Genomic DNA, 101,925 nt, shown 5'->3' with positions numbered 1-101,925 from the left:
AAATTTGGAGCGGGAAACGAGACTCGAACTCGCGACCCCGACCTTGGCAAGGTCGTGCTCTACCAACTGAGCTATTCCCGCTCTGTGCCCTGCTTTTCTGTACTGAATCTGTTTGCGCAAGCTTGCGAATTCTTCATCGGTACGGGGTGCGCATTATACGAGAAATCCGTTTTGCCGCAAGCCCCTGAAAGCAAAAAAATCATTTTTCGGTTTAAGTGCTGATTAAATCGGCAATGTGAACATTTTGCCAGCACTGCCAGTAAAATAAAACATCATCAGGACTAATTTATTAAGCCGAACATAATATTCATAGGAAAAATACAGTATATACCCAAAATCATTGGAACCACAGGTAGGCAGCAAGTACACGCATCCCGATGAGCTTACCCAAGTCAGTGATTCGGGTAAGTGTGCGCAGCTAACACCCCTGTGGTTTCAAGGGCGAAGGGGATACTCCCCAAAATCATTGGAACCACAGGTAGGCAGCAAGTACACACATCCCGATGAGCTTACCCAAGTCAGTGATTCGGGTAAGTGTGCGCAGCTAACCCCCCTGTGGTTTCAAGGATGAAGGGGATTAAGGCTGAATAAAATGTTCACGATAATAAGCAAGCTCAGCAACGGACTCACGAATATCATCTAATGCCTGATGCGTGTTTTGCTTTTTAAAACCAGGCAAAATTTCAGGTTTCCAGCGGCGAGCCAGTTCTTTTAAGGTGCTCACATCCAAATAGCGGTAATGGAAGTAAGCTTCAAGCTCGGGCATATATCGGAATAGGAAGCGCCTATCTTGGCCCACACTGTTGCCACAAATCGGTGACGTCCCTGCTGGGACCCACTGCTTAAGAAATTCAATCGTTTGCAATTCAGCATCATGCTCATTGAAAGGGCTGGCTTTCACCCGTTGTACCAAACCACTGCCCGTGTGAGTGCGCACATTCCACTCATCCATCAGACCAAGTTGTTCATCAGACTGATGAACTGCCAACACCGGGCCTTCTGCCAAGATATTAAGGTTCGCGTCAGTGACTAGGGTGGCAATCTCGATGATCCGATCCCGCTGAGGATCAAGACCGGTCATTTCCAGATCGATCCAGATCAGATTATTTTGATTTTCTGCCATGATATTTCCTGCCTGTTAGCTGGGGAGATAACCGAACAAACGGTTAATTGATAAAATAATGTGTATCATAGCCTTTTTGGTCGCAACGAGCGATATACACAAAGAACTTGGTGTTGCAGCGAATATCGCTAACCTCCCAGTAACATTCAGTCCGCAAGGTATCAAGTGAGGCGCAGTGAGCAAGAATAAACTGTCCAAAGGTCAACAACGACGTGTGCAGGCTAACCATCAGCGTCGGCTACGCACTGATAGAAAACCTGAGTTAGATGACTCTCAGCTTGGCGATCCGCAAGAGGGTATCGTCATCAGTCGTTTCGGTCAGCATGCCGATGTCGAGGCCGCCGATGGTGTTCAGCACCGTTGTAATATCCGCCGTACCATCAAATCACTGGTGACCGGTGACCGTGTGGTCTGGCGTCCTGGCCTGCAAGCACAGGAAGGAGTTCGAGTTAAAGGTATTGTCGAAGCTGTTCATGAGCGAACATCCGTTCTAACGCGTCCTGATCTTTATGATGGCGTGAAACCGATCGCCGCGAATATCGATCAGATCGTTATCGTATCAGCGATCTTACCCGAACTTTCTCTTAATATTATCGATCGCTATCTCGTGGCCTGTGAAACGTTGGATGTCGAGCCATTAATCGTACTGAATAAAATCGATTTACTGGATGTCGATGGCCGTAAATTTGTTGATGGCATGATGGATATTTACCGTCGTATTGGCTACAACGTACTGGAAGTTTCCAGCCAAACTCGTGAAGGGATGGAGGCTTTTGAGCAGGCACTCGCTGGGCGAATCAGCATCTTTGCCGGCCAGTCAGGTGTGGGTAAATCCAGTCTGTTGAATGCGCTGTTACCACCAACAGACAATGAAATTCTGGTCAATACAGTTTCCGATAACTCAGGTTTGGGCCAACACACCACCACCGCTGCTCGTTTGTATCATTTCCAGCATGGTGGTGATGTTATTGACTCACCGGGTGTGCGCGAATTCGGCCTCTGGCATTTGGCCCCGGAACAAATTACCCAAGGATTTGTCGAATTCCGTGATTATCTCGGTCATTGCAAGTTCCGCGATTGTAGCCATACCACGGATCCCGGTTGTGCACTGCGTGAAGCCGTGGAACAGGGCAAAATTGCTGAAGAACGTTTTGATAATTACCACCGGATTTTGGAAAGTATGGAACAGGCCAAACCGCGCAAGACATCAGATAGCGACGAGAAGTGATATCTTAATAACAAATCCATACCCAAATTCACCTGCGGGCGCATAAAGCAATACCCAATGGATTTTGAGTTGCAGGTAGGCGGCAACAAAACAAGCTCAGGGAATTGAGGTAACTCAATAACTTGAGCGAGTGATGGCAACCGATATTTCAGTAACTTGAAAAACAGCGGGGATATAATACGCCCCTTAATTTTACCGTTTACCCAAGAGGTCTACGTGCTGGACAGTATTAAAATCAGATTACAATATTTGCTCCCAAAACAGGGCCTGACCCGTTTGGCTGGCTGGGGTGCAGATAAGCAAGGCGGCTGGTTAACACAGCTGGTTATCAAGGCATTTGCCCGCTATTACAATGTCGATATGAAAGAAGCACAGGATCCTGAATTCTCGGCTTATCGTACATTTAACGAATTTTTTGTGCGCCCACTTCGCGCCGGTGTTCGTCCAGTTGTCGCGGAAGAAAATCTGTTAGCCCAGCCTGCTGACGGTGCGATCAGTCAGTTAGGCACTATTCATGGCGAGCAAATTTTGCAGGCAAAAGGCCATCAATACAGTTTGGAGGCTTTGCTGGCGGGTAACTATTTATTAGCGGCCGAATTCCAGAATGGTCAGTTTGTTACCACCTACTTGGCTCCCCGGGATTACCACCGTGTGCATATGCCATGTGCGGGTACATTGCGTGAAATGATTTATGTTCCCGGCGATTTATTCTCGGTCAATCCGCTGACCGCCGCGAATGTTCCCAACCTGTTCGCCCGTAATGAGCGCGTCATTTGCATCTTCGACACCGCCTTTGGTCCGATGGCACAGATTTTGGTGGGTGCAACTATCGTAGGCAGTATAGAAACGGTCTGGGCAGGCACCATTACCCCACCACGGGAAGGTGTGATTCGCCGCTGGACTTACCCACAAGCAGGTACTGAAGGTGCTATAACGCTGGAAAAAGGGCAAGAAATGGGCCGCTTTAAATTAGGCTCTACAGTGATTAATCTGTTTGCTGAGGGCAAAGTGTATTTAGCGCCACAGCTAAACAGTGGGTCTGTTACCCGCATGGGTGAAGTGCTCGCTGAAGCCGTCCCCGCGACACCACCGTGCTAGCTTTCGGCTGACGACGTTATTGATGTAAAGGAGCCTCTACTTGCGCCTAATAATTTCCTGGTCTTTTGGCCTATTACTGTCGTGTTTCATGCTGTTGTCCCTGCCGCTACAGGCGGCAACGCAGCCTAATGAAGAGCAGCTCAGACAAGAGCTGAAACAGGCTGAAGCCAATAAAGGGATGACTAATCAGGCAGAAATTGTTCAAGCGCTGCAAGGGGCTCTTAGCTGGCTAGCGGATGCGAAAGAATCCGATATCCGCGCCCAGCAGTATCAAAAAGCCATTGATGACTTCCCCAAGCTGACCCGTGAATTACGTCAGCAACTGGCACAAGAAGGGGATAAACCTCTACCTGTTCCCAGTAATATGTCCACGTCCGAACTTGAACAGCAAGTGCTGCAAATCAGCAGTCAATTGTTAGAGTTGAGCCGTCTGTCTCAACAAGAGCAAGATCGCGCACGGGAAATCAGTGAATCTCTCAATCAACTGCCACAGCAACAATCAGAAGCCCGACGCATTCTGGCCGAAATCAGCTCTCGCCTTCAGGCGCAAAGCAGCCCCACAACCCCGGTAACACAAGCTCAGTTTGCGTTACTGCAAGCGGAAGCCTTGGCCCGCAAAGCAAAAGCCAATGAGTTGGAGCTGTCCCAGCTTTCCGCTAACAACCGGCAGGAACTGTCGCGGCTACGTGCCGAGCTATACAAAAAGCGTCAGGAACGGGTAGACGCCCAGCTTCAGACCTTACGTAACAATCTGAATAATCAGCGTCAGCAGGCTGCAGAACAAGCACTTGAGCGTACAGAATTGCTGGCCGAACAAGGCGGAGATTTACCTGAGTCGATTACTCAGCAGTTGCAAATAAACCGCGAGTTATCTCAGGCACTGAATCAGCAAGCCCAGCGCATTGATCTCATTTCATCACAGCAGCGTCAGGCGGTATCACAGACGCAGCAAGTCCGGCAGGCACTTAGCACCATTCGTGAGCAGGCTCAGTGGTTAGGCGTGTCAACCGCCTTGGGGGAAGCACTGCGGGCACAGGTTGCCAGACTACCTGACGTCCCAAAATCTCAGCAGCTAGACCGCGATATGGCTCAATTGCGGGTTCAGCGCCTGCAATATGAAGACATGCTTGAGAAATTACAGCAGCAGAACGTTAAATTAATGCAAGACGATGGCCAGCCGCTCACCACAGAACAGCAGCGGATTTTGGATGCCCAATGGCGCACACAGCGCGAATTGCTCAACTCCCTCCTCTCAGGCTATGACACTCAGATTCTGGAGCTGACTAAGCTGAAAGTGGCGAATAGCCAGTTAGTGGATGCGCTGAGTGAAGTGCGCGAAGCGACCCACCGTTATCTGTTTTGGGTCGCCGACGTTAGCCCAATATCACTCTCTTATCCGATTAACGTCGCCCATGACCTTACCCAATTACTGTCGTTAGATACACTCTCGCAGCTCAGTAAGGCGTTTGCGATGATGATGACCAGCCAAGAAACATTGCTACCAATTATTGGTGCTCTGTTGTTTGTCGGCTTCAGTATTAGCTCCCGTCGCCACTATCATGCTTTCCTAGAGCGTGCCAGCAGCCGTGTGGGCAAGGTCACACAAGACCATTTCTCTCTGACATTACGTACCGTGTTCTGGTCAATTTTGATAGCGCTGCCGCTCCCTGTCTTATGGTCGGCTGTCGGTTATGGGTTGCAAAATGCCTGGTCATTCCCGATGGCTATCGCTATTGGCAATGCGGTCACGGCGACCGTTCCGGTGCTATGGGTGTTTATGATAAGCGCGGCGTTTGCTCATCCGCATGGCCTGTTTATCACCCACTTCCGCTGGTCACCAGCGCAAGTAGGGCGTGCTATGCGTTTTTATCGCATGTCAGTGTGGTTAATTATTCCGCTGATGATGGCGCTCATTACCTTCGAGAATTATAACGACCGTGAATTCGCCGGAACCCTTGGCCGGTTATGCTTTATTTTACTGTGTATCGCCTTAAGTCTAGTGACCAACAGCCTGAAACGGGCTGGTATCCCGCTTTATCTGGACAAGAAAGGTTCTGGTGAGAATATTGTTAACGTGGCGCTATGGGGGCTGTTGCTGTCGGCACCGTTGATTGCTGCATTAGCATCAGCGCTCGGTTATCTCACCACCTCGCAAGCGCTGCTGGCGCGTCTAGAGACCTCGGTCGCCATTTGGTTCTTCCTGTTAGTGGTTTACCACATTATTCGCCGCTGGATGCTGATTCAGCGCCGCCGTATCGCCTTTGACCGTGCCAAGCAGCGGCGTGCCGACATTCTGGCGCAACGCGCCCGTGGCGAAGAAGATACCCCGCACAATAACAGCACCGAAGGGTCGATTGATGTGGAAGAACCGGTCATTGATCTGGATGTGATCAGTGCCCAGTCTCTGCGGTTGGTGCGATCAATTCTAACGATGATCGCACTGGTTTCAGTGATCGTCCTGTGGTCTGAGATTCATTCCGCTTTCGGCTTCCTGGAAAACATTCGTCTGTGGGATGTGTCATCCACCATTAATGGCATTGAGTCGGTGCAAGCGATCACCATGGGATCCTTGCTGATCGCTATTCTGGTGATGATTGTGACCACCCAACTGGTGAGAAATTTGCCTGCCTTACTGGAACTGGCGCTGTTGCAGCACTTGGATTTGACTCCGGGAACGGGTTACGCCATTTCTACTATCACCAAATATCTGTTGATCTTATTTGGTGGTTTGATCGGTTTCTCGATGCTGGGGATCGAATGGGCAAAATTCCAGTGGCTGGTTGCAGCACTCGGTTTAGGTTTGGGCTTCGGTTTACAGGAGATTTTTGCCAACTTCGTCTCCGGCTTAATTATCTTGTTTGAAAAACCGATCCGTATCGGCGATACCGTGACTATTCGTGAACTCACCGGTAGCGTGACCAAGATCAATACCCGCGCAACCACCATCTCAGACTGGGATCGCAAAGAAATTATCGTGCCGAATAAGGCCTTTATTACCGAGCAATTCATTAACTGGTCATTGTCGGATTCTATTACCCGTGTGGTACTGACCGTGCCAGCACCAGCGGAAACCAGTAGTGAGGAAGTGACAGAGGTCTTACTGACCGCCGCACGACGTTGTACGCTAGTATTGGATAACCCGCCACCGGAGGTCTATTTGGTTGATCTTCAACAAGGAATTCAAATTTTCGAACTGCGTATTTACGCCGCTGAAATGGGCCATCGCATGCCGCTGCGCCATGAGATCCACCAGTTAATTCTGGCCGGTTACCGCGAGCATGGTATTACGCTGCCATTCCCACCATTCCAAGCTCGTCTGGAAACTCTGGGGCGTGGGCGAGTGGTTTCTTCAAACCGCACCCGTACACCGGGTAGTTTGTAAGATACAAGATGTTATCCAAAGTCATTGGCGTTGCAGCAAGGCGGCTAGCGAACTCATCCCGATGAGCTTACAGAGTCAAGTGATTCGGGTGAGTGAGTGCGGCCAACACTGCTGCGGCGTCAAGGACGAAGGATAATTAGGCGATATCGACAGGAAACGCAATAACCTCGCTCAACTTCTCTGCACCCAACGCCAACATCACCAAACGATCAACCCCTAGTGCTACGCCTGAACAATCTGGCAGGCCTTGTTTCAGGGCAGCAATCAGGTTCATATCGATCGGGTTTTGTGGCAAGCCGCGTTTAGCACGGATGCGATTATCTTGCTCGAAACGTTGCAGTTGTTCATCACCGTCAGTCAGTTCATGGAAACCATTCGCCAGCTCAATGCCTTTGAAGTAAACCTCAAAGCGCTCTGCTACTCGATGATCTTCGGTACTGATCAGCGCCAAGGATGCTTGCGAAGCGGGGAAATGATACACAAACGCCGGTTTATCTCGGCCAATATGGGGTTCAACCCCGACAGTGAACAGCAATTGCAGCAGCGTATCGCGATCTTCTTCTGTGTCCGCAATATTGCTTAAATCCAGTTTTGCCGCAGCTTCGCGCAATTGCGCTTTATCTGCAGACAAGGGATCAATATCCAGATGACGCAAAAATGCTTGCTGATAAGACAAGGTTTCTGCGCTGTTGCAATCCAGAATTTGCTGCAACAGGTCATCAACCTCATTCATTAAGCGATACATATCATAATGCGGGCGATACCATTCCAGCATAGTGAATTCAGGGTTGTGATAGCGACCAGCCTCTTCATTGCGGAAACTGCGCCCTAATTGATAAATAGAGCCACTTCCCGCCGCCAGCAGGCGCTTCATGTGATATTCCGGACTGGTCATCATGTACAGCGTCAAACCATCGGCAGCGCCCGGGCCAACAAATCGGGTTTCAAATGGGACCAAATGAATGTCCGTCACTGTCGCTTGGCTCATGGTTGGCGTTTCAACTTCTAATACGCCACGATCGGCAAAAAAGCGCCGGATCTCTGCCATTATTGCTGCGCGCTTCAACAAATTGGCGATAGGTGCACTCGGCTGCCAGCTTGCCGTTTCGCTCATGGTGGTTAACTCCGAAATCAAACAGGGGGTGCAGTCTACTCGCATCTCCTCACTCAGACAAATCTGTCAATCATCTGCCAGATTCCTGCCGCCAATTCAGCATTTCACTCTGAAAAAATGACTTTTACCCAACAGATGCTGTTTGGGATCACGTTTTTGTTAGTAATGCCGCTGAGGCGGTTCAAATAAAACAAAACAATCGATCACATCAAATTTCTACTACTTAGCATTAGGTATAATTATTCCCATACAAAAAGTAAGAAATAGCTATTCTTAATACCATCGTTCTCGTTAACGGCTATTACGTTAGCCAAATAATAATATTAAAAAACCGATTAAGAATAGAGATTCACTTTTATTTACCCAAGTACGAAGGGTATAGGATTTTCACTTGAACAATGGAGAAGCGCAGTGCAAACCTTTAACGCCGATCTTGCCATTATCGGGGCCGGGGGAGCTGGTTTACGTGCAGCAATAGCCGCAGCGGAAGCCAACCCTCAGCTGAAGATTGCTCTGATCTCGAAAGTATACCCGATGCGGAGCCATACCGTGGCCGCCGAGGGGGGATCAGCCGCTGTCACACAGGACCACGATACCTTTGACTATCATTTCCACGATACTGTAGCCGGTGGTGACTGGTTATGCGAACAAGATGTTGTTGATCATTTTGTCCATAGTTGCCCAGAAGAGATGGCGCAGCTAGAAATCTGGGGTTGCCCATGGAGTCGTAAACCAGATGGCTCTGTTAACGTTCGCCGCTTCGGTGGGATGAAAATCGAACGTACGTGGTTTGCTGCCGATAAAACTGGCTTCCACATGCTGCATACGTTGTTCCAGACATCTTTAAAATACCCGCAAATTCAACGTTTTGATGAACACTTCGTGCTAGATATTCTGGTCGATGATGGCCAGGCTCGTGGTGTTGTTGCCATGAATATGATGGAAGGGACACGCGTACAAATCCGTGCAAACGCAGTGGTCATGGCCACCGGCGGTGCAGGCCGCGTTTATCGTTATAACACCAACGGTGGTATTGTTACCGGTGATGGTATGGGGATGGCATTCCACCACGGTGTTCCGCTGCGGGATATGGAATTTGTGCAATATCACCCAACAGGTCTGCCTGGCTCAGGTATCTTGATGACCGAAGGTTGCCGTGGTGAAGGCGGTATTCTGGTCAATAAAGATGGTTATCGTTATTTGCAAGATTACGGCATGGGGCCTGAAACTCCACTCGGCGAGCCAAAAAATAAATACATGGAATTAGGCCCACGCGATAAAGTCTCGCAAGCCTTCTGGCATGAATGGCGCGCTGGCCGCACTATTGCGACACCGCGTGGCGATGTGGTCTATCTGGACTTGCGCCATCTGGGTGAGAAGAAACTGCTTGAGCGTTTACCGTTCATCTGCGAATTGGCAAAAGCCTATGTCGGTGTCGACCCAGTTAAAGAACCGATTCCAGTACGCCCCACTGCGCATTACACCATGGGCGGTATCGAAACCAACCAACAATGTGAAACGCGGATCAAAGGGCTGTTTGCTGTCGGTGAATGTTCTTCTGTCGGCCTGCACGGTGCGAACCGCTTAGGTTCCAACTCACTAGCTGAATTGGTGGTCTTTGGTCGCGTTGCTGGCGAACAAGCGGCACTGCGCGCCATGGAAAGCAATCCGGCAAACGGCAGTGCACTTGATGCACAGACACGTGATGTGGAAACCCGCCTAAGTAACCTGATGAAACAGGAAGGGACTGAGAATTGGGCAAAAATCCGCGATGAGATGGGTCTGTCAATGGAAGAAGGTTGCGGTATTTACCGTACACCGGAATTGATGCAGAAAACTGTGGATAAATTGGCTGAATTGAAAGAACGCTTCAAACGCGTGAAAATCACCGATACCTCCAGTGTATTTAATACCGACCTGTTGTACACCATTGAACTTGGCTACGGCTTGGATGTGGCGGAATGTATGGCCCATTCAGCACTGAACCGCAAAGAATCCCGTGGCGCGCATCAGCGTTTGGATGAAGGTTGTACCGAGCGTGATGATGTTAACTTCCTCAAACACACGCTGGCCTTCCATACTCCAGGTGGTGCACCACGCCTTGAATACAGTGACGTAAAAATTACCAAGCTGGCACCGGCAAAACGTGTTTATGGTGGTGAAGCCACCGCACAAGATGCGAAAGATGCGAAAGATTTAAAGGATAAGGAGCAGGCGAATGACTGATATGAAAGTCCTGAAAATGGAAGTCATGCGCTATAACCCGGAATGTGATAGCGAACCTCACTTCGATATCTTTGAAGTCCCATACGATGAGCAGACTTCTCTGCTGGATGCGCTGGGTTATATCAAAGATAACCTGGCACCGGACTTATCTTATCGCTGGTCATGTCGAATGGCGATTTGTGGCTCGTGTGGCATGATGGTAAACAAAGTGCCAAAACTCGCCTGTAAGACTTTCTTGCGCGAATACACCGCAGGCATGAAAGTCGAGGCATTGGGTAACTTCCCAATCGAGCGTGATTTAGTCGTTGATATGACTCACTTTATTGAGAGTCTGGAGGCCATAAAACCTTATATCATTGGTAATGAACGCAAAGCGACAGATGGCCCGACGAAGCAGACACCTGCTCAGATGGCAAAATACCATCAGTTCTCCGGCTGTATTAACTGCGGTCTGTGTTATGCCGCGTGTCCACAGTTTGGTCTAAACCCTGAGTTTATCGGCCCGGCAGCCATCACACTGGCGCACCGCTATAATCTGGACACTCGCGACCACGGCAAGAAAGAACGTATGCCTCAGCTCAACGGGAACAACGGCGTCTGGAGTTGTACCTTTGTCGGCTACTGTTCAGAAGTTTGTCCTAAGCATGTTGACCCCGCTGCTGCTATCCAGCAAGGCAAGGTCGAGAGCGCAAAAGACTTCATGATCGCCATGCTGAAACCACAATAAGGGAGGGGAAACAGTAATGACTACTAAACGTAAAGCTTACGTCCGTACCATGGCCCCGAACTGGTGGCAACAGCTCGGTTTCTATCGTTTTTATATGTTACGTGAAGGCACATCTGTTCCAGCAGTGTGGTTCAGTGTTCTGCTGATTTACGGTGTGTTCGCGCTGAAAAGCGGCCCGGCTGGATGGGAAGGTTTTGTTGGATTCCTGCAAAACCCGCTGGTGTTGTTCATTAACATCATTACGTTATTTGCTGCGGTCTTACATACCAAAACTTGGTTTGAGCTGGCACCAAAGGCTGCCAATATTATCGTTAATAGTGAAAAAATGGGTCCAGGGCCAGTCATTAAGGCGCTGTGGGTTGTGACTATCGTGGCTACCGCGATTATTCTGGCCGTCGCCTTACTCTAACCCGGAGGAGAACAAGATGAATCAAGTCCCTAAGCGCTCCGATGAACCTGTCTTCTGGGGTCTGTTTGGTGCTGGCGGCATGTGGAGTGCCATAATTGCACCAGCCGTTATTCTGTTGGTCGCTATTTTGCTGCCACTGGGCGCTTTCCCAGGTGATGCATTGAGCTACGAACGTGTACTGGCGTTTTGTCAGAGTTTTATTGGCCGGGTATTCCTGCTGCTAATGATTATTTTGCCATTGTGGTGCGGTTTACACCGTATTCATCACGCTATGCATGATTTGAAAATCCATGTTCCAGCGGGAAAATGGGTGTTCTATGGTCTGGCTGCCATCCTAAGTGTAGTCACTATCATCGGTGTTCTGACACTGTAATTGCCCATGTCCTATCAACGGCCCGAGCCTCTGCCGGGCCGTTTTTTTTGCCTTTTCATCAATAACTCAGATTCATCCATTTGCCTCTTACATAGATGATAGCTATTCTCAATAGCAGATTACTCATTGAAATACTAAGGAATGCAGATGCGTCTGTGGTCAAAATTATCCGTGTTAGCGGCTACCCTGCTCTCTGTCGCCTGTAGCGTTACGCCGCCAAAAGACGTGAAAGTCGTCGATAACTTCCAATTACCTCGCTATCTTGGCACTTGGTATGAAATTGCTCGGCTGGATCACAGCTTTGAACGCGGGCTCGATCATGTCACCGCTAACTACTCGCTCCGTGATGATGGCGGCGTAAAAGTCATTAACCGAGGTTATAACACCAAGAAGCAACAGTGGCAGGAGAGTATTGGGAAAGCCTACTTTATTGGCTCGCCACAACAAGCCTCGTTGAAAGTATCGTTCTTCGGTCCATTCTATGGCGGCTATAATGTGATTGATTTAGATGACGAATATCAGCATGCCTTGATTGCTGGCCCTAATCGGGACTATCTATGGATTTTATCGCGAACACCGACGATTGATAATCAAACCAAAGAGCGGCTGCTCGCAGTAGCGAAAAACTCAGGATTCCCGGTAGATGAACTGATATGGGTTGAGCAGGGAGAGTTGGGGTCAGGCCGATGATCGCGTGGGCAATTGACATCTAGGTATTCATTAAGGGGGAATATTCCCCCTTAATAATTTATGAAGCTAATTTCAGCCCGATAATGCCAGCCAGAATCAGTCCCAAACTGAACACGCGTGCCAGACTGGCGGATTCCCCTAGTAACATAATGCCGAGAATCGCCGTCCCTACCGCGCCAATTCCCGTCCAGACGGCATAGGCAGTGCCTGCTGGTAAGGTTTTCATGGCATAGGCCAATAAAAAGACACTGGCAGCCATTGCCACTAAAGTCACAATACTGGGCGTTAGTCGCGTAAAACCATGGGAATATTTCAGGCCAATGGCCCAAATAACTTCCAATAAACCCGCAATAACCAGAATAATCCAAGCCATGGTAACCACCTCGCTTAGGCGGGGTCGTCCCCGAAATAACAGATGCGTGCTGGGTCGTCCCAAGCAGCAGATAGATGAGCGTGATACGTTAGCACGCTAAATAATAAGCAGCAATATCATGGCCAATCAAAAATAAATCCGGCGGTAATGACCGCCGATAACTATACCCACGAAGGTTTATTCCGCGCTGCGCTCAATCGCGCTACCTGCACTTTGAACATCTTTGCCCACACCTTTGGTGGTATTGCAGGCGCTCAACGAAGAGATAACTAACAAGGAGAAAATAACAGCGATACTTTTCTTCAACATGATAAAAGTTCCTTATAGGTTGTGAGTGTGTTCACTCAATAAGGATAGTCAAAGAAACAGAATTGCACTTTTTCTGACAAGAAGCGCCCGGGATAAGCCAAGCCCAGATAGCAGAAAACCGCCAATTCAGCGGTTTTCTTTGATTCTCAGCGTGACTGATATGTTACTTCACGCGAGACACATATTCGCCAGAGCGGGTGTCGACTTTAATGACTTCGCCAACCTGCACGAATAATGGCACTTTGACCACTGCGCCAGTGCTCAGAGTTGCAGGCTTACCACCCGTACCGGCAGTGTCACCCTTCAGGCCTGGGTCAGTGTCAACAATTTCAAGCTCAATAAAGTTTGGTGGCGTCACAGCGATAGGCTGACCATTCCACAAAGTTACGATACATTCGGCCTGATCAATCAACCATTTAGCGTTATCGCCAATGGCTTTAGCATCAGCTTGCAGCTGTTCGTAAGTTTCGTTATTCATGAAGTGCCAGAACTCACCGTCGTTATACAGGTAAGTCAAGTTCAGATCGTTAACGTCAGCGCCTTCCAGAGAATCTGTTGATTTAAAAGTCTTTTCAACACGCCCACCGGTCAGCAGGCGGCGCATTTTAACGCGCGCAAAAGCCTGGCCTTTACCTGGTTTGACGAATTCGCTAGATTCAACGGCATAAGGCTCGCCCTCGAACATGATTTTAAGACCGGGACGAAAATCGTTGCTATAATAACTGGCCATTATGGTCCTCAAGAAACTGGTAGTAAGCCTAGAAAATGGCAAGTATTGTAACCCGAAACATGCCAATTAGAGAAGATTGGTTGCAACAACTCGCCGATGTAATTACTGATCCGGACGAATTGCTAAGAATTCTGTTCTTAAATGAACACCCTAACCTGCAGCAAGGCAGCGCAGCGCGTCGTTTGTTTCCCTTAAGAGTGCCCCGCGCATTTGTCGCGCGCATGCAACCGGGAAATCCATCAGACCCTTTATTGCTTCAGGTGCTCACTGCACGTGAAGAGTTTATTGCTGCCCCCGGCTTTACTCATGATCCGCTCGACGAACAGCGTAGCGTCGTTCCCGGTTTACTGCACAAATACCGCAACCGCGCATTATTACTGGTCAAAGGCGGCTGTGCCGTCAATTGCCGCTATTGCTTCCGCCGTCATTTCCCTTATCAGGATAACCAAGGCAACAAAGCGAATTGGCAGCAAGCTCTGGATTATATTCGCCAACACCCTGAACTGGACGAAATTATTTTTTCGGGCGGCGACCCGTTAATGGCAAAAGATAATGAACTCAGTTGGCTCTTGAATGAGTTGGAAAGCATCCAACATATCAAAAGGTTACGAATTCATAGCCGCTTGCCAGTGGTGATCCCCGCGCGCATTACTCCGGCATTGTGTCAATTGCTGGGTGATTCACGATTACAAGTGCTGATGGTTACCCATATCAACCACGCCAATGAAATCGACCAGCCTTTGCGAGACAGTATGGCACAGCTAAAACGGGTGGGTGTGACGCTATTAAACCAGAGTGTGTTACTGCGTGGGGTCAATGATGATGCAGAGGTTTTGGCAACATTAAGCAATGCTCTGTTTGATGCAGGAATTCTACCTTATTACATCCATGTGCTGGATAAAGTCCAAGGCGCGGCCCACTTTATGGTCGATGACGACGAAGCTCGACAATTAATGAAAGGGTTACTGAGCCGGGTATCCGGTTATCTAGTACCACGACTGGCGCGAGAAATTGGTGGTCAACCTAGCAAAACACCACTGGATCTTCGATTAATGCAAAGCGAGTAATGACAAAACAGGGGATGCGATGCGTCCCCTGAGTTATTGATCTTGCAGCTTAAGCTATTAAGGGCACTTGTAAACTTCACCGACCATTTTGCTGTCAAGGGGCGCGAAGCTTGATAAGAAGGTTTCGCTCGGGCTGGTTGCACCATAGATAACATTGCCGCCCATTGCTGCTGCTTTGTTGCGCAGGTCATTTGCTGCACCACGCATAGAGCTGCTTTCACCGCCGCCACCGGACAGCCAATTGCTCTGAGTCCCCGTCACCTGGCCGACCAACTGACATTCACTACCCGGCTTGGTATCGGAGAACTTCACTTGCTCACCCGCCGAACTCAATTGATTAGTGGAGCTACAGCCAGCCAGCAGCATCGCTGCCGAGAGACCAAGTAACACTTTAATCCGCATTTTTTTCCCCATTCTAAGTTGAGAATCACGCTAAAGATTACCAGAAAGCACCGCTGCCAATTAGGCATCCGTTGCCGAAATTATCCAGTGACCCGATTTCTAGGCTGATGGTTAATGAGTAACAGTTTACACATTAATTCAGAAACTAAGATAATAAAAAGCCCTGCAATCATCACATAGGATGAAATAAAACGGCTTTTAGGGTGCCGAGTTGCAAAATATGAATCGGAACAGACTGAGTATTCAGGAAAGAACCAAAATAAAGTTCACTTAAGGCAAGGTGATGACAGGTTTGATGTATTGCAGGTTTTTATTTTCGTAAAAGATAAGAGTGAAACTTAAAAAATAAAAGCGAGCAGGTCGCCCCACTCGCTTTTATCAACAGCGTATCCCTTGCGCTACCACTCTACATGGCCACTCAAGGGGTTGGCAGCATTACATCATGCCACCCATGCCGCCCATACCACCCATGCCGCCAGCGCCCATATCAGCACCTTTGTCATCGCGTGGCAGGTCAGTGATCATGCACTCAGTGGTGATCATCAGGCCAGCAATAGAGGCTGCGTACTGCAGAGCAGAACGAGTCACTTTAGTTGGATCCAAGATACCCATCGCGATCATGTCGCCGTATTCTTCGCTGTATGCGTTGTAACCGTAGCTACCTGAACCCGCTTTAACGTTGTTCGCGATAACAGAGGCTTCTTCACCGGCGTTAACGACGATCTGACGCAGTGGAGATTCCATCGCACGCAGAGCAACTTTGATACCCACGTTCTGGTCTTCGTTGTCGCCTTTCAGGCCCGCAGCAGTGATAGCAGATGCAGCACGAATCAGTGCAACACCACCACCAGCAACCACACCTTCTTCTACCGCAGCACGAGTTGCGTGCAGAGCATCTTCAACGCGCGCTTTCTTCTCTTTCATTTCAACTTCAGTTGCGGCGCCCACTTTGATAACGGCAACGCCGCCAGCCAGTTTAGCAACACGCTCTTGCAGTTTTTCTTTGTCGTAGTCAGAAGTTGCGTCTTCAATTTGCTGACGGATCTGAGCAACACGGCCCTGAATCGCAGCTTCGTCACCTACACCATCAATGATGATAGTGGTGTCTTTGTTGATAACAACACGTTTTGCCTGACCCAGATCTTCCAGAGTGGTTTTTTCCAGTTCCAGACCGATTTCTTCAGAAATCACAGTACCAGAAGTCAGGGTAGCGATGTCTTGCAGCATAGCTTTACGACGGTCGCCGAAACCAGGTGCTTTAACCGCTGCAACTTTAACGATCCCGCGCATGGTGTTAACCACCAGAGTTGCCAGAGCTTCACCTTCAACATCTTCTGCAATGATCAGCAGTGGTTTACCGGCTTTCGCTACAGCTTCCAGCACTGGCAGCATTTCGCGGATGTTAGAGATTTTCTTGTCAGCCAACAGGATGAATGGGCTTTCAAGCTCAATAGAACCTGTTTCTGGTTTATTGATGAAGTAAGGAGACAGGTAACCACGGTCGAACTGCATACCTTCTACCACATCCAGTTCGTCTTGCAGACCTGAACCTTCTTCAACAGTGATAACGCCTTCTTTACCTACTTTTTCCATCGCTTGTGCAATCAGCTCACCCACAGTTGAGTCTGAGTTTGCAGAGATGGTCCCTACCTGTGCGATAGCTTTAGAATCAGAGCAAGGCACAGACAGTTTCTTCAATTCTTCAACTGCAGCGATAACGGCTTTGTCGATACCGCGTTTCAGATCCATTGGGTTCATGCCCGCAGCAACAGCTTTCAGGCCTTCAGTGATAATGGATTGAGCCAGAACAGTTGCAGTGGTAGTACCGTCACCTGCCGCGTCATTCGCTTTAGAGGCAACTTCTTTCACCATCTGTGCACCCATGTTCTCAAACTTGTCTTCCAGTTCGATCTCACGCGCAACAGATACACCATCTTTGGTGATAGTTGGAGAGCCGAAAGACTTGTCCAGAACTACGTTACGGCCTTTCGGGCCCAGGGTCACTTTCACTGCATCAGCAAGGATGTTTACGCCGCGTAGCATTTTGATGCGTGCGTCGTTACCGAATTTTACGTCTTTAGCTGCCATTGGTATTTCCCTTAACTCGTTCAGTTCAGAAGATTAGAGAGCGTGATTACGCTTCAACAATTGCCAGAATGTCGCTTTCGGACATGATCAACACTTCTTCATGGTCGATCTTCTCTGACTTCACGCCGTAACCATCGTTGAAAATAACGACGTCGCCAACTTTCACATCCAACGGCTTAACTTCACCGTTATCCAGGATGCGACCATTGCCGACAGCCAGAACTTCGCCACGGGTAGATTTACCCGCTGCAGTGCCAGTCAGAACGATGCCGCCAGCAGACTTGGATTCAACTTCTTTGCGCTTGACGATAACGCGGTCATGCAATGGACGAATTTTCATTGATAGCTCTCCTATGAGAAGGTCCGTATCAGATTTAGGATTAATATCGGCATGCCTTCATAACCGATACCGTGCCTTCCTTAATGGGGGCGGCTTCTTATCCCTTCAAGGGAGACGACAAAAAAAAATTCATTTTTTTCTCGCCCGAAAAGGGGTGTTTTTGCGCCCCCACCGCCCACAGTGAAAAGAAAACACTGTGATTTATTTTACAATTTTATGATGAGTAAACAGGTCATTAGAAAGAACCATCCGTTTACTTATCATCTTTAAAGCGATTATCTGTCGGTTTATCATCCTCATCCGGACGATGTTCTACGATGAAGCTGTCATCAGCTTTACGCTGAAACTCACCATCGAAGGTATTTCCGCCCCCCATAGGGCCACTACCAGCACTAAAACCACCACGATAAATGTTCAGATGTGGCATCAACTTCAGTGTTAATGATTTCTGGATGGGGGGTAAAAGCAGTAACAAACCAAGGAAGTCAGTAAAGAAGCCTGGGATCAACAGCAAGAAGCCCACCAAAACTAGCGATACACTCTTGACCATTTCTGCTGCAGGGCTTTCACCCGCAGCCAGTTTTTGCTGCATCTGCATAAAGGTTTTTATCCCCTGATTGCGCACCAGAGAGATCCCCACGCAGGAACTCAGGATCACCAGCAGCAGGGTAACCAACACACCCAATACGGCTGCAACCTTGATAAATATCGATATTTCTATATACGCCAATAAAAATATTAGCGCTAACGGTAACCAACGCACCGCATTCTCCTTATTCTCATCATTCAGCATCCCTCATCAGATTAAACCTGCCTGACAGATACCATGAAAACCTTGACCCGACTGGCGCTGACTCGGTTTTTTCCCTTTATATAGGGATTTTAGCGTCAGCTCCCCTCTTCGACGTGGGTCGACCCTCTTAAAGTGGTGGTGGTAGCATCGTTTTTCAAGCTGAGGGTGCATTTTTATTACTTCTGCGTGCAACTGTGAGAGAAATCACAGATATCAGATCATCTCAATTAATTCCGACCATATAGTGATCCTAGTTCAAGGCTTTTTATCGTTAAGCAGCATATGATCCTGTTAGCAACATGATGAATGGTTAATCTTTCCGCATTAAAAGTTCATGGCGGCATCATGTTGTCCACGGCGGCATAATTTAGTTAACAAATACAAAACAAGACAGCACATTAGAGAAGGTTCTCATGTCAAATAACATTCGTATTGAAGAAGACCTGTTAGGTACACGAGAAGTCCCCGCAGAGGCTTACTACGGTGTTCATACCCTGCGTGCGATTGAAAACTTCTATATAAGTAACAGCAAAATCAGTGATGTTCCCGAATTTGTACGCGGCATGGTTATGGTAAAAAAAGCGGCGGCAATGGCGAACAAAGAGCTACACACCATCCCACGCAAAATTGCTGACATCATTATTCAGGCATGTGATGAAGTTCTGGATAAAGGCAAATGCATGGATCAGTTCCCGGTTGACGTATTCCAAGGCGGCGCCGGTACCTCTTTAAACATGAATACCAACGAAGTTCTGGCCAATATCGGTCTGGAACTGATGGGGCACCAGAAGGGGGAATATCAATACCTTAATCCTAACGACCATCTGAACAAGTGCCAATCCACCAACGATGCCTACCCAACCGGCTTCCGCATTGCGGTCTACGCCTCTATCATGAAATTGATCGACGCGATCAATGAACTGGGCGAAGGTTTTGGTAGAAAATCCAAAGAATTCGAAAAAATTCTGAAAATGGGCCGTACCCAGTTACAGGATGCCGTTCCAATGACACTGGGGCAGGAGTTCCGTGCTTTCCAGGTATTGTTAAACGAAGAAACCAAAAACCTGCAACGTACCGCAGAATTACTGTTGGAAGTTAACCTAGGTGCAACGGCTATCGGTACTGCCTTGAACACGCCTGAAGGTTATCAGCAACTGGCGGTACAAAAACTAGCGGAAATCAGTGGGTTGGCATGTGTGCCAGCAGAAGACTTGATTGAAGCGACGTCTGACTGCGGTGCTTACGTGATGGTGCACAGTGCCCTGAAACGTCTGGCCGTTAAGATGTCGAAAATCTGTAATGACTTACGTTTGCTCTCTTCTGGCCCGCGTACGGGTCTGAATGAAATCAATCTGCCAGAATTGCAGGCCGGTTCTTCTATCATGCCAGCCAAAGTCAACCCGGTGATTCCTGAAGTTGTTAATCAGGTTTGTTTTAAGGTGATCGGTAACGACACTTGCATTACTATGGCGGCCGAAGCAGGTCAGCTCCAGTTGAACGTCATGGAGCCAGTGATTGGCCAGGCTATGTTTGAATCCATTCATATCCTGACAAATGCTTGCTATAACCTGTTGGAAAAATGCATCAATGGCATTACTGCCAACAAAGAGGTCTGCGAACGTTACGTCTTTAACTCTATCGGTATCGTCACCTATCTCAACCCATTCATTGGTCACCATAACGGTGATATCGTGGGTAAGATTTGTGCTGAAACCGGCAAGAATGTGCGGGAAGTGGTTCTGGAACGCGGCTTATTAACCGAAGCTGAGTTGGACGATATTTTCTCTGTCGAGAACCTGATGCATCCTGCCTATAAGGCGAAACGTTATACCGATGAAAATGAACAATAGAATAATCATCCGGTAGCCTACAAGGCACGCATGCTCCTCTGGACAGCGTGCCTTTTTACTTTCTAGTAAACACAACTATGTAACTTTTAGTTTTCAAATAAAAACAAATAGTTTCCAATTAAAACAAGGAGTAAATACTATGATAGCCGTAGAATTAGTCATCGTTCTGCTGGCCATTTTTTTAGGGGCCAGGTTGGGCGGTATCGGTATCGGATTTGCGGGTGGGATTGGTGTTTTGGTGTTGGCGATTATTGGCGTCAAACCGGGCAGCATTCCCTTTGATGTTATTTCAATCATCATGGCCGTTATTGCCGCAATCTCTGCAATGCAGGTCGCCGGTGGTATGGATTATCTGGTGCAACAAACTGAAAAATTGCTGCGTAAGAATCCAAAACACATCACCATCCTTGCCCCACTGGTCACTTATTTTCTGACCATCTTCGCCGGGACAGGTAACATTTCTCTGTCAGCCCTGCCGGTGATTGCAGAAGTGGCGAAAGAACAAGGCATCAAACCTTGCCGCCCACTGTCTACCGCCGTTGTCTCCGCACAGATTGCTATCACCGCCTCACCTATTTCGGCGGCAGTCGTTTACATGTCTTCCGTCATGGAAGGCCACGGCGTCAGCTACTTACATTTACTGATGATTGTTATCCCATCCACCCTGCTTGCGGTGTTTGTGATGTCATTGATCGTTTCCTGGTGCTTTAACTCCAAACTTTCCGATGACCCCGTTTATTTGAAACGTTTGGAAGAAGGCTTAGTAACACTGCGTGGCGACACGGTAAAAGTGATTAAACCACGCGCTAAAGCCTCAGTGTTGTTGTTCCTGGCGGGCGTATTGTGTGTTGTGGCCTATGCCATTATCAACAGCCCAAGTGTCGGTTTAGTGGCAACACCACTGATGAATACCACCAATGCCATCCTGATTATCATGCTGAGTGTGGCGACCATCACCACCATGGTGTGTTCAGTTGAAACTGACTCAATCCTGAATTCCAGTACATTTAAAGCCGGTATGAGTGCTTGTATCTGTATCCTCGGTGTTGCTTGGTTAGGTGATACTTTTGTGCAGCACAATCTGGAATGGATTAAAGAAACTGCGGGTAGCCTGATTCAGACTCACTCATGGTTACTGGCTGTTATCTTCTTCTTCTGTTCAGCACTGCTTTACTCTCAGGCAGCAACTGCTAAGGCATTGATGCCAATGGCAATGGCTCTGAACGTTTCACCACTGGCAGCGATTGCTTCTTTCGCAGCGGTTTCTGGTCTGTTCATTCTGCCGACTTACCCAACACTGGTTGCGGCAGTACAAATGGACGACACCGGCACCACTCGCATTGGTCGCTTCGTGTTCAACCATCCGTTCTTCATCCCTGGCACCATCGGGGTAGCACTGGCCGTCTGTTTCGGCTTTGTCATGGGCGGTCTGGTTCTGTAATCGTTTGAATGATGGGGCGCACCACGCGCCCCATTTCCTCAGCTATATCTCATCGTTACATAAATCATCTTCTGACCCACCCCCGCTTCGCGCTATAGTATTTTCTTATTATTCCCTGTTTTCTTGTCATGAACCCGAGGTGAACATGTCTGATTGTGATGCAATTGTGGTATTGTGCACCGCCCCAGATGAAGCCAGCGCACAGGATTTAGCCGCGAAGGTTGTGGGTGAGAAATTGGCCGCTTGTGCCACCTTGCTGCCGGGCGCGACCTCGATTTACGCCTGGGAAGGTAAGCTCCAGCAAGAGTATGAAGTCCAGTTATTGTTCAAAAGCAATACGGGCCACCAGCAGGCGCTTCTCAGCTATATCAAACAACATCACCCCTACCAGACACCCGAATTGTTGGTGCTGCCGGTACGGGACGGAGATAAAGATTACCTGTCATGGCTCAACGCTTCATTACTCTGATTCTGCTGCTGTGCAGCGTTTTACTTGCGCCGCACAGCGCACAGGCTTCACTGTTTGGTGAAAACGCCTCTTTTGGCCAGAAAAGTAGCCAGAACCGGTTTATCCCTGTTGATCAGGCGTTTGCTTTTGATTTTCGCCAGCAAAGTGACCAGCTCACCCTAAGCTGGCAGATTCATCCCGACTATTATCTGTATCGCCAGCAAATCAAAATTGTGCCGCATAATGCCACGCTTGGCGCACTGACACTGCCGGAAGGCATTGCACATCATGATGAATTCTATGGTGAAGTCGCGATTTTCAAGCAACAACTCACACTGAAAATCCCAATTATGCAGGCCGGCGAGCAAGCCAGTGTCAGTGTGACCTATCAGGGGTGTGCTGAGGCTGGATTCTGTTATCCGCCAGAAACCCGAGTGGTGCCGCTCTCTGCGGTGGCTGCCGGTTCATCCGTGGCCGCAGGCATAGAAGCGGCGTCTTCTGTAGCCAATAATTCGCCCCCAACACCTGCGGAGTTGCCGTTCTCTCCACTATGGGCGCTCCTGATTGGTATCGGCATTGCCTTTACTCCTTGTGTATTGCCAATGTATCCGCTGATTTCAGCCATCATTCTTGGCCGAGAAAAACCACATAGTCAGCGGCGAATATTGCTGCTGGCCGTGGTCTATGTGCAAGGAATGGCGCTGACCTACACCCTACTTGGCTTGGTGGTTGCAGCAGCTGGCTTACAGTTTCAGGCAGCATTACAACATCCTTATGTACTGATTGGGCTGTCGGCACTGTTTGCATTGTTGGCATTATCCATGTTCGGCCTGTATTCGCTGCAATTGCCTTCGTCACTACAAACCCGGCTAGTGCAGTGGAGCAGCAGCCAGCGTGGGGGATCACTGGCCGGTGTCTTTGCCATGGGTGCACTGGCGGGGCTAATTTGTTCGCCCTGCACCACTGCGCCACTCAGTGCCATTCTGCTCTATATCGCCCAAAGCGGTAACATGTTGGCTGGCGGTGGTACTTTATATTTATATGCCTTAGGGATGGGGATCCCATTGGTCATTGTGACGTTATTCGGCAATAAACTTCTGCCACGCAGTGGCCCATGGATGCAGTACGTCAAAGAAGCTTTTGGTTTTGTTATTCTGGCACTGCCGGTGTTCTTGCTAGAAAGAGTGTTAGGTGATGTCTGGGGCTTACGTTTATGGAGTTTGCTGGCGATTGCTTTCTTCGGCTGGGCATTTGTATTAAGTCTAAAAGCGCACTCCGGTTGGGCGCGAGCCTGCCAATTATTGCTGCTGGCCGCCTTGCTAATTGCCGCCCGCCCACTACAAGATTGGGCTTTTGGCAGTACCACACAACAGAGTGAAGTTAAGCATTTAGCCTTTAAGCCAGTGGCTGACTTACCACAATTGCAAGCGGCATTAGCCCAAGCGCAGGGTAAGCCGGTGATGTTAGATCTATACGCTGATTGGTGTGTAGCCTGCAAAGAGTTTGAGAAATACACTTTCAGCGATGAACAGGTTCAACGCCAATTAGCCAATACCGTATTACTCCAAGCGGATGTAACGGCTAACAGTGCGGAACATGCAGCACTGCTGAAATCATTAAATGTGTTGGGCTTGCCGACCATCCTGTTTTTTGATGCACAGGGTAATGAAGTGAACGATGCCAGAGTGACCGGCTTTATGAATGCCAGCGAGTTTTTGCAACATTTACAAAATAAGGCGCGGTAAATCTATCGTGATTTACCGCGATGAGTGGCAGTGGGTTACTCATCGCGGTAAATCTATCGTGATTTACCGCGATGAGTGGCAGTGGGTTACTCAACAGCAGCATCTGACAGCCGTTTTTTTAGCTGATTATATTGTTGTTCAACATATTGTTCTGCTGCACGTTGATCGCTAATGGCTTCCACTTTGACCGCACAATGCTTAAATTCCGGTGTTTTTGACACCGGATCAACATGGTCCACCGTCAGTTCATTACAGGCCCCAATCCACCACTGATACGTCATATACACCGCACCACGGTTAGCTCGCTCGGTAACACTGGCGCGAGCAATCACTTTACCCCGTCGCGAAGAAATCCAGATAAGTTGTTGATCGATAACCCCTAGCTCATTGGCATCTTCTGGGTGAATTTGCACATAACCCGGTTCATCCGCCAGGATTTTCAGTGTTGCACAGTTACCGGTCATTGAGCGGCAGCTGTAGTGTCCCACCTCTCGCACAGTACAAAGTGCCAGTGGATAATCACGGTTAGTTTGCTCATGAGGCGGCTGCCACGGTGCACAACTGAGTAAACCTTTGCCATCCTCGGTGGCAAATTGATTGCCGGTATAAAGGTAAGGAGTACCGGGATGATCTTCGGTGGGGCAAGGCCATTGCACATACCCTAGCCCTGCCATTTTTTCATAGGTTGCCCCATAAAATGGCGGGCATAAGCCGCGCATTTCATCCCAGATTTGCTGAGTATTTTGGTAGGCCATCGGGTAACCCATTGCCGTGGACATTAGGCTGATAATTTCCCAATCGGGCTTCACGTCGCCCTTTGGCTCAATGGCTTTATTAAAGTGCTGGAAACCGCGATCGGCGCTGGTATAAACCCCCTCATGCTCACCCCAAGAAGTGGCAGGAAGCACCACATCGGCCAATTCAGCGGTCTTCGTCATAAAAATATCCTGCACCACCACCAGTTCCAGCGCCTCAAACGCCGTACGCATTGCGGCTAAATCTGGCTCGGTCTGGATAGGATCCTCGCCAAATACGTAATAGGCTTTGAGTTTTCCTTCTGCGACTTTATGCGGCACATCAGTAATCGAGAATCCCACCTGTGCAGGCAGTTCAGAGACCCCCCAGGCTGCGGCAAAACGGCCTCTGGCCTCTGGATCTGTCACTTTTTCATAGCCGGGGAAAGTGTTGGGCAATACACCCATATCACAAGCGCCCTGCACATTATTCTGGCCGCGAACCGGCCCGACGCCGACATTAGGCCGCCCAAGATTACCCGTTAGCAGTGCTAGCGAAGACAACCCTTTCACGACGTCTACCGCTTGCCCCCATTGAGTAACACCCATCCCCCACAAAATCGTTGCTGCCGGAGCTGTAGCATAAGTTCGCATCGCCTGACGCACCGCTTGCGCAGGCAAACCGGTAATATGCTCAATATCTTCCGGGCGGTAATCTGCAATTCCCGCTTTCAGTTCATCAAAGCCACGGGTGTGCGTGCGCACATAATGATCGTCATAGAGTTTTTCTTCAATCAGTACATAAATGAACGCATTCACCAGCGCCATATTTGCGCCATTTTTCAACGCCAGCCATTGATCAGCAATGCGCGCAGTTTCAATATGCCGAGGATCGCAGACGATCAGTTTGGCCCCTTTATTTTTGGCTTTGATAATGCGTCTGGCGACGATCGGATGGGAATCCGCAGCGTTATAGCCAAATACCAAGATGCAATCGGTATTTTCAAGTTCACCGATGGAATTGCTCATCGCGCCATTGCCCAGCGTTTGCTGTAAACCGGCTACCGAAGGGCCATGACATAAGCGGGCGCAGCAGTCGATATTGTTTGTACCAATCGCGGCTCGGGCAAATTTTTGCATCACATAATTGGCCTCATTACCCGGCCCCCGAGAAGAACCGGTCATCATGATGGCATCCGGTCCGTGGCGTTTTTTGATGGCTTTGAGTTTGGTGGTGATAAATGTAATGGCTTCTTGCCAGCTCACACGCTCAAACGCCTCACCCCGCTGGCGCCGTAATAAAGGGGCCGTCAACCGTGGAGTTAATAGGCGGGTATCATTGAGAAAATCCCAACCATAATAGCCCTTCAGGCACAATTCCCCTTGGTTGGTGACGCCATTGGCCGGCTGTGCACCGACGATTTCGCCGTCTTCCACCAATAAATTTAATTTGCATCCAGAACCACAATAGGGGCAGACAGTGAGGATCTTTTCCATTTTTTTATCCTTATAACCGCAGACATTACCGAGCAATGCCCGGTACAGCACCACGAGCAGCGCGCAGTTGTCTGTCCCGCTGTAGCGTTTCCAACGCCATTGGCGTCACCAGTTTCAATGCGTTCGTTGGGCAGACCTCTATGCAGGCCGGGCCAGCTTCACGCGTATGGCATAAATCGCATTTATGCGCTTGGGCACTCACCGTCGCGTTATGACTAACTTGTTCAACCATGTTCATCGCCCCAAACGGGCAGACCAACATGCAGGTTTTGCAACCAATACAACGTGATGCCATCACTTGTACCCCATGGGCACCGGTCACAATTGCGCCATTTGGGCAAGAATTCTCGCAAGGCGCATCCTCACATTGATGACAGAGGATTGGTGTACTCACTGCGAAACTTTTCATCACACTCAGACGCGGATGAAATTGATCCGCCGTTATACTGCTGGCCTTATTATCTGTGCTGTGTGCTACCACACAGGCGATTTCGCAGGTGCGGCAACCAATACACTGAGTCATATCAGCGATAACAAATCGGTTCATCTTTTCTCCTGGCCGCTGGCGTTATAAAACATCAAGATAATAAGCAATGCTTTCGGCCGCTTTGCGCCCCTCGGCAATCGCGGTGACAATCAAGTCGGCACCACGCACGATGTCACCACCGGCAAAGATCTTGGGGTTGCTGGTTTGATACGGATAACCGGAAATAGTCGGTGCAACTACCCGCCCCTGCTTATCCAGCACCACATTGTGTTCAGCCAACCACGACATCCGATGCGGGCTAAAACCAAAGGCCATGATCACAGCATCGGCGGGAATAATGTGTTCAGAACCGGGAATAGGCCGCGCCTGCCGCCGCCCTTTAGCATCGGCCTGCCCCATTTCAGTTCGTACCATTTTGATGCCAGTCACCTGCCCTTGCTCATCCACTTCAATCCGTTGCGGTTGAAGGTTAAACATAAATTCAGCCCCTTCCTCACGCGCATTTTTAACTTCGCGTTTGGAGCCGGGCATGTTCTTTTCATCACGGCGATATGCACAAATCACATTGGCAGCACCATGACGCAATGAGGTACGCACACAGTCCATCGCGGTATCACCACCACCTAATACCACCACTCGCTGGTTTTCCATGCTGACATACGGGTGAGCACCACTGGCGCTATATCCCATCAGATGTTGGGTATTACCAATCAAGAATGGCAAAGCATCAAAAACGCCGGTGGCATCTTCATTTTCCAACCCGGAGCGCATCGAACGGTACGTCCCCACCCCTAAGAACAGTGCATCAAACTCACTGAGCAGGCTCTCCATCGTGATATCACGACCAATTTCGGTATTCAGGCAAAACTCAACGCCCATCTCACTAAAGATCTCACGCCGCCGGGTCATCACGCCTTTTTCCAATTTGAACGCCGGAATACCAAAGGTCAGCAAGCCCCCAATTTCGGGATAACGATCGAATACCACTGGCGTAATGCCGTTTCTAACCAAAATATCCGCACAGCCCAATCCCGCAGGCCCTGCGCCGATAATGGCAACGCGCTTACCTGTCGACTTAACGCCGGACATATCGGGTCGCCAGCCTGTTGCCAGTGCCGTTTCAGTGATATGCCGTTCAATTTGGCCGATGGTGACTGCACCATCGTGGTCATTCAAGGTACAAGCCTGTTCACATAAGCGATCTTGCGGGCATACCCGGCCACAGATCTCCGGCAAACTGCTGGTTTGATGTGACAGCTCCGCCGCCTCATGAATACGCCCTTGATGCGCCAAAGCGATCCATTTCGGAATGGCGTTATGCAGTGGGCAAGTCCACTGACAGATAGTCTTATCACCACAATTAAGGCAGCGCTCTGCCTGTTCAAGAATTTGGCCTTCGGTAAAGGGTAAATAGATCTCGGCGAAACTGTTCTTACGCACCTCAAGTGGAATTTTTTTCGCCTCGCGCCGTGGTGTTCGTGGCCGCAGTAATAAGTTAACAGGAGCCGCATCACGGATATTCTTGCTTAACGGGCTAAAAGAGTGAGTCGCACCAGCACCTGAGGCAGTGCCAAACAAACGGCCATTATGCTCATTCAATGCCGTGCGCTGGCGCTTCTGGCGCTGCTGATTCAGTAAGTAATTCTGATCAACCAACGTCAGTGCTTGAGTTGGGCACGTTTTGATACACGCGGGGCCATCAGGTTGGTTAATACATAAGTCACATTTTTGCGCTTCAGTACGTTGATAGGCATCTGCCAAACGATGGCTGGCGGGTTGAACGGTTTCAGTCACAACAGTCATCATGCCAAATGGGCAGGCAATCATGCAGGTTTTACAACCAATGCATTTCTCCTGAATGACTTGGACACTATTATTTATTTCAACAATAGCCCCATTGGGGCAGGTGCTGGCGCAAGGCGCATCTTCACAGTGATGACAAAAAACCGCTGTGGCGCTGTAGTTATCTTTAAAAACTTGATTCCCTTTAAATACTTTAACCCGCGGAGTGAAGTATTCCGGTTTATCCGGGAAATGGCCTTCATGATGTGCTACGACACAAGCTACTTCACAGCTGCGACAACCAATACAGCTTTCAGCGTCCGCAACAATAAATGGATTCATCTTATTTCTTCCCATAAGTCATATCATTGCCAGATAAGTAATTATTATTTTCAACAACCCTTTACAACTCTACAAATTCATTAACCTTATAAACATAGTGGCTATAATACTTTATTATTACAATTAATTTTTAATGCAAAAAAATTGTGCTTTTGCTGATATTTCTGGCTAATTAAATTGGCAAATGCACAGCCATACAGTAATGACCTGTGGGAAGAATCGATTAAGCATAGGGAATTATCCCTATTAATCTTAATAATAAAGAATATTCATTTGTGCCATGCTAACTGGACGTTTATTTAAACGATAAAATCATTCGACACTTGATTGATCCAGATCACTTTAATATTAAACCCCGACAAGATTTCATTAAAAAAAACCAAGGTAATGGGGGTTGCAGCAAGGCTGTAATGCTATCGGGCTAAACAGCAAAGATACTGGGTATTTGTGATGACAGCCCCACTTCTCTGTACAGCGACACAACAATTAAATAATTTACCCCCACTTTTTTGGGCCGATGCACAATGCGATTTATTATCCCTCTCCATATAATGGATACAGCGCTAACAAAGACATTTATGAGAATTAACTTTTGTATTTATATAACACCAAATAAAAAATAGGTTATTGCATTTTATTCATCGAGAATTTAAATGCGGCAACCTAAAAAATGATTTATAGAGGGTATAAAAATGAGTCTGGAAGCCGCTGTCCCTGAAAAACGGACCCACGTCCGATATATCATATTATTAATTATCTTTATTGTAACGGCAATTAACTATGCTGACCGGGCAACATTGTCAATTGCGGGTACTGAAGTTGCAAAAGCCTTGGAATTAGATGCTGTTGCAATGGGATATATTTTCTCAGCTTTTGGCTGGGCATATCTATTAATGCAAATACCTGGTGGCTGGTTACTTGACCGCTACGGCTCCAAACGTGTTTATACCTATAGCTTGTTTTTCTGGTCTCTCTTTACCTTTACACAAGGCTTTGTTGACATGTTCCCGGTAGCTTATGCTGCTATCTCCATGTTTATCATGCGCTTTATGTTAGGTTTCTCTGAGGCTCCGTCCTTCCCTGCTAACGCCAGAATTGTCGCCGCCTGGTTCCCAACCAAAGAAAGGGGAACTGCATCGGCAATCTTTAACTCGGCACAATACTTCTCGCTGGCAATCTTCTCTCCATTATTAGGCTATTTAACCTTTGCCTGGGGCTGGCAGCATGTATTTACCGTGATGGGTGGACTCGGTTTCGTCTTAACCATAGCTTGGGTTAAATTTATTCATAACCCGACTGATCATCCCGATATGTCTGCATCTGAACTTGAATACATTAAACAAGGCGGTGCCGTTGTTGATATGGACCATAAGAAACCAGATGGTCATAAAAACGGTCCTAAATTAGATTATCTTAAGCAACTGTTAGCTAGCCGAATGATGCTGGGCGTCTTTTTCGGTCAATACTTCATTAATACCATTACCTGGTTCTTCCTAACTTGGTTCCCGATTTATTTAGTACAAGATAAAGGGATGTCGATTTTAAAAGTGGGTATGGTGGCCTCTATTCCAGCACTGTGTGGTTTTGCTGGCGGTGTGTTAGGCGGCGTATTCTCTGACTCATTAATCAAACGTGGTCATTCACTGACTTTTGCACGTAAAGTACCTATCGTGTTAGGCATGCTATTGGCATCAAGTATTATTCTGTGTAACTACGTAGACAGTGACTTTGTGGTCGTCGCACTGATGGCATTAGCCTTCTTCGGTAAAGGCTTTGGTGCCTTGGGTTGGCCCGTCATTGCCGATACTGCACCCAAAGAAATTGTCGGTCTGTGCGGTGGCTTATTTAACGTCTTTGGTAACGTTGCCTCCATCGTTACGCCACTGGTCATCGGCTACTTGGTGAAAGAGTTACATTCATTTAATGCAGCGTTAATCTTTGTCGGTTGCTCGGCCATTATGGCGATGTTCTGCTACTTATTTGTCGTCGGCGATATCAAACGCTTGGAATTGAAAACTTCTTGATAGACCCAAAACAGGTGCCTCTCGTGGGGCACTTGTTGTTTAGAATATAAGATAAATATTATAAGGGTAATATTATGAGCATGAGTCATAGTCCTGTAGAAAACCCGCTTTATATTAAAGTGCAGGATGCAGATAACGTTGCCATTGTGGTTAATAATAATGGGCTTTGCGCTGGCACCCGGTTTAAATGCGGTCTTGAACTTATTGAGCATGTGCCACAAGGGCATAAAGTTGCATTAGTCGATATCCCTAAAGGCGGAGCAATCATTCGCTATGCGGAAGTGATTGGTCTGGCGATGCGGGACATTGCCCGTGGCAGTTGGATTGATGAATCACTGGTCGAGCTACCCGCAGCCCCTGCACTGGAAACGCTCCCTCTAGCCACTGCGGTGCCTGCGCCACTGCCCCCGTTAGAGGGTTACACCTTCGAGGGCTATCGCAATACTGACGGCAGTGTCGGCACTAAAAATCTACTCGCGATTACCACCAGCGTACATTGTGTGGCCGGTGTGGTGGATTATGTGGTCAATATTATTGAACGTACTCTGCTACCCAAATACCCCAATGTTGACGGTGTGGTCGCGCTGAATCACTTATATGGCTGTGGGGTGGCAATCAATGCACCGGCAGCAGTGGTGCCCATCCGTACCCTCCATAATCTGGCCCTTAACCCCAATTTTGGCGGAGAAGTCATGGTAGTCGGCCTGGGTTGTGAAAAACTCCAACCAGAACGACTGCTGGAAGGCACTCCAGACGTGCAAGTTATCTCTCTGGATGAAAGCAATATTGTGCGTTTGCAGGATGAGAAACACGTTGGCTTCCGCTCAATGGTTGAAGATATTTTGCAAGTGGCTGAAAAACACTTACAACGCCTGAATATGCGCCAACGTGAAACCTGCCCGGCTTCTGAATTGGTGGTAGGAATGCAATGTGGCGGTAGCGATGCTTTCTCTGGTGTAACAGCCAACCCCGCCGTGGGCTATGCTTCTGACTTACTGGTGCGTTGTGGCGCGACAGTGATGTTCTCAGAAGTCACTGAAGTGCGCGATGCCATCCATCTGTTAACCCCTCGGGCGATGGATGAAGATGTGGGCAGAAGGTTGTTGGAAGAGATGAAATGGTACGATGATTATCTCGAAACGGGCAAAACAGACCGCAGTGCTAACCCTTCTCCCGGCAACAAAAAAGGCGGTCTGGCTAATGTGGTTGAAAAAGCCCTCGGCTCGATTGCCAAATCAGGCCGTAGTGCCATTGTTGAAGTGCTTTCGCCGGGGCAGCGCCCAACTAAACGTGGGTTAATTTTTGCCGCAACACCGGCCAGCGATTTTGTTTGTGGCACCCAACAACTGGCCTCTGGCATTACTGTGCAAGTCTTTACGACCGGGCGCGGTACACCTTATGGCTTGGCGGCGGTCCCCGTCATCAAGATGGCAACCCGCACAGATTTGGCGGACCGCTGGCATGATTTGATGGATATCGATGCTGGAACCATTGCCACCGGTGATGCCACTATCGAAGACGTCGGCCAGCAATTATTTGAATTTATTTTGGATATTGCCAGCGACCGCAAGCGCACATGGTCTGATCAATGGGGGCTACGCAATGCTCTGGCGGTGTTTAACCCAGCCCCTGTGACCTGAGTCACTCCGTTTCATCATCGGCCGGTCGATTGACCGGCCTATTTCTTTGACTATTCCTGCTCACCTAACTGCAACGCCACGTACAGCAATAAGCGATCATCAAAGTTTCCCAAATCCAACCCTGTCAGTTCTGAAATTCGATTCAGCCGATATTCCAACGTGTTACGGTGAATAAACAGTGCCTTAGCCGTCGCCGTCGGTTGCACATTATTGCGGAACCAACAAGCTAGGGTGCGACGCAGCAAACCGTTGCTGTCCATCGCCCGCAATTTGGCTAATGGCAGGGCCAGTTCGTTGGCTTGCCACCCGCCCCGTAAACTATCAAGCAAAACCGGTAAAACCAGATCCTGATAATAGTAACTGCGCAGCTCCGGCATTCGCTGTTTGCCCACCGCCATCGTGGTACGAGCAGTACGATAGGAACGTGCAATACTGCCGGGGCCAGTAAAAAAATTCCCCAGCGAGAGGCGCACTCGTAAGCGACCCCGCTCTGTCATGCGTGAAAGCAGCGACTCCATGCGCCGCCGGTGATCGACGGCGTCCCAGCGACCATGGCTGTTTAGCGCCGGTTTCAGCACCACCATTTCGGTCAAAGAAACAATCGCAATCAGATTGTTACGCTCTGGAGTAGTCAGTAGGGTTTGCAGCTCTTGTAATTCCGACATGGCGCTATCGACACTTAACTGGCCACTGTCGACATCCACCACCGCCACAACGCGAGGTTCGTTGATATCGACCCCAAGGCGCTGCGCCCATTCAATCAGCGCCGGTGATATCTCTTCAGTACGTATTAGGTTTAATACCAGCTCTTCGCGCAAGCGGCTATCCTGCGCCAGTAGGTGCACCAAACGCGCCTGCTCCATCATCATTTCTGCCGCCATGCACACCAGTTCACCATATTGGCGGAGTTGGCCCGGATTTCCAGTTAGGCCAATCACACCAACAATCTCCCCCTCAAGGCGTAATGGTAGGTTGATTCCGGGCTTTACCCCGTGCAATTGACGTGCGACAGCCTCATCAATGTCGACAATTCGGCCATGAGATAGCGACAGCAGCGCCCCCTCATGTAGCTCTCCGAGGCGTTCTTCATCGCCGCTACCAATAATCCGCCCTTTGCCATCCATCACATTAATGTTGGTATCAATGATCTTCATGGTACGGGTAACAATATCCTGGGCTAGCCGGGGGTCAAGATTATAGACACTCATGCGTGAGACCTCAGTTTAGGCTAATGCACCAGCATATGTGGTCTGTGGTGGGATTACATTGGACAACTGCCTAATTTTAAAGCTGAAGAGAGAGAGTTGAGGTAAAGCTCACAAAAATAACAAAATAGGATGGGAATAGCGGAGAAAAGAGTGATAACTCACGGGCTTCATTGACTAAAAAATCAGGGCCAGCGAATGTCAGCCCTGATGGAGAAATGACGATTATAGATAAAAACTATGATTGACCAGCCGCTATACCAATGGCCAATGTGGCAGCAATATTGCGCGCCGTCATGAACACATTGCCTGCAGCATTATCCAGCGCCTGTTCTAAGGTGCAGATGCTGTAAATCACACTAAATACCGCATCCAAACCATGTTCATACACCACATCCGCATCGGCCGTCAGGCTACCTGCAATGCCAATCACTGGTTTGTTATAGCGTTTGGCTACTCTGGCAACACCGATAGGCACTTTGCCGTGAATGGTTTGGCTATCAATCCGCCCTTCACCCGTAATCACAAAAGTGGCATCACGGACTAATGCATCCAGGCCCAGTGCATCAGTTACAATATCAATCCCAGGGCTTAAGGTTGCACCACAAAAAGCCAGTAGTGCTGCGCCTAACCCCCCCGCTGCTCCGGCACCTTCGACCTGATCAACATCGATATCCAGATGGCGTTTAATGACACTGGCGTAATGCAGCAATCCTTCATCCAGTTGGGTCACCATCTCCGGAGTTGCCCCTTTCTGCCGCCCGAAAATGGCCGAAGCACCTTCGCTACCGGTCAGTGGATTAGTGACATCACAGGCAACGTCGATTTGGCACTGTTTAATACGAGGATCTAACCCGGAAATATCAATTGAATCCAGTTCAGGCAGCTTCCCACCGCCAAAACCAATCTGCTTGCTGTGTTTATCTAATAATTTGACGCCCAGTGCCTGTACCATCCCCGCGCCACCATCATTGGTCGCGCTGCCACCGATACCGATAATGATATGTTTCACGCCCTGATCCAGCGCATGACAAATCAGTTCACCCGTGCCAAAAGAGGTGGTTTTCAGCGGGTTACGTAATTCAGGAGGGACTAATTCGAGCCCACTGGCTGCCGCCATTTCAATAAATGCAGATTTTTCATCACCGGAAATCCCGTAAAAGGCGTCGACTTCCTCCCCTAGCGGGCCGGTCACATTAACCTTAATAATTCGCCCGGCGGTGGCGGCAACCATGGCTTCTACTGTGCCTTCGCCACCATCAGCAACTGGCAATTTGATATATTGCGCATCAGGAAACTGGGTACGAAAACCCGCTTCAATCTGCACCGCAACGTCCAACGCGGATAAACTTTCTTTATAAGAGTCCGGAGCGATGACTATTTTCATAAATGGTTTAATCTCATGAGCTATCCGATGCCACAAGGGCACCGGCACCACTGATTAACGTGTCACTTCAACTTTAGCCAATGTCTCGTAATAGCAGGCCAATGCGCTGTGATCTGCGTTGCCCAATCCATCGGCTTTCAGTGCTTGCATCATCTCCATAACGGCGGCAGTTAGGGGCAGTTGTGCACCAACACCGTGCGAAGTATCCAAGGCATTAGCCAAGTCTTTGATATGCAAATCAATGCGAAAACCCGGTTTGAAGTTGCGATCCATCACCATCGGCGCTTTAGCTTCCAGCACGGTACTGCCTGCCAAACCACCACGGATAGCTTGGAAAACCAGATCTGGGTTCACACCCGCTTTGGTCGCGAGTACCAAGGCTTCAGACATCGCGGCAATATTCAGTGCTACCACCACTTGGTTTGCCAGTTTTGTCACATTACCCGCGCCGATATCACCGGTGTGCACCACCGAACCACCCATGGCTTTCATCACGTCATAACATTTATCGAAGACCGCTTTATCGCCACCTACCATCACAGACAAAGTGCCATCAATAGCTTTAGGTTCCCCCCCACTGACCGGCGCATCCAACATCGCAACCTGCTTTTCTGCTAGCGCTTCGCTGATTTCGCGACTAACCAATGGCGCAATAGAACTCATGTCAATCAGCACCGTGCCGGGCTTCGCACCCTCAATCACGCCATTCTCACCCAGCACCACCTCTTTCACATGCGGTGAATTCGGCAGCATAGTAATAATAATATCGCACTCGGCTGCCAGCGCTTTTGGCGTTGTCGCTGTGCTGGCACCGGCACTGAGTAGTTCATCCAATACCGCACTATTTCGATCAAGGACAGTTAATGAGTAGCCTGCCTTCAGCAGATTTTTACTCATTGGTTTTCCCATAATCCCTAAACCAATAAAGCCGATTTTCATTTGTCACTCCTCAATTAAGTCGCCGGGCCGCCAATGCGGCGGTACTCAATGGCTAAAACAGATTGATCGCTATTTTTTAAATTTGTCGCACAAGGCTTGGGTCGCATTACGGAAGACGCCCAAATCACTGCCGACCGCCACAAAGGTTGCCCCCCATTCCAGATAACGACGAGCATCCGCTTCTACTGGGGCCAGAATGCCACTGGGCTTCCCTTGCGCTTTAGCGCGTTCGAATATATGGCGAATCACTTTTTGGACTTCAGGATGATTCGGCTGCCCCAAGTAACCCAGTGCAGCGGAGAGGTCACCCGGCCCGACAAAAATGCCATCCACACCATCGACAGCAGCGATAGCATCTAAATTATCAACGCCTTGTTGACTTTCGATCTGTACCAGCACGGTGATGTTGTCGTTAATGGTGGCGAAGTAATCTGGCACTGTGCCGTAATTATTGCCGCGATGAGACACGGATACACCGCGAATACCTGCCGGTGGATAACGGGTTGAGGCAACCGCACGAATGGCTTCCTCTTCACTTTCGACAAAAGGAATCAGAAAGTTGTAGAACCCGATATCCAGTAATCGTTTGATAATGATGGGTTCATTGCAGGGTGCGCGCACAACTGGCGCACTATTGCTGCCTTTCAGCGCCATTAACTGTGGAATAAATGTCGTGACGTCGTTCGGGGCATGTTCGCCATCCAACACCAACCAGTCGAAGCCCGCCAGACCTAATACTTCGGCTGAAATATGATTTGCCAGCGCACTCCAGCAGCCAATCAAGGTTTGCCCTTGTTGTAGGTTGCGGCGGAACTGATTAGGATAATTTTGGAGACTCATTTTCAATCCTTATTCTACGATTCACGATAGTCATTATAGAAACCGCGTTCCAATAAACCATCGGGCAAAAGAACAGGAATAATGAGTTATTAATTCATCGTTATAGGCAGATGCACAATAAAATGCGCCCTGCTTCACAGACTGCGTCATGCTGTCAATGGCATCACGCACTCAACAGACTGAAGGCGCAAAATAGGAATGACAAAGAGTTCACAAAATCTCGCGGCAGTAGTGATAAGGTACTCAGTCCGCAGGTAGAGAGTGCTGGTGTGTTTTTCGCTATTTGCGCAATTGGCTGTGGTCAACCACACTTGCCAGATAAGATGTTGGAGGAGAGCAACGTGCAACGTGAACAAGTTTTAAGCAGTGCACTCAATCTGTTAGAGCAGCAAGGGCTAGCCAATACTACGTTGGAGATGCTGGCAGAAGAAGTCTCAGCTGAAGTCAGTGATCTGACCCGATTTTGGCCTGATCGCGAGGCATTATTGTATGATTGCCTACGCTACCATGGTCAGCAGATTGATACTTGGCGGCGCCAATTGCAGTTGGACGAGACATTATCGCCAAAACAAAAGTTACTTGCGCGTTACCAAACACTGAGTGAACAAGTAAAAAATCAGCGCTACCCTGGTTGTCTGTTTATTGCCGCGTGCAGCTTCTACCCTGATGATGATCACCCCATTCACCAGTTAGCGGAACAGCAGAAACAAGCGTCGTTGCACTATACTCAGGAACTGTTGCAAGAGATGGATGCTGATGATGCCAGCATGGTCGCACAACAAATGGAGCTGATATTAGAGGGGTGCCTAAGCAAACTGCTGGTTAAACGTCAATGGCAAGATGTCGACGTTGCCAAGCGTCTCGCTGAAGACGTTTTAGACGTTGCACAATGCCGTAAAAATGGAGCACTCAGCTAAAGCTGGGGAACCACGTTTTGCAGGGATTTTTTCTTTTTTTGTCTGAAAAGAGAGCGATCAACACTGTTTTCGTGGTTTTAAGTTATAAATCCGTTGACGATCAGCAGCCAATACGGTTTAATGCGCCCCGTTGCCCGGATAGCTCAGTCGGTAGAGCAGGGGATTGAAAATCCCCGTGTCCTTGGTTCGATTCCGAGTCCGGGCACCACTATTCTATAAATGGACGTCGATTGACGTCCGTTTTTACATTTAAAACCCTGCAGTGCCAGCTATCATCCCCTACTCCATACCAACTGATTTCAACCTGATTCCACCTACATAAAGTGACGCCTATGGGCACAAATGCGGGTACAGTCCAGTTCGATAATTATTATAATAATACCTAAAAAATCACTTCCGGAGACCATTCATAGCACTCACCGATGTGAAAATATGGGTCAGCAAAAACCGAAGATAACCCTTACAAACTGACCGACAGCGATGGCATGTATTTGCTGGTTAATCCCTATGGGGCAAAATATTGGCGGCTACGTTATCGCTATCTCGGTAAAGAAAATACCTTAGCATTGGGCGTCTACCCTGCCCCCTCCCTTTCAGAGGCTAGGGTCAAACACGACGCCGCACGCAAATTGATTGCCGGGGGCTCCGCCCCCAGTGAGGTTAAGTGCGCGAAAAGTTTTACCTGATACCACTCAAACATTCGAAGCTATTGCCCGGCACTGGCATGCCGCTAATAAGCAATGGTCTGAGCAACACAGCGAAAAGGTGTTCAAAAACCTGGAAATGTATCAATTTCCTGTGAACAGTACTCACAATATCGCCTCACTCAGGACACCCGACCTGCCCTTGAGCTTAATCGTATCCCAGAGCTGCTGGCGCGTATTGAGGACTATAAAGGTCAATCTCATACTCACCTGCGCGTGAGCAATAAACAGCGGCAGACCTGTTGGATATTTGCACAGGCCTTCTTTAGTTTCACCGCGACTTTTTGTCGTTGTTCATTTCCATAGCGAAGAAAGCCGAAACCTTTTCTAATAAGTCATTGTCGCTCAGCAACTGCCATACCCGCTTTTCAAGTTCTTGTATCCGCCGTTGTTCCGGTGTTATAGCACTGGCTATAGGTGTGTTTCCGCGGATCTCTCCTCGATACTATCATAGCCAGTGAGCTGGGCATTATTGAGCTGCATCTGACCGATGGTTAAGGTCGCACGGTTAGCTTTGATATAATGACAGCTATAAGTAGATAGTATATTCTAATGGACTTTCAAATAATGGCCTTTCAAATAATGGCCTTTCAAAATTCGAATCCAATAATCCATGGTTTCAGTAAAACTTAACAATGGACAGACATTCATTTCTGACCTCGGTACCTCGCTGTTGGACAGCGCCAAAGTAGCGGGCATTACCTTGGAATACAGCTGTCGCACGGGTCGTTGCGGCGTGTGTAAAGCCACCGTACTTAGCGGTGATACTGAAGCTCTCAGGGAAGAAACGTCACTGACTACCGAGGAAGTTGCAGCCGGAATAATTCTTACCTGCTGCCGCCATGCCATAAGCGATGTCGAGATTGATGCCGAAGACATTGGCGCTCTGGGCGACATCGAGGTCAAAACTCTCCCTTGCCGCATAGACACGATCACCCGTCTGACCGATAACGTTGTGGAAGTGATCTTGCGAGTTCCTCCTGCCAGCAAGCTGCATTACCTTCCTGGTCAATATCTGGACGTGATCGGTAATGGCGGCCTGCGCCGCAGTTACTCCATTGCCAATGCCCCACGCACCGATGGCAAACTGGAACTGCAGATCCGCGAAGTCAAGCAAGGCGAGATGTCAAGCTACTGGTTCGGTAGCGCCAAACCGAATGACCTGCTTCGCCTTGAAGGCCCACTCGGCACCTTCTGCTTGCGAGACAAAGACGCCAGCACAATCGTGTTTCTCGCTACCGGCACTGGCATTGCGCCAGTGAAGGCGATGCTTGAGCAACTGCTAAACAACCCCGATCTGGTAGCCGACAAGAAAATTCTCATATATTGGGGCGGGCGTACCGTAGATGACATTTATTGGACTCCCCAGTTTGAGAGGCTGAACGCGGTGTTTATTCCAGTATTATCGCGAGCCAGCGCGGACTGGCAGGGGCGTACAGGCTACGTACAGAACGTCCTGCTGGATGATGGGATCGACCTCACCCAAGCTGTGGTTTACGCCTGTGGTTCGGAAAACATGATTCAGTCCGCCCGTGAAGCATTGGCTATTGCTGGGTTACCTGTCAAACACTTTTACTCCGATGCATTCGTGAGTTCGAACTAAAAAGGAACGGTTATGAAAGCGGTCATTCTGGCAGGTGGGCTCGGCACGCGTTTAAGCGAAGAGACCGGTACGCAGCCCAAGCCTATGGTTAAAATCGGCGGCAAGCCGATTCTGTGGCACATCATGAAAATGTACTCCTCCCACGGCATCAATGATTTCATTATTTGCTGTGGCTACAAGGGTTACATTATCAAGGAATACTTCGCCAACTACTTCCTGCATATGTCAGACATCACGTTCAACATGCGCGAAAACACCATGAAGATTCATGACCAGCGTGCTGAAGACTGGAATGTGACGTTGGTCGACACGGGCGAAACGTCGATGACAGGTGGTCGTCTGCGCCGTGTGGCAGACTATGTGCGTGATGATGAGGCTTTTTGCTTCACCTACGGCGATGGCGTGGGAAGCATGGACATCAGTGCTGCCGTCGCCTTCCACAAGAGCCACGGCAAAGCTGCCACACTCACTGCGACCTTTCCGCCAGGCCGCTTTGGCGCACTGGACATCAGTGAAGGCCAGGTCCTGAACTTCAAGGAAAAACCTAAAGGCGACGGCGCTATGATCAATGGCGGCTTCTTCGTGCTTTCTCCTCAGGTGCTGGATTACCTAGAAGGGGATAGTACGGTATGGGAACAGGGCCCGCTGATGAGCCTCGCCGAACAGGGCCAACTGATGGCCTTCGAGCACCAGGGCTTCTGGCAACCGATGGATACCCTGCACGACAAAAATCTGCTTGAGAAGTTGTGGCAGAGCGGTGATGCGCCATGGAAAACTTGGGACTGAGAACGATATGAAAGCTTCTGTCTCCGCTGACTTCTGGAAAGGCAAAAAGGTTTTCCTCACCGGCCATACTGGCTTCAAGGGTAGCTGGCTGGCTTTATGGCTGCAGGGCATGGGTGCTCAGGTGAAAGGCTTTGCCTTGGCACCGCCAACAACGCCTTCACTGTTCGAAGAGGCGCAGGTTGAACGGGGCATAGAGTCGCAGATAGGCGACATTCGCGACCTGCATGCCGTTACTGAGAGCATGGTTGCCTTCAATCCAGACATCCTGATTCACATGGCGGCTCAACCGCTGGTTAGGCTGTCGTACCGCGAGCCTGTCGAAACCTACTCCACCAACGTCATGGGCACCGTTCATGTGTTGGAGGCTGCGCGTAAGTGCCCCAGCCTACGTGCCATCGTGAATGTCACCACCGACAAATGTTACGAGAACCAGGAATGGGAATGGGGCTATCGCGAGAATGAGCCCATGGGTGGCCATGATCCATACAGCAACAGTAAGGGCTGTGTGGAATTAGTCACCAGTGCTTATCGCAACTCGTTCTTCAATACCGAACGCTCCGCTGCGTTGGCCTCGGCGCGCGCCGGCAATGTCATCGGGGGAGGGGATTGGGCCGACGATCGGTTGATTCCCGACATCCTGCGTGCTGTCGAACAGAGTAAGCCCGCTGTTGTGCGTAACCCGAAGGCTACTCGCCCTTGGCAGCACGTACTTGAGCCGCTAAGCGGTTACCTTGTTCTGGCCCAGCATCTATGGGAGCATGGCCAGTTATTTGCTCAGGGTTGGAACTTCGGTCCTCGTGATGAAGACGCTCAACCTGTTGAATGGATACTCGATCACATGGTGCAGGCGTGGGGAGGGGGCGCTAGCTGGCAGCTTGACAGCGACCCGCAACCGCACGAGGCACGTTATTTAAAACTGGATATATCCAAGGCCCGCACTCACCTGAAGTGGGAGCCAACATGGAACCTGGAGACAACGCTGACTCGCATCGTCAACTGGCATCGCGCCTGGTTGCAGGGCGATGACATGCATGCCCGTTGCGTAGAAGAAATCAATAGCTACATGGCAGCCATGCCACTGACACCTAACCGATAATTAGCTTGAACAGGAAATACTATGACCTCCGATATGCTCCGTCAGGAAATCAGCCAGCTCGTTGAGCGCTACGCCCAGACTGCCTTGGCGGCTAAACCTTTTGTCGGAGGCGAAACCGTCATCCCTCCATCGGGCAAGGTAATCGGCGCGCGTGAACTGCAACTGATGGTTGAGGCCTCGCTGGACGGCTGGCTGACCACTGGTCGTTTCAACGCTGAATTCGAGAAGAAGCTCGCTGCGTTCCTGGGTGTGAACTACCTACTGACCGTGAACTCAGGTTCTTCGGCCAACTTGGTTGCGTTCAGCACCCTCACTTCACCGAAACTCGGTGATCGTGCAATCAAAAAAGGCGACGAAGTCATTGGCGTCGCTGCCGGTTTCCCGACGACCGTCAACCCGATCGTTCAGTTCGGTGCGATCCCTGTGTTCGTCGATGTTGAAATGAACACCCACAACATCAACGCAGACTTGATCGAAGCGGCCATCACGCCGAAGACCAAGGCTATAATGCTTGCTCACACCTTGGGCAACCCATTCAATCTGGGCAAGGTGAAAGCGCTGTGTGAAAAGTACAACCTATGGCTGGTCGAAGATTGTTGTGACGCGTTGGGCGCGACATACGACGGCAAGATGGTCGGCACCTTTGGCGACATCGCCACACTCAGCTTCTATCCTGCCCACCACATCACCATGGGTGAAGGCGGTGCGGTGTTTACAAACAACGCCCAACTGAGACTGATCGCTGAATCGTTCCGTGATTGGGGCCGTGACTGCTACTGCGCGCCAGGTTGTGACGACACCTGCGGCAACCGTTTCGGACAGCAGTTCGGTAGCCTGCCGCAAGGTTACGATCACAAGTATGTGTACGCGCACTTGGGCTACAACCTTAAAATCACCGATATGCAAGCTGCCTGCGGCTTGGCTCAGTTGGATAGCGCGCCGAAATTCATCGAGACCCGCAAGCGCAACTTCAAGCTGCTGAAAGAGCGTTTGTCTAGCCTCAGCGCCTTCTTGGAAATCGCCGAGCCTACGCCAAACAGTGAGCCATCCTGGTTCGGTTTCCCGGTTACCTTGAAAGAGACTGCTGGCGTCAAGCGTGTAGATTTGCTGAAGTTTCTTGATCAGAACAAGATCGGCACCCGGCTTCTTTTCGCAGGCAACCTGACTCGCCAGCCGTACTTCCATGATGTGGAATACCGCGTGGTGGGCGAGCTTACCAACACCGATCGCACCATGAACCAGACCTTCTGGCTGGGCGTGCAACCGTCGTTGGGCCAAGAGCATTTCGACTACGTTGGTGAAAAACTGGAAGAGTTCTTCGGGATCGGTTTCTAACTTATGAAAGCATCTGATGCAGTAGCAAAAGTCCTAGCGGACACCCAAGTCATCTATGGTTTTGAGCTCATCGGTGGAATGATTACCCATTTGGTGGACAGCATTAATTTGCTTGGTAAGACCAAGTTGGTCTCAATGCACCATGAGCAAGGCGCCGCCTTCGCTGCATCGGCTGTCGCACGTGCGACGAATCACAATGTGATGGGCGTGGCATTAGGCACTAGTGGCCCTGGTGCCACGAACCTGATCACGGGAATTGCCGATTGCTGGCTGGACAGCCATCCGTGTCTATTCCTGACCGGCCAAGTCAATACGCATGAGCTCAAAGGGGAACGGGCCATACGTCAACAAGGTTTTCAAGAGCTTGATAGCGTCGCGTTGGTGAGTAGTATCACCAAGTATGCTCATCAAGTCAGGCACGTTGATGAACTGATTCCCTGCTTGCTCAAAGCGATTACTATCGCTCGAGCAGGTCGCCCAGGCCCTGTGTTGCTGGACATCCCCATGGACATCCAGCGAGCCGAGGTGGACGAGGCGGTATTGGATGAGTTATTAAGCGTCTGGGCCTACGAGTCTTCGTTAGCCCCGGCGCAAAGCGCCTCGTACGGCGATGTATGGGCATTGTTGGAAAAAGCGCAGAAACCAGTGTTCCTTATTGGTGGCGGCGCAGTAAATATGCCAGGGTTCAGCCAATGGTTGAGTGAGGTCAGTAAACTGGGCATTCCTCACGTTGCAAGCCTTAAGGGCGCCGAGAAACTACCCGCCAGCGAGCATTACCTTGGAATGCTGGGGGCCTATGGCACCCGAGCGGCTAATTATGCAGTGCAGAACTGCGACCTGCTGATCGTGTTCGGCAGCCGCATGGATGTGCGCCAAACCGGCGCAAAGACGGAAACCTTCGCGCGCAATGCGCACATCGTGCAGTTCGATCTGGATGCTGCCCAGTTGGATAACAGGGTAAAGGCGCAACAGTCAATCAACGCCAACCTTGAGGCGGTATTTGCCTCGTTCGTCACCCATGCTCCAAACCTTCGATCCGTTCCCTCTGCTTGGCAAGCGCACCTAGCGCAGGTGTTCGAGCAGTCGTTCAAGGACGAGTACACGGACTGGAGTATCAGCCCTTTCGAATTGTTCAGTACCTTCAACGAACTGGCTGAAGGTCAAGCGCTAGATTACGTCGTCGATGTGGGCAACAATCAGATGTGGGCCGCGCACACCTTGCGCCTAGGCTCTCATCAGGCCATGCACCATTCCGGTGGGTTGGGTACGATGGGCTTTGCCATTCCCACTGCGGTGGGCGCCTGCATCGCTGGCGGTAAGCCAGTAGTGGTGATTACTGGCGATGGTGGCGCCCAACTGAATATTCAGGAGCTGGATATCATCGCCCGTGAACGTCTCCCCATCCTCACCGTGGTATTGAACAACCACTCCTTGGGTATGGTGCGTGGCTTTCAGGAAATGTACTTCGAGGGTCGTAACTCCTCAACTTACTGGGATGGCTACACATCACAGTTCCAGGCACTGGGTGCTGCCTACGGCATCGATTCGCGGAGCTTGAACGACCTGGAAACCCTCAAGGTTGCGGTCGCCGAGTTCTTGGCGAATGGAAAGCCGATGCTGATTGAGGTGTTGATGCCAGATGCACGGGAATGCCGACCGCGTCTTGAGTTCGGACGCCCCATCAACGAACAATCGCCGTTACTGGAACTGGGTCAATGAGACTTGCCATCCTAGGGGCGAACAGCCATATCGCCAAGGACCTGATAGCCAGCATCCAGTCTACGACTTACCAGTGCACCCTGTTCGTCCGAGCACCCAACGCGTTGGATGCCGAGCTTCAAGAGACTGCGGTGCGCAAGGGATTTGCCGTCGCCACCTACGCCAGCTTCGATGATCGCTGCCAGTTCGATGCGATCATCAACTTCGTTGGCGTAGGCGACCCAGCCAGAGCATTACAAATGGGTCAAGCCATATTTACCGTCACCGAACACTATGACAATCTTGCCCTGGCCTATCTGCGCAGCCACCCCGAGTGCAAATACATCTATCTCAGTAGCGGCGCTGCCTATGGCTCCAATTTTACAGCCCCGATCACCGAGACCTCGACTGCAGTTTTTCCAATCAATGCCCTGTTGCCGCAGCATTGGTATGGCGCTGCCAAATTCCAGACCGAGTGTCGTCATCGAGCGCTGCCGGATGCGGCTATCGTCGATGTTCGTGTATTCAGCTACTTCAGTCATCGTCAGGCGCGCGAGGCACGGTTCTTCCTTAGCGATATCCTAAGGGCACTGCATGCTGGGACGGTTCTGGAAGTTTCACCAGACGACATGCTGCGGGACTACCTTACTCCTGCTGACTTCATGCAGTTAATCGACCGAATACTGCAGGCTCCAGCATGCAACAGTGCCGTGGACTGTTACAGCCTCGCGCCCGTAGGAAAATTTGAGTTGCTCGCAGCTTTGGGCGAGCAGTTCGGCCTGAACTTTACGATTGTAGGTGAGCAGCCCCAGGTGAATGCCACAGGCCAAAAGACTCATTATTATTCGTACAATCGCAAGGCCGAGCAATTGTTCGGCTATGTACCCGCCGATTCTTCGCTGAGCGGCGTGATGCATGAGATCAAGCAGGCGCGGCATGCAGAAGACTGAAAAAGTACGGACACGAATTCGCGCGTTTCTAAAGATAAAGCTGGTCCGTTTTTTGTTGGTGGGTGTGATGAATGCAGTATTCGGCTACGGCTGTTTTGCTGGTTTTCTCTACCTCGGTCTGCATTACAGCATGGCTCTGCTACTGGCCACAATCCTCGGCGTTTTGTTCAACTTTAAAAGCATCGGTACCTTGGTGTTTGGTTCGAAAAAAAATAGACTCATCTTCCGTTTCGTAGCCGGGTATACCGTTGTCTACGGTGCCAACGTGGCAGGTATTGCTGCGCTTACATTACTGGGCGCGACCCCCTATTTAGCTGGCATCGCATTAATTGTGCCGATGGCTCTACTCTCATTTGTCATTAACAACAGGTATATATTCAATCATGCGTAAACTCATCAGCATAGTGACACCTTGCTACAATGAAGAAGCCAATATTGATGAACTTTACCAGCGCATCATCAACGTTATGGCGCGCCTTGACTACGATTACGAACATATCTTCATCGATAACTGTTCGACTGATAACAGCCTCGTCAAGTTACGTGCATTGGCTGCCCAAGACAAGCGGGTAAAGCTCATCTTGAACGCGCGAAATTTCGGCCATATCCGCTCGCCGTACTATGCTTTGCTTCAGGCTCGGGGTGATGCCGCAGTATTGATTGCCTCTGACTTGCAAGACCCGCCCGAAATGATCGAAGAGTTCGTGAAAAAGTGGGAGGAGGGTTTCAAGACAGTTATGGCGGTGAAACCGGAAAGCGAAGAGTCGCGCCTAATGTTCATCGCTCGCCGTATCTACTATCGCTTCGTCACGCGAATCTCCGAAGTACCGTTGGTGCAGAACGCCACGGGGGCTGGTCTATTCGACCGGGCTGTTCTAGACATACTGAAGAAGATTGACGACCCTTACCCGTATTTCCGTGGTCTGCTGTGTGAGATAGGCTTCCCGATCGCGACCGTGCCATTCAAGCAGCCGCGGCGCATGCGCGGCATAACCAAGAACAATTTCTATACGTTGTATGACATTGCTATGCTTGGCATTACCAATCACTCCAAAGTGCCGCTACGGCTGATGGTGATAGGCGGCGCACTGCTCGCAGGGTTCAGCCTGTTAGCCGCATTTGGGTTCTTGATCGCGAAGTTGGCATTCTGGGACTCCTTCCAGATGGGTATTGCGCCGTTGCTCATTTCTCTGTTCTTTTTCAGCTCGGTACAGATCCTGTTCTTGGGGATGCTTGGGGAGTACTTGGGCTCGGTTCACACTAAAATCCGCAATATGCCGTTAGTCATCGAAAGCGAACGCGTGAATTTTGACTAACCGCGCTGGGGAATGCATTGAAATCTATAATTAAACCAATTACATATAGTGATACTAAAATGAGCGCTTATCCAACATGGCGGATGACGTTTGCCGCCGACTGGAAGCTGATAATCATCGGGGCGATTGCGACTTTCTTCCTCGCAAGCATTTTCATGAGTGGCCTACCCGACGGCTTGATGCCCAACCTGACAACCCCCTATGCCTATACGCGTGATGGATTGTTCCATGCTTGGATGGCGCAAAGAGTCACGGAAGGCTGGCTATTCGATAACGTCCGAAGTGGTTATCCATTCGGTTCAAGCTTCCTAGATTTCCCAGGTTCAGATTCGGGCGCTCACTTATTGATCAAAGCATTCGCTCTGATAAGTGGAGGCTGGGTGGGTGGAGTGAATCTATTCTTTTTATTTGGATTTGCTTCCTGCTTCGTTGCAACTTACGTGACCGCTCGGGCTTTCTCTCTGAATCGCAGTTTTGCTGTGGCGATGAGCGTCCTTTACACGTTTGTCCCCTTCCACTTCCTTCGGTTAGAGCATCTTTTTTACACTTCCTATTTTGTCGCCCCGCTGTTTTTCTATCTGGCATTGGATATCTATCTGACCCGCGGGCCAACCTATTACACGGGACTTAAATCGACGCTTCGCAAACTCGTAGCGTCCGCTGCCGGCATGCTGGTTCTCGCCTCTTTCGGAGTGTATTACGCTTTGTTCGGGGTGATTATTCTCGCCACAGCCGGTGTCATGAGCGCAATCAAATCTCGAAGTTCACATGGTGCGAAAAAAGCGGCGCTACTCATCAGTGCAACCATTTTGGGTGTGATGTTAAACCTCGCGCCTAACGTGCTAGGGACTCATAAGGTCGGTCCTAATCCGGAGGTGGCTCAGCGTTCAATTATCGAATCTGAAATGTATGGGCTGAAGATGATGCAGTTGTTGATGCCGCGGATAGACCACCGGATTTCGCAATTTAGAGAGGTCGCCCAGAAGTATCAACATAACCCTTTAACCAACGAAAATGCAACTTCTTCGCTGGGTATCATCGGTGCAGCGGGTTTTATGATGGCGTTGCTTTACCTAATCTTCATCCCCGCACGGACGGGATCCGATGATAGGCTTCGCCTTCTGGCGGTCACAACATTTGTGCTGTTCCTGTTTGCAACTGTAGGCGGCTTAGGTTCGCTATTTGCCATGGTCGTATCCCCGTTGATAAGAGGTTGGAACAGAGACAGCATTTTCATCGCTTGCGGCGCCCTGCTTTTCTTCTTCATTTCGCTCCAGCTTTTATTGCAGAAGAAAGCGCCTCGGCTTGCCAATCAGTCAGTAGCCATTGCAGCCATTGCAGTCGTGCTGTTGTTCATAGGCTTGTACGACCAGACCAAGTCCGTCTGCAAAAACTGTAATGCGGCCGTTAAGGCCTCGTTCGATAACGACAGAGACTTTATCCACGCTATCGAAAAAACGCTCCCTGCGGGGGGGGCGGTTTATCAGTTGCCTTACATAGGCTTTCCTGAAACACCGAGAATGCACCGCTTGTACAGTTACCAAATGATGGCTGGCGTGCTGCATTCGAAAGCCCTGCATTGGAGCTACGGCGGTATGAAGGGGCGGCCAGGGGATTTGTTCTATCGTGCGTTGGGACAAGAACCAATATCGCATCAGATTGAGGTCATCCGCAGGCTCGGCTTCGATGGAATTTATATCGATCGTCGTGGCTATGCAGACAACGGCGAAGCGATTATTCAAGAATTATCTCAGTTGCTCCAGCAACCACCGTTGCTTCAGAGTGACAACAAAGAATTGGTGTTCTATAAGCTGGATAACAGCGCGCATCCAGACTTGGCAAGTCTGACAGCAAAGCAAATTCAGCAAAAGGCAGGGTACATTGCAGACGCTCTAGGCCCACGCTACAGCTCTGACCTGATAAGCGGGATGGACTTCACACGGACTGGCTTTCCTGACTTTATAGATGACGCCCAAGGTCTGTATGGGCTCGAGCCATGGGGACGCTGGTCATCCCAACAAGCCGTCTTCAAATTTACTGACCCACTGCCGCAGAAATTCTCTCTTATACTGAATGCTCGGGCTTTTGGCGCGAAGGATCATGAACCGACTCTTGTCAGGATAGGTAGCCATGAATACAGTATTCCGCTCACCGCAGGTGTCTCTGAAATCCGTCTGGATGTTGACCTCGCAGGCGAGAGCGCCAATAGCATCACCTTCATCCCCCCCAAACCTGTATCGCCTATGCAGCTTACCGGAAGCTCGGATACTCGGATTCTTGGCGTAGGTTTCGTATCAATGCGAATAATCCCATGACAAAGTCGATCTGACGAATGAATCGGTATTATTGAGTGTTAGCCAGGAAAGCCCTAATCAACCTGCCACGCCAGCGTGGTAGGTTGTAAAACTTCATTACATTCAGCGTGGTGGCCGCTGCGCCCGGTGTGATTCGGTTGCAATGGTGGGAAGGGAGAGTTTTTAGGGCATAAAAGTAAAAATCCCGGCCAGTTGGCCGGAAGCTTATATAGCTATATCTATATTGCGTTTAACTATAAATAAATAAATCAATATCTATCTCAGCCCCGACCTTGCTTATAAAAGCTAGTTTTTCCGTATTAAAATGCATTCCTGGTTTTTCACCATTTTCTATTTTAACTACAAGTGAAAAAATAAAGTTCACGTCATATTTACTTTTAATGGATTGTAACTGACTTTCTTTACCATTAAGCAATGTAATGATTTTATCTAATTGATCATTAATATCATAAGATACTTCATCACCCGTAGATAATTTCCAAGCAGTTTCAATGCTTGGCCTTTTCTTGCCATCAGGAATACTTCCCTTGATTTTTACCTCATTGGGCTGAAGGCATAGTTCTCGGGTAATATCATCAACATCAAAAGAGTCACCATAAATAGAGAAATATGCCATTACTGTTGTTTTATCCATAATAATGTCCTATTTAATGTACTCACCTGTAGATATACCTTCACCCTTGCCACTTTTCTTAAAGATCCAAAGTTGCCCCGAGTCTCTCTCTACATAGATATCATAATTGGAGTTTTTACCATCACCCAAAAAAATCTTCCTTCAAGACATGAGCATCTACGCCATTATTTTTTAAATACTTATCATCTGCCATTTTTATATTAGATGACTTTTCTGCCCCATTATCATAACCATCACTTGTCATATGATTTGATGAGTTGGACTAAAACAGTATTGCGAATGATTTTCATCTAGAGGAGCGATAACATGTCTTTAAAGGGTAAAGTGGCACTGGTAACCGGGGCCGGACAAGCACCGTTAATCGATGGAGGTTTGGTGTTCAGATAACTCAGGCTGCATCAGACCGCTATAAAAGCCAGCCATTGGCTGGTTTTTACTTTTATCTGCGGGCCTTTTATGGTTAAAAAATGTTCAACAGTAATGCGACTATCTGCTAAGTTATTATTTCACGCCTAATGGAAGGAGCATGCAGATGTCCCGTCTTACCGCGAAAGATTTCGCCCCTGAATTGCTCGAACTCTATGACTATTATGCCCACGGAAAGATTACCAAGCGGCAATTCCTTGAACTGGCGGCAAAGTACGCCGTCGGTGGCCTGACAGCAATAACCATTTTGGGCCAACTCAGCCCAAACTACGCGCTGGCTCAACAGGTGGAGTTCACTGATCCGGACATCGTTCCTTCCTATATCACTTATCCCTCACCTAATGGGCATGGCGAAGTGCGTGGTTATTTGGTTCGCCCGGCCAAAATGACTGGCCCATTGCCTGCGGTGGTTGTCGTTCACGAAAATCGTGGATTAAACCCCTATATTGAAGACGTCGCGCGCCGTGTTGCTAAAGCGGGTTTTATTGCCCTCGCACCTGATGGACTCAGCTCTGTCGGCGGATATCCCGGTAATGATGATAAAGGGCGTGAACTGCAACAGCAGATAGATCCGACCAAGTTGATGAATGATTTTTTTGCCGCAGTAGAGTTTCTCATGGCGAGCAAAGAAACCACCGGCAAGGTCGGTATTACGGGCTTTTGTTATGGTGGTGGAGTCGCTAATGCTGCCGCTGTCGCCTACCCCGAGCTTGCCGCAGCGGTGCCTTTCTATGGTCGTCAAGCGAAGTCAGAGGATGTCCCTCGCATCAAAGCCCCGCTATTGCTGCATTATGCTGAGTTGGATACCAATATCAACGCGGGTTGGCCAGCTTACGAAGAAGCCCTTAAAGCGGCGGGTAAAACCTATGAAGCCTATATTTATCCCGGGGTTAATCATGGTTTTCATAACGATTCAACGCCTCGTTATGACAAAGCTGCCGCCGATTTAGCTTGGGAGCGCACCATAGCTTGGTTCCAGCAATATTTAGCTTAAACAGGGAGTAGGCGGAGCTAACATTTACCTTATGCCGTTAGCTCGCCTTTCTGCCGCCATCAGCCATTTCAACATAATATGCAGATAATTCCGCTTAGCCGCCGATAAAACCTCATATTCATCCCCTCTAAGAGCCTACATATCCATCGGATACAAACGATTTCCATTCTCGTTTGCTGATGCAGATCAAAATCTCTCACTTTAGCTGTTGATCGAATGATTATTATTATCATTTAATTCATTATCTACAGCGTAATGAGCGGACTATGAATATTGATCTGATACCGTACCATGCCCAACCAGGAGCGCTGCCTTTTCCCAAGCGCTGGGCGACGATGCCATGGCGTGATAGCCGCCCCCTGCCTGCGGAGTCACTCCAAAGCCACTGGCAGTCACTGTTGCAAAAGGCACTACCTCGCAATAAGCGCTTGCTTTATTTACATATTCCATTCTGCGCAACACATTGTACTTTCTGTGGTTTCTATCAAAACCCGCTACAACCCGAAAGTACTGCGCGCTATACAGATTATTTGTTGCAAGAACTGAGTATGGAAGCCGATAGCCCACTATTGCAAGGCGGCCCTATCCACGCCGTCTACTTCGGGGGCGGCACACCCAGCGCTCTGTCTGCACAACAATTACACCGAATTATCAGCCAGTTACGTAAGTCCTTACCGCTTGCACCTGATTGTGAAATCACCGTTGAAGGACGAATTTTTAATTTTGACGATGAGCGGATTGATGCCTGTCTGGAAGCGGGCGCTAACCGTTTCTCTGTTGGCATTCAGACCTTTAATACCCGAATTCGCCAACGCATGGGCCGCAAGGCAGATCGTGATCAGGCCATCCGTTTTCTGGCCAATTTGGCAAGCCGTGATCGCGCCGCCGTGGTATGTGATTTGATGTTTGGCCTACCTCACCAAACCCCGGAAACCTGGCAAGAAGATCTGACTATCGTGCGCCAATTGCCGTTGGATGGTGTTGACTTATATGCCCTCAATCTATTGCCAACCACTCCTCTGGCCAAATCGGTGGAAAACAATCGGGTAGAGCTGCCGACACTCACCCAACAATGTGACTTTTACTGTAGCGGTGCTGATAGCCTCGCGCAGGCAGGCTGGCACCAATTAAGTAATAGCCATTGGGCGCGCACCACCCGTGAGCGTAACCTGTATAATTTATTGATAAAACAAGGAGCTGATTGCCTTGCTTTAGGCAGCGGTGCTGGGGGCTCTCTGCAAGGACACGCCTACATGCAGCACCGCAGTTTGGATAACTATTACCAATTAATCGATAGTGGGCAAAAACCACTGATGATGATGACACAAGCCAGTGGGGAGCACCCGTGGCGAGCCAAATTACAAAGTGGTATTGAAGTGGGCCGCTTGGATCTGAGCGAGTTAGTGGTGAATCCAAATCCTTTACTGCCCCTGATCGCGCAATGGCACCAGTCTCATCTTCTGAAAGATAACAGTTTTTGTCTCCGCCTCACTGACTGTGGGCGCTTTTGGGCCAGCAATATGATGCAGGCTCTGCAACAGCTTATCCCTTCACTTATTACAGCGGAAAGCCACTCATGAATACTCAATCATCGAATAAAACATTGCCACTCACCGAATTCCTTGCCACTCAACCGGACGGCACCCTAGAGCAAATTGCACAGGATTATCAGGTCAGTCCGCTGGAGGTTGTGCGCGCCTTGCCGGAACGGGTATTAGTGAGTGCAGACCAATTTGACAGAGTATGGGACAACATGACGGAGTGGGGAGAGGTCACCACATTAGTGCATACCACCGATATCATTTTGGAGCACAAAGGCCCCTTACCGAGTGGTTTTCACCGCCATGGCTATTTTAATTTGCGCGATAAACAAGGTCTTAGTGGGCATATTAGAGCACAGAATTGCCAAGCAATTGCCCTGCTGGAACGTCCGTTTATGGGGATGGCAACCGCCTCGGTACAGTTTTTTAATCAGCAAGGCGACATCATGCTAAAAGTGTATGTTGGCCGTGATGAACACCGTCAATTACGTGCTGATGGTCTTGCTGCTTTCCATCAGTTAGCACACCAGCTTCGGACAGAACAACAAGCCATCTCAGAAACGACTGAGGAAACCCCATGAAACCGTGGTTGATCTTTGGTGCTGGTCACGGTGTGGGAGCGCATTTGCTTGATTTGGCTAATCAACATGCCAATGCGGCATTAAATCCGCGCCCTGTTACCCTGTTGATACGCAACCCACAGCACGCAGAAGCACTGCGTAATCAGGGACTAACCGTCGTCTGTGGTGATGCCTGTGATCCGGGCAGCGTGCTCGAAGCTTGCCAATTAGCAGGCCCGGAAGCCGCTATTATTTCGACATTAGGTAGCCGCAGCGCCGACTACCAAGGCAACCGCGTGATCATTGATACTGCCGAGAAACTGGGCCTGAAGCGCATGCTTTTAGTCACATCGATTGGTTGTGGTGATAGCTGGCCAACACTCTCCCCTGCGGCCCGCGCCGCTTTTGGTCAGGCAGTGCGCGAGAAATCACTGGCCGAGAGTTGGTTACAAACCAGCACTCTGATTTATACCGTGATTCGGCCCGGAGGACTGCTGGACAAACCCGCAACTGACAAGGCCATACGTCTACAAACCGAAGCTCACGGCATGGTGACGCGCGAAGATGTAGCACGCCACCTCAGCCAGATGATTGAGGATCCAGCAACATATCACCAAATTTATGCGCTCATCGAGCCTGGATTAGCCCGTTAAGTAAAAGCAAGTTAACAATAAATATGTCTTGATGTAACATTGAGTCATGATTGATAATGCTTATCATATTGATAGTGGTTATCATTACCTTGTTAGTTATATGGATAAACAGTTGACTAAAACGCCAATATTGAACGACGAGCCTGCTGTCGACTCCCCGACGGCAAGCAAACCCTTGTCTGTCACCAGCGAACAGCTGCTGAGAGGGCATGGTGTGGCCTTTATCGTCCATCAGGGCGAGTGCTATCAACTGCGTCAAACCAAGGCCGGAAAACTGATACTGACTAAATAATATGCATCATTTATCTAGCGTCGCGAGGTTGCTGCAATGCCGTAGCCGCAAGACAAAAGAGATGATGCTCAATGCAAGCCACCCAGATTCTCGAATCAAGGCAGCCAGCAACCTATCTATTTGTTTGCATATTAATTATTTGCATAGAAAAAATATGGAGAATTGCCGACATGCCTCGTTCCACTTCCGACCGTTTCCGCTGGTCCCCACTCAGTTTGGCAATTGCCTGCGCCCTGCCTCTTGCTGTTCAAGCTGCTGATACCACCACCTCAACCAGTAGCAAAAAACACACCAGCGACACCATGGTTGTCACTGCGACAGGTAATGAGCGCAGTAGCTTTGAAGCACCGATGATGGTGACGGTGGTCGAGGCAAGCTCACCGACCAGTGAAACAGCCACGACTGCGGTAGACATGCTGCGTAAAATTCCAGGACTGACCGTCACCGGTAGCGGGCGCGTCAATGGTCAGGATGTGACACTGCGCGGCTATGGTAAGCAAGGTGTCCTCACCTTGGTTGATGGCATTCGTCAAGGCACGGATACTGGCCACTTAAACTCTACCTTCCTCGATCCCGCGCTGGTGAAACGCGTTGAAGTTGTACGTGGCCCCTCAGCCCTACTTTATGGTAGCGGTGCATTGGGTGGGGTGATTTCTTATGAAACAGTGGATGCGGCAGATTTGTTATCACCGGGTCAAAATAGTGGTTATCGCGTATACAGTTCCGCGGCAACTGGCGATCACAGCTTCGGTTTAGGTGCGAGCGCATTTGGCCGTACCGATGATGTTGATGGCGTACTCTCCTTTGGGACTCGTGACATCGGCAACATCCGCCAAAGCGATGGTTTTAGTGCACCAAATGATGAAACCATCAGCAATGTGCTGGCAAAAGGGACATGGCGTATTGATCAGGCTCAGTCGTTGAGCGCTAACCTGCGCTATTACAACAACAGCGCAATAGAGCCAAAGAACCCGCAATCCAGTGCAGCTTCTAGCACCAATGTGCTGACCAACCGCTCAACCATCCAGCGCGATGCTCAACTCAGCTACAACATTAAACCGCTCGACCAAGAGTGGTTGAATGCCACTGCGCAAGTTTATTATTCCGAAGTACAAATCAATGCGCGTCCACAAGGAGCTATTGGCACGATTGAGGAGAAGCGCAAGCAAACAACCGAAGGCGGAAAACTGGAAAACCGCACGCGTCTGTTTACTGACAGTTTTGCCTCGCATTTGCTGACTTACGGTACAGAAGCCTATAAACAGGAACAGACACCGGGCGGAGCCACGGAAAGCTTCCCACAAGCGGACATTCGTTTCGGTTCCGGCTGGCTACAAGATGAGATAACCCTACGTGATCTGCCAGTGTCTATTTTAGCCGGTACTCGTTATGACAACTATCGTGGCAGCAGCGACGGTTACGCCGATGTGGATGCCGATAAGTGGTCATCACGCGGTGCGGTTAGCATTATGCCGACTGATTGGCTGATGCTGTTCGGATCCTATGCTCAAGCATTCCGCGCCCCCACCATGGGCGAGATGTATAACGATTCAAAACACTTCTCTATTCCTATCGCGCCGGGAAGAGTGCTCACCAACTATTGGGTTCCCAATCCCAATCTGAAACCGGAAACCAACGAAACTCAGGAATATGGTTTTGGTCTGCGCTTTAGCAATCTGTTGATGGCTGACGATGATTTGCAATTCAAAGCCAGCTACTTCGATACCAATGCGAAAGACTATATCGACACCAAGGTGAACATGGCTGCCATGACCACCACCTCTGTGAATATCGATAGAGCAAAAATCTGGGGTTGGGATGCCACCATGAGCTACCAGACATCCTTATTTAGCTGGGATCTGGCCTATAACCGAACCCGCGGTAAAAACCAAAGTACCAATGCATGGCTCGAATCGATTAACCCGGATACCGTCACCAGTACCCTCGATGTACCGGTTGCCAATAGTGGTTTTGCGGTTGGCTGGATTGCCACCTTCGCTGATCGTTCCCAACCGTTAAGTACTGGCAAACGTCAGGCAGGCTATGGGCTCAATGACTTTTATGTCAGCTATAAAGGTCAAGAACAGTTTAAAGGCGTGACGACCACCGTGGTACTGGGTAACGCATTTGATAAAGAGTATTACGCACCACAAGGCGTGCCACAAGATGGCCGCAACGCGAAACTCTTCGTGAGCTATCAGTGGTAACGCATTGGAAAAAGATCGTCTGAAATAACACTTCCGGTAATTCAATCTGTGGATTACCGGATTATTATTTAACGCTGTCACCTGCATATAAAAAATCAATAGAATGAGGAAGTTATTATGAGCAAGTCAATATATGAGCAGTATGTTCAAGCCAAAGCCGATAATCCGGGCAAATATGCACGTGATTTAGCCACACTGATGGGCATTTCAGAAGCAGAGCTGACCCACTGCCGTGTTGGACATGACGCTAAACGCCTACATTCAGATGCCCGTGCCTTGCTGGCTGCATTAGAAGCGGTTGGTGAAGCCAAAGCCATCACCCGCAACACCTATGCAGTACATGAGCAAATGGGCCGTTATGAGAATCAACATCTGAATGGCCATGCTGGTTTGATCCTCAATCCGCGTCATTTGGATTTGCGTCTGTTCCTCAACCAATGGGCCAGCGCCTTTACGCTAACAGAAGACACACGCCACGGTGTACGCCATAGCATTCAGTTTTTCGACCATCAGGGCGATGCTTTGCACAAAGTATACGTCACGGAACAAACGGACATGGCCGCTTGGGATGCTTTGCTGGCGAAGTTCATTAGCGTAGAAAACCCAGAATTGCAGTTACAACCTTTGGGCACAACTGAGGTTACCGAACCGACCGCCACTGATGAGGTTGTTGATACTGAATGGCGCGCAATGACGGACGTGCACCAATTTTTCCAGTTGCTCAAGCGCAATAACCTTACTCGCCAACAAGCATTCCGCGCCGTGGGTGATGATCTGGCCTATCAGGTTGATAACAGCTCGCTGACACAACTGCTGAATATCGCCCAGCAGGAACAGAACGAAATCATGATCTTCGTCGGTAACCGTGGTTGCGTGCAAATTTTCACCGGTATGATTGAAAAAGTCACACCGCACCAAGAGTGGATTAATGTTTTCAACCAGCGCTTTACGCTACATCTGATTGAAACGGCTATTGCTGAAAGCTGGATTACCCGTAAGCCAACTAAAGATGGGTTTGTCACCAGTCTGGAGCTGTTTGCTGCCGATGGTACTCAAGTTGCTCAACTTTACGGTCAGCGTACCGAAGGGCAGCCAGAACAAAGCCAATGGCGTGAGCAGATTGCCCGCCTAAACAATAAGGATATCGCCGCATGAGACTAAGGTTGCTGTCACTCCCTTTCATTCTGTCACTGAGCGCTGGTCTGCTGCCGCTAACGACGTTAGCCGCAGAACGTATTGTCACCATTGGTGGTGATGTAACAGAAATCGCCTATGCACTGGGTGCGGGTAGCGAGATTGTGGCCCGTGACAGTACCAGTCTACAGCCTCAGGCAGTACAGAAGCTGCCTGATGTTGGTTACATGCGCATGCTCAATGCCGAAGGGATTCTGGCAATGAAGCCGACCATGCTATTAGTCAGTGAACTCGCGCAGCCTTCACTGGTGCTTAAACAAGTTGCTGACAGTGGTGTGAATGTAGTCACCGTACCGGGTCAAACCACACCAGAAAGCGTCGCCGTGAAGATAAACGCAATCGCTACAGCACTTCATCAGCAGGAAAAAGGGCAAGATCTGATTAATGACTATCAGCAACGCTTGAGCGCAGTGAATAACACGCCACTGCCGGTCAAAGTGCTGTTTGTCATGAGCCACGGTGGTTTAACGCCGATGGCTGCGGGCCAAAATACCGCGGCCGATGCCATGATTCGCGCCGCCGGTGGCAGCAACGCGATGCAAGGTTTCAGCCGCTATCGCCCACTGTCACAAGAAGGCGTGATTGCCAGCGCCCCCGATTTATTACTGATTACCAGTGACGGTGTGAGAGCACTAGGAGGGAATGACGGCATCTGGAAATTACCCGGTATGGCCCTAACGCCTGCGGGGAAAAATAAACGCCTGTTGGTTGTTGATGATATGGCATTGCTTGGCTTTGGCTTAGAAACGCCACAAGTGCTGTCGCAACTGCGTAAAGGCATGGAACAAGCGCAATGAATTGTCGAGTCCATCCACGCCTGATGTTGAGCATCTTGCTGATGATTCTCATTCTATTAGCGCTCGGCTCGGCCAACATGGGCGCATTGACGCTCTCATTTCGTACGTTATGGCATGCATCATTAGATGATGCCATGTGGCATATCTGGCTGAATATCCGCCTGCCCCGCGTGCTGCTTGCTGTCGTTGTCGGTTGTGCGTTGGCGGTATCCGGCGCCATCATGCAAGGGCTGTTTCGCAACCCACTGGCCGATCCCGGCCTGCTGGGCATCAGTAGCGGCGCGGCTCTGTGTGTCGGGCTGATTATCGTTATGCCATTCAGTTTACCGCCACTGTTAGCGCTTTATAGCCATATGGTCGGGGCCTTTATTGGCAGTTTGGCCATTTCTGCTATTATTTTTACTCTCAGCCGCTGGGGGCACGGTAATTTATCACGCCTTCTACTGGCGGGTATCGCGATCAATGCCCTGTGTGGTGCGGCTGTTGGAGTGCTGACCTATATCAGTGATGACCAACAATTACGCCAGTTCTCCCTGTGGAGTATGGGGAGTTTAGGTCAGGCCCAGTGGTCAACCCTGATGGTCGCTGCATCGTTAATCCTGCCTGCTTGTGTACTCGGTTTGCTGCAAGCACGCCAATTGAACCTATTGCAGTTAGGGGATGAAGAAGCGCATTACCTCGGAGTTAATGTGCGTCAGGCCAAGCTGCACTTGCTGTTACTCAGCGCAATATTGATTGGTGCAGCGGTAGCTGTCAGTGGGGTTATCGGCTTTATCGGGCTAGTCGTGCCGCATCTTATCCGTATGCGTATCGGGGCTGACCACCGTTGGTTACTGCCCGGAGCCGCCTTGGGTGGGGCTTGTTTGTTACTGACAGCGGATACTCTGGCGCGGACATTGGTCGCACCGGCAGAGATGCCGGTCGGGTTGATAACCAGCCTATTGGGTGGCCCTTATTTTCTGTGGCTGATTTTGCGTCAACGGGAGCAACGCAGTGGTTGATATAGCAGGTGTTAATAGGATAACGGCACCCGCCGCGTTATTAGAAGCGAGCCAGCTTTCCTACCATGTGCAGGGGCGAAAGCTTATCAATGACGTTTCACTGCACATTGCCAGTGGTGAAATGGTGGCTATTATTGGGCCGAACGGCGCAGGGAAATCCACCTTACTGCGTTTGTTAACTGGCTATCTGCCCCCCTCAGATGGCGAGTGCCAGTTGCTGGGGAAAAACCTCAATAACTGGCAGCCACAAGCATTGGCCCGCACCCGTGCGGTGATGCGCCAATACAGTGATTTGGCGTTTCCATTTAGTGTCAGTGAAGTGATTCAGATGGGGCGCGCACCTTATGGAGCCACGCACAATCGGCAGGCACTGCAAGAAGTCATGGCACAAACCGACTGTCTGGCGCTGGCACAGCGCGACTATCGCGCATTATCCGGGGGTGAACAACAACGAGTACAACTCGCTCGGGTGCTGGCACAACTGTGGCAACCGGAACCAACACCGCGCTGGTTGTTCCTTGACGAACCGACATCCGCATTAGATCTCTATCATCAACAACATACGTTGCGTCTGCTGCGTCAACTCACCCTCCAAGAACCTTTGGCGGTGTGTTGTGTGCTGCACGATTTGAATCTGGCGGCATTGTATGCCGATCGTATTTTGTTGTTGGCGCAAGGCGAACTCGTTGCTAGCGGTACGCCGGAAGAAGTGCTCAATGCCGAGACGCTGACCCGCTGGTACCAGGCCGATCTGGGTATTTCACGCCACCCAGAAACAGCCTTACCACAGATTTATTTACGTCAATAAGTCTCCGTCAAATCAAATGATACCAACCAGCCTATGGCTGGTTTTTTGCTACTTTCGGAGATTCCATTTCCGCCAGCAACTCATAAATCACTTTCCCCACTTTTTGTACTGCCCGTTCAATGTCTGACGTCATTGGTTTGCTGTAACTCAGTCGCAAACAATTACGGTATTTCCCCGACGCCGAACTGATAGATCCAGCGGCAACCTGTACACCAAGCGGTAATAAACAACGATTCAGACGCTGACTATCAAATCCGTGCGGTAATTCAACCCATAACATAAAGCTGCCTTGCGGCCTGCTTAGGCAGGTATTCGGTGGGAAATATTTCATCACCCAACCGGTCATAATGTCGCGATGGCGTTGGTATTGACGACGCATTCGGCGCAAGTGCTGCATGTAATGCCCTTGCTTAATAAATTCAGCCATGGCCAATTGAGGCAGCGAGGCCACTCGCCCGGCAGAGATATATTTCATGTGTAACGCTTTATCTAAATAGCGGCCAGGCGCAATCCAGCCAATACGTAAGCCCGGAGCGACTGTTTTCGAAAAGGAACTGCACAGCAATACCCGACCATCATCATCAAAAGAAGCAATCGTGGGAGGACGAGGATATTGATAAGCTAGAGCGCCATAGACATCGTCTTCAATAATGGCGATATCGTAGCGCTGGGCGAGTATTAGTAGCGCTTTTTTCCGTTCATCAGGCATGTTGTAACCCAATGGATTATTGCAAGTTGGAGTGAGCTGAACGGCCTTAATGGGCCATTGGTCCAAGGCCATCTCTAAGGCTTCCAAACTGATCCCTACCACCGGATCTGTAGGAATTTCAATGACCTTCATGCCCATCCCTTTCAGGGTTTGCATTGCGCCATGAAAACTGGGGGAATCAACAGCAACAATATCACCGGGTTGGCAAACAGCGCCAAGAGCCACAGCCAACGCACCATGACACCCGGAAGTAATAATAATATTTTCTGCTGATTGGTGATTACCACTGTCTAGCATCAAACGGGCAATTTGTTCACGCAACGCCAAGGAGCCATAAATGTTGTCGTAATCCAGCACTTCTTCACTCTGATGGAGGCTAACACGGCTCAACAGGCGACTCAGTATTTTAAGCCCTGGAGCAGAAAGATCCGGCGAACCAATACCCAGATAAAGGATATTTTCCTGCACGCTTCTTTGTAGGAAGGCCAGCGTATTTTCCCATTGAGAGATTTCTACTGGCCGCTGCGCGTGGGTGCATGTTGCAGGCAAGGAAGGCAGGTTTGAGCAGCAACGCACGAAATAACCCGACTTTGCACGTGCTTCAATCAGCAGGCGCTCTTCCAATTGCCGATAAGCCTGCTGGACAGTACTAATACTGACACCATGCTCGTCACTCAAAACTCTGACGGAAGGGAGCCGTTCACCTGCGCTATACAACCCTTCTTTAATCCGCTGACTAAGAATGTCAGCCAGTTGTTGGTAACGAGTCATTGATATCACCTAATCAGTAGCAACCAGTACAGATGGCATTAATTTCAACCATTCAGTTCATATATCTCATATCTGTATGGAAATAATAGCTCTAATTTGCATCTGTAATGTTTTATGCAAAAGTTTCATCCTAATGGCTCACCTACTGACGGGGAGTCAAAATGAATAATATAATTGAAGATCAAATAGATGAATGCTGCTCGTCAACCGCACGGGCAACAAAAGATCGTCGCAATATTTTTATTCGATTAGGATTGAAAGCATACAGATATCTGTGTCGATGGAATGAACGGCGTAAAACAGCCAATACCTTAGAAAGGTTGAGTTCAGATCAATTAAAAGATCTCGGTCTAAACCGCGATGATATCAAACGAGATTATAGCCGCCCCTTTTGGCGCTAAATATAGAGCAGTGGCCCGCCGAGAGAGTGGGCCACGAACCATTTTAGTTTGACCACTCAATGACACGTCCTCAATCCACCACACTGGCATAGCACTAAATTAACCATCATTTCAGGATATAAATCCGAAGCCAAGAATGCAGATATTCCGCCCTTTAAACTGAATATTTGCGAATGTGGAAATTTATTTGCCAATAGACTGGCAGCTCTTTGGCTACGAACACCGGACTGGCAATACAAAATAATAGGCACATCCATAAGGCATTCATTATCGATACTTTCTATCTCGGCAAGAGGGATATGCTCACCACCAATTGATGTCAGCTCTCTTTCATGTAATTCGCGGACGTCAATGAGGTGGATAACCGTATATTCGTGGATAAGATCATTAAATTCTTCCAAGGTCATAACAAATTGGTCAGATGCTATTGCACTACTACATACCACTGGCATTTCTTCCAATACATGAGACCAGTTAGGGTCTCTTAATGGGTTATCCAGCGAGGCAGAAAAACTCAACTCCGTAGTCGCCGCGTCTAAAGCATCATAAACCAGTAGTCGGCCAGATAGAGGCCGCCCCAGACCAGTTATCAACTTAATCACTTCATTGGCCTGAAAACAGCCAATAATGCCGGGTAAAATCCCCAAAACCCCAGCCTCGGCACAATTGGGGGCCAATGCTGCATCCGGTGGTTCGGTATAAAGATCACGATAATTAGCACCACGAGCGCCATTCTCATCCCGTACATTAAATACCGACACCTGCCCCTCAAATTGCATAATCGCGCCATAAACCAAGGGTTTATCGTTCAGATAGCACGCATCATTAATGAGGTATTTCGCAACAAAGTTATCCGTACCATCGACCACAATGTCGTAGCGAGATATTAACGCTTCAGCGTTATCTACACTCAATTTCTCAATATAGGTTTCTATCTCAATATAAGGGTTAAGTGCCTGTAACCGTGACTTAGCAATATCAGCTTTGTTCTTTCCCTTATCTGCCACCCGATATAAAACTTGCCGATGTACATTGGAAACATCAATATGATCAGCATCGATAATACCTATCCACCCAACACCGGCGGCAGCTAAATAAAGTAAGATTGGGCAACCAAGCCCCCCGGCTCCCACAATTAATACGTGGGCATTCTTGAGTGCCAACTGGCCTTTGATACCAATAGCAGGAATCAATAAATGTCGAGAGTATAATCCCATTTCAGCAGGGGAAAGGTGTGTGTATCGTGTATTGTTCACTAATATTTTCATGCCATTACTCCAAAATTACCTCCTTTTATCCAACAGTAAGTTATCCATGACTTATCCAAGTTAAAAACTTTCTATCACAACAGCGGCCAAAGTATCAGCTCGGCTGACATTAAAAACGTGATGAACAAAGATGGGCCGCTTATTTAATAAATAAGCTCGTGTTCTTACTCTACCTTCATCAAACAGAAAAAATGGGCAGCTTAACTTCGCAACAATACTCTTAATGGGCTTCCCCATAGTGCAGCTAAGTTCAGCCGGATCATCATCTAGTGAGATAATCAACCGTTCACGCCCGGCTGATGCAAGAGTTGGCAATTCAATAAAACTCCATTGATCCGCCACTTCACACTGATGGCGATAAAGAGTAAATAAGTTATTATGCTCAGTAATAAACTGCCCTTCAGACTCTATTTTACTTAGCAGCTTAGGCGTAGCTCGAACAATATTGGATGAGTCTATTTCCTCGGGCAAAAAACGTTGCTTAATTTGCTCATCAAGATTACCCGGAACGGCAGTAAGTGCATCATCACCTGATAGAGATAATATTCGCCAAAACAATATCACTGTAGCAAAAACACGATAATTAGCAGTAAAATCATGGTGAATCTCAAATATAGAGTCTTTTTGTCTTAATCTAACTTTAACAACACTAGAACTAAACTCATTCGAATCAAAAAATGTTAGTGGTTGGGTATAATTTATTTCAAAAGAAATGGTTACATTGCTTTGTTGATATCCTTGAATAAACTCTGGAAATGATACTTTTAGGTGACGTTCCAACCATAACCACTTATTACTTATAGCTAAAGATAACAATTCCCTTCCATGAAATTGCAGAGCAGTAAATAAACAAGTATGAATGGGGTAAGTCATATTAACGGTGCGTTCTTTATTCATATTACCCTCCCGCAATAGCGGTGAAGATATCAATGCGATCATTGTTTTTTATCAATTCATGATATTCATCTGGGTTGATTTTTTGACCATTTAAAGAAACCAAATATCCTTTTTTAAATTTTAACTCCTTATCATAAATGACCTCTTTTAATGCTGGATACTGCGCAATTAAATGTGCAACCAACTCCGTAAGAGTATTTGATTGATCAATATCAATTTGTAGATCTTTCTTATAATTCGTAAACTTGGCTAAATTGCCTGACAGTCTAAATCTCATTTTACTTACCCTCCTGTACTGCTTTTTGCTGTGCCAGCATTTGAAAATCATGAATAGTTCGGATGCCCAAATCGACTTCTAGCTTCTCCTGTGGGTCAGCTCCCGCTAACATTGAGGTAAAATCTCGATGTGAGCGGCCTAAACCACTCTCTTCGGTATATCCCCAGCCACCAGTAAGTTTTAGAGCCATTTGGACAATGAAGTTTATTTGCTCAATCGCATAGTGTTTTGCCGCTGAAGAAATAGGGTCCCAATAAGGATCACTCTCTCTTCTGGCCTGCCGCTCCAAAGAGTGGAAAACTATCGCTCGTGCTGTTTCAAGGGCAATGGTCATACGCCCAATAGCGGCCTGAACATGTTGCATTTCAGCAAGAGGTTCATCGTAGCGAATAGTTCTTTGTAAATAGCTTATTGTCTCTTCAATAATGGCCCGCGCCCGCCCTAAAAATAGAGTTGTCAGTAGCGAGCGGCGGCAATTGAGAAAATAGCGTTGAACAAAACTGAGTCCATCACTGGCTACCAATAAACGGTTTTTATCGAGTTGTACTTTATTGAGATTCAGTTGTGCTATTCCCAATGAATGCACGCCATGCATAACACGAAGGGTAATATCAACGCCGGGATCGCTACGTTTAACTAAAAAAACTTGTAGATCACTACCTTCACTACGAACAAAAACCAGAAAAAGATCGGCGGTTGCACCGCCAGTGATAAATTGCTTAGTACCATTGAGAATATAACCATCAGAATTTGGATGATAAATAGCATTAGAAGAGAAAGAAAAAGCATCGGCATTTTCAGTGTAAGCAAAGGCACCAAATTTATCCCCTGCAACCAACGGACCAATATACTCCTCAATTAATAGCTCATTTTCTGTAACTATTAATGCGGAAATAAATGACATTCTTACTGATATTAGAAAAGGGAAAGAGGTATCACTGGATAAATAACCTATTTGTTCCAGAACACTTCCCCAAACAGCATCTCCCTGATTTTTACCACCAAATTTATTTGGCAACATATAAGTAAATAACCCTAATGTTACAAATTTTTTAGCCACCTCATTAGGAATAGGTATGGAATTATGATCACGATGTTGTGTTTTTTTATTTATTTCCTCTTCGATTAATTCGCCATATAAGTCTTTAATTTCTTTTGCACCTTGCCAATCTATGTCCATAAAGTACTCCTCGCCATAGCCAGTCATTTATCGTAAAAACAGAAAGTACAAATTAATATTGCTTCATTATTTTATTTAGTGTAGATATAAAAAAATCTATATCTTCCTGCGTGTTATATATCGCAAATGAAACTCTAACGGTCTCTTGTACGCCAAAAAAGGCCATTAATGGCTGTGCACAATGTCGACCAACCTGAACGGCAATTCCGGCCTTATCTAGTGCCAAACCAATAACTCTCGCGGGAATACCTTCGGCAATAAAACTGACTACAGAGGCTTTTATCGGCGATTGACCTAATATATAAATAGAAGGTAATAAGGAAAGCTGCTGCATAAGAGAATCCAGTAATCTCTGTTCATGCCGGGCAATAGCTTTAATCCCAAGTTCTTGCAGCCAGGTAATAGCGGCCCCCAAACCGATAATACCAGCAATATTTGCAGTGCCAGCCTCAAAGCGCCGTGGAGGATCAGCAAAAGTAGACAGTTCAAAGCTAACATCTGCCACCATTCCACCTCCATATTGCCATGGCGGCATATTTCGCAGAATATTGCTACGACCATACAATACGCCAATTCCCGTAGGCCCATAAACTTTATGGCCAGAAAATACATAAAAATCTGAATCCAGCTCTTGTACATCAATGGCGATATGAGGCACTGCCTGAGCACCGTCAATCAGTATAATAGTTTCTTCTTTTTTGTCACAATTCCTTTTATCGTAGGCCCTTACTGCCTTAATAATATCCACTAATGGATTGATTGTACCTAGTACATTAGAGACATGAGAAAGTGCTAAAATCCGCGTATGATAACTCAGTAATTGTTCAAGATAATCTGTCTGTAGAACTCCATTCTTGTCTATCGGCAAAATTTTTAGCTGTGCTCCAGTCTCTCGGCATAGCTGTTGCCACGGGACAATATTACTATGATGCTCAAGAGCCGAAATCAAGATCTCATCACCTGGATGCAAGTAAGTTCCTCCCCAACTTTCCGCCACTAAATTAATCGCTTCTGTTGTTCCTTTAGTGAAAACTATTTCATCTACCGAATGAGCATTAATAAACACACGTACTTGCTCTCTGACCTGTTCCAACGCTGCAGTGGCACGCAGTGAGAGCGTATGAACTCCCCGATGTGCATTTGCATAATATTCGCTATAACATTTTGTTATTGCATCAATGACAACCTGTGGTTTTTGGCAGGAAGATGCATTATCTAAATAAACTAATGGATGACCATTTATCTGTTGCCTAAGAATGGGAAACTGCCTATGAATAGCATCAAGATCTAGTATCCCCCCATCTATTTGCGTCTTCACCATAAAACACCTCAGTATTATAAATCAGTGTTAATAATTTCATAATCATCTTCCCTCTCCGGTGGAGATTATTTATCTCTCACCATATAATATGCCAACTTAATATTAATTATTATGACAATTTTCATTTACAATGAATAATCACAATCTGACAACAGTTATAATTATAGGATTGTTTTTTAATTAGTGTATTTTTTTGTTATTTATTTTTATTGAAATAATAATATAGCTGCCTATATTATTTAATATGGATGATGATTATTTAAATAATAAACCCGCTATGTAAGCGGGTTGGGTAATTAATATATTGATACTAATGCATTAGAAATCGTATCCGACTGTCGCCTGCACCGAGCGCTCTGCGCCCCAGTAGCAGTAGGATGTACTGTAACAGGCTGCAACGTATTTCTTATCGGTAATATTATTCACATTCAATTGTATGAATGCCCCTTTCAATGACGCTGCCCAAGTGCCCAAATCGGCACGAACAGAAGCATCACCCAGAGTATAAGAAGGTACACGTAGCGTATTGGCATCATCAGCCCATTGCTTGCCAATGTAGCGGACCCCTGCTCCCACATTGATGCCGTAGCCTGCTTCATACTGCGCCCACAGTGACGCCATATTTGATGGTGCTAACACGGGTGTATTGCCATCATTACCATCAATAGCATCTTTGAATTTCACTCGGTTATAGGTATAGCCCGCAATCACACTTAAACGATCATTAATTTGGCTTCTGGCCTCCAGCTCCAGCCCCTGTGAATTCACCTTCCCTGCCGGCACATAATAGGTGGCTGGAACGGCGCGGTTTGCCACATCATTTTGTGTCAGGTCATATAAGGCAGCGGAGTAAAGTGAAGAACTGCCCGGCGGCTGATACTTAATCCCCACTTCATACTGCTCACTGGTCATCGGTTTCAGCAGTTTTTGCTGCGCATCTGGGAATAAACTTGGTGTGATGGCCTGACTGTAACTCACATATGGCGAAATGCCGCTATCGAAGCTATACAGTAGCGAAGCGCGCCCACTGGCGTGTTTATCCGTTCGCTCATCGGTTGTATTAGCCGTTTTATTCATATTTTCTGTTTTCATCCGATCATAACGGCCAGATAAATTCAGGTGCCAGTTATCCCACGTCATTTCATCTTGCAGATAAACGCCACTCTGCTCATAACGGCGACTCAAATAAGATGAATTGATCCCAGGAGTTGTCAGCAGATAATCGCTATACAATGTGCTGCCGCCGGAAACACCGGTGTAAGGGTTTAATGAGGTGGCAAATGCACTGTCGCTACGCAAGTTATTGCGGAACTTCTGGAAGTCTAGCCCCAGCATAACCTTATGTTCTACCGCCGCTGTCGCAAAATCGGCTTCCAATTGGTTATCTACGGCAAAGGCATTGAGTGAAGAATCTTCACCAGAATAATAGCGACTCATTAACGTGCGGTCGCTATTCCACCCTGCCTGATAAACCTGCTCTAATTGCGCATTAGAATGGGTATAGCTGGCATTTTGCCGGAAAGACCAGACATCATCGAATTTGTGCGCGAATTCAGAACTGTAGATTTGCTGCCAACGTTTAAATACGTTGTGGTTCGTTTCGCCATCAAAGAAGCCACGGCTTAACTTCTGCCCATAGATACTGCCATCTGCCGGAACCGCACTGTGATAGCCACCGGAGGGATCCTTTTGTAAATTGGCCCGTAGCAACCATGAGGTATTTTCATCTGGTTGCCATAATAGTGACGGTGCAATTGCATAACGCTCTTCACGTTGATGGTCATACATAGTATCGCTGTTGCGGGTAATCCCCGTCAGGCGGAATGCCCAATGCTCGGATATCGCATCGGTATAATCGAATGCAACGTCTTGTGTATTATGATTACCCGCCGTCAGGCGGAAGTGACCTTCAGAGGTAAATTGTGGGCGTCTGGATGTCATCATCACCACACCGCCGGGGATACTCTGACCATATAATGCTGAGGAAGGGCCTTTGATCACATCAATACGTTCAAGGAACCACGGATCGACCTGTAAAACGTTATAACTGCCGCCATCACTGAGCAACCGTAGCCCATCAAGGAAAGTATTGTTCACATCACCGCCGTGGAACCCCCGCAGAGCAACAGTATCATAGCGAGTTGCACCACCTGAGAAACCCGTGAAAACGCCCGGGGTGTAATTCAGTGCTTGATTCACCGTGGCGACATTTTGGTCATCCATTTGCTGGCGAGTAATGACCGATACGGCTTGAGCCGTCAGGATGAGTGGTTGATCAGTTTTCGTTGCCCCCTTGGTGGTTTTTGCGGTGTAGCCCAAGGTGGGTAAATCAGCTTCATGACCTGCTTTGGCGGTGACTTCTATCGTATCGTCAGCCATTGAGGCAAATGGAATAAAAATAGCCAGTGAGCATAAAACCGCAGAACGCTTTATTAAAAAAGCCGAGAGCATGGTCATCTTCCCCAGATAATTAAGCATATAAAATAGATGGTTATTAATTAGCATCCATGCCATTTCCACAGCGCAAATATCCCTGGCTGCATGTCACATATCGTGGGTCCATAAGTGCAGGGCACAATTTATTAAATGCGAGTGGTAATTACAATGATAATTATTATCTTTAATATTTAATTTTTAATAGTCATTATCAGAGTAAGATTATTCCGTCAGTCTCCGTCTGTGCCACAATGGCTTTCTGCTAGGCTTTAACAACACAGCTAGACTGATTAACGGGTTAATTGTGGCACTCACTTTGGGGCTAACAGGTTTTATGGAAAAGAATGGATACTTTGTTTCACGTCGATATTATTCCCTACCAAATCCACTACGCGCATATCTGCAGCTAACCTGTCTGCTGCTCGCGCTTATTTTCGCATCAACGACAGGCATTGCTTTTGCGGCAACATCGTCAGAGACTCCGGCTGAAAACACTGAAGCACCGGTAAAACCCGCCGTCTCTGTGCAATTAATTAGCTTGCAGAAGCAATTAGATAAATTAAAACAGAGCGTGTCAGTCAGTACATCTGATAACCAGCTGAATACATTAAAAGAAACGGCACTAGCGCTGGTCCGGGATGCGGAGATATTGCTTGAAGAGTTGAAGCCCAAGCGTGAACAACTGCAAACGCAGTTGGATGTTTTAGGCCCCCCACCTGCCGCAGGTTCACTGGCTGAAACACCCGTCGTGGCGCAACAACGCCGCGTATTGAATACCCGTAAAGTCCAATTGGACGGTCAAAATGATCAAGTGCTGGCCATCAAAACCAATGCGGAAAACCTGTCCACACAAATCATTGCCTTACGGCGCTCGGCACTGAAGTCACAAATCGCTTTAAATTCTGGCAGTATTCTAGGGGCCAATTTCTGGTCGCCAATCATCAATCCCAATGCGGATGACGATCGTCGACTAAAAGATTTTATCCAAGAACTTGATGATGCCTGGCATGCTGCATGGGAGCCAGAGTGGCGTTCCGGCACCGCAATATATCTGCTGCTGTCGCTGCTGATGAGCGTATTTGGCTTTAAGTTCCTCGATAGTCTGACGGCTTGGTTTTGCACTAAATGTTTGCCACCAGGCCCGCTACGCCGTAGTTTCATGGCCTCGGCAACCACACTCTATACCGTATTGATCACCGTCACGGTGGCGCAATGTTTCACCCAGACGTTTACCCGAACACCGGATGTCTCACTGGTGGTAATCGACTTTTCGCATGCGTTTGTTCAACTCATGTTTTTCTCTGCACTTGTCGCAGGCCTCGGTCGCGCATTTTTATCCAATCAGCGCCCTTCATGGCGTTTACCCGCCATTGCTGATGAGGTAGCAGCATCGCTGAAACTCTTCCCACCGCTGTTAGCCAGTTGCATTATGATTTTTGGCGCTATTGATCTGATGAACAATATGATCAATATCAGCATCTCGGGGGCTATTTTTGGCAATGGTATCTCGGCACTGTTGATGGCGCTCACCGCTGCGATTATTCCCTTACGGGCCAACCGAATACGGCGTAATTTGGTCTCGAATGGCGAAAAGCCAGAGGCCTATTCCACATTGGCTGGCTTAATTCATTTCGCCATCGGCGTGACTGCACTGGCCATATTACTGTCCTTGTTAGTGGGCTATATCGCACTGGCAAAATTCTTGAGTTACAAACTGGTTTGGACCTGCTTAGTCCTCTCCTGTTTATATTTACTCATCCACCTCTGTGTTGATTTAGCGGAAAGTCTCTTTTCCCCCAACAGCCGTGCCGGTAAAGCAATTAAACAGTCACTGAATATTGACGATCGTCATTTAGCACAGGCCGCTACATTATTATCCGCCACCAGCAAAGTATTGCTGATATTGCTGGCCATTCTGGCGCTACTCGACGGTACTTTTGGTTCCACCACTCCCATCTCACTGTTACAAAAAGCAGTGGAATTATTAAGTGGTGAAGGGCTGGAAGAGTTGAATATTGTCCCAGCCAATCTACTGAACTCCGTGATTTGTTTGCTGGTTGGGCTGTACGTACTCAAAGCCGCACGCCGCTGGCTAAGCCAGGAGTTTCTGCCCAAAACCCAAATGGATTCCGGGATAAAAACCTCGGCAGTCACGCTATTTAGTAATATTGGTTACGTGCTGGTGATTTTACTCACCTTATCGGTACTGGGCATTCAGTGGAATAAGTTAGCCTGGATTGTCAGTGCGCTGTCGGTGGGTATCGGTTTTGGCTTACAAGAGATCGTGAAAAACTTTATTTCCGGCATTATTTTGCTGACTGAACGGCCAGTCAAAGTGGGAGATTTAATCAGTATCAGTGGTGTTGAGGGTGATATTCGACGCATAAATGTTCGTGCCACGGAAATTCAGCTCAGTGACCGCTCAACAGTTATCGTGCCTAACTCCCAGTTAATTTCGCAAAACGTGCGTAACGCCACCATGGCTAATGCACAAGGGGTGGTGACGATAGCCCTCACCTTCCCGCTAGATTTAGATATTGATCTGGCACAATCACTGCTGATAGAGGCTTATAAAGAACATGAGTCGATACTCGACACGCCAGAGCCGTCGGTAAAATTCAGCCAGTTAAGTCCTGACGGCATTGTGCTCAGTGTGACGGGCTTGGTACCCAGCCCACGCATGGTCAGCAATACCAAAAGTTCGTTGTTATACAGCATATTGAAACGGCTACGAGCGGCGGATGTTTCACTGGCCGTCGCCGCACCGATCCGAACAACGACAAGCGCCAACTAGCACTCAATGAGCCATTCGTATTATCAGGGCGATAATGTGAATGGCTCCAAATTAACCTATTTCAGCGTTGAATCAGATAGCGGATCGTTGGGCCATCTTGCTGGATATCGAGCACGGTATAGCCGTAATTTCGGGCATCCAGAGGGATATTATTGATAGATTGCGGGCAATCACTTATCACCTCCAAAATTTCACCGGGCTTCAATTGTGGCATAGCCTCTAAAGTCGCTACCGCTGGATAGGGGCAGGGTTCACCCACCATGTCTAAACGGTAATCCGGCACAATCGGGGGGTTTATTGGTGCATGCTCGGTACTCATGATGGCTCCTTAACCAAGGTTGAAGTGGTCGTTTTCTGTTTGCGGAAGAAATGTTTTTCCCACCACAACATGGCGGCAAAGGCGATGGCTAGCATCAGGTAGGTCACTAATAACCCTCCTATCGGGCCGAATGTTTCCAACAAATTGACCTTGTCATAATCGGTTGCCAAGGCAGGAGCAAAATCATCCCAATAATATGCCAAAAGAGTCGCACCAATAATGTTACCTAACCCTACCCACCAATAGTGAATTTGCCCTTCTACCGCACGATACATCCAGCCCGTCTCACAACCACCCGCTAGCACTATCCCGAAACCAAACAACAAACCGCCAATGACAGCATTAGGCCCAGCCCACAAAATTTTCGGTGCCACGCCCAATTGGACATAACTGAAAATACCAATAGCACTGACCGCCATTCCTAAAATGATGGCCTTTGCCATATGGGTGCGCCCGGTTATCCACAAATCACGGAATGCGGAGGTAAAGCAAATCTGCGCCCGTTCAATCAACAAACCAAAACCAATACCGCACAACATGGCAATACCCAGTTTCGGGTGACGGAATAACTCGATGAGTGACCAGCCAAGTGCCAGCACCAACACCACCATACCAAGGCGAAAACGACGTGCTGCTCGAGCAGGATGTTGTGTCAGAGGCGAGGCCGCCGTCACTTTTTGTAATTTTACCGGGATACGAAACAGCGGCAGCAACGTGAACTTGGCACCAAAATAGGAACCCACCGCAGTTGCCAGCGCGAAGAACCATGCATGCAGTGAAAATTGTGGAATCCCGGTAAAGAAAGCTGCCAGATTACAGCCCATGGCCAGACGCGCACCAAAACCGGCAATAATGCCGCCGACCAGAGCCTGTGCAATGCGAATGCCATGCTGGGGTTTACGCAATTTCACGTTATTAGCCCAGAGTGCCGCGGCAATACATCCGGCAAACATGCCGATGATCATCATGCCATCGATGCGATCCAGTGGCGTTCCTTCCAACCCAATAACTTTAAAGTAACCCCACTCCTGCGGGCGCGCGCCAAAGAGCTGCATTAGGTGACCACCCCAGCGAGTGAATTCCCCAGTAACAGCCCAAAAAGTGCCGGTCAAACCAAAGTAATAGGTTGATAGAATACCGGCGGCAATCACCGCAGGCAGCGGCGCCCAAAAGCGCACTAAATATTGAGACTTAAACATCTGCCAGCTCACACTGACACCTCCAAAGGTGTGTTGTCACAAGCGGTATCAGGGTTATACACAGCGACGAGGAAAATAGACCTAACTATAATAAGTCAATTATCGATTCAATGGGGCATGATGGATTGGAAATTGGATGTTAATCAAAAGTTAAGTTGATAAGAAATTATGATGATTGAGAAATCACTGGCTTTAAACCTGCTCGCTCACCTCTGAAGCTTGGTAATCCAGAGACATCGCCATGCGCAAGATAGCGGCCACAGGCTCAAAAAAAGGTTCAGAGATGGTATCGCCACAGGCCACATCACGATGTAATGCACGCGCCAGCGTGATATTTTCGACGATAGGAATACCCTGTTTCTCTGCCAGTTTAATCATCAATGCCGCACGCTCACCCTGACCTTTTTCAATGACGACCGGAAGAGGGGCATCATCGGGATGATAAAACAGGCAAACAGCAAAATGCGTGGGGTTACGCACCACCGCCGTCGCACGCTGTACATTTTTAGCAAAACTGCCACTTTGCACTTCATGCTGTAACTGCCGCTGCCGCTGCTTGATATGCGGATCGCCATCACTGTCTTTGTGCTCTCGCTTAACCTCATCATGAGACATTTTTAGTTGTTTCATGGTGTTATAACGCTGAAAAGCATAGTCCATCAGAGAAAAAACCACATAGCAGGCAATCAATGCCCCCAATATCCAGCCCATTAAGGTGGCAAAAACCGGGATAGCACACTGACTGCCACAATAAGAGAGGTAACCAAAAGAAGGGGTATAATGCATCAATAAATAGCCAAAAATCAGGGTCAACACGCCCACTTTAAGTAATGACTTCATCAGCTCGAATAGGCTGTGCAGTGAAAAAAGCTGTTTCGCATTATTGATTGGATTGATGTGTTCGCCTTTAAATTCCACCGCTTTTGTCGCCAATAATGGCCCAACCTGTGCAATCCCGGAAAGCATGGTCATTAAAACCAACGCCCCACCCAGAATCCCCATGATATGGATAAAAATGGCCATGAACTCCGCACCTATATGTGCCAACGCCATCGAGAAAGGCTGTCGTAATTGTTCAATTGAACTGCGAATTAGCGCGCTCGCCTGATCAACGAGTGTGTAGCCAGTCAGGAGAAAATAAGCCACCAGCACCAATAACTGTATTCCAGAGGTTATCTCAACACTTTTAATGACCTGCCCTTTTTCTCGGGCCTCTTGCAGACGTTTCGCGGTGGGTTTTTCGTTCTTTTCACTGCTTTCGTTGCTCATCAGCCGCCTCATTTATCAATGGGATAAGTGTGGTTATCTTCTGTTCGGTCTGGTTGATGCCCACTAAATAGTGATGCAGGGCATAAGGCAAACTAATCACTAACAGAAACAGCGCTAAGGCACTTTTAATTGGCATTGCCAGAAAGAAAACATTCAACTGCTGCGCTGAACGATTGATAAGCCCTAGAGATAAATCCGCCAAGACCATCACCAGCAACGCAGGTAGTGCAAAACTCAGGCAGAGTTCATACATCAGCTGCCACTCACTTTGTAAAAAGTGCAACATGGCCGATGAGGGCTGGATACCGCTGCCTGCGGGTAAAATGTCATAGGAACCGTAGAGTGCCGTTAGCACCAGATTGAACCCGCCCGAGATCAGAAACAGCACAGTTAAAAGCTGGGTAAACAGCACTCCAAAAATTGAAGATTCCATGCCCATGCTGGGATTAAACAACGTGGACATCGTGGCACCGCGCAAGGTGTCAATCAGGAAGCCGGCCATATCAATGGCCCAAAAAGGCAATGCGGCCACAAAACCAATCATTACCCCAACCAATAGCTCGATGCAGAGCAATCCAAACCATGTGGTGAGGCTATCGTGAGGTATTAAAGATGCGCTAAAAAATAGCGGTGTCACTGGCAACGCGATGGCCAAAACCAAGCCATTTCGTAATAAGCTGCTGCCCAAGCTGCGAGCAGTAAACAGCGGCAATATCAGCAACATCCCATAAGGTCGCATCATCGCCAGCCCCAACGCACCTAACCAATGCAGAGGATCATCCATATCAAGACCGCATACTGGTGATTTGCAAAAAGGTCTGCTGGGTATAATTCAGTAACGTCGTTCCCATCCAATGGTAGGTAATCAATAGCGTGGCTGATACCGCCAGTAATTTAATCAAAAACTGTAATGTTTGGTCCTGTATTTGGGTGAGTGCCTGCAACAAGCTGACGATAATCCCCACCACCGATGCCACCAACACGACGGGCATTGACAGCAATAAGACTATCCACAGCAGTTGGGTCGCCAGATGAACAACAATGGCATTGCTCATTGAAGTGCCCTCCGATAACGACTCATAGGTAAGAACCCACCAACTGCCCCAGCAGCAATCCCCACCCATCTATAAGTATAAAAATCAATAACTTAAATGGCAGAGAAATGGTGATAGGTGAGACCATCATCATGCCCATCGCCAGCAAAATATTGGAGACAATCAAGTCGATTGCGACAAAAGGCAGGTAAAGCAGCAAGCCAATTTTAAATGCCTCTGTCAGTTGACTCAGAGTAAATGCCGGCATCAAGATCAACAGTGAGTTAGGTTTGATGGTATCTCGATAACGCTCAGGCCATTTGGTCTGGACGATATCGTTAAAAAAACGGGCCTGCTCTGCATCCGTATTACGCTGTAAGAAATCACGGTATGGCCCCAGAGCACGTTCATCAATCTGGTGCAGCAAAGGGACAATTTCATTTGACAACGGCCCCTCCTGAAGACGGGCATGCACATCTAATCCGACCGGTGCCATGATAAAAATCGTCAGTACTAACGCCAAACCATAAATAGCAATATTAGGCGGAACCTGCTGAACACCCAGCGCATTTCGCAGTAACGAAAAGACGATAGACAGCTTGAGAAATGATGTCCCCATGACCATGAGCAGGGGCAACAATGACAGAAAAAAAAGCAGGACAATCAATTGAGAGGACGAGTTTAGCAACGCCATAATCTATTCCACAAAAGGCTGACCTGTTAGGTAAAAGGAATGCCTACAGTATTTATTTCCCCCCCGTGTTTAGATATCAGGTAATAACCCTAATATCTGTCGGCTTTTATATTGCTGAAGTATTCAGGCACTTAATACCCTAGCCTCTTTGTCACTTAATATTTATTGGGAATGCGCATGCTCAACGTTATCGGTATTATTGCGTCCACCACCGCTCAATTCTGACCACAAGCTCCCCTTCACAGTTTAGTAAGCTGCCGCTACCAACAGGCTGTCCATGCAAACGGATATTCACCTCGCCGTAGAAATGCGTCTGGCACACCAATGTTTGGCCTACGGCTAACTGTTTAATGTCACCTAGTGGCAGAGTCAGACGGCCAATTTCCATGACCAGCGTTTGTGGCAAACTCTCAATCATCACGGTCTGCGAGGTTTTTGGTGTGACGGCAACATCCAGCTCCAATAGCTTGTCAATATCGTCATTAATCTGTTGAATTGTCATTTTGTTCCCCTCCTCCAACTTGATATAAATCTGTGGCGATGCCGTTTGCCATAACCAACAGTTCCCTTGCGCCAATTCAGCGGCACAAGTTATCCGCATCCCATCCCCAGGCTTGATTTGCTGTAATTGATGTAACGATAAACGGTGCCACCCCACCACTAAACCCGTTTGCCAGAGTGGGGTCGTTTCAGTGACCAACTCACTGCCCCAATGAGACAAGGTTTCGGTTAGCGATACCAGTGGCCAACCAAACAGTACGCCGCTCAATTGTTGCCCTTCCAATTCAAAGGTCAGCATCACCGCCCATTGGCGCAATAGCGTCATTGACCGTGGCGTAGGGTCATAAATTGCCAGCTCGGGTAATTCACTCAACAGAGGGCTGACGGCCCAATGGGCCATGGCCGTCACCAACGTTGGCTCCAGAAAATGCGCATCATCAGTCGCCAGTGAAGATGCCAACCAATGGTTCCAACAAGTCTGGGATAGCCAAAAACCACACTCTCTTGCAGTTTGTTCCTGTTCAATACAGTGCAGTGGCAAATAAACACCCTCGCCCTCTATTTGTTTCACTGCGGCGGAAATACCGGCACTATGTCGCCCTGCGCCCACAACAGCACTGATTTGGCGTAATTCAGCCGACAATGTCCCTAGCATGGGCCACCTCCAAAACACAGGGAAAACCCAGTTGATGCAATTGCCGCTGCCAGCGGGCCTGTATTGGTTGCAAACGTTCGATAAGCGCACGGTTGGTGTGACTGAGGACAATATGCAAGCCATTACCAGATAACTGAACATGGACCAGAGTCCCATACAGTGGGCCGCTGACGAGACGATAATCTGCCTGCATCGGTTTCTCTCCCTCAGCGCGAATCAAGGTATCCGTCATGTTTGGTGCCGGGGATAGGTGAGAAGTCAAATACCCAGAAAATCGCTGTTCTTGCCGTTCATTATCTATATACGTCAGCGGTTCCTCCTTAAAATAGTTCTCTCTTCGCGGTGGCAGGGCACCTTCAATATCGATTCGTCTCATTTTTGATTAGCATCCGTAATTTTTCCTGTTCCCGCTGATTAATCCGTATCAGCACCTGCTGTGATTCAATAGCCGTGTGCTGTTGCTGATGCCGGGCGACCAATTCACAAATACATTTTTGTAACTCTCGCTCAGTCTGATACACCTCATGTTGCAAAGCGCGTTGCTCGTCAGCCTCTGCAGGATGTAATTTGCCACGCCAATCTGCAATGTGTTGTAGCCGACGACATAACTGCTGGCGTTGATGACGAAGATCCACCAATTGCTGCTCCTGCTGCTCATATATCTGGCGCAAGCACACCCATTGCCGACGTAACCGGTGTGCTTTGCGTTGCCGCAGCGCCAGCAGACGCGCAAGAGTCACTAGTGCGGAGTTGACTCCCCTAGCGCCTGCGCGAGTTGTTCGAGTATATGATTGAGGTCGGCGGCGGTTTGAGATGATGATGAGTTCTCCTGCTGTAAAAAGGCACAGATAGCCGGGTAACGCTGTAGAGCATCATCGGCTTGTAAATCTTGTCCTTCCTGATATTCGCCCACCCGTACCAGCAATTCTATCTCCTGATAACGAGCCTGCATTTGCCGCAATTTTTGCGCCAAAGCCAGATGCCCCGCACTGACAATTTGCGGCATGATACGGCTGATACTGGCGGCAATATCAATGGCCGGATAGTGCCCGGCCCCCGCCAGTTGCCTTGATAACACAATGTGCCCATCCAATAGAGAACGCACCTCATCAGCGACTGGCTCATTCATGTCATCGCCCTCAACCAAAACCGTGTAAAACGCCGTGATACTGCCACGCGCGCTGTTACCCGCCCGTTCAAGCAACCGGGGGAGAGAGGCAAAAACACTGGCGGGAAAACTGCCCATTGCAGGAATCTCCCCTGCCGCTAGGCCAATCTCGCGGGCAGCTCTGGCATAGCGGGTGAGCGAATCGGCCATCAGCAACACTTTTAGCCCACGCTCACGGAAATATTCGGCCACCGTGGTGGCGGTATAAATCCCTTTAAGCCGCTCCAGCGCGGGGCGATCAGAGGTTGCCACTATCACCACCGTACGCGCACGTACTTGTGGCGTGAGCACCTGTTCAAGAAACTCGCGCACTTCTCGGCCTCGTTCACCAATCAGGGCCAACACCGTGATGTCTGCATGACACCCCTTGCACAGCATGCTGAGTAAACTGCTTTTCCCTACACCGGCGGCGGCAAAAATACCGATGCGTTGCCCCTCGCCACAACTGAGCAGGCCATCAACGGCGCGAATGCCTGTCAGCAATATTTGCTGTACTGGCTGACGGGTTAATGGGTCGGGAGGAGGAGAGTCCAGCTCACGCCAATAACCGGTCAGTGGAGGGCCATCATCTATGGGCTTCCCCAGACCATCCAATACTCGCCCAGCGAGATCATCCCCGACTCTGACTCGGTGCGCATGCCCCAGCGGCGAGACCCATTGGCCACATCGCAAGCCGGTGGGGGAAGCAAACGGTGACAGCAAGGCCGTTTGCTGTTCAATAGCAACCACTTCCGCCAACATATCCGGTGAGGCGATACGGCATAATTCTCCTAACGCCACGCCGGGCAAATGGGCGTGTAGCAGTGTCGGGCCAATATCCAATATCTGCCCGCAATATTTCATGCCATCCGGCGGCGAGGAGATTAAGCCCAATTGCTGCTGCAATTGAGCACTTAATACTGAAATATTAAGCGGCTTCATCAAGCTCATCTCCGATAAGCTCAATCGTGCCCGCCACTTTGATGTTCATTTCATCACCCAGCTCTTGCCATGACAGCACCGGTAGCGCAAAAAGATCCCGCTCAATGATTTTGCGCAAAAAACGCCGCACATCGATGGCCGTCAGCAGCACCACATCGCTGTTTTCAGCAAAGGCGCTTTTTATTTTGCTGAGGATCAGCCGTGATTGTTTATCCCCCAAGGCTGAATAGGTGCCTGCCGACGTCTGGCGAATAGATTCACGGATGACATTTTCAGCCCCCTCTCCTAGTCGCAAGACCGGCAACCAGACCTGATTTTTACTGAACCGACGACACACATGGCGGCGTAAGGCGATGCGGACATATTCGGTTAACATCACACTGTCTTTCTCTTTGGGGCCCCAGACCACCAGCGCGCCAAAAATAGCGCGTAAATCTCGGATAGACACATCCTCTTCCACCAGGCGTTGCAGTATTTCCGCCACTTTACCAACCGGCATCTGGCGCTGTAGCTCTTTCACCAGCTCACCGTAGCGCCCTTCCATTGCATCCATCAGATAACGGGTCTCCTGTACGCCGATAAACTCAGCCGTATGGCGTTCAAGCACTCTTGTTAGACAGTGAATAATTCGCTGCTGCCCTTGAGCATAAGGCAGCCCCAACGTCTTGGCCTGCTGGCCTTGCTCCACCGCCAGCCACTCGAAAGTGCCCAGTTTCATCCCCAGAGATTGGCTGCGCGTCGTTAGCTGAGGGCTGGGATGAATCAGTAATAAGTCATCGGGGGGCAATGTTAGTTTGAGCACTTGCTCCTGATAGACCCGAATCAATAGCGTATTCTCAGCTAATGTGGGGTCACTGCGAACAACCACTTCCGGCAATGGGACACCAAGATGCTCAAACCGACGCCAGCGCAAGCCGTCAATATCACGCCCCAAATGGGAGTAATGTAAGTTTGGCGCACAATACAGCATCAAAGGCACCGCTCCTGGCGTCATGGTATTGGCCGTCGAAGAGAGATTTTCGCCATTATTATTGGCTCCGGTTCTTTGCTGTTTTTTCCGGTAAAGGAAAAATGCGGGGGCGGCAACCAGTGCCGCCAAAGTCATAAAAATCAGAAATGGGAAACCCGGTAATAGGGCAAAAACAGTCAGGATGGCCGCCGCTAACCATAAGGCATCGGGTTGACGCCCAACCTGTATTGCCAAGTCTTTAGCCAGACTCTGCTTATCATGACCCGGAACGCGAGTAACAATGATCCCCGCCGTAATCGAGATAAGTAACGACGGAATTTGTGCGCATAATCCGTCACCCACGGATAGCACCGCATAGGTGGTCATCGCCTGCTCCGCCGACATATTATGTTGCAGCACGCCGATGGTAATACCGCCGATAATATTCACCAGAATGACAATGATCCCGGCAATAGCATCCCCTTTAACAAACTTCATCGCCCCGTCCATGGCACCAAACAGACGGCTCTCTTTCTGCACCCGCTCGCGCAGTCGCCCCGCTTCAGTAGAGTCAATCACCCCGGCACGCATATCACCGTCAATACTCATCTGTTTACCCGGCATGCCATCAAGTGAAAAACGGGCACTGACTTCAGCCACACGCTCTGAACCTTTGGTAATGACGATAAACTGCACCACGGTGATAATCGTAAAAATGATCAACCCCACTGCCAAGTTACCGCCAACCACAAACTGGCCGAAAGCCTCGACAATGTCACCCGCATCATGCTGTAGCAGCACTAAGCGAGTGGTACTGATGGTCAACGCCAAGCGATAAAGTGTGGTGATAAGTAACAATGATGGAAAGACAGAGAATTCGAGTGGATCGCGCAGATAAATTGAGATCATCAACAGGATGACAGAAAACGCCAAATTGATCGCAATCAGCACATCAACCATTGCTGTCGGCAGCGGCAAGATCATCATAAAGATCGCCACCAACAGCATGATCGCTAAGAAAACATCTTGGCGCGTGGTGATCATCATCAAGGCGCGCGTGATTACCGATCCTTTCATCGACATTCTCCCGGCAAGCGACGGAGCAAAGCGCGCTGTTGCTGATAAAGCAGATACCAAAATTCAGCCCCTGATGCAGCAGGGGGAGAGCAACTGACCATCATGCCCATTTTCAGTAAATAGATACGTTGAGGGACCCCATTAAAGCGTTCGATCTGCCAGCACTGTTGGAGCTGTAATAAGTCATCCATGTCATAATGCCGGTGTTGTACGCCACTGGTCAGCAGCAACCTCGCGTTGCGCCACTCAAGAAAAACCAGTTGTTGGCCTATCTGCCACTGCATACGAGCGGACAATTGGGTGCAAGGTAAGTCAGCCATTCGGATAAAGAGCTGTAGATTACGGGTGACAACTAAATCCATTTCCATAACCCGCACCTCATTGATAAGCACACAAGGTGAATAATAAGGAGCCTATATTCTCATCACTATCGGGTATTGGCCTGATTCGCAGCGCAGCGTTAAATAACTCACCTTTTATATTTCTAACAACGTTGCCAAAATTTGCGCTTGCTGCTCTTGATCATTGAAACAGTCAACTGGAATAAGATTGAACAATTCATAAAGCCGACGAATAAAACTGCGCCGAGTAGTGATATTCAGCCCCACGATGGCCTCAATCCGCGGCTGTAACCAACCACTGAATAACCAAGGCTGGCCGACGATAGCTAACACCTCGCTGAGAATCACATCCCCTGCCACACCACAAGCGTTTCCCATCCGGCCGCAATGATCTTCCAACCCCAAAAACATGAGTAAACGGCGAAGTTGATAAAGAGTGGCTGCCAAACGTTCGCCGTGTTGAGGGGGGGGCTGGCAAGACAAATCAAATGCGATCGCGCGCATCAGCACCCGGACTCGTTGCTGACGCTGCGGCCAGCGGCTGACCTGAGCAAACCACTCCGCTACTGATATCTCGTCTTGGTCAATACTTTGTGCAAACAGTTGCTTAACCGCCCCTAACTTACCGCTTTTCTTAGTACCAAACTCCAGCGAACCAAATAATTCAATTTCCCAGCCGGCTCCCTCCAGCAGCGGCTCAAGCAATAGCGATAAGCTATGACGCCGTAATGGATTATTTTTACTGTGCGCGATCATCGCGGCCAGCAAGAGAATCTGCTGCCCAACCGACAGCTCCCCTTGACGTAACTTACTGGCTAACAATGCAATATCCAGATTTAGCGGAATGCTCTGCTGCAATACGGTGTTCGTACTGTTAGTGACTTGCTCAATCAATTTCACCAAGAGTTGCTGACGGCGCTGGCGGTACTCCTCGGCATCGATAGATTTTTGATCTTTCAGGCGCGAACCGAGGCTGAGTCCGATCTCCTCCATTGTCTCTTCCAGCGCAGTTTGTCTTACCTCCGACAATTCCAGGCTGGCCAACGCGACAACCGAATGGGCGGGGGTTATTTCCCCCTGTAATGCGACGCCCCCCAATGGGGAACCATGCACAGCAACAGCATCAGAGATGTTATTGATGTTGATCATGAGCGAACTCCTGATGAGGTAGCGGCTCTTGTAACCACAAAATGAGTTGCGATAAATGGCAGCTAAGGGAAAGAGTGAGCTGGAGTAATGGTGACGCTAATTGCGCCTGATCCTTCGCCATATTTTCATCTGCGATACACCGAACTCGCGTTCCTAGCGCAGAAACCACCGCAGACAAGTGCTGCGGATGCACCCGTAAAATCAGCTCATTGTGATGCGCCATTTTCTCTACTTGCATCCCAAGCCGATGAATCAGCGTCTCACTTACCGATTGCTGGCCCGCCCACGTGGTCACCACCGAGGTGATCGCCGCCAAAATCTGCTTACGGGCCTGCGCCACCAATAAAGACTCCACTTGCTCTGCCGCCACCAGCCAACCCACATGTTGTGCTAATACATCGTTTTCCATGTCTTGGCGGGCCTGATGAATCAGCTCATCGACCTGTTGTTGCGCCTGAGCCAACAACCTCTCTCTTTCGATCTCTGCGGCTTGCACAATTTCAGCGGCCTGTCTTTTGGCATGAGATAGAATATCCCGGCTTTGCGCCATAACCTGTAACTGAGCCGCTGGGATAACCCCACCGACGGGTAATACACCATCAAGCTTTACCACCTGAATATGAAAGGGATTCACATCAAACGCTCCAACCGGGTGAGCCAGCAGTCAGCCGAAATCGCTAACCTCCGTGGCAAAAATAACGCGCGAGGATAGGGAGGGAGCAAAATAGACATTGCACGCCAGATTATGCAATGAGCGCGAACGTGATGGGCGAGGCTATGCCCTAATCGTAAAGCGGTATGGAGTAAATCTTGTGGACTTAATCTGACGGAAAGGTAGCCGCGATATCCCATTCCCATTAATTGCTGAATATCGCCTTCACTCAAGAGCGGGGAAAGTGCCTGTCGATAACAGCGAATTCGCAGATAATCATCACATTGTAAATGTACCAATCCCAATGCCAGACAGCGGGCCGATAGGCGCTCAGGTGAGACCATTTGACATTGTTGCTGCTTAGTCAGTACTGCGGGCAAGGCAAATTGCGGAAAACTTCGCCGTTGGTTCAGTGCGTTATTTAACACCGAATCTAATGCACGACTGCGTCCATAACTGTAATTCTCGGCATTAACTCCCACGGCAGCCAGCCAGAGTGGGTGAGCAAATTGCGCAGGCCGCCAAGCTAACTGATGTAAATACCGGATATGGGTGGTTAGCGGCAATATCATCCTGCCCTCCTTTTGTATCACTTAGCGACGCAGATACCGTAACCAACAAACCGCCGACAACCCCACTAACCCAGCCAACAGCAGGCCCAAGACTATCTGCAATGTTCCAGCGTGGCGTAACAGCCATTGCAAACTGACTTCTGCGCGGCTTTGTTGCTGAGGTGTTGAGGCAGTGAAGCGATAATTGGTCGGCTGCATCACTACACTAATCTGCGAATAATCAATGCCGGGAATCCCGTCGCGGATAAGATTCTTGATTTGTGGCTGATAGCTCAACAAGTTAACTTCAGGTGAATATTTGATAAATACTGAGGCCGCATGGGGCACACTGCTTTTCCCGTCAGTGGGCGCAGGCATTGCGATAGTGACATCGGCTCGAATTACCCCATCCATATGACTCAACATGCTTTCTAATTGCTGCTCTTTCAAATAGACCATTTTGGCTTGCTCTTGCCCGGGCGAAGTCACTAATTGGTTAGAAGGAAATAACTCATCAACCGAGGCAAAACGCTGGCGAGGAAAACCATGCTGGCGCAATAGTTCCACCGCGTTGATAAACTGACTTTTATCGACACTCAGCCCAACGGTACCCCCTTTTTCAGGCTGCTTTTCTGCTTTGATTTGATGCAACATTAATAACGCCAACATCTGATTAGCTTCCCCTTCAGAAAGCCCGGTATACAGATCCATACCACAGCCTGAAAGGGAGAACACAACCAGTAAAAACGCTATCATGCGCCGCATCTGTTTCATTGCATGTTAACCAGTTTATTGATGTTTTGGCCGAGAACACCGGCAACTTTAGCAGTTAAATCAATAGATAATGTGGCATGCATCAATTCAGACTGAAGGGACAGCAGTGGGTCTGGGGAGATCATGGATGTCGTCGGATCCGCCGGTTGCATGAGTTGCGTAAATTTGGCGACTTGCTCTGCATCAACCGGAGGTTTCAATGGTGTGACCTGCATTGCAACAGCCTGAATAGCATCAATATCCATTGAGTCATCCCTTATTAATAAATGATGATTTTGGGTTAATAAATCCGGTGACTACGTAACGATTCTGCTTTTTTGTCTGTCGATGAAATCCCTTGTTGCAACAAAGCCAACAAGGCTTTTGCCTCTTTCGTTGAGGATGTAGCCAGCAATGCCAAGGCGCGCTCTTGCTCATTAAGCCCAAACCTCAACATCGCCTCACAAAGCAAGCACACCTGTGGGTCTGGAATTAATTGGGGCAAAACATTAAGAATGTCGCGCGCCTCTTTCAGCAAACTGTGATTAACTCCAGCCAGAGCCGCCTCAACCACTAATTGGCGACAAGGTTTTGAAAGTAAAATCATATTTTGGCAATAATCCCACTGGTCATATCCTTAATATTTTTCATTAAGGCACTGCTGAAATTGATATAAGATGAATACTGCTGCATTGCGAATTGCATTTTTAACATATGCTCAGGATCAGAGGGATTGCCGGAAACCATCTGGCTTTGAAAATCCTGCCCCATCTTATTGATGCTTTGCGTCAGTACATTCATTAACGCGTTGATATCCATTAGACCTCCTACTCCATGAGTGACCGCATATGTGACGGGCACTGCTGAAAACGGCGACGAAAACTATCAGAAAAGTGTGCGTGATTGCTAAAACCACATTCCATAGCGATATCCGCCACACGTAACCGTGTGGATAACAGCAACTCGCAACCTTTTTTCAGCCGTTGATCCAGTAGCCACTGTTTTGCAGACATACCGAATTTCTCATAAAACAAAAAATTCAATTTACGAGTCGAAATGCCCAACTCATCGGCATAGCGTGAAACCGTCCATGGATTAAGACGGTTTTTTTCAAAGAACTCCAATAATTCGTTATTTGTTCCAACAATTGACTCTAATAATCGAGAGAAATAGATAACGTCCAATCCCAGACAATACAGATAAAGAAATCGTAATGATGCACTTCGTTCAATATCAACTAATTGTTCCGTCGCATAAATAATGTCGTTATTTGCAGGTAATATTTTATAGCGATCATATACCTGAGGTGGTAGGCGAAATTTATTTGACTGCACCATCTTACTGGCTAAATCCTGATATATTGGTAACAGGTCGATGGAATGACACGAGATGGAAATATAATCGCTTTGTGAAAAAGAAGATGCGCTAGCCTGTTCATTTGTTACGACTAAATGCCCTGCGGGCACGCTATGGCATACTCCTTCACTACGTAATATTCCTTCTTGCCGAAAGAGAATAAACTGTATTGATTTCATAATATTCCTTCGAGTGCCAAGATCCTTGTCTAATATTGACAAATAACACAGCAAGGCGATATCAGGCTTACACCTTAATTTTAATGAGTAAAACTCAGGCAATCCTATTTTATATAATATTATGAACCCAATAATAGGCCCATTGCGTCGTTGAACCCATCTAAATAGGCGCTTTTCTTTACAATTTCTTTTTTATTTTCAGTGAGTAAACTTTCCATAATCTCTCTCTCATCATTATGATTATTTATCCAAACACCTAAGGCACCTGAAGTAATCATACTCAACATAGATGACAAAATTGGAATATAGTTTTTTGCAAGTAAACATAAACCATCATAGACAGCCGGCTGGATAAAAACGCCCAGCATTCCTAAAGAAACCACCATCCCTACTCGAATAAGATAGGAGGTATAGCGGGCGATTTTTTTTGCGCTCTCGGGTGAAGCTTGGCAATATTCGGCTAACATAAAAACAGCCTGCTGCATGGCATCACTACCCATAGCCAGCTCATCTTTATTTTTACTGGCACAACTCCAGTTATGGTAGGCACAGGCGAGATTAGAAATCGATAACATAAGATTTAGCCCAGTAATCGCAGCAATAGGTGCTGTGACGCCACCACTACAAACAGTCACTCCCACACTGACGGCAAATGACGCCAAGGAGACGGTTAATTCAATGACATTAATAAAAAATTGTTTTTTGGCCAATTTTATTTTTACATTATTTAATTCATCTATTCTTTCTTCTTGAGCATCACACAATTTATTAATGTCTTTATTTATCATAAAAACACAATTGTGTAGAGTCGGCTTTTCATTATTAATTTCTTGATAACATTCTTTATTTAACGTTGAGGATGTAGAATGGCTACTATTATATCCAGTGATTTGATGCATAGGCATCCACCTTAAATATTGTATATAACCTGTATTTCTTATTTTAGATACTGCATAACAATTGATTGGCTTTTTGAGCGGTAGGGGCATATGCAGGACTAAAATAACTCATTTCAATGGCAGTCTGTAATGCTTCTCTGGCGTCAGCACCTCTATCCAATGCCAGAAAACAAATGGCCATTTGATAAACAGGCTCAGGATCTCTCGCCTCTAAAAGCAGTGCACAAGCATATGCACTCAGTGCCAGCGTAAATTCCTGTTGCATTTGCATTGTTGCGGCCAAGGCCAAATGGAACTGTGGTTCCAATGGGCAATATAAGGTCAGCCAAGAAAAATCAACCATTGCCGCCGCATAGTCATCTGCAAGCCATGCCTGATAACCTTGGGTATATTTTTCCTGTATCTCCAAAAGCGTCACCTTCTGATGTTCATTCATTATTTGTGGCTGAATAGCCCCTTTTCCTTTTAATACCTTATTTATTTTTGCGCAGAGAGTCTGTACATCATGGGGACTGTAATGATTCATTTTACACCTTCATTAGCTTCTCAGAACTAACATCAAATAACAGCCAGTCATCACCTTCAATATTTCTGTTGAATGCCCCTTTTGCGATAAGTATTTTAATTAGCCGACGCCGCATCTTTTGCAACGCTGGGTTAGCAATATTATCAACAATCATCATTCTGACTATTGATAGTTCAGGAATATCCTTTCCCAAGAGGTATAAAAAATTAAATAACTTTAAAAAATGACTAGATACTCCATCACTATCATTTCGTTCCAATAAACAAATTATAAAATCATTATTTTCAACACGATAAATAATGCGATAACCATATAGAAAAACTTCACTACCTACTTTGACTTGGCTCCTTTCAAAATAGGCAGTTTTAACCATATACCCTTGCTGAATAAGATACTGCGCGACGTTGATAGCAGGATCATTCATATATCATAATTTCACAGCCATGGAGATTTGGCCCATCATATTATTGATGGTATTACCCAAATCTTTCATATTTTGTCGCGCTTCATTGACCTTATCCAATAACTCACTCATATTTTTATTATAAGATTGTGCACTATGGCTTTGCAGATCACTGGTCATACGAAGCAAATCCGAACTTCGCGCCATATCCCCCTCAACCAATTTACCGCTCCCCGTCCCCAGTTGCCCAAGAGCGGAACTACCATGTGATGCGATATCACCAAACTTAATACTACCTAACGCCCCTATACCACTGACGGCACCTGAAAGGATAGAGCAAACACCACTGGCAACAGCCCCCGAGGCTGTTTTATCGATCGCCTCTCGTTTATTGCTCATGGAACTGACTTGGATATTCCAACCTAATATTTGTTGCTTCTGATTATAGGTATTGAGTAAGTCACGCATTTTTTTAAACAGTATGCTCATTTGAAATATAATATCTGACAAATCAGACATTATATTTTCAATATTATTCCCTGCTCCATTTTTCTCTTCTAGGGTGATCGCATCTTGTGTTGATATTGCTATATTATGGCTGATAGATGTACTCATAATAACCTCGCTATACTAATGAACCGGCAATTTTCACCTGTAACATTCCGGTCTGATGGATGTTATCGTTTAATTTAGTCAATAGTTCCTGTGCATCCTGAGATGTTTCTTTGAGCTGTTTCAACTGATGCTGCTTATTTCTTTCAACCCATTCATCCATGAATTGAGTGAAGTCCTGATCAAGAATTAATTTCTCAATCTCTTTTTTCAAACCAGCCGATTGCACGGCCAGTTGACCATTATTAATTTGAACTGCGGCACTGCTGCATTTTTGCATAATCAGTAATGGTGAAGTACACAGATCTTTTAAAATAGTCTTGATAGACTTCTTCATGATGGCTTTGACACATTGCCGGCTCAATTCTTCTGTCGTGAGCGTGACACCTTTTTTAATCGCCTCCTGAAGTAAGTTTTTTGTCACACCAGAGACCATTTGTTCTATTCCCGCATGGGTAAAAGACTTGGTGATATTACTGACCAACGTCATCTCCGCCTTTATCGCCTGTTTAGCGGCAGCTGACGCCATATCACAAGCCTCAACCATTTCTATTTCCATCGCTTTCATGGTGATATCGCGACTGACTTGCTTGCTGACATCCTTACCAAATTGCCCCGCTAACTGCTCAATTTCCCCGCTAGCCCCCCGCTTGACCACATCCGTCAACGCTTCGCCGCCCCCAGCTTTGATTACATCGCCAGCCCCTTTAGACACAGCACGAGCAGCATTGATCGCACGAGCAGCCTGGAACAGATCAACTGCCATGGCAAAGCACTCAAAAGACAGTTGAACTTTAGAAGCCACATCAATAACTTGCTGACATTTATCCTTAGATGCGCCCAATAACATCGCGGTCTCCGCCGCCGCTTTAACTAAACCTGCCGTGCCTGCCGCCAAATAAGCAACGCCAGAAGCCATGGCTACAGGGTCTCCGGTTAATACGCCTTCAGCAACCTTAAATGCACCATAGACCACCTCAACCGCACCGATAACCCAATCCAATACTGCATTGAAAATCCCTGCCTTTTTGGCTTTATCTGCTTGTTCAACCGCTTTATCAATCTGTTGCTGATATTCAGCAACGCGCTTGTCGCGCAGAAAAGCCTGAACATCGGTTGCCCGTTCCATCTGCTTGCCAATTGACTGACACAAATCAGAGAACACCCCAAGGCTCAGATTACCCGCCATCGACATAATAAGTTGCATATCAGTGCTACCCAGTCGATCTAGGGATAAATGGCTACGGTTCTCCCCTTTTGACGTGCTATGCGGTAAAGACGTTAGCAAACGATCGAGTGCACCTTGTGCATCTTGCTGCGTCACTCTGGGTGAGTTGATATGGCTGTCTACCGTGGGCGGAAGGCCGGCGATCCCTCGCCAATCTGGCATTTTTGCCGCAGATAAATGGGATGTTTTGCTGGTCTGTACTGTTGGCCAGTCACTCAAAACTGTCGTTTTAATCCCTAAGCCATCAGACATGTTGTACCTCCAGTAAGAGGGCCGCTAGCCCACGTTCAGCTTGCTGTTGTACTTCAACCCATTCAGGATGTGAATTGCACCAATTCAATGCCATTCGAAAGGCTTTTTTTGCATAATCCGTATTACCACAAGCCAGATAGCATTCACCCGCCAAGCAGGATGGACGGGGATCATCTATTTGAATTTGTCCCGCACGGCTAAAACAATAAATTGACTGATGAAGATCTACAGTTTGTTGATAACACAGCCCTAAGGTCAGCCAATATGAGAAATTCCAATGATCCAGTTGTATTAATAGATTTAATAAACGTTTAGCACTGTCATACTCACCGCCTTGGCACAATTGCACCGCATATTCATAAACCAGTGCCAAATCTTGGGGATTCATCTTAGCTAACATTCGCAAAGACCCACCCCGCCGCATAAAATTAATGACTTCGTCGCTCGGCTGAATATTCATCTCGTACCGTCCTTAGCATTGCCGCTTGATTAGCAAAGATTGCGGGCAATCGTCATCAATAAATCTTTTAAACCTGACTGCAATGTACTGATGTTATTGGCACAAACGTTATAATTCTGCATCACTTTCTGTAGCTGCAATTGGTCTTGACTCATGGTATCGGTGGCCCGATTTTTCTCATTATCTAATGCGGCTTTCACTGCCTGTAGCTGTCCTTTGTCCAGTTCGGGGCCATATTTTTGTAAATAGTCATCAATACTCATGCCATCGACACTAATACCGTTTTTTTTCATAAAGTCGATCACGGCATCAGGTAAGGCCTCTTTGGTTTTATCATCTCCCTTTGCTGCTTCCGCAATAATTTTATCGACCTGATTAGACATATCCTGTGTATCATTGGCATATTTTGAACGTGCCTGCATGCCTTTGAAATTAGTGCTAGCCAGATTAGAGAGCACATCGAGAAAAGAATAAAGAACCTCTAACCCCATACTAAAAATATCAGTAGCATCATGAACTTTATTCTGAACAGTATTATTTATAACATTGTTTCTTGACGATTTAACCGCATAAGTAGAAGGCTGTTTAGGTATACTGATAATAGTTGACATATAAATACTCCTACATTTCTGGCGAAATGAACTTTAAGGAAGAATGTAACTAGTTACTCTCTGTAACATTAATATTTATAAGTTGTGTTTCCATTTGTTTAAACTGTATTTTCATCTGTGAAATACAGACCATTAATTTGGCTTTTTCTTGTTTAAAGCCATTTGGAAAGGCGGCATCTAGTCGTGACAAAGCCTCTCTTGCTTTGTCATCCTGATTTGCTCGCTCTTTAAGCAACTCGATATGCTTTTGAAAATCGTTAAGTTTATCCAGATCAGACTGCAATTTTCGATATCGCCATTGCAAATCACCTAATATTAATTGAATAGGATCATTGTCATTCATATAGCAACTCCTTATCTATTTATGAGCCTTTAAATTAATTTTGAATTATTAATTATTATCTGTCTTTTGTATTTACACGATTGTTTTAAAAAATGGACATAAAAACATATTTAATTTCCATAACGAATACCTAATATCTCTATTATTTTCTCCGCACTCTTCAATGCCAGCATCATGTCATTAAGATATCTGTAATTATCCGGTGTTTGCAGTAGAGACAATTGATGTGAAATTAATAATCTTTCCTTTCTGAGTAACGCTTTCCTATCCTGAATTGATGCAGCGTTATTTTTAATACTATCTTCCAATCCTGTAATATGCCGCATAAATTAGTCCTTTTTATTAAAAATTCATGGGTATTTGTATCAAGTTGTTCGCTTTGAATAGTGAAAGGCCTTGCTCTGATATATCAATAACTTTATAACCATTATCCAACACAAACCCTTGTTGTAAGCGAACACCATTAGCCAGTTGGATAAATTTTGCATGGCTATTTCCGCCATAACTCACGATGGCAGCAGGAAGAAGTTGAGCTGTTTGATCTGAGGCCGGGATATTTTGATACCTCACAGGCAGTTCATTAGAGTGCTGCTGGGCTAACATCTGCCGCAATTGCTGCTGCTGTTCCGGTGATAACAGACCACTTATCACAATCTCTTTTTGATTTTGTGTCATGCTCAGATAGCCTAATAATCCGAGCACTCTTAACTTTTCAACCAAGCGCGGGACTTGCCCATTATGGGAATTAACCACCGACCACCCCTTTAATCCAGCCACCGCTGCCAGCGCATCTTGAACATTTAACCACTGTTTGCCCATCTCAATGTCACCATAGAGAATGACATTTCCTGAGGTCTTTCCTGCACGAACCTCAATATCTTGATAACCATACTGGTGCAAGACATCACTGACACTGGCCGCGAGATGATCATCACAAACTAACTTATTGCGAAATACAATCTGATTGCGAGCCAGAAAGTTTTGTAGCTCAATCACTGTTGATGATGAAGCACAGTGACCACTCAAAGTCACACCACCGTCTGTTGTCCAATTGACTTTTACACCAGCTAAAGCGGGTTGCTTCAGTTGCGCTGATAATTGCGTTGGAATATCGGGGGGAAGGTAAGAAAATAATCGGTTAGATTGTTGTGTGAACCAAAATATCGACATAAATAATAGTAACAAGAGTGCAAATGTCACCATTGACAACCATAGCAATAAACGTGTACCTGAGCGAGGTGGTATTTTTATGTCACTCAACACATCTTTTTCTTCGCCAAGAACTAATGCTAATCCCGCGGCTTCAATCACCTGGCGCAAAGGGATCGACTGCTGCACATCATATCGAAAGCCATTAACCCAGACCGTCCCTGACACCCGCAATGTTATTTGATTTTCACCGATGACCAAGGTCAATATTTGCCCCTGAGGTAGAGACAACAGCACATCACATCCCTGCTCCCCAAGTGTGAACTCCCCCTCTGACAAGCTCAATTCACGCCCATTCAGTTCGCCATTTAGCAAACGAAGTTTGAATCCTGTTGCCATATTATTCCCCCATGTTAACCGGTACAGCTTTGATTAAAAACAGCCGGACAACACTGTGAGATTGCTTATTGGTACTGCGAAACAATCCACCTAATAAAGGAATATCACCTAATAATGGAATTTTATTTTGTGATTCCATTTGTTTATCTTGAATGAAGCCACCTAACAGTAAACTCTGCCCAACACGCAGTGTCGCTTGGGTCGAAATATCTGAATTCTGTATTTCGGGTAAAGGTTCACTGCTACTGATCGGAGCCTGTTGCTGACCATCCTGAATATTAAGGTTTAGTAGGACTTCTTTTACACCATTTGCATTGATCATCCGTGGGGTGACTCGCAATAGCGAACCCGATGTAACTGACTCCAACTTAGCGACCTTGTCGCCTTCCAGCTTTGTATAAAATGTGACATTTTTATCTAACACCGCTTGAATATTATTCAAGGTCACGACTGAAGGACGAGATAATACCCTAGCTCTTGAGTTCTTCTGTAATGCACTCAGACGAACCATAAAGTTCCCGGTATCGCCAATCACTGTGGAGAATCCATCGGTATTATTTTTAGTCGGCCCACTGTTAAATGAGATCCCCGCCCCACCAATCGACGTGGAGGCAGACCAATCGATACCAAGTTGGCTAATATCCCCCGCGTCAACATCAATAATAGTGACTGAAATTTCTATTTGGACTGGACGCTGATCCAATTGTGCAATCAAACTGCCATAGAGCGGCATATTAACTTGGCGATCACGAATAATAACGGCGTTTTGCCGAGGATCAGCAGAGAAAAGCGGTGTATTAGCAGGAATATCTCCCTGATCTTTTCCGCTAGCCAAAGGTAAATTATTCCCCGCACTCATCTCGCGTAATACGCTCACCAACCCTGGAAGAGTGACGAGTTGATCGCGATACTGATAACTCGAGTCGGCTGCTGAAGCATATTTTAGCTGGAAGACTTTGACTGTTTCTTTATTTTGGCCTTGCTGACGCACTTGAGAAGACAACATTTTGCTCAGTGTCGTCACCCGGTCAATACAAATAGGAACACCAGTAACTTCAATCGTACCCAAGCGAGAAATCGCTTTTACTGCACAATTTTTACCTGCAAATACACCACTATGCTGCAGATAATTGATTAACGTGGTCGTCGATAACCCATTAGGTGATATAAACTCTTTTCTGATCGATTGAGTTTTATAGAAATAAAGTATCTCGCCATCGTAGTACCACGTAATATTGTATAACCCCGCTAACTCAGACAATATTTGCTCTGGTGTTTTATCAACAATTTTTCCACTGAATTTTTCATTTATATCAGGGCTGACAACCACTGAGATGCCATAGTTCGCGCCCAAATCTTTTAATAAGCTGGCAACCGTAATACCACGGCTATAAAGAAAGAAAGGTTCACCTTGCCACGGAATAGTATGTCCGTAGGCCAGTGGCATAAAAATCAACAACATTAAACAGGTTATTTTTCCCATAAGGCAACCTTGTTGATGTTCTTCCTATTCTCACCTAAGACGCTTGTTTTGACGGAGCCGAGGGTCGTTGCCAATGAATTAAAATGTTGAGTCACTGCATAAGTTTGTTCTAATTTTATTGATAAATTTTGACGCGCATCGTCAAGAGTCTCTCTGTCATTGGTAGTAAATCGACACCAAAGCCACCAATAATTATCAGTAAGCTGTAAAGCAAAATCCTGCGTATCTTCAAGTGCCACCAGCATGAGAGTGATATAGCGAATAACAGCATCGGATATCATTTTTTTCTCCATAAAAACAAGCCCGATACAAATAGAATGCGAATAATCCATCGCTTTGGCGGGGACGCCATTTAAAGTAAAACGCATAATATTTTTATCTGAAAAATCAAGGTCTCTGATTAAAGGCTGCATTTTTAATATATCTAACATCGGCGGTGACTCCTGCAATACCACATTCTCATTATCATCCGTACTTAAATATTTGTTATAAGGCCAAAACCTGATTTATCCCTTTTTGAGAATTAAATGAATCTAAAACGAGTAGCAATCAAATCAGTGTAATTGTTGATATCAATTTTTAACTGTGGCGTACTAAAAAAAACAGTCAGGTGACCATTATGGAAAAATCATCATCTCTCGTCACTCGATTGACATTATTATTAGGCATAACATTGATGGCCATTTGGCTAATTTCAATTGCAACAAGCGCGTTCTTTTCATATGAAGATACACGTCAGCGATTAGTGAATGAATTAACACTTATGGCATCATTACGTGCAGATTTAAGTAATTATCAATTTGAAGGCGCAGAACGAGATGCAACGACACTGATCAACCATCAGGTAAATTATCTCGCTAATTGGCAATTACCCATGCCATTCCAAAATAATATGAATAGCAATATTCTTGTTAACTCAGCAAGTTGTCATACACCACAATCCAAGCATGACCTTCGAATAACACAAGCTTATGGCACTTCAGGTCAAACCTATTACCTTGATAGTTTTACAATTAATGAAAAAGAAGGTATTACTATTTTCAAACCACAAGAAACCTCTAATGAATATTTGAAACAGCGTCGGAAAGAATTACTTTCACTCCCTATATTCCCAACTCACAATAATTTTTTTTGGGGCATGCCTACATATACACCACAAAGTGGCTGGCATGTCTCTGTAGCTGCATGCGACCAATCTGGCTCATTAGCGGGGTTCTCATTAAAACTAAATGAACTGGTTACAGATAATCGACCAATAGAACAAAGAGATATTAATTTATGGCTGGATAAATATGGTGAGCTACTACCACTTTCCCCCCCCAATATACCGTCGAGTCAGCTATACGAAATTCTCAAACAACTTAAAAATAGTGAGTTACATGATGGTTGGCAACAAACGCCCGATTATCTGGTGCTGAGAACCCAGCTAAAAGGCCCCGGTTGGCAACAATTAGTTATTTATCCACGAGTCGGTTTTGCTTGGGAAGCAGCAAAGCCCGCATTGCATCAACTTCCCTTTGCTCTGGCTATTTTACTGTTACTCACCCTCATACTTTCTCTATTACTGCGTTATTACCTGGCCATTCCCTTATGGAATTTCGTCAATATTATTGGTGCTACCGGTCCGAAGGCCATGGATCCACGTTTGCCAGTTAAACGCATGGATGAGTTAGGGCATATTGCTCGTGCTTACAATAACTTACTAGACAAGTTGAATGAACAGTACGACACACTGGAAATGAAAGTAAAAGAACGCACACTGGCGTTGGCACAGTCAAAACAAGCTGCTGAACAGGCAAATCATCGCAAAAGTGAGCATCTGACAACAATAAGTCATGAAATTCGTACTCCACTGAATGGTGCTCTGGGGGCCATCGAGTTATTACAAAATACCCCGTTAACATCTAAACAAAGCCGACTAGCTGACACCGCCCACCAATGCTCGTGTTCTTTACTGGCAATAATCAATAATCTTTTGGATTTCTCGCGCATTGAATCAGGCCAATTAGAATTAGCTCAAGAGAAAACGGCCCTATTACCTTTATTGGATCAGGCCATGCTAACTATCCACAGTCAGGTTTTGAATAAGCCCATTATTCTGACGACTTATGTCAGTGCAGACGTACCACTGGAACTTGAACTGGATAGCCAGCGACTCAAACAGATATTAATTAATCTCTTAGGCAATGCCGTTAAGTTTACGCAACAGGGGCACATTCGCCTTAATGTTGAGCAGAAAGACAAGCAACTCAACTTTACTGTTGAAGATACCGGCTGTGGCATTGATTTACAGCACCAACAAGAAATATTCAGCCCCTTTGTCCAGACCTGTCACAACGGACAAGGCACCGGTTTGGGGCTCACGATTGCAGATAATCTGGCAAGAATGATGGGCGGAGCGATTACCCTGTGCAGCAAACTAAATTACGGCAGCAGTTTCACATTAATTTTGCCATTTACTGGGGGAGCACCGACAAAACCTTTTCAAGGTGAATGTGTTGCACCATGGCCTTTACATATTCAATTATCTGCCTGGGGCATAACCTGCCGACCGCCGAATAATGAATCGTTAGATAGGCGGCAGACACTTTTAGCTGATAAAGAATTATGTTATCTACCGGGTCGTTTATATACCAAGGTGAAAAAGTATTTGGGTGCTCAGGAGCAATCTGCCCCGTATCAACAAGAGATAAAACAACACCTCCCGCTACAACCCTGGCAGATGTCCATATTATTGGTCGACGACGCAGAAACTAATCGTGATATTACTGGCATGATGTTGCGGGAGTTAGGTCATCAGGTCACATTGGCCGAAAGTGGTCAAATAGCGCTGAATATTGGGCAGACGCAGTGTTTTGATCTGGTCTTGATGGATATTCGGATGCCGGGTATCGATGGTCTAACAACAAGTCGATATTGGCGCAATGATGCCCTTAATCTGGATAATCGCTGCATGATAACGGCGCTAAGTGCAAATGCGGGTCCAGATGAAAAAATAAAAGCGCATCAAGCGGGAATGAATCACCATCTCTCCAAACCCGTGACATTCAGTCAACTGGCTGAAGTCCTCGATCTGGCGGCACAATTTCAACTCGAACGTGGGATTAATCTCATCCCTCAAATATCGATGCCCAAACCAATATGGGATCTAGGTGACGATTCACTGCGCCTTAAAATATCACAATCACTCCACGTGCTACTGCAACAAGCTAGAGACTCTCTGACTCATATCCCCACGTTATCAGACCATCTCCACACACTGAAAGGGTGCGCTGGACAAGCAGGGCTGATTGCATTGCAAGACGCCGTTATCCAACTGGAAATAGCCATCAAGGCTCAGAAAACTATTACACAGCAAGATATCACTCGCCTAGACGAGATAACCCATGGGTTATTTAAACCATGGAGTCCATGAAAATCTATTTAAATCATCAGGTAAAAGGAATAACTTTATGAATACAAAATTATTGATTGTTGACGATCATGAGCTGATTATTAATGGCATAAAAAATATGCTTATTACCTATCCGCGTTATCAAATTGTAGGTCAGGCGGAGAATGGATTGGATGTCTATAACTTATGTCGCCAAACTGAGCCAGATATTGTCATTGTCGATTTAGGGTTGCCGGGGATGGATGGTCTGGATGTGATTATTCAGCTTCTTCGTCGCTGGCCGACCATGAAAATTCTGGCACTGACTGCTCGTCATGAAGAACACTATGCCAGCAGAACATTAAATAATGGTGCTCTGGGTTATGTACTAAAGAAAAGCCCGCAGCAGATTCTAATGGCTGCGATTCAAACTGTCGCCGCGGGTAAACGCTATATTGATCCTGCTCTTAATAGCGCGCTACTGAATAAATTGGCTCAAAGTACTGATGCTAACCAACCCGTTCTAACACCACGCGAGCGGCAGATTCTTAAACTCATTACTGAAGGTTCTTGTAACCGCATTATTGCCGATCAGTTGTCGATCAGCCAAAAAACGGTTGAAACGCATCGTCTTAATATGATGAAAAAACTGGATGTGCATAAAGTCGCCGAACTTATCCACTGGTCATATCGCTTGGGCTTAAATTAATAACCTCTATGAGTTATCTTCACGCTTATTGCTTATGGCAGTTATAAACAGAAACCCTCTGTTAGTATCACTCTAACAGAGGGTTTTGATGGATAAATTACTTAATAGTTAGTTTTGAAGGGGGGTCTGCTTCGGTGCAAACAACGCTTTCTCATATGCCTTGGCTTTTTTATGATCAAATTGGTGTTCCCATTTGGCGATAACTAATACCGCCAATGCATTTCCCACCACATTCAGTGCAGTACGCGCCATATCTAAAATACGGTCAACCCCCGCAATAAAGGCCAAACCTTCCAGCGGAATACCCACACTGCCTAATGTGGCCAACAAGACGACAAAAGAAACACCTGGAACACCGGCAATGCCTTTCGACGTAACCATTAAGGTCAGCACCAAAATAATCTCTTGCCCAATGGACAGTTCAATACCGTATAGCTGGGCAATAAATATGGCCGCAATACTTTGATATAGTGTCGAGCCATCAAGATTAAATGAATAGCCTGTCGGCACTACAAAGCTGGTAATCGCTTTAGGCGCACCATAAGCTTCCATTTTTTCAATGATTCGTGGCAATACCGTTTCAGAACTGGCGGTAGAATACGCCAGGATCAGCTCATCTTTGAGGATTCTAATCAATATCCAAATACGCAAGTTACATAATCTTGCCACAATCCCCATAACCACTAAGGCAAAGAAAATAATCGCGGCGTAAACCAGAATAACTAGCTTGGCGAGTGGAATAAGGGAAGCAAAACCAAAATTGGCCACGGTCACCGAGATCAAGCCAAACACCCCGATAGGGGCATAACGCATAATCATGTGAGTTACTTTGAACATGCTTTCAGAAACAGCTTTAAACACATTCAATAAAGGTTCTTTGGTTTCTTTTGGCAATGAAGACAGCCCTAAACCAAATAATACTGAGAAGAAGATAATCGGTAACATATCGCCTTTCGCCATTGAGGCAAAGACGTTGGCAGGAATCAGCGACAAAATGGTGCTAACCAGACTGTGGCTACCACTTTGTACTTGCTCAGTGGTTTTTTCGTACTGAGAGATATCGACGACAGTCAATGCAGACATATCGATGCCATGCCCCGGCTGGAACACATTCGCCAAGGTGATCCCGATAATGATGGCAACAGTGGTAATGACTTCGAAATAAATGATCGTTTTCAGACCGATTCGACCTAGCTTTTTGGCATCGCCGACACCCGCGATACCGACAATCAATGTTGAAATAACAATCGGTACAACAATCATTTTAATTAAGCGGATGAAAATATCGCCCGCCGGACTTAAAACATTACTAACTAACCATTCTCTTGATTCAATTTGATTATGTAAAATCGCACCAACTAAAATACCTAATACCAGCGCAATGAGAATTTGCCAGGCCAGACCTATTTTTACACTTTTCATACCCTAAAAATCCCTCAAAGCATCCCATAAAATGCAAGTCGCCAAGCATCTTAAATAGAATACTTAATCATTAAATACGGGGCTATAGTTGATAAAACTTATGGTTCGACCTCCCGCCAGCCGTCCACGTTATAAATCAGTATCATTTATAGGCACTCGTCTGCAAGCCTTGTTTACGCTGGGCCTACAGGGTGGTAGTGGAGCATATACGGCAAAGAAAATCGTTACTCTGCAGTAAATATTTGTTATTAAAACAGTAAAATACAATTCTGATGAATAGCAACCGGATTAGGTAGGAGAAAAAACGAACGAAATTAAATTACGGTATAAACTCTTATTATGTTTTATTTTTTGATTCATTATGTTTTCATTTTGTTAAATCATATAATTGTAATTGTCCTCTTATTTTGAATATCCTGCAACCAAAGTCGACCTTTTTTAAAGAAAAATAGAAAATAAAATAGATGAAGAAAAATAGAAAAATGCATATTTATGCTTTTCGTTTTTTTAATTACCGCACGTATATTTCAAGTTGGAATATATATATTTTTTTAATTACAGCAAGATATTAAAAT

97 protein-coding genes, 2 tRNA genes and 1 pseudogene are annotated in these 101,925 nt (G+C 47.6%); 41 read left to right on the top strand and 59 right to left on the bottom strand.

The genetic code is table 11. The annotated features are described in order from the left end of the window. Window positions 1–5 precede the first annotated feature (5 nt). Window positions 6–81 (bottom strand) — tRNA-Gly (locus HUZ92_RS18185). A gap of 496 nt (window positions 82–577) precedes the next feature. After that, on the bottom strand, window positions 578–1,123 hold the full coding sequence (orn, locus tag HUZ92_RS18180; RefSeq protein ID WP_050099771.1) for an oligoribonuclease: 546 nt from the start codon (window positions 1,121–1,123) through the stop codon (window positions 578–580). Between the two features lie 175 nt (window positions 1,124–1,298). Here orn and rsgA point away from each other — a divergent pair, with 175 nt between their 5' ends. The 3 genes from rsgA (at window position 1,299) to mscM (ending at window position 6,831) form a co-directional block, all read left to right on the top strand. Beyond that, window positions 1,299–2,351 (top strand): small ribosomal subunit biogenesis GTPase RsgA, encoded by a 1,053-nt coding sequence (rsgA, locus tag HUZ92_RS18175; protein ID WP_145579443.1) that lies wholly within the window; start codon window positions 1,299–1,301, stop codon window positions 2,349–2,351. Between the two features lie 216 nt (window positions 2,352–2,567). Beyond that, window positions 2,568–3,449, top strand: coding sequence for an archaetidylserine decarboxylase (gene asd, locus HUZ92_RS18170; protein WP_050099768.1), 882 nt, complete (start codon window positions 2,568–2,570; stop codon window positions 3,447–3,449). Between the two features lie 40 nt (window positions 3,450–3,489). After that, window positions 3,490–6,831 carry a miniconductance mechanosensitive channel MscM gene (gene mscM / locus HUZ92_RS18165; protein WP_164908403.1) on the top strand — a complete coding sequence of 1,114 codons (3,342 nt, stop codon included), beginning with the start codon at window positions 3,490–3,492 and terminating at the stop codon, window positions 6,829–6,831. Window positions 6,832–6,967: 136 nt separating this feature from the next. On the opposite strand, the gene epmA is transcribed toward mscM, so the two are convergent. Then, window positions 6,968–7,945 (bottom strand): elongation factor P--(R)-beta-lysine ligase, encoded by a 978-nt coding sequence (gene epmA, locus HUZ92_RS18160; RefSeq protein ID WP_050099764.1) that lies wholly within the window; start codon window positions 7,943–7,945, stop codon window positions 6,968–6,970. A 411-nt stretch (window positions 7,946–8,356) separates the two neighbouring features. Between epmA and frdA the strand changes: the two genes are divergently transcribed. From frdA to HUZ92_RS18135, 5 genes are all read left to right on the top strand, one after another. After that, window positions 8,357–10,171 (top strand): fumarate reductase (quinol) flavoprotein subunit, encoded by a 1,815-nt coding sequence (frdA, locus tag HUZ92_RS18155; RefSeq protein WP_050295936.1) that lies wholly within the window; start codon window positions 8,357–8,359, stop codon window positions 10,169–10,171. Continuing rightward, window positions 10,164–10,898 (top strand): succinate dehydrogenase/fumarate reductase iron-sulfur subunit, encoded by a 735-nt coding sequence (locus HUZ92_RS18150; protein ID WP_050099760.1) that lies wholly within the window; start codon window positions 10,164–10,166, stop codon window positions 10,896–10,898. The genes frdA and HUZ92_RS18150 overlap by 8 nt, the downstream gene beginning before the upstream one ends. Window positions 10,899–10,914: 16 nt before the next feature. Then, window positions 10,915–11,307 (top strand): fumarate reductase subunit FrdC, encoded by a 393-nt coding sequence (gene frdC / locus HUZ92_RS18145; protein ID WP_050099759.1) that lies wholly within the window; start codon window positions 10,915–10,917, stop codon window positions 11,305–11,307. A gap of 16 nt (window positions 11,308–11,323) precedes the next feature. Next, window positions 11,324–11,680, top strand: coding sequence for a fumarate reductase subunit FrdD (gene frdD / locus HUZ92_RS18140; RefSeq protein ID WP_050099758.1), 357 nt, complete (start codon window positions 11,324–11,326; stop codon window positions 11,678–11,680). Window positions 11,681–11,827: 147 nt separating this feature from the next. Further along, window positions 11,828–12,370, top strand: a complete 543-nt coding sequence (locus HUZ92_RS18135) for a lipocalin family protein (protein ID WP_050099756.1) — start codon at window positions 11,828–11,830, stop codon at window positions 12,368–12,370. 58 nt (window positions 12,371–12,428) lie between these two features. Here HUZ92_RS18135 and sugE read toward each other — a convergent pair whose 3' ends face one another. From sugE to efp, 3 genes are all read right to left on the bottom strand, one after another. Then, entirely contained in the window at window positions 12,429–12,743 is a 315-nt protein-coding gene (gene sugE, locus HUZ92_RS18130; RefSeq protein ID WP_050099755.1) for a quaternary ammonium compound efflux SMR transporter SugE, read from the bottom strand. A 177-nt stretch (window positions 12,744–12,920) separates the two neighbouring features. Then, window positions 12,921–13,052, bottom strand: a complete 132-nt coding sequence (locus HUZ92_RS18125; protein WP_004706993.1) for an entericidin A/B family lipoprotein — start codon at window positions 13,050–13,052, stop codon at window positions 12,921–12,923. A gap of 163 nt (window positions 13,053–13,215) precedes the next feature. After that, on the bottom strand, window positions 13,216–13,782 hold the full coding sequence (efp, locus tag HUZ92_RS18120; protein ID WP_050099753.1) for an elongation factor P: 567 nt from the start codon (window positions 13,780–13,782) through the stop codon (window positions 13,216–13,218). Window positions 13,783–13,817: 35 nt separating this feature from the next. On the opposite strand from efp, the gene epmB reads away from it, so the two are divergent. After that, a complete protein-coding gene (gene epmB, locus HUZ92_RS18115; RefSeq protein ID WP_050099751.1) occupies window positions 13,818–14,849 on the top strand; it encodes an EF-P beta-lysylation protein EpmB in 1,032 nt (343 codons plus the stop codon). Window positions 14,850–14,906: 57 nt separating this feature from the next. On the opposite strand, the gene HUZ92_RS18110 is transcribed toward epmB, so the two are convergent. The 4 genes from HUZ92_RS18110 to HUZ92_RS18095 all read right to left on the bottom strand — a co-directional run bounded on the left by HUZ92_RS18110 (window position 14,907) and on the right by HUZ92_RS18095 (window position 18,442). After that, the gene (locus tag HUZ92_RS18110) at window positions 14,907–15,251 is read right to left on the bottom strand and encodes a DUF4156 domain-containing protein (protein ID WP_050140938.1); all 345 of its coding nucleotides are present in this window, start codon (window positions 15,249–15,251) and stop codon (window positions 14,907–14,909) included. Between the two features lie 435 nt (window positions 15,252–15,686). After that, the gene (groL, locus tag HUZ92_RS18105; RefSeq protein WP_050099748.1) at window positions 15,687–17,339 is read right to left on the bottom strand and encodes a chaperonin GroEL; all 1,653 of its coding nucleotides are present in this window, start codon (window positions 17,337–17,339) and stop codon (window positions 15,687–15,689) included. Between the two features lie 46 nt (window positions 17,340–17,385). Further along, a complete protein-coding gene (locus HUZ92_RS18100; protein ID WP_004706988.1) occupies window positions 17,386–17,679 on the bottom strand; it encodes a co-chaperone GroES in 294 nt (97 codons plus the stop codon). Between the two features lie 253 nt (window positions 17,680–17,932). Continuing rightward, on the bottom strand, window positions 17,933–18,442 hold the full coding sequence (locus tag HUZ92_RS18095; protein WP_050100129.1) for an FxsA family protein: 510 nt from the start codon (window positions 18,440–18,442) through the stop codon (window positions 17,933–17,935). Between the two features lie 443 nt (window positions 18,443–18,885). Between HUZ92_RS18095 and aspA the strand changes: the two genes are divergently transcribed. The 4 genes from aspA (at window position 18,886) to HUZ92_RS18075 (ending at window position 23,956) form a co-directional block, all read left to right on the top strand. After that, window positions 18,886–20,322: an aspartate ammonia-lyase gene (gene aspA / locus HUZ92_RS18090; RefSeq protein WP_004706985.1), complete on the top strand. Its 1,437-nt coding sequence runs from the start codon at window positions 18,886–18,888 to the stop codon at window positions 20,320–20,322. Between the two features lie 139 nt (window positions 20,323–20,461). Continuing rightward, complete coding sequence (locus HUZ92_RS18085; RefSeq protein WP_050099743.1) at window positions 20,462–21,763, top strand: anaerobic C4-dicarboxylate transporter; 1,302 nt, start codon at window positions 20,462–20,464, stop codon at window positions 21,761–21,763. 145 nt (window positions 21,764–21,908) lie between these two features. Then, on the top strand, window positions 21,909–22,232 hold the full coding sequence (gene cutA, locus HUZ92_RS18080; protein WP_050099742.1) for a divalent cation tolerance protein CutA: 324 nt from the start codon (window positions 21,909–21,911) through the stop codon (window positions 22,230–22,232). Next, window positions 22,208–23,956: a protein-disulfide reductase DsbD gene (locus tag HUZ92_RS18075; protein ID WP_050099740.1), complete on the top strand. Its 1,749-nt coding sequence runs from the start codon at window positions 22,208–22,210 to the stop codon at window positions 23,954–23,956. The genes cutA and HUZ92_RS18075 overlap by 25 nt, the downstream gene beginning before the upstream one ends. A gap of 86 nt (window positions 23,957–24,042) precedes the next feature. On the opposite strand, the gene fdhF is transcribed toward HUZ92_RS18075, so the two are convergent. Genes fdhF through aegA form a run of 3 tightly spaced genes read right to left on the bottom strand, consistent with a single transcriptional unit; the run spans window position 24,043 to window position 28,798 of the window. Further along, a complete protein-coding gene (gene fdhF / locus HUZ92_RS18070; RefSeq protein WP_050099739.1) occupies window positions 24,043–26,187 on the bottom strand; it encodes a formate dehydrogenase subunit alpha in 2,145 nt (714 codons plus the stop codon). 25 nt (window positions 26,188–26,212) lie between these two features. Further along, a complete protein-coding gene (locus HUZ92_RS18065) occupies window positions 26,213–26,734 on the bottom strand; it encodes a 4Fe-4S dicluster domain-containing protein (protein ID WP_050099738.1) in 522 nt (173 codons plus the stop codon). A gap of 21 nt (window positions 26,735–26,755) precedes the next feature. Continuing rightward, complete coding sequence (gene aegA / locus HUZ92_RS18060; protein WP_145579442.1) at window positions 26,756–28,798, bottom strand: formate-dependent uric acid utilization protein AegA; 2,043 nt, start codon at window positions 28,796–28,798, stop codon at window positions 26,756–26,758. A 692-nt stretch (window positions 28,799–29,490) separates the two neighbouring features. Between aegA and HUZ92_RS18055 the strand changes: the two genes are divergently transcribed. Then, window positions 29,491–30,822, top strand: a complete 1,332-nt coding sequence (locus HUZ92_RS18055; protein WP_050099734.1) for an MFS transporter — start codon at window positions 29,491–29,493, stop codon at window positions 30,820–30,822. 74 nt (window positions 30,823–30,896) lie between these two features. After that, complete coding sequence (gene garD, locus HUZ92_RS18050) at window positions 30,897–32,462, top strand: galactarate dehydratase (protein WP_050295939.1); 1,566 nt, start codon at window positions 30,897–30,899, stop codon at window positions 32,460–32,462. Window positions 32,463–32,512: 50 nt separating this feature from the next. Here the strand turns inward: garD and HUZ92_RS18045 are convergent, their stop codons facing one another. The 4 genes from HUZ92_RS18045 to garL form a co-directional block, all read right to left on the bottom strand. Next, window positions 32,513–33,670 carry a CdaR family transcriptional regulator gene (locus HUZ92_RS18045; RefSeq protein ID WP_050099732.1) on the bottom strand — a complete coding sequence of 386 codons (1,158 nt, stop codon included), beginning with the start codon at window positions 33,668–33,670 and terminating at the stop codon, window positions 32,513–32,515. A gap of 235 nt (window positions 33,671–33,905) precedes the next feature. Further along, window positions 33,906–35,054 (bottom strand): glycerate kinase, encoded by a 1,149-nt coding sequence (locus tag HUZ92_RS18040; protein WP_050099730.1) that lies wholly within the window; start codon window positions 35,052–35,054, stop codon window positions 33,906–33,908. Window positions 35,055–35,108: 54 nt separating this feature from the next. Then, complete coding sequence (gene garR / locus HUZ92_RS18035) at window positions 35,109–35,993, bottom strand: 2-hydroxy-3-oxopropionate reductase (protein ID WP_050099728.1); 885 nt, start codon at window positions 35,991–35,993, stop codon at window positions 35,109–35,111. A 69-nt stretch (window positions 35,994–36,062) separates the two neighbouring features. Continuing rightward, entirely contained in the window at window positions 36,063–36,833 is a 771-nt protein-coding gene (garL, locus tag HUZ92_RS18030; RefSeq protein ID WP_050099727.1) for a 2-dehydro-3-deoxyglucarate aldolase, read from the bottom strand. A 341-nt stretch (window positions 36,834–37,174) separates the two neighbouring features. Between garL and HUZ92_RS18025 the strand changes: the two genes are divergently transcribed. The 12 genes and pseudogenes from HUZ92_RS18025 (at window position 37,175) to HUZ92_RS17970 (ending at window position 49,553) form a co-directional block, all read left to right on the top strand. After that, window positions 37,175–37,750: a transcriptional regulator gene (locus HUZ92_RS18025; protein WP_050100127.1), complete on the top strand. Its 576-nt coding sequence runs from the start codon at window positions 37,175–37,177 to the stop codon at window positions 37,748–37,750. A 132-nt stretch (window positions 37,751–37,882) separates the two neighbouring features. Next, window positions 37,883–37,958, top strand: a tRNA-Phe gene (locus HUZ92_RS18020). A 201-nt stretch (window positions 37,959–38,159) separates the two neighbouring features. After that, a pseudogene (locus tag HUZ92_RS18015) lies at window positions 38,160–38,593 on the top strand (Arm DNA-binding domain-containing protein); the annotation flags it as partial. A gap of 474 nt (window positions 38,594–39,067) precedes the next feature. Further along, the gene (locus tag HUZ92_RS18010; RefSeq protein WP_050099726.1) at window positions 39,068–40,057 is read left to right on the top strand and encodes an FAD-binding oxidoreductase; all 990 of its coding nucleotides are present in this window, start codon (window positions 39,068–39,070) and stop codon (window positions 40,055–40,057) included. 12 nt (window positions 40,058–40,069) lie between these two features. Beyond that, window positions 40,070–40,843 carry a glucose-1-phosphate cytidylyltransferase gene (gene rfbF / locus HUZ92_RS18005; RefSeq protein WP_050099724.1) on the top strand — a complete coding sequence of 258 codons (774 nt, stop codon included), beginning with the start codon at window positions 40,070–40,072 and terminating at the stop codon, window positions 40,841–40,843. A 7-nt stretch (window positions 40,844–40,850) separates the two neighbouring features. After that, entirely contained in the window at window positions 40,851–41,939 is a 1,089-nt protein-coding gene (rfbG, locus tag HUZ92_RS18000) for a CDP-glucose 4,6-dehydratase (RefSeq protein ID WP_050141169.1), read from the top strand. A 21-nt stretch (window positions 41,940–41,960) separates the two neighbouring features. Further along, the gene (gene rfbH / locus HUZ92_RS17995; protein WP_050099722.1) at window positions 41,961–43,274 is read left to right on the top strand and encodes a lipopolysaccharide biosynthesis protein RfbH; all 1,314 of its coding nucleotides are present in this window, start codon (window positions 41,961–41,963) and stop codon (window positions 43,272–43,274) included. Between the two features lie 3 nt (window positions 43,275–43,277). Beyond that, complete coding sequence (locus HUZ92_RS17990) at window positions 43,278–44,993, top strand: thiamine pyrophosphate-binding protein (RefSeq protein ID WP_050099720.1); 1,716 nt, start codon at window positions 43,278–43,280, stop codon at window positions 44,991–44,993. After that, a complete protein-coding gene (locus HUZ92_RS17985; protein WP_128451790.1) occupies window positions 44,990–45,922 on the top strand; it encodes an NAD-dependent epimerase/dehydratase family protein in 933 nt (310 codons plus the stop codon). Before HUZ92_RS17990 ends, HUZ92_RS17985 begins: the two co-directional genes overlap by 4 nt. Next, window positions 45,909–46,313 carry a GtrA family protein gene (locus tag HUZ92_RS17980; protein ID WP_050099717.1) on the top strand — a complete coding sequence of 135 codons (405 nt, stop codon included), beginning with the start codon at window positions 45,909–45,911 and terminating at the stop codon, window positions 46,311–46,313. Before HUZ92_RS17985 ends, HUZ92_RS17980 begins: the two co-directional genes overlap by 14 nt. Further along, window positions 46,306–47,238: a glycosyltransferase family 2 protein gene (locus HUZ92_RS17975; RefSeq protein WP_050099715.1), complete on the top strand. Its 933-nt coding sequence runs from the start codon at window positions 46,306–46,308 to the stop codon at window positions 47,236–47,238. Before HUZ92_RS17980 ends, HUZ92_RS17975 begins: the two co-directional genes overlap by 8 nt. A gap of 17 nt (window positions 47,239–47,255) precedes the next feature. Continuing rightward, on the top strand, window positions 47,256–49,553 hold the full coding sequence (locus HUZ92_RS17970; protein ID WP_230678362.1) for a DUF7024 domain-containing protein: 2,298 nt from the start codon (window positions 47,256–47,258) through the stop codon (window positions 49,551–49,553). Window positions 49,554–49,782: 229 nt separating this feature from the next. Here the strand turns inward: HUZ92_RS17970 and HUZ92_RS17965 are convergent, their stop codons facing one another. Further along, entirely contained in the window at window positions 49,783–50,187 is a 405-nt protein-coding gene (locus HUZ92_RS17965; protein ID WP_050099714.1) for a DUF4279 domain-containing protein, read from the bottom strand. Between the two features lie 9 nt (window positions 50,188–50,196). Further along, on the bottom strand, window positions 50,197–50,316 hold the full coding sequence (locus tag HUZ92_RS20915) for a polymorphic toxin type 33 domain-containing protein (protein WP_164908404.1): 120 nt from the start codon (window positions 50,314–50,316) through the stop codon (window positions 50,197–50,199). A gap of 403 nt (window positions 50,317–50,719) precedes the next feature. On the opposite strand from HUZ92_RS20915, the gene yghX reads away from it, so the two are divergent. The 10 genes from yghX (at window position 50,720) to HUZ92_RS17910 (ending at window position 60,660) form a co-directional block, all read left to right on the top strand. Then, window positions 50,720–51,607, top strand: a complete 888-nt coding sequence (yghX, locus tag HUZ92_RS17955) for a YghX family hydrolase (RefSeq protein ID WP_050099712.1) — start codon at window positions 50,720–50,722, stop codon at window positions 51,605–51,607. Between the two features lie 266 nt (window positions 51,608–51,873). Continuing rightward, the gene (gene hutW, locus HUZ92_RS17950; protein ID WP_050099710.1) at window positions 51,874–53,187 is read left to right on the top strand and encodes a heme anaerobic degradation radical SAM methyltransferase ChuW/HutW; all 1,314 of its coding nucleotides are present in this window, start codon (window positions 51,874–51,876) and stop codon (window positions 53,185–53,187) included. Continuing rightward, window positions 53,184–53,729, top strand: coding sequence for a heme utilization cystosolic carrier protein HutX (hutX, locus tag HUZ92_RS17945; RefSeq protein WP_050099708.1), 546 nt, complete (start codon window positions 53,184–53,186; stop codon window positions 53,727–53,729). Before hutW ends, hutX begins: the two co-directional genes overlap by 4 nt. Continuing rightward, window positions 53,726–54,361: an SDR family oxidoreductase gene (locus HUZ92_RS17940; RefSeq protein WP_145525578.1), complete on the top strand. Its 636-nt coding sequence runs from the start codon at window positions 53,726–53,728 to the stop codon at window positions 54,359–54,361. The genes hutX and HUZ92_RS17940 overlap by 4 nt, the downstream gene beginning before the upstream one ends. A gap of 46 nt (window positions 54,362–54,407) precedes the next feature. Continuing rightward, window positions 54,408–54,653: a hemin uptake protein HemP gene (gene hemP, locus HUZ92_RS17935; RefSeq protein ID WP_145579441.1), complete on the top strand. Its 246-nt coding sequence runs from the start codon at window positions 54,408–54,410 to the stop codon at window positions 54,651–54,653. A gap of 170 nt (window positions 54,654–54,823) precedes the next feature. Beyond that, a complete protein-coding gene (locus HUZ92_RS17930; protein WP_145525574.1) occupies window positions 54,824–56,860 on the top strand; it encodes a TonB-dependent hemoglobin/transferrin/lactoferrin family receptor in 2,037 nt (678 codons plus the stop codon). Window positions 56,861–56,977: 117 nt separating this feature from the next. Further along, on the top strand, window positions 56,978–58,015 hold the full coding sequence (locus tag HUZ92_RS17925) for a hemin-degrading factor (RefSeq protein ID WP_145579440.1): 1,038 nt from the start codon (window positions 56,978–56,980) through the stop codon (window positions 58,013–58,015). Beyond that, entirely contained in the window at window positions 58,012–58,851 is an 840-nt protein-coding gene (locus tag HUZ92_RS17920) for a heme/hemin ABC transporter substrate-binding protein (protein ID WP_145579439.1), read from the top strand. The genes HUZ92_RS17925 and HUZ92_RS17920 overlap by 4 nt, the downstream gene beginning before the upstream one ends. Continuing rightward, the gene (locus tag HUZ92_RS17915) at window positions 58,848–59,852 is read left to right on the top strand and encodes a FecCD family ABC transporter permease (RefSeq protein WP_050099697.1); all 1,005 of its coding nucleotides are present in this window, start codon (window positions 58,848–58,850) and stop codon (window positions 59,850–59,852) included. Before HUZ92_RS17920 ends, HUZ92_RS17915 begins: the two co-directional genes overlap by 4 nt. Before the next feature lie 19 nt (window positions 59,853–59,871). Further along, the gene (locus tag HUZ92_RS17910) at window positions 59,872–60,660 is read left to right on the top strand and encodes a heme ABC transporter ATP-binding protein (RefSeq protein WP_145579445.1); all 789 of its coding nucleotides are present in this window, start codon (window positions 59,872–59,874) and stop codon (window positions 60,658–60,660) included. A gap of 31 nt (window positions 60,661–60,691) precedes the next feature. On the opposite strand, the gene HUZ92_RS17905 is transcribed toward HUZ92_RS17910, so the two are convergent. Beyond that, window positions 60,692–62,140, bottom strand: a complete 1,449-nt coding sequence (locus HUZ92_RS17905; protein WP_050295944.1) for an aminotransferase-like domain-containing protein — start codon at window positions 62,138–62,140, stop codon at window positions 60,692–60,694. A 161-nt stretch (window positions 62,141–62,301) separates the two neighbouring features. Between HUZ92_RS17905 and HUZ92_RS17900 the strand changes: the two genes are divergently transcribed. Further along, window positions 62,302–62,541 (top strand): DUF1127 domain-containing protein, encoded by a 240-nt coding sequence (locus HUZ92_RS17900; RefSeq protein WP_050099693.1) that lies wholly within the window; start codon window positions 62,302–62,304, stop codon window positions 62,539–62,541. A gap of 56 nt (window positions 62,542–62,597) precedes the next feature. Here HUZ92_RS17900 and moeB read toward each other — a convergent pair whose 3' ends face one another. The 6 genes from moeB to HUZ92_RS17870 all read right to left on the bottom strand — a co-directional run bounded on the left by moeB (window position 62,598) and on the right by HUZ92_RS17870 (window position 69,935). After that, window positions 62,598–63,809: a molybdopterin-synthase adenylyltransferase MoeB gene (moeB, locus tag HUZ92_RS17895; RefSeq protein WP_050099692.1), complete on the bottom strand. Its 1,212-nt coding sequence runs from the start codon at window positions 63,807–63,809 to the stop codon at window positions 62,598–62,600. Window positions 63,810–63,869: 60 nt separating this feature from the next. Further along, complete coding sequence (locus tag HUZ92_RS17890) at window positions 63,870–64,706, bottom strand: hypothetical protein (protein WP_145579438.1); 837 nt, start codon at window positions 64,704–64,706, stop codon at window positions 63,870–63,872. Between the two features lies 1 nt (window position 64,707). Next, on the bottom strand, window positions 64,708–64,983 hold the full coding sequence (locus HUZ92_RS17885; protein WP_050099689.1) for a MoaD/ThiS family protein: 276 nt from the start codon (window positions 64,981–64,983) through the stop codon (window positions 64,708–64,710). A 1-nt stretch (window position 64,984) separates the two neighbouring features. Further along, window positions 64,985–66,163 carry an acyl-CoA dehydrogenase family protein gene (locus HUZ92_RS17880; protein ID WP_128451796.1) on the bottom strand — a complete coding sequence of 393 codons (1,179 nt, stop codon included), beginning with the start codon at window positions 66,161–66,163 and terminating at the stop codon, window positions 64,985–64,987. A 52-nt stretch (window positions 66,164–66,215) separates the two neighbouring features. Next, window positions 66,216–67,484 carry an aminotransferase class V-fold PLP-dependent enzyme gene (locus HUZ92_RS17875; RefSeq protein WP_145525572.1) on the bottom strand — a complete coding sequence of 423 codons (1,269 nt, stop codon included), beginning with the start codon at window positions 67,482–67,484 and terminating at the stop codon, window positions 66,216–66,218. 318 nt (window positions 67,485–67,802) lie between these two features. Then, window positions 67,803–69,935: a TonB-dependent siderophore receptor gene (locus HUZ92_RS17870; protein ID WP_050100123.1), complete on the bottom strand. Its 2,133-nt coding sequence runs from the start codon at window positions 69,933–69,935 to the stop codon at window positions 67,803–67,805. A gap of 289 nt (window positions 69,936–70,224) precedes the next feature. Here HUZ92_RS17870 and HUZ92_RS17865 point away from each other — a divergent pair, with 289 nt between their 5' ends. Continuing rightward, entirely contained in the window at window positions 70,225–72,714 is a 2,490-nt protein-coding gene (locus tag HUZ92_RS17865) for a DUF3772 domain-containing protein (RefSeq protein ID WP_174846873.1), read from the top strand. Window positions 72,715–72,775: 61 nt separating this feature from the next. On the opposite strand, the gene yedF is transcribed toward HUZ92_RS17865, so the two are convergent. The 32 genes from yedF to HUZ92_RS17705 all read right to left on the bottom strand — a co-directional run bounded on the left by yedF (window position 72,776) and on the right by HUZ92_RS17705 (window position 96,277). Continuing rightward, on the bottom strand, window positions 72,776–73,033 hold the full coding sequence (gene yedF / locus HUZ92_RS17860) for a sulfurtransferase-like selenium metabolism protein YedF (protein WP_050099684.1): 258 nt from the start codon (window positions 73,031–73,033) through the stop codon (window positions 72,776–72,778). Continuing rightward, window positions 73,030–74,244, bottom strand: a complete 1,215-nt coding sequence (gene yedE / locus HUZ92_RS17855; protein ID WP_050141157.1) for a selenium metabolism membrane protein YedE/FdhT — start codon at window positions 74,242–74,244, stop codon at window positions 73,030–73,032. The genes yedF and yedE overlap by 4 nt, the downstream gene beginning before the upstream one ends. Window positions 74,245–74,424: 180 nt before the next feature. Further along, window positions 74,425–75,501: an EscU/YscU/HrcU family type III secretion system export apparatus switch protein gene (locus HUZ92_RS17850; RefSeq protein WP_050141156.1), complete on the bottom strand. Its 1,077-nt coding sequence runs from the start codon at window positions 75,499–75,501 to the stop codon at window positions 74,425–74,427. Beyond that, on the bottom strand, window positions 75,482–76,285 hold the full coding sequence (locus tag HUZ92_RS17845; protein ID WP_050099679.1) for an EscT/YscT/HrcT family type III secretion system export apparatus protein: 804 nt from the start codon (window positions 76,283–76,285) through the stop codon (window positions 75,482–75,484). Before HUZ92_RS17845 ends, HUZ92_RS17850 begins: the two co-directional genes overlap by 20 nt. A gap of 1 nt (window position 76,286) precedes the next feature. Further along, window positions 76,287–76,556: an EscS/YscS/HrcS family type III secretion system export apparatus protein gene (locus HUZ92_RS17840; RefSeq protein WP_050099677.1), complete on the bottom strand. Its 270-nt coding sequence runs from the start codon at window positions 76,554–76,556 to the stop codon at window positions 76,287–76,289. A gap of 22 nt (window positions 76,557–76,578) precedes the next feature. Then, window positions 76,579–77,229 (bottom strand): type III secretion system export apparatus subunit SctR, encoded by a 651-nt coding sequence (sctR, locus tag HUZ92_RS17835; RefSeq protein ID WP_050099676.1) that lies wholly within the window; start codon window positions 77,227–77,229, stop codon window positions 76,579–76,581. A 196-nt stretch (window positions 77,230–77,425) separates the two neighbouring features. Next, window positions 77,426–78,385, bottom strand: a complete 960-nt coding sequence (locus tag HUZ92_RS17830; protein WP_050099675.1) for a YscQ/HrcQ family type III secretion apparatus protein — start codon at window positions 78,383–78,385, stop codon at window positions 77,426–77,428. Further along, window positions 78,363–78,761, bottom strand: a complete 399-nt coding sequence (locus tag HUZ92_RS17825; protein ID WP_145579436.1) for a hypothetical protein — start codon at window positions 78,759–78,761, stop codon at window positions 78,363–78,365. Before HUZ92_RS17825 ends, HUZ92_RS17830 begins: the two co-directional genes overlap by 23 nt. Continuing rightward, entirely contained in the window at window positions 78,742–79,125 is a 384-nt protein-coding gene (locus HUZ92_RS17820; RefSeq protein ID WP_235895143.1) for a type III secretion protein, read from the bottom strand. The genes HUZ92_RS17825 and HUZ92_RS17820 overlap by 20 nt, the downstream gene beginning before the upstream one ends. Further along, complete coding sequence (locus HUZ92_RS17815; protein WP_409350115.1) at window positions 79,125–80,483, bottom strand: EscN/YscN/HrcN family type III secretion system ATPase; 1,359 nt, start codon at window positions 80,481–80,483, stop codon at window positions 79,125–79,127. Before HUZ92_RS17815 ends, HUZ92_RS17820 begins: the two co-directional genes overlap by 1 nt. Then, window positions 80,461–82,500, bottom strand: coding sequence for an EscV/YscV/HrcV family type III secretion system export apparatus protein (locus HUZ92_RS17810; protein ID WP_145579433.1), 2,040 nt, complete (start codon window positions 82,498–82,500; stop codon window positions 80,461–80,463). The genes HUZ92_RS17815 and HUZ92_RS17810 overlap by 23 nt, the downstream gene beginning before the upstream one ends. After that, complete coding sequence (locus tag HUZ92_RS17805; protein WP_050099668.1) at window positions 82,497–82,868, bottom strand: type III secretion system protein; 372 nt, start codon at window positions 82,866–82,868, stop codon at window positions 82,497–82,499. The genes HUZ92_RS17810 and HUZ92_RS17805 overlap by 4 nt, the downstream gene beginning before the upstream one ends. A gap of 108 nt (window positions 82,869–82,976) precedes the next feature. Further along, window positions 82,977–83,990 carry a TyeA family type III secretion system gatekeeper subunit gene (locus HUZ92_RS17800; protein WP_050099666.1) on the bottom strand — a complete coding sequence of 338 codons (1,014 nt, stop codon included), beginning with the start codon at window positions 83,988–83,990 and terminating at the stop codon, window positions 82,977–82,979. Beyond that, window positions 83,974–84,624: a type III secretion system stator protein SctL gene (sctL, locus tag HUZ92_RS17795; RefSeq protein ID WP_050099664.1), complete on the bottom strand. Its 651-nt coding sequence runs from the start codon at window positions 84,622–84,624 to the stop codon at window positions 83,974–83,976. Before sctL ends, HUZ92_RS17800 begins: the two co-directional genes overlap by 17 nt. Further along, window positions 84,621–85,214: a type III secretion system domain-containing protein gene (locus HUZ92_RS17790; protein WP_050099663.1), complete on the bottom strand. Its 594-nt coding sequence runs from the start codon at window positions 85,212–85,214 to the stop codon at window positions 84,621–84,623. The genes sctL and HUZ92_RS17790 overlap by 4 nt, the downstream gene beginning before the upstream one ends. A gap of 21 nt (window positions 85,215–85,235) precedes the next feature. Then, window positions 85,236–85,967, bottom strand: a complete 732-nt coding sequence (gene ssaJ / locus HUZ92_RS17785) for an EscJ/YscJ/HrcJ family type III secretion inner membrane ring protein SsaJ (RefSeq protein ID WP_050099661.1) — start codon at window positions 85,965–85,967, stop codon at window positions 85,236–85,238. Continuing rightward, the gene (sctI, locus tag HUZ92_RS17780; protein WP_050099656.1) at window positions 85,964–86,212 is read right to left on the bottom strand and encodes a type III secretion system inner rod subunit SctI; all 249 of its coding nucleotides are present in this window, start codon (window positions 86,210–86,212) and stop codon (window positions 85,964–85,966) included. The genes ssaJ and sctI overlap by 4 nt, the downstream gene beginning before the upstream one ends. A 35-nt stretch (window positions 86,213–86,247) precedes the next feature. Continuing rightward, window positions 86,248–86,553: an EscG/YscG/SsaH family type III secretion system needle protein co-chaperone gene (locus HUZ92_RS17775; RefSeq protein ID WP_050099650.1), complete on the bottom strand. Its 306-nt coding sequence runs from the start codon at window positions 86,551–86,553 to the stop codon at window positions 86,248–86,250. Beyond that, window positions 86,550–86,765: a type III secretion system needle filament subunit SctF gene (gene sctF, locus HUZ92_RS17770; protein WP_050099646.1), complete on the bottom strand. Its 216-nt coding sequence runs from the start codon at window positions 86,763–86,765 to the stop codon at window positions 86,550–86,552. Before sctF ends, HUZ92_RS17775 begins: the two co-directional genes overlap by 4 nt. Before the next feature lie 8 nt (window positions 86,766–86,773). After that, window positions 86,774–87,481, bottom strand: coding sequence for a helix-turn-helix transcriptional regulator (locus HUZ92_RS17765; RefSeq protein WP_174846872.1), 708 nt, complete (start codon window positions 87,479–87,481; stop codon window positions 86,774–86,776). A gap of 119 nt (window positions 87,482–87,600) precedes the next feature. Further along, on the bottom strand, window positions 87,601–88,380 hold the full coding sequence (locus HUZ92_RS17760) for a hypothetical protein (protein ID WP_235896976.1): 780 nt from the start codon (window positions 88,378–88,380) through the stop codon (window positions 87,601–87,603). Window positions 88,381–88,423: 43 nt separating this feature from the next. Next, on the bottom strand, window positions 88,424–88,906 hold the full coding sequence (locus HUZ92_RS17755; protein ID WP_145579431.1) for a CesD/SycD/LcrH family type III secretion system chaperone: 483 nt from the start codon (window positions 88,904–88,906) through the stop codon (window positions 88,424–88,426). Between the two features lies 1 nt (window position 88,907). Then, a complete protein-coding gene (gene sseE, locus HUZ92_RS17750) occupies window positions 88,908–89,330 on the bottom strand; it encodes a type III secretion system effector protein SseE (protein WP_145579429.1) in 423 nt (140 codons plus the stop codon). Between the two features lie 3 nt (window positions 89,331–89,333). Beyond that, a complete protein-coding gene (gene sseD / locus HUZ92_RS17745) occupies window positions 89,334–89,924 on the bottom strand; it encodes a type III secretion system translocon protein SseD (protein WP_050099641.1) in 591 nt (196 codons plus the stop codon). 10 nt (window positions 89,925–89,934) lie between these two features. Next, entirely contained in the window at window positions 89,935–91,401 is a 1,467-nt protein-coding gene (gene sctE, locus HUZ92_RS17740) for a type III secretion system translocon subunit SctE (RefSeq protein ID WP_145579427.1), read from the bottom strand. Then, window positions 91,394–91,861, bottom strand: coding sequence for a SycD/LcrH family type III secretion system chaperone (locus HUZ92_RS17735; protein WP_050099639.1), 468 nt, complete (start codon window positions 91,859–91,861; stop codon window positions 91,394–91,396). The genes sctE and HUZ92_RS17735 overlap by 8 nt, the downstream gene beginning before the upstream one ends. 29 nt (window positions 91,862–91,890) lie before the next feature. Next, complete coding sequence (gene sseB / locus HUZ92_RS17730) at window positions 91,891–92,472, bottom strand: type III secretion system translocon protein SseB (RefSeq protein ID WP_050099638.1); 582 nt, start codon at window positions 92,470–92,472, stop codon at window positions 91,891–91,893. A 49-nt stretch (window positions 92,473–92,521) separates the two neighbouring features. Then, complete coding sequence (locus HUZ92_RS17725) at window positions 92,522–92,815, bottom strand: chromosome partitioning protein ParA (RefSeq protein ID WP_050141151.1); 294 nt, start codon at window positions 92,813–92,815, stop codon at window positions 92,522–92,524. Window positions 92,816–92,925: 110 nt separating this feature from the next. Beyond that, on the bottom strand, window positions 92,926–93,141 hold the full coding sequence (locus HUZ92_RS17720; RefSeq protein ID WP_050141150.1) for an EscE/YscE/SsaE family type III secretion system needle protein co-chaperone: 216 nt from the start codon (window positions 93,139–93,141) through the stop codon (window positions 92,926–92,928). A gap of 16 nt (window positions 93,142–93,157) precedes the next feature. Next, window positions 93,158–94,363, bottom strand: a complete 1,206-nt coding sequence (gene sctD / locus HUZ92_RS17715) for a type III secretion system inner membrane ring subunit SctD (protein ID WP_145579425.1) — start codon at window positions 94,361–94,363, stop codon at window positions 93,158–93,160. 1 nt (window position 94,364) lies between these two features. Further along, entirely contained in the window at window positions 94,365–95,846 is a 1,482-nt protein-coding gene (locus HUZ92_RS17710; protein ID WP_050099634.1) for an EscC/YscC/HrcC family type III secretion system outer membrane ring protein, read from the bottom strand. After that, window positions 95,834–96,277: a hypothetical protein gene (locus HUZ92_RS17705; RefSeq protein WP_050099633.1), complete on the bottom strand. Its 444-nt coding sequence runs from the start codon at window positions 96,275–96,277 to the stop codon at window positions 95,834–95,836. The genes HUZ92_RS17710 and HUZ92_RS17705 overlap by 13 nt, the downstream gene beginning before the upstream one ends. Before the next feature lie 188 nt (window positions 96,278–96,465). Between HUZ92_RS17705 and HUZ92_RS17700 the strand changes: the two genes are divergently transcribed. Both HUZ92_RS17700 and HUZ92_RS17695 read left to right on the top strand, forming a co-directional pair. Beyond that, window positions 96,466–99,261, top strand: a complete 2,796-nt coding sequence (locus HUZ92_RS17700; RefSeq protein ID WP_050099632.1) for a hybrid sensor histidine kinase/response regulator — start codon at window positions 96,466–96,468, stop codon at window positions 99,259–99,261. A 37-nt stretch (window positions 99,262–99,298) separates the two neighbouring features. Beyond that, window positions 99,299–99,928, top strand: a complete 630-nt coding sequence (locus HUZ92_RS17695) for a two component system response regulator (protein WP_050099631.1) — start codon at window positions 99,299–99,301, stop codon at window positions 99,926–99,928. 108 nt (window positions 99,929–100,036) lie between these two features. Here the strand turns inward: HUZ92_RS17695 and gltP are convergent, their stop codons facing one another. Next, complete coding sequence (gene gltP / locus HUZ92_RS17690; RefSeq protein ID WP_050099630.1) at window positions 100,037–101,350, bottom strand: glutamate/aspartate:proton symporter GltP; 1,314 nt, start codon at window positions 101,348–101,350, stop codon at window positions 100,037–100,039. Window positions 101,351–101,925: the final 575 nt, after the last annotated feature.

It is taken from the genome of Yersinia vastinensis, from assembly GCF_902726565.1.
GTDB classification, from domain to species: Bacteria; Pseudomonadota; Gammaproteobacteria; order Enterobacterales; family Enterobacteriaceae; genus Yersinia; species Yersinia vastinensis.
The sequence above is the reverse complement of the archived record's forward strand: the minus strand, read 5'-3'. Positions and strand labels throughout refer to the sequence as shown.

Bases quoted from the DNA above. Each gene is read 5' to 3' on its own strand.
- orn (WP_050099771.1), bottom strand. From the start codon at position 1,123: ATGGCAGAAAATCAAAATAATCTGATCTGGATCGATCTGGAAATGACC.
- epmA (WP_050099764.1), bottom strand. From the start codon at position 7,945: ATGAGCGAAACGGCAAGCTGGCAGCCGAGTGCACCTATCGCCAATTTG.
- HUZ92_RS18150 (WP_050099760.1), top strand. From the start codon at position 10,164: ATGACTGATATGAAAGTCCTGAAAATGGAAGTCATGCGCTATAACCCG.
- frdC (WP_050099759.1), top strand. From the start codon at position 10,915: ATGACTACTAAACGTAAAGCTTACGTCCGTACCATGGCCCCGAACTGG.
- frdD (WP_050099758.1), top strand. From the start codon at position 11,324: ATGAATCAAGTCCCTAAGCGCTCCGATGAACCTGTCTTCTGGGGTCTG.
- HUZ92_RS18135 (WP_050099756.1), top strand. From the start codon at position 11,828: ATGCGTCTGTGGTCAAAATTATCCGTGTTAGCGGCTACCCTGCTCTCT.
- sugE (WP_050099755.1), bottom strand. From the start codon at position 12,743: ATGGCTTGGATTATTCTGGTTATTGCGGGTTTATTGGAAGTTATTTGG.
- HUZ92_RS18125 (WP_004706993.1), bottom strand. From the start codon at position 13,052: ATGTTGAAGAAAAGTATCGCTGTTATTTTCTCCTTGTTAGTTATCTCT.
- efp (WP_050099753.1), bottom strand. From the start codon at position 13,782: ATGGCCAGTTATTATAGCAACGATTTTCGTCCCGGTCTTAAAATCATG.
- epmB (WP_050099751.1), top strand. From the start codon at position 13,818: ATGGCAAGTATTGTAACCCGAAACATGCCAATTAGAGAAGATTGGTTG.
- HUZ92_RS18110 (WP_050140938.1), bottom strand. From the start codon at position 15,251: ATGCGGATTAAAGTGTTACTTGGTCTCTCGGCAGCGATGCTGCTGGCT.
- groL (WP_050099748.1), bottom strand. From the start codon at position 17,339: ATGGCAGCTAAAGACGTAAAATTCGGTAACGACGCACGCATCAAAATG.
- HUZ92_RS18100 (WP_004706988.1), bottom strand. From the start codon at position 17,679: ATGAAAATTCGTCCATTGCATGACCGCGTTATCGTCAAGCGCAAAGAA.
- aspA (WP_004706985.1), top strand. From the start codon at position 18,886: ATGTCAAATAACATTCGTATTGAAGAAGACCTGTTAGGTACACGAGAA.
- HUZ92_RS18085 (WP_050099743.1), top strand. From the start codon at position 20,462: ATGATAGCCGTAGAATTAGTCATCGTTCTGCTGGCCATTTTTTTAGGG.
- cutA (WP_050099742.1), top strand. From the start codon at position 21,909: ATGTCTGATTGTGATGCAATTGTGGTATTGTGCACCGCCCCAGATGAA.
- HUZ92_RS18075 (WP_050099740.1), top strand. From the start codon at position 22,208: ATGGCTCAACGCTTCATTACTCTGATTCTGCTGCTGTGCAGCGTTTTA.
- fdhF (WP_050099739.1), bottom strand. From the start codon at position 26,187: ATGGAAAAGATCCTCACTGTCTGCCCCTATTGTGGTTCTGGATGCAAA.
- HUZ92_RS18065 (WP_050099738.1), bottom strand. From the start codon at position 26,734: ATGAACCGATTTGTTATCGCTGATATGACTCAGTGTATTGGTTGCCGC.
- aegA (WP_145579442.1), bottom strand. From the start codon at position 28,798: ATGAATCCATTTATTGTTGCGGACGCTGAAAGCTGTATTGGTTGTCGC.
- HUZ92_RS18055 (WP_050099734.1), top strand. From the start codon at position 29,491: ATGAGTCTGGAAGCCGCTGTCCCTGAAAAACGGACCCACGTCCGATAT.
- garD (WP_050295939.1), top strand. From the start codon at position 30,897: ATGAGCATGAGTCATAGTCCTGTAGAAAACCCGCTTTATATTAAAGTG.
- HUZ92_RS18045 (WP_050099732.1), bottom strand. From the start codon at position 33,670: ATGAGTGTCTATAATCTTGACCCCCGGCTAGCCCAGGATATTGTTACC.
- HUZ92_RS18040 (WP_050099730.1), bottom strand. From the start codon at position 35,054: ATGAAAATAGTCATCGCTCCGGACTCTTATAAAGAAAGTTTATCCGCG.
- garR (WP_050099728.1), bottom strand. From the start codon at position 35,993: ATGAAAATCGGCTTTATTGGTTTAGGGATTATGGGAAAACCAATGAGT.
- garL (WP_050099727.1), bottom strand. From the start codon at position 36,833: ATGAGTCTCCAAAATTATCCTAATCAGTTCCGCCGCAACCTACAACAA.
- HUZ92_RS18010 (WP_050099726.1), top strand. From the start codon at position 39,068: ATGGTTTCAGTAAAACTTAACAATGGACAGACATTCATTTCTGACCTC.
- rfbF (WP_050099724.1), top strand. From the start codon at position 40,070: ATGAAAGCGGTCATTCTGGCAGGTGGGCTCGGCACGCGTTTAAGCGAA.
- rfbG (WP_050141169.1), top strand. From the start codon at position 40,851: ATGAAAGCTTCTGTCTCCGCTGACTTCTGGAAAGGCAAAAAGGTTTTC.
- rfbH (WP_050099722.1), top strand. From the start codon at position 41,961: ATGACCTCCGATATGCTCCGTCAGGAAATCAGCCAGCTCGTTGAGCGC.
- HUZ92_RS17990 (WP_050099720.1), top strand. From the start codon at position 43,278: ATGAAAGCATCTGATGCAGTAGCAAAAGTCCTAGCGGACACCCAAGTC.
- HUZ92_RS17985 (WP_128451790.1), top strand. From the start codon at position 44,990: ATGAGACTTGCCATCCTAGGGGCGAACAGCCATATCGCCAAGGACCTG.
- HUZ92_RS17980 (WP_050099717.1), top strand. From the start codon at position 45,909: ATGCAGAAGACTGAAAAAGTACGGACACGAATTCGCGCGTTTCTAAAG.
- HUZ92_RS17975 (WP_050099715.1), top strand. From the start codon at position 46,306: ATGCGTAAACTCATCAGCATAGTGACACCTTGCTACAATGAAGAAGCC.
- HUZ92_RS17965 (WP_050099714.1), bottom strand. From the start codon at position 50,187: ATGGATAAAACAACAGTAATGGCATATTTCTCTATTTATGGTGACTCT.
- yghX (WP_050099712.1), top strand. From the start codon at position 50,720: ATGTCCCGTCTTACCGCGAAAGATTTCGCCCCTGAATTGCTCGAACTC.
- hutW (WP_050099710.1), top strand. From the start codon at position 51,874: ATGAATATTGATCTGATACCGTACCATGCCCAACCAGGAGCGCTGCCT.
- hutX (WP_050099708.1), top strand. From the start codon at position 53,184: ATGAATACTCAATCATCGAATAAAACATTGCCACTCACCGAATTCCTT.
- HUZ92_RS17940 (WP_145525578.1), top strand. From the start codon at position 53,726: ATGAAACCGTGGTTGATCTTTGGTGCTGGTCACGGTGTGGGAGCGCAT.
- hemP (WP_145579441.1), top strand. From the start codon at position 54,408: ATGATTGATAATGCTTATCATATTGATAGTGGTTATCATTACCTTGTT.
- HUZ92_RS17930 (WP_145525574.1), top strand. From the start codon at position 54,824: ATGCCTCGTTCCACTTCCGACCGTTTCCGCTGGTCCCCACTCAGTTTG.
- HUZ92_RS17925 (WP_145579440.1), top strand. From the start codon at position 56,978: ATGAGCAAGTCAATATATGAGCAGTATGTTCAAGCCAAAGCCGATAAT.
- HUZ92_RS17920 (WP_145579439.1), top strand. From the start codon at position 58,012: ATGAGACTAAGGTTGCTGTCACTCCCTTTCATTCTGTCACTGAGCGCT.
- HUZ92_RS17915 (WP_050099697.1), top strand. From the start codon at position 58,848: ATGAATTGTCGAGTCCATCCACGCCTGATGTTGAGCATCTTGCTGATG.
- HUZ92_RS17905 (WP_050295944.1), bottom strand. From the start codon at position 62,140: ATGACTCGTTACCAACAACTGGCTGACATTCTTAGTCAGCGGATTAAA.
- HUZ92_RS17900 (WP_050099693.1), top strand. From the start codon at position 62,302: ATGAATAATATAATTGAAGATCAAATAGATGAATGCTGCTCGTCAACC.
- moeB (WP_050099692.1), bottom strand. From the start codon at position 63,809: ATGAAAATATTAGTGAACAATACACGATACACACACCTTTCCCCTGCT.
- HUZ92_RS17890 (WP_145579438.1), bottom strand. From the start codon at position 64,706: ATGAATAAAGAACGCACCGTTAATATGACTTACCCCATTCATACTTGT.
- HUZ92_RS17885 (WP_050099689.1), bottom strand. From the start codon at position 64,983: ATGAGATTTAGACTGTCAGGCAATTTAGCCAAGTTTACGAATTATAAG.
- HUZ92_RS17880 (WP_128451796.1), bottom strand. From the start codon at position 66,163: ATGGACATAGATTGGCAAGGTGCAAAAGAAATTAAAGACTTATATGGC.
- HUZ92_RS17875 (WP_145525572.1), bottom strand. From the start codon at position 67,484: ATGGTGAAGACGCAAATAGATGGGGGGATACTAGATCTTGATGCTATT.
- HUZ92_RS17870 (WP_050100123.1), bottom strand. From the start codon at position 69,935: ATGCTCTCGGCTTTTTTAATAAAGCGTTCTGCGGTTTTATGCTCACTG.
- yedF (WP_050099684.1), bottom strand. From the start codon at position 73,033: ATGAGTACCGAGCATGCACCAATAAACCCCCCGATTGTGCCGGATTAC.
- HUZ92_RS17850 (WP_050141156.1), bottom strand. From the start codon at position 75,501: ATGAGCAACGAAAGCAGTGAAAAGAACGAAAAACCCACCGCGAAACGT.
- HUZ92_RS17845 (WP_050099679.1), bottom strand. From the start codon at position 76,285: ATGGATGATCCTCTGCATTGGTTAGGTGCGTTGGGGCTGGCGATGATG.
- HUZ92_RS17840 (WP_050099677.1), bottom strand. From the start codon at position 76,556: ATGAGCAATGCCATTGTTGTTCATCTGGCGACCCAACTGCTGTGGATA.
- sctR (WP_050099676.1), bottom strand. From the start codon at position 77,229: ATGGCGTTGCTAAACTCGTCCTCTCAATTGATTGTCCTGCTTTTTTTT.
- HUZ92_RS17830 (WP_050099675.1), bottom strand. From the start codon at position 78,385: ATGCTAGGGACATTGTCGGCTGAATTACGCCAAATCAGTGCTGTTGTG.
- HUZ92_RS17825 (WP_145579436.1), bottom strand. From the start codon at position 78,761: ATGAGACGAATCGATATTGAAGGTGCCCTGCCACCGCGAAGAGAGAAC.
- HUZ92_RS17815 (WP_409350115.1), bottom strand. From the start codon at position 80,483: ATGAGCTTGATGAAGCCGCTTAATATTTCAGTATTAAGTGCTCAATTG.
- HUZ92_RS17810 (WP_145579433.1), bottom strand. From the start codon at position 82,500: ATGAAAGGATCGGTAATCACGCGCGCCTTGATGATGATCACCACGCGC.
- HUZ92_RS17805 (WP_050099668.1), bottom strand. From the start codon at position 82,868: ATGGAAATGGATTTAGTTGTCACCCGTAATCTACAGCTCTTTATCCGA.
- HUZ92_RS17800 (WP_050099666.1), bottom strand. From the start codon at position 83,990: ATGATCAACATCAATAACATCTCTGATGCTGTTGCTGTGCATGGTTCC.
- HUZ92_RS17790 (WP_050099663.1), bottom strand. From the start codon at position 85,214: ATGATATTGCCGCTAACCACCCATATCCGGTATTTACATCAGTTAGCT.
- ssaJ (WP_050099661.1), bottom strand. From the start codon at position 85,967: ATGAAACAGATGCGGCGCATGATAGCGTTTTTACTGGTTGTGTTCTCC.
- sctI (WP_050099656.1), bottom strand. From the start codon at position 86,212: ATGGATATTGATGCTATTCAGGCTGTTGCAATGCAGGTCACACCATTG.
- HUZ92_RS17775 (WP_050099650.1), bottom strand. From the start codon at position 86,553: ATGATTTTACTTTCAAAACCTTGTCGCCAATTAGTGGTTGAGGCGGCT.
- sctF (WP_050099646.1), bottom strand. From the start codon at position 86,765: ATGGATATCAACGCGTTAATGAATGTACTGACGCAAAGCATCAATAAG.
- HUZ92_RS17765 (WP_174846872.1), bottom strand. From the start codon at position 87,481: ATGAAATCAATACAGTTTATTCTCTTTCGGCAAGAAGGAATATTACGT.
- HUZ92_RS17760 (WP_235896976.1), bottom strand. From the start codon at position 88,380: ATGCATCAAATCACTGGATATAATAGTAGCCATTCTACATCCTCAACG.
- HUZ92_RS17755 (WP_145579431.1), bottom strand. From the start codon at position 88,906: ATGAATCATTACAGTCCCCATGATGTACAGACTCTCTGCGCAAAAATA.
- sseE (WP_145579429.1), bottom strand. From the start codon at position 89,330: ATGAATGATCCTGCTATCAACGTCGCGCAGTATCTTATTCAGCAAGGG.
- sseD (WP_050099641.1), bottom strand. From the start codon at position 89,924: ATGAGTACATCTATCAGCCATAATATAGCAATATCAACACAAGATGCG.
- sctE (WP_145579427.1), bottom strand. From the start codon at position 91,401: ATGTCTGATGGCTTAGGGATTAAAACGACAGTTTTGAGTGACTGGCCA.
- HUZ92_RS17735 (WP_050099639.1), bottom strand. From the start codon at position 91,861: ATGAATATTCAGCCGAGCGACGAAGTCATTAATTTTATGCGGCGGGGT.
- sseB (WP_050099638.1), bottom strand. From the start codon at position 92,472: ATGTCAACTATTATCAGTATACCTAAACAGCCTTCTACTTATGCGGTT.
- HUZ92_RS17725 (WP_050141151.1), bottom strand. From the start codon at position 92,815: ATGAATGACAATGATCCTATTCAATTAATATTAGGTGATTTGCAATGG.
- HUZ92_RS17720 (WP_050141150.1), bottom strand. From the start codon at position 93,141: ATGCGGCATATTACAGGATTGGAAGATAGTATTAAAAATAACGCTGCA.
- sctD (WP_145579425.1), bottom strand. From the start codon at position 94,363: ATGGCAACAGGATTCAAACTTCGTTTGCTAAATGGCGAACTGAATGGG.
- HUZ92_RS17710 (WP_050099634.1), bottom strand. From the start codon at position 95,846: ATGGGAAAAATAACCTGTTTAATGTTGTTGATTTTTATGCCACTGGCC.
- HUZ92_RS17705 (WP_050099633.1), bottom strand. From the start codon at position 96,277: ATGTTAGATATATTAAAAATGCAGCCTTTAATCAGAGACCTTGATTTT.
- HUZ92_RS17700 (WP_050099632.1), top strand. From the start codon at position 96,466: ATGGAAAAATCATCATCTCTCGTCACTCGATTGACATTATTATTAGGC.
- HUZ92_RS17695 (WP_050099631.1), top strand. From the start codon at position 99,299: ATGAATACAAAATTATTGATTGTTGACGATCATGAGCTGATTATTAAT.
- gltP (WP_050099630.1), bottom strand. From the start codon at position 101,350: ATGAAAAGTGTAAAAATAGGTCTGGCCTGGCAAATTCTCATTGCGCTG.